Source organism: Komagataeibacter ossonobensis, assembly GCF_057359305.1.
The window spans coordinates 1-87,589 of the sequence record NZ_JBXAYQ010000010.1 but is presented as its reverse complement, the minus strand read 5'-3'; the positions used below and the strand labels follow the sequence as shown (position 1 = coordinate 87,589).

Annotated in this window: 79 protein-coding genes, 1 tRNA gene and 1 riboswitch; of the genes, 44 read left to right on the top strand and 36 right to left on the bottom strand. The window is 62.7% G+C overall.

Annotated features, from left to right (window positions below):
* The first annotated feature begins 209 nt into the window (after positions 1-209).
* Positions 210-288: riboswitch (Fluoride riboswitch) on the top strand.
* Between the two features lie 111 nt (positions 289-399).
* From AC1RQ9_RS08520 to AC1RQ9_RS08510, 3 genes are read left to right on the top strand one after another with little or no spacing between them, the layout of a single operon-like run.
* Positions 400-1,773 carry a voltage-gated chloride channel family protein gene (locus tag AC1RQ9_RS08520; RefSeq protein WP_485986440.1) on the top strand — a complete coding sequence of 458 codons (1,374 nt, stop codon included), beginning with the start codon at positions 400-402 and terminating at the stop codon, positions 1,771-1,773.
* Between the two features lie 2 nt (positions 1,774-1,775).
* Positions 1,776-2,255 carry a hypothetical protein gene (locus AC1RQ9_RS08515; RefSeq protein WP_227672800.1) on the top strand — a complete coding sequence of 160 codons (480 nt, stop codon included), beginning with the start codon at positions 1,776-1,778 and terminating at the stop codon, positions 2,253-2,255.
* On the top strand, positions 2,252-2,743 hold the full coding sequence (locus AC1RQ9_RS08510; RefSeq protein ID WP_485986438.1) for a DUF4232 domain-containing protein: 492 nt from the start codon (positions 2,252-2,254) through the stop codon (positions 2,741-2,743). Before AC1RQ9_RS08515 ends, AC1RQ9_RS08510 begins: the two co-directional genes overlap by 4 nt.
* Before the next feature lie 107 nt (positions 2,744-2,850).
* Here AC1RQ9_RS08510 and AC1RQ9_RS08505 read toward each other — a convergent pair whose 3' ends face one another.
* The 5 genes from AC1RQ9_RS08505 to AC1RQ9_RS08485 all read right to left on the bottom strand — a co-directional run bounded on the left by AC1RQ9_RS08505 (position 2,851) and on the right by AC1RQ9_RS08485 (position 7,787).
* Positions 2,851-3,681: a phosphoenolpyruvate hydrolase family protein gene (locus tag AC1RQ9_RS08505; RefSeq protein ID WP_485986436.1), complete on the bottom strand. Its 831-nt coding sequence runs from the start codon at positions 3,679-3,681 to the stop codon at positions 2,851-2,853.
* Positions 3,659-4,891, bottom strand: a complete 1,233-nt coding sequence (locus tag AC1RQ9_RS08500) for a Tm-1-like ATP-binding domain-containing protein (RefSeq protein WP_485986434.1) — start codon at positions 4,889-4,891, stop codon at positions 3,659-3,661. The genes AC1RQ9_RS08505 and AC1RQ9_RS08500 overlap by 23 nt, the downstream gene beginning before the upstream one ends.
* Positions 4,888-6,081 carry an arabinose transporter gene (locus AC1RQ9_RS08495; protein ID WP_485986432.1) on the bottom strand — a complete coding sequence of 398 codons (1,194 nt, stop codon included), beginning with the start codon at positions 6,079-6,081 and terminating at the stop codon, positions 4,888-4,890. The genes AC1RQ9_RS08500 and AC1RQ9_RS08495 overlap by 4 nt, the downstream gene beginning before the upstream one ends.
* Entirely contained in the window at positions 6,056-6,352 is a 297-nt protein-coding gene (locus AC1RQ9_RS08490; protein ID WP_485986430.1) for a putative quinol monooxygenase, read from the bottom strand. The genes AC1RQ9_RS08495 and AC1RQ9_RS08490 overlap by 26 nt, the downstream gene beginning before the upstream one ends.
* An 82-nt stretch (positions 6,353-6,434) precedes the next feature.
* Positions 6,435-7,787, bottom strand: coding sequence for an aminotransferase-like domain-containing protein (locus AC1RQ9_RS08485; protein ID WP_485986428.1), 1,353 nt, complete (start codon positions 7,785-7,787; stop codon positions 6,435-6,437).
* A 161-nt stretch (positions 7,788-7,948) separates the two neighbouring features.
* On the opposite strand from AC1RQ9_RS08485, the gene gluP reads away from it, so the two are divergent.
* Together gluP and AC1RQ9_RS08475 are read left to right on the top strand one after the other, a co-directional pair.
* A complete protein-coding gene (gene gluP, locus AC1RQ9_RS08480) occupies positions 7,949-9,235 on the top strand; it encodes a glucose/galactose MFS transporter (RefSeq protein ID WP_485986426.1) in 1,287 nt (428 codons plus the stop codon).
* A gap of 179 nt (positions 9,236-9,414) precedes the next feature.
* Positions 9,415-11,595 (top strand): beta-N-acetylhexosaminidase, encoded by a 2,181-nt coding sequence (locus AC1RQ9_RS08475; protein WP_485986425.1) that lies wholly within the window; start codon positions 9,415-9,417, stop codon positions 11,593-11,595.
* A 216-nt stretch (positions 11,596-11,811) separates the two neighbouring features.
* On the opposite strand, the gene AC1RQ9_RS08470 is transcribed toward AC1RQ9_RS08475, so the two are convergent.
* Positions 11,812-12,297 (bottom strand): 2-thiouracil desulfurase family protein, encoded by a 486-nt coding sequence (locus AC1RQ9_RS08470; protein ID WP_193733868.1) that lies wholly within the window; start codon positions 12,295-12,297, stop codon positions 11,812-11,814.
* Between the two features lie 221 nt (positions 12,298-12,518).
* A tRNA-Cys gene (locus AC1RQ9_RS08465) sits at positions 12,519-12,592 on the bottom strand.
* A gap of 179 nt (positions 12,593-12,771) precedes the next feature.
* Between AC1RQ9_RS08465 and AC1RQ9_RS08460 the strand changes: the two genes are divergently transcribed.
* The 4 genes from AC1RQ9_RS08460 (at position 12,772) to msrA (ending at position 18,586) form a co-directional block, all read left to right on the top strand.
* On the top strand, positions 12,772-13,458 hold the full coding sequence (locus tag AC1RQ9_RS08460) for a protein-L-isoaspartate O-methyltransferase family protein (protein WP_485986424.1): 687 nt from the start codon (positions 12,772-12,774) through the stop codon (positions 13,456-13,458).
* Positions 13,459-13,562: 104 nt separating this feature from the next.
* Positions 13,563-14,999: a TolC family outer membrane protein gene (locus tag AC1RQ9_RS08455; RefSeq protein WP_485986422.1), complete on the top strand. Its 1,437-nt coding sequence runs from the start codon at positions 13,563-13,565 to the stop codon at positions 14,997-14,999.
* Between the two features lie 198 nt (positions 15,000-15,197).
* On the top strand, positions 15,198-17,891 hold the full coding sequence (locus tag AC1RQ9_RS08450; protein WP_485986446.1) for a valine--tRNA ligase: 2,694 nt from the start codon (positions 15,198-15,200) through the stop codon (positions 17,889-17,891).
* A gap of 140 nt (positions 17,892-18,031) precedes the next feature.
* Positions 18,032-18,586 (top strand): peptide-methionine (S)-S-oxide reductase MsrA, encoded by a 555-nt coding sequence (gene msrA, locus AC1RQ9_RS08445; protein ID WP_485986421.1) that lies wholly within the window; start codon positions 18,032-18,034, stop codon positions 18,584-18,586.
* Positions 18,587-18,592: 6 nt separating this feature from the next.
* Here the strand turns inward: msrA and AC1RQ9_RS08440 are convergent, their stop codons facing one another.
* Genes AC1RQ9_RS08440 through AC1RQ9_RS08420 form a run of 5 tightly spaced genes read right to left on the bottom strand, consistent with a single transcriptional unit; the run spans position 18,593 to position 24,168 of the window.
* Positions 18,593-19,948, bottom strand: a complete 1,356-nt coding sequence (locus AC1RQ9_RS08440; RefSeq protein ID WP_193733875.1) for an ABC transporter ATP-binding protein — start codon at positions 19,946-19,948, stop codon at positions 18,593-18,595.
* A 6-nt stretch (positions 19,949-19,954) separates the two neighbouring features.
* Positions 19,955-21,673, bottom strand: a complete 1,719-nt coding sequence (locus AC1RQ9_RS08435) for an ABC transporter permease subunit (RefSeq protein WP_193733876.1) — start codon at positions 21,671-21,673, stop codon at positions 19,955-19,957.
* A complete protein-coding gene (gene dut, locus AC1RQ9_RS08430) occupies positions 21,670-22,131 on the bottom strand; it encodes a dUTP diphosphatase (protein WP_193733877.1) in 462 nt (153 codons plus the stop codon). The genes AC1RQ9_RS08435 and dut overlap by 4 nt, the downstream gene beginning before the upstream one ends.
* A gap of 16 nt (positions 22,132-22,147) precedes the next feature.
* Positions 22,148-23,371 carry a bifunctional phosphopantothenoylcysteine decarboxylase/phosphopantothenate--cysteine ligase CoaBC gene (coaBC, locus tag AC1RQ9_RS08425; RefSeq protein ID WP_485986420.1) on the bottom strand — a complete coding sequence of 408 codons (1,224 nt, stop codon included), beginning with the start codon at positions 23,369-23,371 and terminating at the stop codon, positions 22,148-22,150.
* Complete coding sequence (locus AC1RQ9_RS08420; protein WP_141298609.1) at positions 23,371-24,168, bottom strand: class I SAM-dependent methyltransferase; 798 nt, start codon at positions 24,166-24,168, stop codon at positions 23,371-23,373. Before AC1RQ9_RS08420 ends, coaBC begins: the two co-directional genes overlap by 1 nt.
* Before the next feature lie 29 nt (positions 24,169-24,197).
* On the opposite strand from AC1RQ9_RS08420, the gene mutM reads away from it, so the two are divergent.
* The 6 genes from mutM to gyrB all read left to right on the top strand — a co-directional run bounded on the left by mutM (position 24,198) and on the right by gyrB (position 32,220).
* Positions 24,198-25,079, top strand: coding sequence for a bifunctional DNA-formamidopyrimidine glycosylase/DNA-(apurinic or apyrimidinic site) lyase (gene mutM / locus AC1RQ9_RS08415; protein ID WP_485986418.1), 882 nt, complete (start codon positions 24,198-24,200; stop codon positions 25,077-25,079).
* 104 nt (positions 25,080-25,183) lie between these two features.
* The gene (gene rpsT / locus AC1RQ9_RS08410; RefSeq protein WP_010509791.1) at positions 25,184-25,453 is read left to right on the top strand and encodes a 30S ribosomal protein S20; all 270 of its coding nucleotides are present in this window, start codon (positions 25,184-25,186) and stop codon (positions 25,451-25,453) included.
* A gap of 355 nt (positions 25,454-25,808) precedes the next feature.
* A complete protein-coding gene (gene dnaA, locus AC1RQ9_RS08405) occupies positions 25,809-27,272 on the top strand; it encodes a chromosomal replication initiator protein DnaA (RefSeq protein WP_485986417.1) in 1,464 nt (487 codons plus the stop codon).
* A 117-nt stretch (positions 27,273-27,389) separates the two neighbouring features.
* Positions 27,390-28,514 carry a DNA polymerase III subunit beta gene (gene dnaN, locus AC1RQ9_RS08400; protein WP_193731204.1) on the top strand — a complete coding sequence of 375 codons (1,125 nt, stop codon included), beginning with the start codon at positions 27,390-27,392 and terminating at the stop codon, positions 28,512-28,514.
* Between the two features lie 22 nt (positions 28,515-28,536).
* The gene (gene recF, locus AC1RQ9_RS08395; RefSeq protein WP_485986416.1) at positions 28,537-29,661 is read left to right on the top strand and encodes a DNA replication/repair protein RecF; all 1,125 of its coding nucleotides are present in this window, start codon (positions 28,537-28,539) and stop codon (positions 29,659-29,661) included.
* A 90-nt stretch (positions 29,662-29,751) separates the two neighbouring features.
* Positions 29,752-32,220, top strand: a complete 2,469-nt coding sequence (gene gyrB, locus AC1RQ9_RS08390; protein ID WP_485986415.1) for a DNA topoisomerase (ATP-hydrolyzing) subunit B — start codon at positions 29,752-29,754, stop codon at positions 32,218-32,220.
* 5 nt (positions 32,221-32,225) lie between these two features.
* Here the strand turns inward: gyrB and gph are convergent, their stop codons facing one another.
* Complete coding sequence (gene gph / locus AC1RQ9_RS08385; protein WP_485986414.1) at positions 32,226-32,906, bottom strand: phosphoglycolate phosphatase; 681 nt, start codon at positions 32,904-32,906, stop codon at positions 32,226-32,228.
* 111 nt (positions 32,907-33,017) lie between these two features.
* On the opposite strand from gph, the gene glmU reads away from it, so the two are divergent.
* The 7 genes from glmU to AC1RQ9_RS08350 all read left to right on the top strand — a co-directional run bounded on the left by glmU (position 33,018) and on the right by AC1RQ9_RS08350 (position 41,737).
* On the top strand, positions 33,018-34,385 hold the full coding sequence (glmU, locus tag AC1RQ9_RS08380) for a bifunctional UDP-N-acetylglucosamine diphosphorylase/glucosamine-1-phosphate N-acetyltransferase GlmU (protein WP_485986413.1): 1,368 nt from the start codon (positions 33,018-33,020) through the stop codon (positions 34,383-34,385).
* Entirely contained in the window at positions 34,385-36,208 is a 1,824-nt protein-coding gene (gene glmS, locus AC1RQ9_RS08375) for a glutamine--fructose-6-phosphate transaminase (isomerizing) (protein WP_485986411.1), read from the top strand. Before glmU ends, glmS begins: the two co-directional genes overlap by 1 nt.
* 67 nt (positions 36,209-36,275) lie before the next feature.
* Positions 36,276-37,271, top strand: coding sequence for an FAD-dependent oxidoreductase (locus tag AC1RQ9_RS08370; protein WP_485986409.1), 996 nt, complete (start codon positions 36,276-36,278; stop codon positions 37,269-37,271).
* Positions 37,272-37,295: 24 nt separating this feature from the next.
* Positions 37,296-37,496 (top strand): sulfur carrier protein ThiS, encoded by a 201-nt coding sequence (gene thiS, locus AC1RQ9_RS08365; RefSeq protein ID WP_193731211.1) that lies wholly within the window; start codon positions 37,296-37,298, stop codon positions 37,494-37,496.
* A 5-nt stretch (positions 37,497-37,501) separates the two neighbouring features.
* Complete coding sequence (locus AC1RQ9_RS08360; protein WP_193731212.1) at positions 37,502-38,272, top strand: thiazole synthase; 771 nt, start codon at positions 37,502-37,504, stop codon at positions 38,270-38,272.
* Positions 38,269-38,889 carry a thiamine phosphate synthase gene (locus AC1RQ9_RS08355; RefSeq protein ID WP_485986408.1) on the top strand — a complete coding sequence of 207 codons (621 nt, stop codon included), beginning with the start codon at positions 38,269-38,271 and terminating at the stop codon, positions 38,887-38,889. The genes AC1RQ9_RS08360 and AC1RQ9_RS08355 overlap by 4 nt, the downstream gene beginning before the upstream one ends.
* Positions 38,890-39,112: 223 nt before the next feature.
* On the top strand, positions 39,113-41,737 hold the full coding sequence (locus AC1RQ9_RS08350) for a cation:proton antiporter (RefSeq protein WP_193731214.1): 2,625 nt from the start codon (positions 39,113-39,115) through the stop codon (positions 41,735-41,737).
* 337 nt (positions 41,738-42,074) lie between these two features.
* Here AC1RQ9_RS08350 and AC1RQ9_RS08345 read toward each other — a convergent pair whose 3' ends face one another.
* Together AC1RQ9_RS08345 and lysA are read right to left on the bottom strand one after the other, a co-directional pair.
* Positions 42,075-44,819: a DUF4175 domain-containing protein gene (locus AC1RQ9_RS08345; RefSeq protein ID WP_485986407.1), complete on the bottom strand. Its 2,745-nt coding sequence runs from the start codon at positions 44,817-44,819 to the stop codon at positions 42,075-42,077.
* Entirely contained in the window at positions 44,816-46,186 is a 1,371-nt protein-coding gene (lysA, locus tag AC1RQ9_RS08340; protein WP_485986406.1) for a diaminopimelate decarboxylase, read from the bottom strand. Before lysA ends, AC1RQ9_RS08345 begins: the two co-directional genes overlap by 4 nt.
* Before the next feature lie 77 nt (positions 46,187-46,263).
* Here lysA and AC1RQ9_RS08335 point away from each other — a divergent pair, with 77 nt between their 5' ends.
* On the top strand, positions 46,264-46,662 hold the full coding sequence (locus tag AC1RQ9_RS08335) for a cytidine deaminase (RefSeq protein ID WP_485986405.1): 399 nt from the start codon (positions 46,264-46,266) through the stop codon (positions 46,660-46,662).
* A gap of 4 nt (positions 46,663-46,666) precedes the next feature.
* On the opposite strand, the gene AC1RQ9_RS08330 is transcribed toward AC1RQ9_RS08335, so the two are convergent.
* Both AC1RQ9_RS08330 and argH read right to left on the bottom strand, forming a co-directional pair.
* Positions 46,667-46,828: a hypothetical protein gene (locus AC1RQ9_RS08330; protein ID WP_193731218.1), complete on the bottom strand. Its 162-nt coding sequence runs from the start codon at positions 46,826-46,828 to the stop codon at positions 46,667-46,669.
* Positions 46,825-48,264, bottom strand: coding sequence for an argininosuccinate lyase (gene argH / locus AC1RQ9_RS08325; RefSeq protein WP_193731219.1), 1,440 nt, complete (start codon positions 48,262-48,264; stop codon positions 46,825-46,827). The genes AC1RQ9_RS08330 and argH overlap by 4 nt, the downstream gene beginning before the upstream one ends.
* Before the next feature lie 221 nt (positions 48,265-48,485).
* On the opposite strand from argH, the gene AC1RQ9_RS08320 reads away from it, so the two are divergent.
* From AC1RQ9_RS08320 to AC1RQ9_RS08280, 9 genes are all read left to right on the top strand, one after another.
* Positions 48,486-49,304: an N-formylglutamate amidohydrolase gene (locus AC1RQ9_RS08320; protein WP_485986404.1), complete on the top strand. Its 819-nt coding sequence runs from the start codon at positions 48,486-48,488 to the stop codon at positions 49,302-49,304.
* Positions 49,305-49,354: 50 nt separating this feature from the next.
* Complete coding sequence (locus AC1RQ9_RS08315; protein WP_485986402.1) at positions 49,355-50,230, top strand: shikimate dehydrogenase; 876 nt, start codon at positions 49,355-49,357, stop codon at positions 50,228-50,230.
* A gap of 12 nt (positions 50,231-50,242) precedes the next feature.
* Positions 50,243-50,872 (top strand): dephospho-CoA kinase, encoded by a 630-nt coding sequence (gene coaE / locus AC1RQ9_RS08310; RefSeq protein WP_485986400.1) that lies wholly within the window; start codon positions 50,243-50,245, stop codon positions 50,870-50,872.
* Positions 50,869-51,549: a DNA polymerase III subunit epsilon gene (gene dnaQ / locus AC1RQ9_RS08305; protein WP_193731223.1), complete on the top strand. Its 681-nt coding sequence runs from the start codon at positions 50,869-50,871 to the stop codon at positions 51,547-51,549. Before coaE ends, dnaQ begins: the two co-directional genes overlap by 4 nt.
* Before the next feature lie 97 nt (positions 51,550-51,646).
* Positions 51,647-53,992: an adenylate/guanylate cyclase domain-containing protein gene (locus tag AC1RQ9_RS08300; protein ID WP_485986399.1), complete on the top strand. Its 2,346-nt coding sequence runs from the start codon at positions 51,647-51,649 to the stop codon at positions 53,990-53,992.
* Positions 53,989-54,879 (top strand): MlaE family ABC transporter permease, encoded by an 891-nt coding sequence (locus tag AC1RQ9_RS08295; RefSeq protein ID WP_193731225.1) that lies wholly within the window; start codon positions 53,989-53,991, stop codon positions 54,877-54,879. Before AC1RQ9_RS08300 ends, AC1RQ9_RS08295 begins: the two co-directional genes overlap by 4 nt.
* A gap of 1 nt (position 54,880) precedes the next feature.
* Complete coding sequence (locus AC1RQ9_RS08290; protein ID WP_193731226.1) at positions 54,881-55,576, top strand: P-loop NTPase family protein; 696 nt, start codon at positions 54,881-54,883, stop codon at positions 55,574-55,576.
* Positions 55,576-56,529 (top strand): MlaD family protein, encoded by a 954-nt coding sequence (locus tag AC1RQ9_RS08285; RefSeq protein WP_485986397.1) that lies wholly within the window; start codon positions 55,576-55,578, stop codon positions 56,527-56,529. Before AC1RQ9_RS08290 ends, AC1RQ9_RS08285 begins: the two co-directional genes overlap by 1 nt.
* Positions 56,526-57,419: a hypothetical protein gene (locus AC1RQ9_RS08280; protein ID WP_485986396.1), complete on the top strand. Its 894-nt coding sequence runs from the start codon at positions 56,526-56,528 to the stop codon at positions 57,417-57,419. The genes AC1RQ9_RS08285 and AC1RQ9_RS08280 overlap by 4 nt, the downstream gene beginning before the upstream one ends.
* Before the next feature lie 138 nt (positions 57,420-57,557).
* Here AC1RQ9_RS08280 and AC1RQ9_RS08275 read toward each other — a convergent pair whose 3' ends face one another.
* The 7 genes from AC1RQ9_RS08275 to sucC form a co-directional block, all read right to left on the bottom strand.
* Positions 57,558-59,015, bottom strand: a complete 1,458-nt coding sequence (locus AC1RQ9_RS08275) for a SulP family inorganic anion transporter (protein ID WP_485986395.1) — start codon at positions 59,013-59,015, stop codon at positions 57,558-57,560.
* Positions 59,016-59,049: 34 nt separating this feature from the next.
* Positions 59,050-59,577: a 6-pyruvoyl trahydropterin synthase family protein gene (locus tag AC1RQ9_RS08270; protein WP_485986394.1), complete on the bottom strand. Its 528-nt coding sequence runs from the start codon at positions 59,575-59,577 to the stop codon at positions 59,050-59,052.
* Positions 59,570-60,307: a 7-cyano-7-deazaguanine synthase QueC gene (queC, locus tag AC1RQ9_RS08265; protein ID WP_485986392.1), complete on the bottom strand. Its 738-nt coding sequence runs from the start codon at positions 60,305-60,307 to the stop codon at positions 59,570-59,572. Before queC ends, AC1RQ9_RS08270 begins: the two co-directional genes overlap by 8 nt.
* A gap of 1 nt (position 60,308) precedes the next feature.
* On the bottom strand, positions 60,309-60,944 hold the full coding sequence (queE, locus tag AC1RQ9_RS08260) for a 7-carboxy-7-deazaguanine synthase (protein ID WP_485986390.1): 636 nt from the start codon (positions 60,942-60,944) through the stop codon (positions 60,309-60,311).
* An 86-nt stretch (positions 60,945-61,030) separates the two neighbouring features.
* The gene (gene bioB, locus AC1RQ9_RS08255; RefSeq protein WP_193731233.1) at positions 61,031-62,047 is read right to left on the bottom strand and encodes a biotin synthase BioB; all 1,017 of its coding nucleotides are present in this window, start codon (positions 62,045-62,047) and stop codon (positions 61,031-61,033) included.
* A 106-nt stretch (positions 62,048-62,153) separates the two neighbouring features.
* On the bottom strand, positions 62,154-63,026 hold the full coding sequence (sucD, locus tag AC1RQ9_RS08250; protein WP_141259371.1) for a succinate--CoA ligase subunit alpha: 873 nt from the start codon (positions 63,024-63,026) through the stop codon (positions 62,154-62,156).
* 4 nt (positions 63,027-63,030) lie between these two features.
* A complete protein-coding gene (gene sucC / locus AC1RQ9_RS08245) occupies positions 63,031-64,230 on the bottom strand; it encodes an ADP-forming succinate--CoA ligase subunit beta (RefSeq protein ID WP_485986388.1) in 1,200 nt (399 codons plus the stop codon).
* A gap of 184 nt (positions 64,231-64,414) precedes the next feature.
* Here sucC and AC1RQ9_RS08240 point away from each other — a divergent pair, with 184 nt between their 5' ends.
* From AC1RQ9_RS08240 to mltG, 10 genes are all read left to right on the top strand, one after another.
* Positions 64,415-65,236, top strand: a complete 822-nt coding sequence (locus AC1RQ9_RS08240) for an acyl-ACP desaturase (RefSeq protein WP_485986387.1) — start codon at positions 64,415-64,417, stop codon at positions 65,234-65,236.
* A 53-nt stretch (positions 65,237-65,289) separates the two neighbouring features.
* Positions 65,290-65,907, top strand: a complete 618-nt coding sequence (locus tag AC1RQ9_RS08235; protein ID WP_193731237.1) for a Dabb family protein — start codon at positions 65,290-65,292, stop codon at positions 65,905-65,907.
* 35 nt (positions 65,908-65,942) lie between these two features.
* Positions 65,943-66,701 carry a glycine betaine ABC transporter substrate-binding protein gene (locus tag AC1RQ9_RS08230; protein WP_193731238.1) on the top strand — a complete coding sequence of 253 codons (759 nt, stop codon included), beginning with the start codon at positions 65,943-65,945 and terminating at the stop codon, positions 66,699-66,701.
* A gap of 10 nt (positions 66,702-66,711) precedes the next feature.
* Positions 66,712-67,986 carry a class I SAM-dependent methyltransferase gene (locus AC1RQ9_RS08225; RefSeq protein ID WP_485986385.1) on the top strand — a complete coding sequence of 425 codons (1,275 nt, stop codon included), beginning with the start codon at positions 66,712-66,714 and terminating at the stop codon, positions 67,984-67,986.
* A gap of 2 nt (positions 67,987-67,988) precedes the next feature.
* Complete coding sequence (locus AC1RQ9_RS08220; RefSeq protein WP_485986384.1) at positions 67,989-68,528, top strand: YdcF family protein; 540 nt, start codon at positions 67,989-67,991, stop codon at positions 68,526-68,528.
* A gap of 117 nt (positions 68,529-68,645) precedes the next feature.
* Positions 68,646-69,572: an ACP S-malonyltransferase gene (fabD, locus tag AC1RQ9_RS08215; RefSeq protein WP_485986382.1), complete on the top strand. Its 927-nt coding sequence runs from the start codon at positions 68,646-68,648 to the stop codon at positions 69,570-69,572.
* A 76-nt stretch (positions 69,573-69,648) separates the two neighbouring features.
* Positions 69,649-70,404 (top strand): 3-oxoacyl-[acyl-carrier-protein] reductase, encoded by a 756-nt coding sequence (fabG, locus tag AC1RQ9_RS08210; protein WP_485986444.1) that lies wholly within the window; start codon positions 69,649-69,651, stop codon positions 70,402-70,404.
* Between the two features lie 257 nt (positions 70,405-70,661).
* Positions 70,662-70,901 (top strand): acyl carrier protein, encoded by a 240-nt coding sequence (locus AC1RQ9_RS08205; protein ID WP_003618476.1) that lies wholly within the window; start codon positions 70,662-70,664, stop codon positions 70,899-70,901.
* Between the two features lie 70 nt (positions 70,902-70,971).
* Positions 70,972-72,255, top strand: coding sequence for a beta-ketoacyl-ACP synthase II (fabF, locus tag AC1RQ9_RS08200; protein WP_193731255.1), 1,284 nt, complete (start codon positions 70,972-70,974; stop codon positions 72,253-72,255).
* A 55-nt stretch (positions 72,256-72,310) separates the two neighbouring features.
* Complete coding sequence (gene mltG / locus AC1RQ9_RS08195; RefSeq protein WP_485986381.1) at positions 72,311-73,309, top strand: endolytic transglycosylase MltG; 999 nt, start codon at positions 72,311-72,313, stop codon at positions 73,307-73,309.
* 29 nt (positions 73,310-73,338) lie between these two features.
* Here mltG and AC1RQ9_RS08190 read toward each other — a convergent pair whose 3' ends face one another.
* The 8 genes from AC1RQ9_RS08190 to AC1RQ9_RS08155 form a co-directional block, all read right to left on the bottom strand.
* Entirely contained in the window at positions 73,339-74,163 is an 825-nt protein-coding gene (locus tag AC1RQ9_RS08190) for a lipid-binding SYLF domain-containing protein (protein ID WP_193731243.1), read from the bottom strand.
* A gap of 126 nt (positions 74,164-74,289) precedes the next feature.
* Positions 74,290-75,078, bottom strand: coding sequence for an inositol monophosphatase family protein (locus tag AC1RQ9_RS08185; protein WP_485986380.1), 789 nt, complete (start codon positions 75,076-75,078; stop codon positions 74,290-74,292).
* Positions 75,079-75,109: 31 nt separating this feature from the next.
* Positions 75,110-75,610, bottom strand: a complete 501-nt coding sequence (locus AC1RQ9_RS08180) for an MmcB family DNA repair protein (RefSeq protein ID WP_485986379.1) — start codon at positions 75,608-75,610, stop codon at positions 75,110-75,112.
* Between the two features lie 18 nt (positions 75,611-75,628).
* On the bottom strand, positions 75,629-76,396 hold the full coding sequence (locus tag AC1RQ9_RS08175; RefSeq protein ID WP_485986378.1) for a nucleotidyltransferase family protein: 768 nt from the start codon (positions 76,394-76,396) through the stop codon (positions 75,629-75,631).
* 8 nt (positions 76,397-76,404) lie between these two features.
* Positions 76,405-77,187, bottom strand: coding sequence for a sterol desaturase family protein (locus AC1RQ9_RS08170; RefSeq protein WP_193731246.1), 783 nt, complete (start codon positions 77,185-77,187; stop codon positions 76,405-76,407).
* Positions 77,184-78,293: an LptF/LptG family permease gene (locus AC1RQ9_RS08165; RefSeq protein WP_193731247.1), complete on the bottom strand. Its 1,110-nt coding sequence runs from the start codon at positions 78,291-78,293 to the stop codon at positions 77,184-77,186. Before AC1RQ9_RS08165 ends, AC1RQ9_RS08170 begins: the two co-directional genes overlap by 4 nt.
* Complete coding sequence (locus AC1RQ9_RS08160; protein WP_485986442.1) at positions 78,290-79,468, bottom strand: LptF/LptG family permease; 1,179 nt, start codon at positions 79,466-79,468, stop codon at positions 78,290-78,292. The genes AC1RQ9_RS08165 and AC1RQ9_RS08160 overlap by 4 nt, the downstream gene beginning before the upstream one ends.
* A gap of 50 nt (positions 79,469-79,518) precedes the next feature.
* The gene (locus AC1RQ9_RS08155; RefSeq protein WP_485986377.1) at positions 79,519-80,436 is read right to left on the bottom strand and encodes a metallophosphoesterase family protein; all 918 of its coding nucleotides are present in this window, start codon (positions 80,434-80,436) and stop codon (positions 79,519-79,521) included.
* A gap of 159 nt (positions 80,437-80,595) precedes the next feature.
* On the opposite strand from AC1RQ9_RS08155, the gene AC1RQ9_RS08150 reads away from it, so the two are divergent.
* The gene (locus tag AC1RQ9_RS08150; protein ID WP_485986376.1) at positions 80,596-81,576 is read left to right on the top strand and encodes a diacylglycerol/lipid kinase family protein; all 981 of its coding nucleotides are present in this window, start codon (positions 80,596-80,598) and stop codon (positions 81,574-81,576) included.
* A 12-nt stretch (positions 81,577-81,588) separates the two neighbouring features.
* Positions 81,589-82,557 (top strand): hypothetical protein, encoded by a 969-nt coding sequence (locus AC1RQ9_RS08145; protein ID WP_485986375.1) that lies wholly within the window; start codon positions 81,589-81,591, stop codon positions 82,555-82,557.
* Here the strand turns inward: AC1RQ9_RS08145 and spt are convergent.
* The 4 genes from spt to AC1RQ9_RS08125 all read right to left on the bottom strand — a co-directional run bounded on the left by spt (position 82,541) and on the right by AC1RQ9_RS08125 (position 87,128).
* Positions 82,541-83,743: a serine palmitoyltransferase gene (gene spt, locus AC1RQ9_RS08140; RefSeq protein WP_485986374.1), complete on the bottom strand. Its 1,203-nt coding sequence runs from the start codon at positions 83,741-83,743 to the stop codon at positions 82,541-82,543. The genes AC1RQ9_RS08145 and spt overlap by 17 nt on opposite strands.
* Positions 83,744-83,749: 6 nt before the next feature.
* Positions 83,750-84,001: an acyl carrier protein gene (locus AC1RQ9_RS08135; protein ID WP_007400085.1), complete on the bottom strand. Its 252-nt coding sequence runs from the start codon at positions 83,999-84,001 to the stop codon at positions 83,750-83,752.
* 200 nt (positions 84,002-84,201) lie between these two features.
* Positions 84,202-85,941, bottom strand: coding sequence for a fatty acyl-AMP ligase (locus AC1RQ9_RS08130; RefSeq protein WP_485986373.1), 1,740 nt, complete (start codon positions 85,939-85,941; stop codon positions 84,202-84,204).
* Between the two features lie 53 nt (positions 85,942-85,994).
* Positions 85,995-87,128 (bottom strand): sensor domain-containing protein, encoded by a 1,134-nt coding sequence (locus tag AC1RQ9_RS08125; protein ID WP_485986372.1) that lies wholly within the window; start codon positions 87,126-87,128, stop codon positions 85,995-85,997.
* Between the last annotated feature and the right edge of the window lie 461 nt (positions 87,129-87,589).

The following is an 87,589-nucleotide window of genomic DNA, read 5'->3' as shown; positions in this document are numbered from 1 at the left end:
ACCCTTGGATCCTTTTGGCGACAAGTTTCATGGAAAACGTCCCTGGTTGCATTTGAAGCTGTCCCTTACACGTTCGGAAAGCTGATGGTATGCGGCACAGATCCATCATGTGCCCGATCGGTCAGGGATGATGCATGACCGCAACCCGGGCAGGGAAAACGTAGCGGTCACGCCATCATGCTTGACCGTGGCCGCGATCCGGGCTTTTAAGGATTCACGGCAATGGACTCTGCCAGACCATGATGGTCGAACCGCTCCCTTCGTGGGGCTGATGATTCCTACCCAATGCCATTGCGGCAACAAGGGGAGGAATCCGTGTAGGGCCATAGATATCATGTCAGCATGCAGGCCACAGTAGCCTGTTTTTCCATGAAAAAATGCCGGATCTGGCGAATATCAATGAATATTGACGTAATCATGCGCGATGGCTGCCGTGTGGCGGTCGTGTTGCTGAAATGGGCGTTTCTTCTAATCGGGCTGTCAGCGTGTGTCGGCAGTGCATGTGCCGCGTTCCTGTGGCTGCTGGATCGGGCGGCGGATATACGGCTGTCCCATCCGTGGCTGCTGTATGGCCTGCCGGTGGCGGGTGTGGCAATTGGCCTGCTCTATCACTGGTTTGGCCGCACCGCGGAGGGCGGCAATAACCTGATCGTAGACCAGATTCACGAACCCGGCGGTGGCGTGCCCCTGCGCATGGCGCCACTGGTGCTGGTGGGAACGGTTGTCAGTCACCTGTTCGGGGCATCGGTCGGGCGGGAAGGCACGGCGGTGCAGATGGGTGGCAGCATTGCCAGTGCAATCGGTCGGTTATGCCGTCTGTGCGACCCACATGAAATCCGTATCCTGCTGATATCTGGCATTGCCGCGGGCTTTGCCGCCGTATTTGGCACGCCGGTGGCGGGGGCGGTGTTCGGCATGGAGGTGCTGCGGGTAGGGCGCATTGAATATGGCGCGCTGGTTCCCGTCATCCTTGCGGCCACCATGGCGGACTGGGTCTGCCATGCATGGGGGATCGAGCATGTACCCTATCTCCTTGGCTTCCATGGTTATGCCGGGCTGGACGGGCGTTTTTTCCATGCCGACATCATCCTGCTGGCCAAGGTGATTGTAGCGGGCGTGGCGTTTGGCCTGGCCAGCCTGCTGTTTGCGGAATCCGTGCACCGGGTTGCGGCGGTGTTGCGCCGCGTCTGCCCCACGCCGTGGCTGCGTCCCGCCATTGGTGGGGTCGTGACCATCGCGCTGGTATGGATATGCGGGTCACGCGATTATCTGGGGCTGGGGATTATCGCCCCGGGAAATGGGGGGGCGTCTATCCTCGATTTCTTCGGGCCTGCGCATTATCCGCTGGCATGGGCGTGGAAGCTGGTTTTTACCGTCGCGGTGCTGGCGGCGGGCTTCAAGGGCGGGGAGGTCACGCCCCTGTTCTTCATTGGGGCCGGTCTGGGCAATGCGCTGTCCGCCTGGCTGCATGCACCGGTGGACCTGATGGCGGCGGTGGGGTTCGTGGCCGTGTTTGCCGGTGCGGCCAATACGCCGCTGGCCTGCACGCTTATGGGGGTTGAACTGTTCGGGGCGGCTGATATCGTCTATTTTGCCACGGGTTGCTTCGTGGCCTATGCCTGTTCCGGGCATTCGGGGATCTATCTGGCGCAACGTATCACGGTGCCCAAGCGGTACGCCGCCCGTATGCTGACTGGTGTGACATTGCGGCAGGCGCGCACGGGATATCGGCCGGATACACCTACCTCATCGGGTAAAAAGGCATCATCATGATCATGTCCCACGGATCAACGCCCTCGGGCCGCATGGATCGTGCCGTAGCCATGGGCAGCCTGTGCCTGGCTGTCTGCATGGGGCCGGTCAGTCACGCATGGGCGACGGAAAATGCGCCCCCTTCGCCTGCGGAACGGCGGATCATCACGCAGCGCATCACCGCACTTCCCGCCCGGGAACGTCCGGGTGTGATGGGGCAGGACATGGCATGGCAGATGACCACATTCCTGTGTCAGGACGCCGCACGTTCCGTGCTGGTCCGCAGGGGCGCGCAGCCACACCGCTTCTTCCTGCAGGATGATCGTCCCGATAGTCAGGTCGTGGTCAGTCCGGCCCTGATAAAAGGGCGCGGTCAGTTTCTGCCAGTCACCAGCCCCATGCGCTGGGTGGCGTTTACATGGTCCTGCCATCTTGACCCCGCGACCGGTCATGTCGTGCGTTTTGACGTGAATCCGACGACACGGCAGGGCACGGAACCATGATGCGGTGGATGGTGCCGGGTATCGCCCTCGGTCTGTCCTGCCTTCCGGTCTATGCCCATGCCCATACGGTTCGTGATTGCACATTCCATCATGCAGCCATGGTGCTGGATGATGGGCAGGGCGCGTTTGATGGCATGATGCATGGCGGAATGTGGCTTGTGGTGCGCAATACGGGTCCACGGGCCTGTTCGCTGGCATCGGCCGGTCCGATATCGTTTGAAGATGGGCACCACCATACCATCCCGGTTCGGTGGCAACAGGGCGTGGCCGTGCCAGACGGTATGCTGCGTCCGGGCGGGCAGGTCAGGACCGCCCTGCGCTGGGTGTCAGGCAATGCGTTTGACCCGGGTTACTGCATCACCCCGGCCACATTGGTGCTGCCATTGCACGGGGGTGCGCTACGACAATCCTTCGGTCGCAGCCTGTGCGCCCCCTCCGGCGTGCCACCCACACTGGAACAGCAGCCGTGGCGGGCGGCGCCAGAATGACAGTAAAGAGAAGCTTCTGGTGAGGCTTTCTTCAAAACCTGCAAGGAACGCCGCCTTTTTGAAAAAAGGCGGCACCCAAAAACTTCCATCTGTTTTGCGATACTCTTTTAGCGGGTCAGGGACTTGAAGTTGCGGGTCTGTTCGGTCAGGGCAACCTCAACCGGCAGGCGTTCCATGCTGGATGCGCCATAGAAGCCATGGCAGTCCGGACAACCGGCCAGGACTTTCTGCGCATCAGCCGGCATGGCAATCGGGCCGCCATGGCACAGGGCGATAATATCAGGGCGTACGCTGCGCGCGGCTTCGGTAATGGCATTGATGCGTTCAATGCAGTCATCCAGCGTAAACGCGGTTTCCGCCCCGATCGCCCCGCCGGTCGTCAGCCCCATATGGGCCACCAGCACGTCAGCACCCGCCTTTGCCATGTCCACGGCATTGGCCGGGTCGAATACATAGGGCGTGGTCAGAAGGTCTTTGTGGTTGGCGCGGGCGACCACATCCACCTCCATGCTGTAGCTCATGCCGGTTTCCTCAAGGTTCTTGCGGAAATTGCCGTCAATCAGCCCCACGGTGGGGAAGTTCTGGATGCCAGAAAAACCGACGCGTTTGACATCATCAAGAAACACATCGAAATCCACGAATGGGTCGGTGCCATTCACCCCCGCCAGTACTGGCGTATCAGGCACGACAGGCAGGACCTCGCGCGCCATGTCCATGACGATCTGGTTGGCGTTGCCATAGGCCAGCAGCCCCGCCAGCGACCCTCGGCCCGCCATGCGGTACCGGCCGGAGTTATAGATCACGATCAGGTCGATGCCGCCCGCCGCCTCGCACTTGGCGGACAGACCGGTGCCGGCACCACCACCCACGATGGGCTTGCGTGCGGCGATCATGGTGCGGAATCGGGCAAGGATCTCACTGCGGGGAATGCTGGGCATTGTCTGTATCCTTCATGAAAATACGGGAAAATTCATGCGCAAGCGCATCGGCAAAGGCCGGGTCGTTGATCGCATGGGGCAGGCGGATCAGCCGACGGCGCGGTGTCTGGTCCAGTGTTTCGGACAGGGCGGCATAAAAGGCTTCATCCGCCACCGGGTCGTGAAATGGCGCGCCGGGCTGGTCGAGGATGGAAAAACCGCCCTCTGGGTAGAGGAAACGGACCTCGCCTTCGCACCGGTTCAGCTGGTGGCCGACCATGTGGCCCATTGCGCGACATTCCGCCACGCTGGTGCGCATGAGGGTGATCTGGGGATTATGTTCGACAAAAACACGGTCGCGATACCGTTCAGGCACTGTGGCGCGTGCGCCGAAATTGACCATGTCCAGCCCGCCGCAACTACCCACATACGGGTATTGCGTGCGGATGACGGCACCCAGACGGTCCGTGTCGCATGGGAAAATACCGCCGGCCACCAGATCGCAGAACTCGGTCAGTGTCACGTCAATGAAGCCGCGTATGACCCCGTCATCCGCCAGCCGTTCCATCGCACGCCCACCGGTGCCGGTGGCATGGAACACCAGGCAGTCAAACCGTCGTGACAGGTCATGGACAATATGATCGACACACGGCGTGGTCACGCCAAACATGGTCAGGCCAATGGCGGGACGCGGGTCAGGGGGGATATGGCACGGGGCCTGCGCCATGCCGGCCATGGCATTGGCGGCGTTGCACAGGATGATGCGTGACAGGCGGTTCAGCCCTTCCATATCGGTGACCGAATACAGCATGGCGATATCCGATCCCCCGACATAGGGCGCGGTATTGCCCGATGCCACGGTGGAGACAACCAGCTTGGGCAGCCCCAGCGCCAGCGCCTGCAACGCAGGGGCCACCAGCGCCGTGCCGCCAGAGCCGCCAATGGCCATTACCCCCGCCATGTCGGTGCGCGCCAGCAGGTAATGGCGCAGGGCAACCGCCATGGCGGCAATCGATTGCCCGCGTTCACCGCGGAATACAGCACTTTCGCCATCGGGATGGCATGCGGCCACCGTGCGCGCGCTGACATCCGCATCCGCAGGCGTGCCGCGTGTGCTGACATCCACAATCAGCCCCGTAACCCCACGTGCATGCAGGCATTGGCGGATATAGGCCAGTTCCGCGCGCTTGGTGTCACAGGTGCCAAGGATATAGACGCAATGGGCCGTCATGCGGGTTTCCTCCCGTGGCGGGCGTTGAGCAGGGTCAGGATGATGATGGCCGCCCCCGTGGCGCACAGCCCGCCGACCAGAAACACGACCCCATATCCGTAACGGTCCGCCAGCAGGCCGGCCAGCGGCCCGGTCGCGCCATAGGCCAGGTCCTGAAACGCGGCAAACCCACCCAGCGCCGTGCCGCGCATGTGCGGGGCAACCAGCCGCACGACCTCCACCCCAAGCGCGGGATAGACCATGGAACATCCGGCCCCGGTCAGCACGGCTCCCGCCAGCGCCAGCAGCGGTGTGGGCGCGCACCACAGCAGGTACTGCCCGGCCGCCTCGATCAACAGGGAAAACAGCGCGACTCTCAGCCCGCCGATCCGGTCAGGCAGGTGTCCGCATACAATGCGTCCGGCCACGAACGCCCCTCCGAAACAGGTCAGCCCCAGCCCGGCATAAGGCCAGTGCGCATGCAGGAAGCGCAGCGGCAGGAAGGCCCCAAGGGCGGCAAATCCCACCCCCTGCAACGCCACTGCAATGCCCTGCCAGCGGATGGTGCCCAGTATGCGCCAGAACGGCGGCCTGCCCCCGGCATGCGGCTGCGAAGGTGGTACATTGTGCACCAGTGCCAGCCCCACCAGCGGCAGCAGGGCAGACACCACCATGAGGGCACCCAGCCCCCAGTGTTCGTATATCGCAAGCCCGATCGGGCCACCCACGGCAAAGGCGCCATACATGGCGCCCCCCGTCCACGCCAGCACCCGTCCCGCGCGCTGCTGGCCCATAAGGCCGATACCCCAGCCCAGCATGCCCACGATGGTCAGGCTTTCCCCGATCCCCAGCAGCAGCCGTCCCATGATCAGGATGGCGTAACGCGCGGCATGGGACAGGCTGCCCATGCCTGCCAGCACGCAGATCAGGCTGGCCGCCACATACAGTACCAGCCCTGCGCGCATGCACGGCCGTCCGCCCCGGATGTCGGCAAAGGCCCCGGCATGATTGCGGCTGAGAATGGTGGAAAAGAACGCAATGCCCACCGCCAGTCCCGCAAGGCCATTACCATAACCCGGCCAGTGCAGGATGGCGACCGGCAGGGCCGCCAGCGGCAGCGCCACCGCCATGTACGACAGGAACAGCGCAATGGCGAGGCGCGCCAGCAGCCCAAGCGGCCCGCTATCAGATTTCACGTGTGATGCGCACATGCAGCGGTTCGGCCAGTGCGGTCCTGAACACATCCGCCATCGCGCGGAAATGCGGTGTGGTTTCATGTTCGGTCAGGGCTTCGGGGCTGGCCCAGCGTTCCACGAACACGAAAACCTCGGGGTCCGACACGTCACGATGGCATTGGTAGGAAATGTTGGTTTTTTCCAGACGGGATGCCTTCACGCAGTCATGGATGGCTGCGATCGCCACTTTTTCATGGTCGGGGCGGACGCGTATGGTGGCGATGACCGTAATGGGCTGTTCTGTCATGGACCGTTCTCGGCTTGTGTGTGTTGCCTGAATGATAGGCTGCTGTGACACTTTCCTTCCACGAAGAAAGTGTCACGTGACACTATTGCTGCATCCCCGCGTGCACATGATGCAGGCGGCGCAGGGCCTCCGTCAGGTCGGGCAGGGTAGCCGGGCCAAGGCACAGCCTTATTCCGCCCCGCATGCAGGGGCCAGGCCCGGCTATAAAGGGCTTCAGGGGGGTGACCCGCACGTCTTCACGCGCTGCTGCGGACACGAAATCCGCCGCCTGTTCCATCGACATGGGCATCCATGCGTGAAAGGCGTCATAGGCGGGTGGTGTCAGGGCGGGGCCAAGAATACGCAGGGCCAGTTCGCGCCGTCGCCCGGCCTCGCCCCGTAGCGCGCGTCGGACGGAGGTCGCGGTGCCATCAAGCATCCACTGCGCCATCATGGCATAGGACAGGGGGGCGATCATGAGTGATGAATTCAGCAGCGCATCTGCCGCCGCCGCCATGAAGCGGGCAGGAGGGGCAAGTGTTCCGATACGCAGGCCCGGGCTGAGGGTCTTGGACAGGCTGTTGACATAAAACGTCCGCTCTGGCGCCAGCGTCACCAGCGGGGGCAAGCGGTCATCGCGGGCGCAGTCATAGACGTCGTCTTCGATAATCAGGGCGTCATGGTTGCGGCATATCCGTACGATGTCATGCCTGCGGGCGTGGTCCATGGTGGCGGTGGTGGGGTTGTGCATGGTGGGGGTGACATACAGCACGCCCTGACCATGATCGTGGGCGCCCAGCACGCGATCAAGCGGTTCGGGCAGCAGGCCGTGACGGTCTATCGGTAATCCGTGTGGTGCAAATCCCGCCTGCCGCAGCAGCGACAGCATGCCGGGATAGGCCAGTTCTTCGGTTATGGCGACAGTGCGGATCCTGCGGCATACGCTTGCGGCTACACCCAGGGCCTGCTGCGCCCCGCTGGTCAGCAGCAGGCGGTCGGGCGGCATGTCCACCCCCAGTTCCGCCAGCCAGTGGCCCATGATCCGGCGGTGTTCGATATGGCCGGCGATGGGGGGATAGACATTGAACAGCGCCGGATCGACCGTATGGGCAAGGCGGCCCAGCGTGCGGGCCAGCGCACGATTGCCGAACATGGGTGGCGGCATGTTGGCCGACAGGTCGATGACATGCCCCGATCCACCGGGGCGGGAGGCCACGAACATGCCGCGCCCGCGCACGCTGCGTACCAGCCCGCGCCGTTCCAGCATGGCATAGGCCCGGGTTACGCTGCCCACCCCGATGCCCAGTCGCCATGCAAGGTCACGGTGCGCGGGCAGGCGGTCCCCCGCATCCAGCTTTTCCCCCATTATGTCACCCGCCAGTGCATCCGCCAGGCGTTCGGCGGGGGGCGTGTCACCAGGCGGCAGGTAGGGATGCCATGGAGAATGCAGGCGCATGCGGGGCCAAGCCTGTCCTGTTGCGGGTCATGCCCGGCATAGCAGGTCATGACCGGGCACGAAATATGCGGCCTCGCGGCCGTCATTTCCATGTATGATGTTGCGTATCCATTACAATCCGGACGCGGACGGGGGGCGTCCCGACAGAAGGGGGGAAAGACTTGGCCCAGTATCGTTTGGCGGGAACGGACGGCGTCCATGGCATGCGGCCACTGGCCATCATGGCCGGGCTGTTTTTCATCATCGGCTTTGTCACGTGGCTGAACGGACCCTTGATCACTTTCGTGCAGGTTGCCTTCAGCCTTGGCCCGGTGGGTGCATTCCTGGTGCCGATGTGTTTTTACCTGTCCTATCTTGCCTGCGCCTTTCCCGCGATGGGGCTGGCGCGACGCGTGGGGCTGCGCGACGGGATCGTGCTGGCCCTTGTCATCATGGCGGCAGGCACATGTGTATTCGGGGAATGCGTGGGCCAGCGCTGGTATCCCGGTGCGCTGTCGGGGCTATCTGTACTGGGGGCGGGACTGACGCTGCTGCAGGTCACGGTCAATCCGTATGTCACTATGTTGGGGCCGCCACAGGGGGCGGCGCGGCGCATTGCGACCATGGGGATCGCCAATAAGGTATCTGGTATTATCGCACCAATAATATTTTCCGTTCTGGTCATGCACGATATTGCCGGTGTCATGGCCCATCTGACCGGTGTGGTGGACATGGGACAGCGTGCGGCTGTGCTGGCCACGTTCGCGCATGCCGTGGTGGCGCCCTATCGCTGCATGGCGGTTGTGCTGCTGTGTGTCGCCTTCGGGCTACGTCGTGCGGGTCTACCTGATATCCGGCTGGTTGATGGGGATGCCGCCACGCCGCATTCCGGACGCATGCCCCTGCGGGCATGGCTGGGGATTGGTGTGGTGTTCATCTATGTGGGGGTGGAGGTCATGGCGGGGGACGCCATTGGCGTTTACGGGCGTGGGATGGGAATTTCGCTGGGGCAGGCGCGGTTCCTGACCTCGCTGACACTGGGGGCCATGCTTGCGGGTTATGTGGCCGGGACGGTCATGGTGCCCGGCCGGTGTACGATGGTCCGCTATCTGCTGGCATCCACTATCCTGGGGGTGATGCTGTGTCTTGTCGCGGCCATGACGCCGGGTGTCGGGTCGGTCATGTGCGTGGCGCTGCTGGGGCTGGCCAATGCCATGATGATGCCGATCCTGTTTCCCTTGGTGCTGCACGCGGCGGGTAAAGGACAGTATCGCGCCACGGCGCTGCTGGTCATGGCGTTTTCGGGTGGGGCGTTTATGCCGCAGCTTTTTGCCGGGCTGATTCCGGTTGTTGGCATGAAACCTGCCTTTGTGGGCATCATGCTGCCCGCCTATGGCATGATCGGTGGATACGCGCTGTGGATGGGGCGTGCGGGTCGGTCAAATCCGGACCTGGGGGATGGGCGATAATGGAGCAGCGTGACGGGTCGTCTGTGAAACGTCCCGCATATCATAAGAAATTTTCTGGTGAAGCTTTTTTCAAAAAGCTTTGGTAAACGCCGTCTTTTTGGAAAAAGTGGCACGCAAAAGCTTTCATTATTTATAAATATGTCATTCTGAAACGCTCTTTTACGGAAAATAATGCCGCCATGCCCGATATCCGTCGTTTCCGGTCTGGTCTGTCGTTCGTATTCATGGTGGGCATATGTGCGTATAATATGCCCGTGGCGGTGGCGGAACCGGCGCTGATGCCGCAGCCTCGGAGCTATCACCTCCAGCCCGATGCAATGCCACTGACCGGAGGCGTTGCGGTGGAATGGCAGGGGATGCGATCCGTCTTGCTGGACCATGCGGTGGAGCGTTTCACGCAGCGTCTTGCCGCCCTGTCCGCGCGTGCCGTCGCACCGGACGGCCAGCCGGGGCTGATCCTGCGTATCCATTGCCTGGCACCGGATGCGGATATGCTGTCCATCCACATGCAGGAACACTACAGCCTGCGGACTGATGCGCAGGGCGCGACGCTGGAAGCTAATGGCCCGGCGGGCGTGCTGCGTGGTCTGGCGACGCTGCTGCAACTGGTGGAACGGCGGGAGACGGGGCCGGTGCTGGACGCGGTCGAGATCGATGACGCCCCGCGTTTTGCATGGCGGGGCCTGCTGGTGGATGTCAGCCGGCATTTCATGTCCCTTAACGCGCTGAAGCGCCAGCTGGACATGATGGAACTGACAAAACTGAACGTACTGCACCTGCATCTGTCGGACGGGCAGGGCTTCCGGGTGGAAAGCAGGCTGTATCCCCGCCTGCAGCAGGTGGCGTCCCACGGGCAGTATTATACGCAGCAGCAGGTGCGTGAACTGGTGGCCTATGCGGCGCAGCGGGGGATCCGCATCGTGCCGGAATTCGATACGCCGGGGCATAGCTACGCGCTGCTGCTGGCCTATCCACAATATGCGGCCCAGCCCGTGACCACGCCCATGGACCCGAAACGGGTGGTCCGGGCCGCGATTGACCCGACCAGTCTGCAGGCCCGTGACTTTATCGCCGGGCTGTACCATGAAATGGCGGGACTGTTTCCCGATGCCTATTTTCATGTGGGTGGTGATGAGGTCCGGCCCGATGAATGGACGGGAAACCCGCATATAAACGCCTGGATGCAGCAGCATGGCTATACCACCGCCGCCCTGCAGGCCATGTATACGCAACGTGTGCATGACATGCTGGCGCGCGATGGCAAGATCATGATGGGCTGGGACGAACTGCTGGACGCCCCGATACCCGCCGGCATCGTGATCGAGCCGTGGCGCGGGTCACGTTATACGGCAGCGGCCACGCTGGCGGGGCATCCGGTCGTGGTGTCATCGGGGTATTATCTTGATCTGCTGTTGCCTGCGGCCGAACATTACCGGGTTGATCCGCTGGACCCGCAGGGCAATGGCCTGCCGCCCGATCAGGTGGCGCAGGCCCATGCATCTTTCCTCGAACCCTTTGCACTGGATCCCGCAGCGCGCATGACGTCCGCACAGGATGCCCGCGTCATGGGGGCGGAGACCGCCCTGTGGACGGAAATCGTGACGGAAGAAATGCTCGACAACCGCCTGTGGCCCCGGGCGGCAGCACTGGCGGAGCGGTTCTGGTCACCAGCCAGCGTGCGTGATGCAGCCAGCCTTGCCGCGCGCCTGCCGGTTGTTCAGGCGGAACTGGAACTGCTGGGCAATCGCGCGACAGCCGACCGGGCGCGCATGATGGCGCGACTGGCCCCCGATGACGTAACGCCGCTGGCAACCCTGCTGTCCGTCACCAGTCCGGTGCGTAATTACGCCCATAACCGCGTATTTGGTCCCAGCCGTGTTGTCCCCACCGCCGATCCGCGCCCGCTGGACCGTGCCGCCGATATCGCGGCGACGGACAATACGCAGGCCGCGATTTTTTACCGTGACGTGCTATCCTATCTTGCGGGACACAAAGATCTGGCGCCAGGCCTGCGCGCCCGGCTGGAAAACTGGCGCGATAATGAAGCCTGCCTGCGGCTGCTGGCGCAACGCGATCCTGCCGTTGCGGAGGTGCTGCCCGCATCGGCCCTGCTGGCGCGACTGGCGCAGGCGGGGCTGGATGCCATGAACGCACCTGCGACCGGCTGGCGTGAACAGGCTGAAGCCGCACTTGCCATGGCGCGGGGCCAGTTTGTTGCATCCGCTTCCATGCTGGCGGTCAGGACCAGCCCCCAGCCCGCGGGTGACCTGCTGCCTGATATCACGCCGGGCATCGCGGCATTGGTGCAGGCTGCGCGATCGTCAGACAGGGTGGCGCAGCAGGGTACAGGGACCCGATAGGGTAACAGTCCGCCCCTCATGCACGGACAGATCGTGCTGACCGGCGTGACTTTGCAGAAAGCCTGTGGGGGCTGCGCGTAATTGGGAAACGGTCCGACCGTCTATCGTTCCACATCGTCCGGTGGGAGGGGACAAGGGGAATCCGCATCTGTTCCATACCCCCGTCCATAATCAGGTGATCGTATTGCTGCAGGGCATCCCTGTCGGGGGCACCGTTCAGTCCATTAGGGTTTCAAGGCAGGAAAACCGGGCTGGCGCGTAGACTGCAATGCCATTACGGCGCAGCAATGCCGCCGTCACGCCCTGTCCTGCATGCCGTGTGCCCGTGAACTGGCCATCATAAATGAAGCTGCTGCCGCATGAAGGGCTGCCGTCCATCAATAATGCAAACCGGCAGCCATGGCGTCGTGCCAGATCCAGCGCCCGGTACGCGCCGTCCAGAAAGGGGGCGGACACATCATGGCCGTCCGCTTCACATACGCGGCCCGATCCGTCCAGAACGGCGGTGCCGTCCCGCCCCCGGATGATTTCGGCGGGTGGCCGGGGTGTCGGCAGGCCGGCGGCGGTTTCGGGACAGAAGGCGATGACCCGCCCCTCCGCCTGCCAGCGCGCCAGGCTGTCCTGCATCAGGGTTCGCGCGGTGCCATCATACCTGACGGGTTGGCCAGACAGACAGCCACTGATCAGCAGGGTCGGTTTCATGGCCTGAACATGGCATGACCGGTCACGGGAAGGAACCGGTCAATGACGATACAGGGACATGTCGGGCAGTACGCGCCCCACGGCGGTATCGACCCGGATTGATGCCCCCGGAAATACCCCCATCCTGTGGAACAGGACGCGTATTTCCATGCCATTGAATGACGGATATATGTCGGATTTCAAGGGATTGCAGCCACGAACGCGCATTGTGCGGGAAGGCTTGGAGGTCTGGGCGGGAATCGAACCCACGTACGCGGATTTGCAGTCCGCTGCATCACCATTCTGCCACCAGACCTCAGCGGCTCTGGCGCTATATCCGCTGAAATGTGCCTCAGGTCAAGCCGTTGTGTGCAGGTGGGGCGTTGTTTCGGTGTAAAAGCGGCGCATAAATAGAAAAAAGCCGGGAAAATGTTGCCCGTCCGGCCGGGCGGCCGACCCCTTTCCCGTCAGGGCAGCATGTTTCAAGGAAACGTTATGGACAAGACAGACCCCGATTATGTGCCTCTCGATTTTGGTGCGGCCCGCCAGCGCATGGTTGATGCCCAGATCCGTCCCGCGCAGGTCAGCAATCCCCATGTCATCGCGGCCATGCGCGCGCTGCCGCGTGAACAGGCGGTGCCCGAGGCCCTGCGTGCCTTTGCCTATGCCGACCAGAACCTGCCGTTGGGGGAAGGGCGCTACCTGACCGAACCGCGTGTGACGGGACGCATGCTGCAGGTTGCCGAACCCGTGCGGGGGGAACGCGTGCTGGTGGTGGGGACAGGGACCGGATATCTGGCAGCCCTGCTGGCCACGATGGGGGAGGCGCTGGAGGTGACGGCCCTCGAATCGGAACGGCGGCTGGCGGACATCGGCCGGGCGCTGTGTTTCACATGGGCGCCCGACGTACACTGGCGCGAGGGCGCGCTGGTTCATGGCGCGCCGGATCACGGGCCGTACGACCTGATCATGATTGACGGGGCAGTGCGCGCCGTGCCCCCGGCGGTGCTGGGGCAGCTGACGCAGGCCGGACGGGTGATCGCACCGGTCTGCGCTGATTCGGGGGTGACATCCGTCAGTCGTGTCGTGCGCACGGCACAGGGCAGCGCGGTGCAGCCCCTGTTTGATGTCGCGGTGCCGCTGCTGCCGGAACTGGAACCGGCCCCCGCCTTCGTCTTCTGATGGCGCGGCGGCCCGGCCCCGGTTAACGCCTGCGCAATATCCTGCCCGTAAACAGGGCATGCGAACGGCATGTTCGCGCATGGCATATCAGGGCGGGGACGGGAATGCGGGGAAACTGGGCAATCGGGGCGGGCAGTGCGGCAATCCTGTGCTGTGGCACGGCGCTGGCGCGCGTGCCGATGCCGCAGACGGGGGAACAGGATACGCCCCATACCCTCAAGGCCGCACTGGCCATGGCCTACCTGACCAATCCCGTGCTGCGACAGGAACGGGCATCCCTGCGGGCAACGGATGAACAGGTCCCGCAGGCACTGGGCGGGTGGCGCCCCACCATTACCGGCAGCGCCAACATGTCCTATTATTCGGGGCTGATGCGCATGGCCCCGGTCGCGGGGGAAACCGGCGGGTATATGCGCCGGTATGACAGTCCCGGTTATTCCGGCGGAGTCAGTATCTCGCAGCCGATCTATAGCGGTGGCAGGACGACGGCAAACACGCACAAGGCGCGGCATGCCGTCATGGCGGAACGTGCGCGCCTGATCGCGGCGGAACAGCAGGTCTTTTCCGATGTGGTCAGCGCCTACATCAACGTGGTGGAAGATGAACAGATCCTGAGCATCGACATCAATAATGAACAGGTCTACGCCGCCCAGTTGCATGCAACCGGGCTGCGCGCGCATGGCGGCGAGATCACCCATACCGATGTGGCGCAGGCGCAGGGCGCGCTGGCCAATGCGCGCGCGGTCCGGCAACTGGCCGAAGGCACGTTGCAGGCGGATCGCGCGACCTACCGGCAGGTGGTCGGCTGTGACGCGCCTGATGACCTGACGCCGCCCCAGCCACTGGTCCTGCCCCTGCATACGGAACAGGACGCCATGACGCAGGCGGTGCAGAACAATCCCGACGTCATCAGCGCGCTGTTTGACGAGGCCGCGAAAAAGGATGCGACAGGCGTGGCCTTTGCCGCCCTTATGCCCACGGTCAATGCCGAAGCAGCCTACTCCCACGCCATCAATCAGGAGGATGGGCGTTCATTGAGCAATAATAAATACGCGCTCGTCAGCGCCTCAATGCCACTTTATCAGGGTGGGGGCGAATATGCCGCCGTGCGCATGGCCCGGCAGCAGGCCGCCGAAGCCGCCCGCACGGTGGACGTGCGCCGCCGTGCCGCGATCCAGCTGGCAGCGGCCAGCTGGCAGCGCATGCAGGCCAACCGGGAAGCGATCGACAGCAACCGCGAAGCCGTCGCCGCTGATGCCGCCGCCCTGCACGGCATGCAGCGCCAGGTCATTGTGGGCACCACCACCACCCTTGCGGTGCTGCAGCAGCAGGAAACCCTGCTTCAGGCGCAGATCGCGCTGGTGCGCAGCGCGGGTAACCTCGTACAGTCCTCCTATCAGGCCACGGCGGCCATCGGGCGGCTGACCGCGCGTGACCTCAGCCTTGATGTGCCGCTCTATGATGAACAGGCCTATTACCGCGCCGTGCATGACCGGCTGTGGGGTATCAGCGATTATGCCACCAGCCAGCCGGGGCGCTGACGCGATACCGACCCTGTCCGGCACAAAACGGCATGGCCTGCGCATGACCGCGGCGGTGGCTGGTCAGGGCGGATAGGCATGGGGCGGATAAAGATTACATGCGCAGCGTTCCCTTCGCGCCGGTTTGGGGTATATCTGCCCTTGGCCGGGCGCGTTGTCCTGCCCTGCGTCTGATTATGGTGGATCTGGTTTTTCGTGATGCTTGACAAGTCGTTCTCCCCCGACGGGACAGAAACTTCCCTCTATGCCCTGTGGGAGGCCAGTGGTGCGTTCAGCGCACAGCCGAGTAGTGTGGCCAAGCCCTATACCATCATGATTCCGCCGCCCAACGTCACGGGCACGCTGCATATTGGCCATGCCCTGACCATGACCCTGCAGGATACGCTGATCCGCTGGCGGCGCATGCAGGGGCGCGACACGCTGTGGCAGCCGGGCACCGACCACGCGGGCATCGCGACCCAACTGGTGGTCGAACGCATGCTGCAGAAGGAAGGCACGTCCCGCCAGGAAATGGGCCGTGACGCCTTTGTCGAACGCGTGTGGGAATGGAAGGCCGAATCCGGCGGCGGCATTACAAGGCAGTTGCGCCGCCTCGGCGGGTCGCTGGACTGGCCGCGTGAACGCTTCACCATGGATGATGGCCTGTCCGATGCGGTGAAGGAAGTGTTCGTCACCCTTTACCGCGAAGGGCTGATCTACCGTGACCGCCGACTGGTCAACTGGGACCCCGCCTTCCGTTCCGCCATTTCGGATCTGGAAGTTGATAACCGGGAAACGCGCGGCAACCTGTGGTATATCCGCTATCCCGTCGAGGGGCAGCCGGGCCGCACCATCACGGTCGCCACCACCCGGCCCGAGACCATGCTGGGTGATATGGCCGTGGCCGTCCACCCGGAAGATGCACGTTTTGCCGACCTGGTGGGCAAGAATGTCATCCTGCCGCTGACCGGCCGCCGTATCCCTATCGTTGCGGATGAACATTCTGACCCGACCAAGGGCAGCGGCGCGGTCAAGATCACGCCCGCCCATGACTTCAACGACTTCGAGGTCGGTCGCCGCCACAAGCTGGACATGCCCAGCGTGCTGGATGAGGAAGCCCGCATTACTCTTGCTGAAATCGAGGGCGAACTGCGCGCCGAGGACGGTCTGGCTGATCCCGCCTTTGTCCGTACGCTCGAAGGCATGCCGCGCGATGAAGCGCGCAAGGCGATGGTGGCTGAACTTGAACGCCTTGAATGGCTGGAAAAGATCGAGCCGCACACCAATCAGGTGCCCCATGCCGAACGCAGCGGCGCAGTGGTCGAACCCCGCCTGACCACGCAGTGGTACTGTGATGCCAAGACCCTTGCCGGTCCCGCGATTGACGCGGTGGAAAGCGGCAAGATCGAATTCGTGCCCCGGCAGTGGGAAAACACCTTCTATGCCTGGATGCGCGACATCCAGCCATGGTGCATCAGCCGCCAGTTATGGTGGGGCCACCGCATCCCGGCATGGTATGGCCCGGACGGGCATGTATTCGTCGCCCATGACGAAGCCGATGCCGCCACGCAGGCCCGCGCCCATTACGGGCAGGATACGGCGCTGACGCGGGACGAGGACGTGCTGGATACGTGGTTCTCCTCCGCGCTGTGGCCGTTTTCCACGCTGGGCTGGCCACAGCAGACGCCGGAACTGGCCCGCTATTACCCGACCGACGTGCTGGTGACCGGCTTTGACATCATCTTCTTCTGGGTCGCCCGGATGATGATGATGGGCCTGCACTTCATGAAGGACGTACCCTTCAGGCAGGTGTTCATCCATGGGCTGGTGCGCGATGAACGTGGGCAGAAAATGTCCAAGTCCAAGGGCAACGGCATCGACCCGCTGGAAATGATCGACAGCTATGGCGCGGATGCCATGCGCTTTTGCATCTGCTCGCTGACCGGTCTGGGTCGTGATGTGAAACTTGGTCGCAGGAAGGTGGAGGAATACCGTTCCTTCATCACCAAGATCTGGAATGCCGCGCGTTTTTGCGAAATGAATGGCGTGGCACCCGTCGCGGGGTTCCGTCCGGACAGCGTGCAGTCGCCGCTGGGCCGCTGGATCCTGGCGGAACTGGCGCAGGCGGTGGAAGATGCGACAAAGGCGCTGGAAGCCTTCCGTTTCGATGAATACGCCGCCGTATGCTACCGCTTTGTCTGGAACTGTTTCTGTGACTGGTTCCTTGAACTGGCCAAGCCGGTCTTTGCCGCCGGTGATACGGCGGAAGCAGTCGAAACCCGTGCGGTGGCAGCCCATGTGCTAGGCACCATCATGCGCCTGCTGCAGCCCGTCACCCCGTTCGTGACCGACAGCCTGTGGCAGCATTTCGGTTTCGGGCCGGAAGGGTCGCTGATTACGGCACCGTGGCCGCAGCCCGAACATCTGGAAGGGGCCGGCGAGGCGCGCGCGGAAATGGAATGGCTGATCCGTTTCATCAGCGCGATCCGTACCGTGCGGTCGGAAATGAACGTGCCGCCGTCCCGTCTGGCCCCCGTCCTGCTGCGTGATGCATCGCCGGTGACCGTGGCGCGGGCCGCCAAATGGTCGGAAGCGATCGGGCGCATGGCGCGCGTATCCGAAGTGCAGCCGCTGGAAGGTGAAATGCCGCAGGGTGCTGCACAGTTGGTGGTGGATGAAGCTACGCTGGTCATTCCCCTTGCCGGGATCATTGACCTTGCCGTTGAACGCCAGCGGCTGGAAAAGGAATGCACCAAGGTCGATGGCGAAATTGCCAAGGTCGAGCGCAAGCTGGGCAACGCCGATTTCGTGGCCCGGGCCAAGCCTGAAGTCGTGGCCGAGAACCGCGAACGCCTTGAGACGTTTCAGGCGGAGCGCGTGCGGCTGAAAGCGGCTCTGGCGCGCATTGCGTAAAGGATTGTCTTAAGGGAATAAAAGTTTCTGGGTGCCGCCTTTTTTCAAAAAGGCGGCATTCTTCGAAGCTTCTTGAAAAAAGCTTCACCAGAAATTTCTGGAACATTCTCTTCATGGCAAGTTAGGGGAAGGAAGCCACCATGACCGAAAACGCATTGGAAACACTGGTGCTGGGTGGAGGCTGCTTCTGGTGTCTCGAAGCGCCGCTTAAGGAATTGCGCGGCGTGGCGGGACTGGAACCCGGTTATGCCGGGGGCCATACTGCCAATCCCACCTATGAACAGGTCTGTTCTGGCCGCACCGGCCATGCGGAGGTCGTGCGCGTGACGTTCGACCCCGCTGAACTGTCATGCGCCGACCTGCTGCGGATCTTCTTTGTCATGCATGACCCCACCACGCTCAACCGGCAGGGCAATGACGTGGGGACGCAGTATCGTTCCGCCATATTCTGGCAGGGACCAGAACAGGAAATGACGGCCTATGCCATCCGCAATGAAATCGCGGAGGCAAAGGTATGGCCGGATCCGCTGGTGACCGAAATCACGCCGCTGACGCATTTCTGGCCAGCCGAGGATTATCACCGCGACTATTTCGCCCGTAATCCCGGCAATCCCTATTGCAGCGCGGTCATCCCGCCCAAGATTGCCAAGATGCGCCGCCTGTTTCGCGACCGGCTGGTGGATACGGCGGGATAAGGCCGGTTATTCGGTTTCGTCATCCAGGAAAAGCTGGTCGGCTTCTTCATCAAAATCAAACAGTTCGGCATAGCGTGCCCAGCCGATCAGCGTCTGCAGTGTCTGGCGGGCATAATCAGGGGACATGCTGTCTTCCAGTTCATCACGGAAGCGTTCGGCGCTGGCGCGGTGATTGGGGCGTTCATCCAGCACGGCGCGGATGGTGCGCACCATGGGAATGTTGTGCAGCATGCTGTGCCACAGGATGTTCTTGCGGATGTCATGCTCACTCTGGACAAAGCGCATGCCTTCGGGGGTCAGCATGATGTCGCCATCCTCCAGTTCGGCAAAGCCCAGCAGTTGCAGCGACTCGCCTAACGGGAACAGGTCATCCAGTTCAAGCTGCAACCGGCTGGCCAGCAGCGGCAGGTCCGCGCGGCCATGCAGCGGGTCGGCGGCCAATGTTTCCATCATGCCCACGATGGTATTGATCGGCAGCGCGGGCAGGGCCACGGCATCGGCCGTGATCTGCACATGCTTCATGTCCGGGTCGGTCATGTCCGCTTCCGACACCACGGGCGCACGACGGGTCATGAGCGCGTAAATCCGGTCCACGAACTGGCGGAAGGCCGCGTCTTCACGGTTACGGGGGTGTTCAAAGGGCACCTGCAGTTCATAGGCGACCCGGCCGGGGTTGGAGGAAAAGATCAGGATACGGTCGCACATCAGCACCGCTTCCTCGATATTATGCGTGACCAGCAGGATGGACTGGATGGGCAGCTTCTTTTCCGCCCACAGTTCCACAAGGTCGGTGCGCAGGTTTTCCGCCGTCAACACATCCAGCGCCGAAAACGGTTCATCCATCAACAGCAGGTCAGGGTGCACCACCAGCGCCCGCGCCAGTCCCACGCGCTGGCGCATGCCACCCGACAACTCCTTGGGATAGGCGTTTTCATACCCACCCAACCCGATCAGCCCGATCGCGTCCTCGGCCAGCTTGTGGCGCTCGGCCACGGGCACGCCCTTTGCCTCCAGCCCCAGTTCCACATTTTTCTGTACCGTCAGCCACGGGAACAGCGCAAATGACTGGAACACCATGGAAATGCCATCGGCGGGGCCTTCCAGCTTCTTGCCTTTCCATATGACCTCGCCCGCCGTGGGCGGCAGCAGGCCCGCGATAATGCGCAGCAGCGTGGACTTGCCCGATCCCGACCGGCCCAGCAGTCCCACGATTTCCCCGCTGCGGATGGACAGGTTCACCCCATCCAGCACCACCAGGTCGGTGGCACTTTCCTTGTGATAGGCCTGCCGGCAGTTGATGATCCGGACAAGCTCCGTCCCGGGCTTGGGCTGGGCTGGGGCGGGTTCGGGCTGCTGCATCATGAACTCTCAGTCAAAGGTGTAATGCCGTGCGGCATAATTGGATAACGGACGCCACAGGGCGCGATTGAGCAGCAGCACGAACGCCGCCATGACCACCATGCCCAGACCCACCTGACCGGTTGCACCCGCCACGGTGGCGTGGGCGATATAGGCACCCAGCCCGTTCGCACTTAGCGTCGTGTCGCCCCAGCTTGCGACCTCGGTTGCGATGGCGGCGTTCCATGCCCCACCCGATGCGGTCAGCGCGCCGGTAATGAAATATGGCGTAATGCCCGGCAGCATCACACGCCGCCACCACAGCCAGCCCCGGACATGGAAGTTATCGGCGGCTTCCAGCAGGTCACCGGGATAGGAGGACGCTCCCGCCACAATGTTGAACAGAATATACCATTGCGTGCCCAGCAGCATGAGCGGCGTCAGCCAGATATTGCTGTTCAGGTGCCACCGCACGATTCCCACCACCACCAGCGGGAAGAACAGGTTGGCTGGGAAGGCGGCCATGAACTGTGCCGCCATCTGCGCGCGTCGCGCCCGGCGGGGCGACAGGCCCAGCCATATTCCCAGCGGCACCCATATCAGTGACGCCACAATGACCGTCACCATGACGCGCACCAGCGTGATGCCACCCAGCATGGTGACATGCAGTACCTGTCCCATTGTGTAATGGGTGCTGGCATACGCCCATGTTTTCCACCCGATGGTGATGGCACACACACTCAGCGCCGCAATCCATGCGCCATCCAGCAGGCGGGAGGGGACAAGCAGCCGCCGGGGGGCGGAGGGGCGCGGTCCCAGAGGCAGCCAGCCGATGCGGGTCATCATGTCGCCCAGCTTCAGGCAGGCCTGCCGCAGCAGGTGCGTGCGCCGTAGCAGGGTCAGCACCCATGGGTCGGGTGCAGCAAGCGTCGTGCCCTCATCGGTCTGGAAGCGCGCCGACCATGCCACCAGCGGGCGGAACAAAAGCTGGTCATAGGCCAGGATGACCGCCAGCATGGCAGCGATGGCGTAGAAGATCGCCCATATGTTGCGCTGTTCGATCGCAACGCCCACATACGACCCGATTCCCGGCAGGGCGATATCGGTGTTCCCGACCGTAATCGTTTCGGAATAGACGACCATGAACCACCCGCCTGACATGGAAATCATGGTGTTCCAGACCAGCGACGGGATGGCGAACGGCACCTCCAGCCGCCAGAAACGCTGCCATGGCGTCAGGCCGAAGCACAGGGCGGCCTCCTCCAGGTCAGGCGGCACGGTGCGCAGCGCCTGATACATGGCAAAGGCCATGTTCCAGGCCTGGCTGGTGAAGATGGTAAAGATGGCGGCCAGTTCCGCCCCCATCATCCGGCCGGGAAACAGGCCAAGGAAAAAGACCACCGTAAATGTCAGGAAGCCAAGGATCGGCACCGATTGCAGGATATCCAGCAGCGGGATCAGCACCTGTCCCGCGCGCCGGCTCTTGGCGGCCCAGACGGCATAGGTGAAGGTAAAGACCAGGGAGGCGGCGAGGGCTGCAAACATGCGCAGCGTGGTCCGCACGGCATAGGCGGGTAGCCAGGCAGGGTTGAGGTGGATGGTCCCCGCCTCACTGGCGGGAATGGGCACCAGCATGTGGCGTCCGGCGGTGGCGACAATGACGGCCCCCGCCATGATCGCCAGCAGGCCAAGCAGGTCCGCGACGTTGGGGCGGACCCGCAGGCTCCCCGGCAGGCTGCCGTCTGTCACCCTGCGGTGCCCGTACTGCCAAAGCCGCCCGCGCCACGATCCGTTTCCTCCAGTTCCGAATATTCAATCCATGTCCCGCGCACCACCGGGGCCAGCACCGCCTGTGCAATGCGCATGCCGCGTTCAACCACAAAGGGTTCGCTACCCGTGTTCATGACGATGATACCGATTTCCCCCCGGTAATCCTCATCAATCGTGCCCGGCGCGTTGGGCAGGGTGATGCCATGTTTCAGCGCAAGGCCCGAACGCGGGCGGATCTGCATTTCATACCCACGTGGCAGCGCCACACACAGCCCCGTGGGCACCAGCGCGCGACCACCGGCCGCAATGGCCATCGGTTCGGTCACGGCGGCCAGCAGGTCCATTCCGGCCGCGCCATCGGTGGCATAGGCCGGCAGCGGCAGCCCATGGGCATGGGCCAGGCGGCGGACTTGGATGGGCAGGGGGGAGGAAGTCATGGTTTGGTCCGTCGGGTTATTCAGGGTTGGGGTGTGGCGTTTGCAGGAAAGTCGCGATCCGCGCAACCAGCCTGCGCGCGACCTGCGCCTTGTCCAGCCGGGGCCAGTGTTCGCAGCCCGCAGCATCGATCAGGGTGATCTCGTTTTCCGTGCCGCCCATGATCCCGGTGCCGGGGCTGACATCATTGGCCACGATCCAGTCACATCCCTTGCGTGCGCGCTTGGCGGTGGCATGGGCCAGCATATGCTCGGTTTCCGCAGCAAACCCGATCACCAGTTCGGGTCGCGTGGGGCCAGGCCTGCTCAGTATCGCGAGGATATCGGGGTTGGGCACCAGTTGCAGCGCGGGCGGGGCCGCATCCGCTGTCTTCTTGATCTTCTGGGGGGCCGGGGCAACATGCCAGTCAGCCACGGCGGCGGTGCATATGGCAATGTCGCAAGGCAGCGCGTGACGGGAGGCATCCAGCATTTCGCGCGCCGTTTCCACCCTTATGGTCCGCACGCCTGCCGGGGCGGGCAGGGTGGTGGGGCCACTGACCAGCGTTACATCTGCGCCCGCCGCCGCAAGGGCTTCGGCAATGGCGTACCCTTGGGTGCCGGAAGAACGGTTGGCGATGTAGCGCACGGGATCGATCGGTTCGTGCGTAGGGCCTGCGGTCACCAGTGCGCGGCGTCCCGCAAGCGGCATGTCAGGGGACAGTTCGCGCAGTATGGCAGCAAGGATCGTGTCCGTATCCGCCAGGCGGCCCGGCCCGGATTCGTTACATGCCATGAGGCCAGATTCCGGCCCCACGAAATTCACGCCACGTGCGCGCAGGGTTGCGGCATTGGCCTGTGTCGCGGCATGGGTCCACATACGCACGTTCATGGCGGGGACCACCAGCACCGGCGTATCGGTGGCCAGCAGCACGGTGGTGGCCAGGTCACCGGCCAGCCCGGCCGCCATGCGGGCCAGCAGGTCGGCGGTGGCGGGGCAGACCACGATCAGGTCACTGCTACGCGACAGGGCGATATGCCCCATCTCGCTTTCATCGGTCAGGGAAAACAGGTCGCTAAAAACGCGTTCGCCACTCAGCGCCTGAACGGACATGGGGGTGACGAATCGTGCCCCCGCATCCGTCAGCACCGTGCGCACGCGCACGCCGTGTTCGCGTAGTCTGCGAATCAGCTCCAGCGCCTTGTAGGCGGCAATGCCGCCACCCACGACCAGCAGGACGGAACGGGTTGCCCCATCCCCCATCAGATTTTCCAGCCGGAATGGATTGCCGCAATCCCGCCGGACAGATTCTGGTAGGACACGCGTTCCAGACCGGCTTCGCGCATCATGTCCGCCAGCGTTTCCTGATCGGGGAACATGCGGATGCTTTCGGCCAGGTACTGGTAGCTTTCACGGTCCCCCGCGATCGCGGCCCCCATGCGTGGCAACACGTGGAAGGACCACGCATCGTAGACCGGCGCGAAGGCCGCGACCTGCACGCGGGAGAATTCAAGGCATAGGAACCGCCCGCCCGGCCGCAGGATGCGATGGGCTTCACGCAGCACCTGCAGTTTGTCCGTGCAGTTGCGCAGGCCGAATGCGATGGAGACACGATCGACCGAGTTGTTGGCCAGCGGAATGGCTTCGGCATCGACTGCCAAGAAGTTGAGGCCCGAGACAAGCCCGCGTTCCAGCGCACGGTTGCGGCCTACCGTCAGCATGCTGACATTGATGTCGGACAGGATGGCAGGGCCGCCGCCGCCACGCAGCCACCCGAAAGAAATGTCGCCCGTGCCGCCCGCAAGGTCGAGCAGCGACAGGTCGGGGTGGGGCCCGAGTTCGTTGACGAAAATCTTCTTCCACGCGCGGTGAATGCCCAGCGACATCACGTCATTCATGATGTCGTATTTGGAGGCCACGCTGTCAAAGACATTCCGGACCAGGGATTTCTTCTCGCGCAACGGCACGTCACGGAAGCCGAAATCGGTGGTATCCGCATGGCGGTCATCGGGACGGCCGGCGGAAGGGGAGGGATGGTATGGCTGGCTAATGTCGGTCATGATGCACAGGTATAACCCCAGATGAGGCCATGCCGGAACTACCTGAAGTCGAAACTGTGATGCGCGGGATGCGAGTGCATCTTGAAGGTCACACTATTTCACGCGCCAGCACGCACCATACCGGCCTGCGATGGCCGTTTCCGCCCGGCCTGGCGGCAGCGCTGCAGGGACGCAGGGTCGATGGATTCGCCCGCCGGGGGAAATATATCCTCATCACGCTTTCGGGCGGGATGGTCGTGGTGCTGCATCTTGGCATGTCCGGCCGGGTGCTGCTGTCACGCCCCGCTGCGGCTGAACGCGACCAGCCGCCCGCATTGCATGAACACCTGGTGATCGAAACGGCGCAGGGCGCGCGCTGCGGGCTGGTTGACCCGCGGCGTTTCGGCATGGTCGATCTGGTGCCTGTGGCAGCGGTGGAAAATCACCGCCTGCTGGCGGGCATGGGACCGGAACCGCTGGGTAACCGGTTTGGCGGTCCGTGGCTGGCTGCCCGCGGCAAGGGGCGGCGCACCAGCATCAAGGCCCTGCTGCTGGACCAGCGCGTGGTGGCGGGGCTTGGCAACATATATGTGTCTGAAGCCCTGTTTCGCGCACGCATCCACCCGGCACGCGCGGCAGGAGAGATCAGTGCGGCGCAGCATGGACGGCTTGCCACCGAAATCCGCACGGTGCTGGAGGAGGCAATCGCCGCCGGTGGCTCAAGCCTGCGTGATTACGTGCAACCGGATGGGGAGCTGGGCTATTTCCAGCATGCCTGGCGCGTGTATGGGCGGGAGGGAGAAGGCTGCCCCGACTGTCCCGGTCCACCGGCATGCGATGGGGTCGTCCGGATCACCCAGTCCGGGCGTTCAAGCTTTTTCTGTCCCCGCCAGCAGGGGGTAAAAGACGATTTGGGCAAAGACTTGTCTTGACGAATGGGGTCAGGGTGGACTAGATCGCCAGCCTGATATGGGATGTCCGCAACGATCGGGTGGCGGACCGCCGTAACCTGATTTATGCAGATGAACTGAGAGCAATGGCCAATACAGCATCAGCGCGTAAGCGCATCCGCCAGAACGAAGTCCGCAACGCCCGCAACACGGCACGCCTGTCGCGCGTGCGCACCTTCGTCAAGAAGGTCGAGGTCGCCATCGCGACCGGCAAGAAGGACGACGCCGCCGTTGCACTGCGCGCGGCGCAGCCGGAACTGCAGCGTGCGGTTGGCAAGGGCGTTCTTCATGCCAACACCGTTGCCCGTCGTATTTCGCGCCTGTCCGCCCGCATCAAGTCCCTCGCTGCGGCGTAAAGGACTGTTGATTTCTTTCATCTGAAAGAATGCGGCAAGTAATGAAGAAGGTCGTATATCGCCATTAGTGGCGGTAACGGCCTTTTTTGTTTGCCATTTCCATGCACGTAATCGGGTTTTGATGGAATGGGGACAGATTCCCGTTGCTTCGACCGATTCCCTGCTCTACCTTATGTGGATAATTCCAACGTCATCTGTTGCCTTGGGCCTGGGGTCCGGGTTGTGGGTCGTGTCTGGTGCGCGACTGGCTTCCTGCCCGCTGCGTGCGGGGTCAATGGCGTTGTGGAACAGTTAGGGATGGGGCGGGGACGACGCGGGGACGTCTGCCCTGCGTTCCATGTAGCCGGGAGCGGATATGACGGGCGGACTGGAAGGCTATGACGCGGTTGCGGAAGCCAATGCGCAGAAAAGTGTGCTCGCCATTCACTGGTCGCGCATCTGCGAACGGCTGAAGGCCGAGGTCGGGGAAGTCGAGTACCGCACGTGGCTGCGCCAGATCACGGTCGGCCCGGTGGAGGAGGATGAGATCACCCTCTACCTGCCCACCCGGTTCCTGCGTGACTGGGTGCGCGGGCAGTATGGTGACCGGCTTGGTACACTTTGGAATGCCGAGGTGCCGGCCATCCGCCGTGTCGAACTGCAGGTCGCGCGGCCCGGTAGCGCATCCGCGACACCCCCGGCAGATGGCGTGACGACCCCCGCCACCGCCGCAGTGGCGCGTGAAGAAGCCGCCCCCCGTCCGGCAGCGCCCGCCCCTGTGGTGGAGGAACCGCGTCAGGCCGAAGTGCGCAGCGATCTTGCCGCCCCCCTGGATCCGCGTTTCACCTTCGATACCTTTGTCGTGGGCAAGCCCAACGAATTCGCCTATGCCTGCGCCCGCCGGGTTGCGGAACGGCCGTCCAGCCCCGGTTTCAACCCGCTGTTCCTGTATGGTGGTGTTGGTCTGGGCAAGACGCATCTCATGCACGCGATCGGCGCAGAACTGCTGCGTGAGGGCAAGGTATCTGTCGCTTACATGTCGGCGGAAAAGTTCATGTACCGCTTCATCGCGGCCATCCGGTCCCAGTCCACCATGGAATTCAAGGAACAGTTGCGCTCCGTCGATGTGCTGATGATCGATGACCTGCAGTTCCTGATCGGCAAGGACAATACGCAGGAAGAATTCTTCCACACCTTCAATGCGCTGGTTGATGCGGGACGGCAGATCGTGGTATCGGCCGACAAGTCGCCTTCCGACCTGTCGGGGCTGGAGGACAGGCTGCGCACCCGCCTTGGCTGTGGCATGGTGGCGGATATCCATGCCACCACGTTCGAACTGCGTATTTCCATCCTTGAGGCCAAGGCCAGTGCGTCCGGCGTGGTGGTGCCCGCCAAGGTGCTGGAATTCCTCGCCCACAAGATCACGTCGAACGTGCGTGAGCTTGAGGGCGCGCTGAACCGCCTGATCGCGCATGCCAACCTGTTTGGCCGTCCCGTGACGCTGGAGGCGACGCAGGACGTGCTGCATGACATCCTCAAGGCGCATGACCGTCGCGTCACCATCGAGGAAATCCAGCGCAAGGTGGCTGAGCACTGGAATATCCGCCTGACCGACATGTCCTCGGCCCGGCGTGCGCGCGCCGTGGCGCGTCCCCGGCAGGTGGCAATGTACCTGGCCAAGCAGCTGACCAGCCGTTCCCTGCCTGAAATCGGGCGCAAGTTCGGCAACCGTGACCATACGACGGTCATGCACGCGGTGACCCGGGTGACGGAACTGATGGAACAGGATCCTGCCTTTGCCGAGGACGTGGAACTGCTGCGGCGCATGCTGGAAAGCTGAACGAATTTAGGATTCAACGACCTCTTTACCAGAGTCGCAAGGGGCTGCTAGACTGGTCGCCCCCCGTCTGCACGTATGCCTGCCGTGACGGGACGGGATGTGGAGGATATTGTACCGATGAAGTTGAAGGCCGACCGCGTAACGCTGCTCAAGGCACTGGCCCATATCCAGAGCGTTGCCGAGAAGCGCAATACCATCCCCATCCTGGCCAACGTGCTGATCAATGTCGTGGACGGCGCCATGACCCTGACCGCCACCGACATGGAAATCGCGGTTGTCGAGGGCGTTGCGGCCGAAACCCATCGTGATGGCGCGGTCACGGCGCCGGCGGCTGTCCTGTATGAAATCGTGCGTAAGCTGCCCGATGGCGCGCAGGTTGAATTGGACCATGCCGGGGGCGATGCGCCGCTGGGCCTGCGGGCGGGCCGGTTCGCCACCAGCCTGAACGTGCTGGACGTGGATGATTTCCCGTCCATGATGGCGGGGAACCTGCCGCATGAATTCAGTATTCCGGCACAGGTGCTGCGTGGCCTGATCGACCGCACGCGGTTCGCGATTTCCACCGAGGAGACGCGCTATTACCTCAACGGCATTTTCCTGCATGTGGCCGAAGGCGATGCGGGGCAGGTGCTGCGCGCGGTGGCAACCGACGGGCACCGTCTGGCCCGGGTGGAAACCGAACTGCCCGCAGGCAGTGCCGGCATGCCTGGTGTGATCGTGCCGCGCAAGACTGTGGCCGAACTGCGCAAGCTGCTTGATGAAGGCCCGGAGCAGGTTGATGTTGCCCTTTCCGATACCCGCATCCAGTTCTCCATCGGCAACATCACGCTGACATCCAAGCTGATTGACGGCACCTTCCCTGAATATGAACGCGTGATCCCGCACGGCAATGACAGGATCCTGCGCGTGGGCAAGAAGATCTTTTCCGACGCCGTATCCCGCGTGGCCGCGATCAGTCAGGAACGCTCCCGCCCGGTCAAGCTGAGCATGGCGCACAACCTGCTGACCCTGTCCGCCGCCAGTCAGGACCAGGGTACCGCGACGGAAGAACTGGACGAAAACCACGTCTCCTATGACGCAACCCCCATCGAGATCGGCTTTCAGGCCCGGTACCTGAACGACATTACCGATCAGGTGGAAAAGGAAGTGGAATTTGCCTTTTCCGACAGTTCCGCGCCCACCATCGTGCGTGATGTGGACAGCCCGTCCGCGCTGTATGTCCTGATGCCGATGCGCGTGTGATCACGCGCGGCCGTCTGGTCGCATGGCCTGCGTGACGCGGCTGGTTCTTACGGATTTCCGTAATTACCACCATCTTTCATGGAAACCGGCATGCCCGGTCACGGTCATTACCGGGCCGAATGGCAGCGGCAAGACCAACCTGCTGGAAGCGGTCTCGCTGCTGGTGCCCGGACGTGGCCTGCGGGGCGCGCGCATGGATGAACTGCCCCGTAACAATGCCACCCTGTGGGGTGTTGCCGCCGATGTCGCGGCGCAGTGGGGTGATGACGCCCTGTCCATCCAGATCGCCACCGGGGCCGACCCCATCCGGCCTGAACGACGGGCGTTCCGTGTTGATGGGCAGGCCCTGCGCAACCGCGATGCCGTGGGTGAATATTTTTCCGCCGTATGGCTGACACCACAGATGGACCGCCTGTTTCAGGAAGGGGCAGGCGGTCGTCGCCGCTTTCTGGACCGGCTGGTGCTGGCGCTGGAACCCGGCCATGCGCGGGAACTGGCGGCCCATGACCGCGCGATGATGCAGCGCAGCCGCCTGCTGGCGCAACGTGGGGCGGATGAGGACTGGCTGGCCGCCCTTGAACGCACCATGGCGCGTCATGCCGTGGCCGCGGTTGCCGCCCGGGTGGATATGGTGGCGCGGCTGAATGCTGATGAACAGGCGGTGGCCGACGGCTTTCCCGCCGCGTGGCTGGAACTGGACTGCGCGATTGCCGACCGGTTGCGCGAAATGCCCGCCCTTGCGGTGGAAGACTGGCTGGCGGAACAGATCGCGGCCATGCGTATGATCGACCGCCAGCGTGGGGGAAGTCGCTTTGGCGCGCACCGTACCGACCTGCGCATGGCCGACCGGCTGAGCCTGCGCCCGGCCAGCCAGTCCAGCACGGGCCAGCAGAAGGCGCTGCTGCTGGGTATCGTCCTGTCACATGCCCGTATCCTGGCCGCATGCCGGGGGCAGATGCCCATGCTTTTGCTGGATGAACCGCTGGTGCATCTGGATGATGTGCGACGTGACGCCCTGTTCCAGGCCATTGGACGGATGGATACGGGCGTGTTCCTGACCGGCACGGACCACGAACAGTTTGCCCCGTTGCGCCAGATTGCCGAATTCGTGACGCCGGGCGAAGGTAATCTCGCGCCACGTGCATGATTTCGGTGGGGAATGCTGGTTCCGCCGGGTGGTTCAGGCTATAATGCATTCTGTTATTTTGTTGTTGTCCGCTGTGGAGCATCTGCCGGCATGTCCGATCAATCCAGTCCCGATCAGAAACACGATGCCGAGGCCGTGGGGGGTGTAACACCCGCTGCGGACTATGATGCGGCATCCATCTCGGTTCTGAGGGGGCTGGACGCGGTACGCAAGCGCCCCGGCATGTATATCGGCGATACCGATGACGGGTCGGGCCTGCACCACATGGCCTTCGAAATCATCGATAATGCCGTGGATGAGGCGCAGGCAGGCTTTGCCACCACCTGCATCGTGACCCTCAACGGGGATGGCAGCGTCAGCGTACGTGACGACGGGCGTGGCATCCCGACCGACATGCACCATGAAGAAGGGGTGAGCGCGGCCGAAGTCGTGCTGACCAAGCTGCACGCGGGCGGCAAGTTCAATCAGAATTCCTACAAGGTATCGGGCGGCCTGCACGGTGTGGGCGCTGCCGTGGTCAACGCGCTGTCGGAATGGATGGAAGTCCGTATCTGGCGCGATGGCAAGGAACACATGATCCGTTTCCGCGCGGGTGAGCGCGATGAACCGCTGCGCGTGGTGGGCGAAAGCAGTGACCCGACCGGCACGCAGGTCACGTTCAAGCCCAGCGCCGGGACATTTGCCAAGGTGGAGTTCGAATTCCCGATTCTCGAACGTCGCCTGCGTGAACTGGCCTTCCTCAATTCCGGGCTAAAAATCGTCCTGCGTGACGAACGCCACACCCCGGCGCGTGAGGAGAAATTCCATTACGAAGGCGGCCTGTGTGCTTTTGTCGAATGGCTGGACCAGGGCAAGAACGCGATTGTCGAGCCGCCGATTACCGGCAGCCTGCAGAATGATGAAAACGGCATCAAGGTCGAATTCGCCCTGACATGGAACGACAGTTTCCATGAAACCATGCTGTGCTTCACCAACAACATTCCCCAGCGCGATGGCGGTTCGCACCTGGCCGGTTTCCGTCAGGCGCTGACCCGCGTGGTCGGTCGTTATGCCGAAGCCAATGCCAGCAAGAAGGACAGCCACGCCCTGAATGGCGAGGACATGCGCGAAGGCCTGACCGCCGTGCTGTCGGTCAAGGTGCCGGACCCCAAATTCTCATCCCAGACCAAGGACAAGCTGGTCTCATCCGAAGTGCAGCCGGTGGTGCATGCCGCCGCCGCCGACATGATTTCCCACTGGTTTGAAACCCACCCCAAGGAAGCCCGCCACATCGTGGCGAAGGTCATGGATGCGGCCGCCGCGCGTGAGGCGGCGCGGCGCGCGCGTGAACTGACGCGGCGCAAGGGGGTGCTGGATATTTCCTCCCTGCCGGGCAAGCTGGCCGACTGTCAGGAACGTAATCCGGCAAAGTCCGAACTGTTCATCGTCGAGGGTGACTCGGCCGGCGGCACGGCAAAGCAGGGGCGTGACCGGCGGTTCCAGGCCATCCTGCCGCTGAAGGGCAAGATCCTGAATGTCGAACGCGCGCGGTTCGACCGCATGCTGGGTTCGGCTGAAATCGGGACGCTGATTACCGCACTGGGCACCGGGATTGGCCGGGGTGATGTGGAACATGGCGGCTTTTCGATTGAAAAACTGCGTTACCACCGCATCGTCATCATGACCGATGCTGACGTGGATGGGTCGCATATCCGCACGCTGTTGCTGACCTTCTTCTTCCGGCAGATGCCCGAACTGATTGAAAACGGGTACCTGTATATCGCCCAGCCGCCGCTGTACCGCGCCAAGCGCGGCAATGACGAGCGGTACCTGAAGGATGATGCGGCACTGGAATCCTACCTGCTGGACAAGGCGCTGGCCAATGCCACGCTGCAATATGCCGACGGGCGCGAGGTCGGGGGCGAGGCCATGCGTTCCGACGTGATGTTCATCCGTGACGTGACCCGTGCCCTGTCACGCCTGTCGGCGCGGGTGCCGGTCTGGATTCTGGAACAGGCGGCGATTGCGGGTGCGCTGCGGGCTGACCCGCAGGCGGTGCCGGAACGGATTGTGGACCTGCAGGCGCGGCTGGACGCGGTGTCTCCCCCCACTGAACGCGGGTGGAAGGTTGCCGTCAGTGACAGCGGCCTGGAAATGGCCCGCAGCGTGCGTGGGGTAGGCGAGGTCTACCGCCTTGAGGCCCTGGCGCTGCGCAGCGCGGAAGTGCGGTGGCTGGCTGATCGCCACGACCGTCTGGTGGCTGATTTCGCAGGGGCGGTGCAACTGGTCATTGACGGGCAGCCCCAGCCCTTCAACGGGCCGGCATCGCTGTATGAACGGATTCTGGCGCAGGGCCGCAAGGGCCTGTCCATCAACCGCTTCAAGGGGCTGGGGGAAATGAATGACGAACAGCTGTGGGAAACCACGCTGGATCCCGCCATGCGTACCCTGCTGCAGGTCAAGGTAGGCGATGTGGAAAACGCGGCGCAGGTCTTTTCCACCCTTATGGGGGATGTGGTCGAACCCCGCCGCGACTTCATTGTTGGCAACGCGCTGAAGGTTGCCAACCTCGACGTCTGACGTGGTTACGCGGGCACCAGCTCATTGGCCAGATGGGGGATTTCGGAAATGGAATCGGCACCGACCGTGGCGCCCGCTTCCATTTCCGGGCGACCATAACCCCAGCGGGCGAAGATGGCGGGGACATGCGCCCCGATGGCGGTGGCCATGTCGTTATGATGATCGCCGGTCATGATCGCGCGCTTCGGGTCGCCATGCGCCATTTCAATCGTACCCAGCAGATGGCGCGGGTCGGGTTTGCGCACGCTGAAGCTGTCGCCCCCACCCACGGCCACGAACCATTTTTCCAGATCAAGGACCTGCAGGATATGGCGTGCCGCGGCAACGGGCTTGTTGGTGCAGACAGCCATCTGCCACCCTGCGGCCCGCAATTCCTCCAGCATGCTGACGGTGCCGGGAAAGGGGCGGGACAGGTCGGTTGAATGGGGCGTGTAATCGGCCATGTAGCGTCTGGTTGCTTCGGCTGCGTCAATGCCCGTGGCGGCGGATCCCGCATGGACCAGCAGGCGGCTGACCAGGACGGCCACGCCATCACCAATCATGGGGCGGACCTGCTGCGTTGCTATGGGTGGCAGGCCGTAATGCGCCAGAAGCCGGTTGGCGCAGGCCGCAAGATCGGGAAGGCTGTCGATAAGCGTGCCGTCCATGTCAAAAACGGCAAGGCGGGGCGGGAGAGAAGTCATCATGAACGCCTTTGAGCATATGAATGAAGTAGCAATCGGAAATTCTAAGTGATGGTATCGCGCGCGCATAAGGGTTTGACAGGCAACGCAGGGGCGGAGTACCCGCACACTGCCATGAATACCCAGACCGATACCGCAGTATCCGCCCCTGCACGCACCCTGTCGACCGCTGTCATACTGGCGGCGGGTCGTGGCACGCGCATGAAATCGCAGCGTCCCAAGGTCATGCACCTGCTGGCGGGGCAGCCCATGCTGCGCTACCTGCTGGATAATGCGGCCCGGGTCTTTGACCGTATCGTGGTGGTGGTGGGACCGGACATGGATGATGTGGCGGCCCTTGCCGCCGCGCATCAGGTCGTGGTGCAGCAGGACCGCCTGGGCACTGGCCATGCCGCACGCCAGGCCGAAGCCCTGTTTGGCGATGGTGATGTCGCGGTCCTGTATGGTGATAACCCCCTGATCACGCCCGATACCATGCGCGCCCTGCTGGAACAGCGCCGCAGCAATGATACCGGCCTTGCCCTGCTGGCGATGGAACCGGCCGATCCGGCGCGTTATGGCCGCGTGGTGACGCATGACCGGCGGGTTGAACGGATCGTGGAGTGGGCGGACGCCACTCCGGCGGAGCGGGCAATCCGACTGTGCAATGCCGGCGTGCTGTGCGCTGATGCCGCTGATTTCCGCCGCTGGCTGGATGAAATCAATAACGACAACGCGCAGGGTGAGTACTATCTGGGCGATGTGGTGGCCCGCGCCGTGTCCGACGGACGCAGCGTGCGCGCGGTGGTAGCGCCGGAAGATGAACTGCGCGGCATCAATTCCCGCGCCGAACTGGCACAGGCGGAAGCCTGTGTGCAGGCGCGGCTCCGGCAGGCGGTGATGGATGGCGGCACGACGCTTGTTGCCCCCGATACCGTCTTCCTGTGTGCCGATACCGTGCTGGAACCCGATACGGTGGTGCATCCCAACGTGGTGTTCGGCCCCGGCGTACATGTGAAAAGTGGCGCGGAAATCCATGCCTTTTCGCACGTTGAGGGGGCAATCATCGGCCCGGGTGCGCAGATCGGTCCTTATGCCCGCCTGCGCCCCGGCAGCGATGTGGGGGCAAGGGCGCGCGTGGGCAATTTTGTGGAAATCAAGGCCACGACACTGGGGGCGGGGGCCAAGGCCAGTCACCTGACCTATCTGGGTAACGCCACGGTGGGTAGCGGGGCCAATATCGGCGCGGGCACCATAACCTGCAATTATGATGGTGTGTACAAACACCGGACCGAAATTGGCGCAGACAGTTTCATTGGCTCGGATTCGGTGCTGGTGGCTCCCGTGCGGGTGGGCAGCGGTGTCATTACGGCGGCAGGCAGCGTGATTACCCATGATGTGCCTGATGACGCCATGGCCATTGGCCGGGCACGCCAGACAAACAGGGCAGGATATGCCGCATCATTTCGCGAACGGCTGAAGAACAGGAAGGAACGGGGCTGATGTGTGGCATTGTAGGGGTTGTTGGCAGCAATCAGGCCACGCCGGTCATTCTGGACGCGCTGCGTCGGCTGGAATATCGCGGGTATGATTCCGCAGGGATCGCCACGCTGGAGGAAGGCCACGTCGAACGCCGGCGCGCGGCGGGCAAGCTGGACCATCTGGCCACCCTTCTGGCGCGCATGCCGCTGCCGGGTGTGACCGGCATCGGCCATACGCGCTGGGCCACGCATGGCGCGCCCACCGAAAACAATGCCCACCCCCACGGGACGGAACGCGTATCGGTCGTCCATAACGGCATTATCGAGAATTTCGAGGAACTGCGCCACGAACTTGAGGCGGCAGGGCAGGTCTTCTCGACCGATACGGACAGCGAGACGATCGCCCAGCTGGTCGATTACCACCTGCAGCGCGGCCTTTCCCCGCGGGAGGCCGCGCATGAATGCCTCAGGCGGCTGGAAGGCGCCTATGCGCTGGCCATGATCTTCGCGGGACATGATGGCATGGTCATCGGCGCGCGGCATGGCGCGCCGCTGGTGGTGGGCTTTGGCGATAACGAGATGTTCCTTGGCTCCGACAGCCTGGCGCTGGCGCCGCTGACACGCCGCATCGCTTATCTGGATGACGGGGACTGGACCGTGGTGACACCCGCGGGGGCTGCGTTCTTTGACATGGCGGGCAACCCGGTCGAACGCCCGGTCAGGCTGACCGCGCTGATCGCGGCATCGGTCGGCAAGGACGGCTACCGGCACTATATGGAAAAGGAACTGCACGAACATCCCGTCGTGATCGGGCAGACCCTGCAGCGTATGATCGACCCGGCCACCCGGCGTGTGGTGATGCCGGACCTGCCATTCGACCTTGCCGCCATTCCGCGCGTGGTGCTGACGGCCTGCGGGTCGGCTTTTTACGCTGGCATGATCGGGCGGTACTGGATCGAGCAGTATGCGCGCCTGCCGGTCGATATAGATGTGGCGAGCGAGATGCGGTACCGTAATCCGCCACTGGCCAGTGGCGGCCTCGGGCTGCTGATTTCCCAGTCGGGCGAGACGGCGGACACGCTGGCCGCCCTGCGCGGCATGCGTGAGGCCGGGCAGCATATCGTCTCGGTGCTGAATGTTGAACAGAGCACGATGGCACGTGAAAGCGACGCCGTGCTGGGCACCGTGGCGGGGCCTGAAATATCGGTCGCCAGCACCAAGGCCTTTACCGCGCAGCTGTCCGTCCTTGCATGCCTGACCATTGCCCTGGGCCGTGCGCGCGGACTGATGACCGCGGAGCAGGAGGAAAGCATGGTGACCACCCTGCTTGACCTGCCCAGCAAGGCGACCGAAGTCTTCGAACGCCATGATGAAATCCGCCGCATGGCCACCATCGTGGCCGAAGCGCGCGACGTACTCTACCTTGGTCGTGGGGCGATGTTCCCCGTGGCGCTGGAGGGGGCGCTGAAGCTCAAGGAAATCACCTATATCCACGCCGAGGCCTATGCCGCGGGCGAGATGAAGCACGGCCCGATTTCCCTGATCGACAACACGGTGCCGGTGGTGGCCACCGTGCCGTCGGGGCCATTGTTCGAAAAAACGCTGTCCAACCTGCAGGAAGCCAAGGCCCGCGGGGGGCGCCTGCTGGTGTTCACGGACATGGCCGGGACGCCGCGCCTGCGTGAAATCGCGGAATGCGTGGTGGCGATCCCGACCGTGGATGAATTCGTGGCCCCGATCCTGCAGACCATCCCGGTGCAGATCCTGGCCTATGAGGTCGCCCTGCTGAAGGGCACGGATGTGGACCAGCCGCGCAACCTCGCCAAATCCGTGACTGTTGAATAGACACGTCAGGCATAACCGGCACAATCACAGCAAGATACAGACAACCGCTACAGGGGATACGACGCATATGGCAGCACAAACGGCAATCCCCCACGGGGCGGGACCGTCCGTCCTTGTGCGAGGCGCTGGTGTGTCGGGCCTGACGGCGGCGGTTACCCTGGCTGAACGTGGCGCGCGGGTCAGCGTGCATGAATGTGGCGGTCGCGTGGGCTGGGGCGCGTCATGGAAGGCGGGCGGCATGCTGGCGCCGTGGTGCGAGGCGGAATCCGCAACCCCGGAAGTCACCGCGCAGTCCCTGGCCTCCCTCGACTGGTGGGACCAGCATGTCCCCGGCGTGGACCGCAACGGTACCCTGGTGCTGGCGCCTCCGCGCGACGTGCGTGAAATCATGCGGTTCGCACGCAGGACTTCGCATTTTTCCACGATTGGCGAAGCCGGGATCGCGCAACTGGAACCCGACCTTGCCGACCGTTTTTCCCGTGCGCTGTTTTTCGCGGGTGAAGGGCACGTCAACCCGCGCGACGCCCTGCAGGCGCTGGCGGCGCGGCTGGTTGAACTGGGGGGCAACCTGCATTTCAACGTGCCGGTTGACGCCAGCACGTCGGGCTATGACTGGGTGGTGGACTGCACCGGTATTGCGGCCCGCGACCAGATGGTTGATATGCGCGGGGTGCGCGGGGAAATGCTGTTGCTGCGCTGTCCCGATGTCACGCTGCATCGTCCGGTGCGCATGCTGCATCCGCGCATTCCCATCTACATCGTGCCCCGTGCGGGGCATGTGTACATGGTGGGGGCGACCATGATCGAAAGCGAGAACGCGGGACCCATGACCCTGCGTTCAATGGTGGAAATGCTGGGTGCGGTCTATGCCCTGCATCCCGCGTTCGGGGAGGCCGAGATACTGGAAACCGGCACCGGCCTGCGCCCGTCCTATCCCGACAACATGCCAGCCGTCAGGCGGTCGGGGCGGCATATCCATATCAATGGCATGTATCGGCATGGTTTCCTGCTTTCACCCGTTCGCGCGGCCGAGGCGGCCGACATCGTGTTTGACAGGGGCTGAACCCGCCATAAGGGGAGGACGGACATGCGGATTCTGGTGAACGGCGAACACCATGACGTGACGGCGGCAAGCCTGGCAGCATTGCTTGATGAACTGGGATATGATGCCACTGCCCGCGTTGCGACCGCGGTGGATGGCAGCTTTGTCGCGGCCGGCCGGCGCGCGACCCACCCCCTGCATGACGGGGCACAGGTGGAAATTCTGGCCCCCATGCAGGGAGGATAACCGCAATGACCCTTTTTTACGGCACTGAACTGTCGTCACGCCTGATGCTGGGCACGGCGCAGTACCCATCCCCCGAAATACTGGCGGATGCCGTGCGCCGGGCCGGGGCCGGGGTGGTCACCGTCTCGCTGCGGCGCGAGGCCGCAGGCACGCGCGCGGGGCAGGCGTTCTGGGCGCTGATCCGGGAACTCGATGTGCCCGTCCTGCCCAATACGGCGGGCTGTCATACGGTGCGTGAAGCGGTGACCACGGCGCAGATGGCGCGTGAGGTCTTTGGCACGGACTGGATCAAGCTGGAGGTGATCGGGGAATCCGATACCCTGCAGCCCGACATGTTCGCGCTGGTCGAAGCTGCCCGCATCCTGACGGAAGACGGGTTCAGGGTCTTTCCCTACATGACCGAGGACCTGGTTGGTGCGGAACGCCTGCTGCGCGCAGGATGTGAAGTGCTGATGCCGTGGGGCGCGCCTATCGGGTCGGGCAAGGGGCTGAACAACCTGTTTGGCCTGCGGGCGCTGCGGGCCCATTTTCCCGATGTGCCCATGGTGGTTGATGCCGGGATAGGTGTGCCGTCCCATGCCGCACAGGCGATGGAACTGGGTTATGACGCGGTGCTGATCAATACGGCGGTGGCCAAGGCGGGCAATCCTGCGGAAATGGCGCGTGCCTTTGCCATGGCGGTGGAGGCAGGGCGCATGGCCTATATTGCCGACCCGATGGAAGAACGTGACATGGCCGTGCCCTCCACGCCCGTGATCGGGCAGGCCGTGCTATGACCACGGTGCTTCCGTCCCGTATCTATCCGGTCGTGGACGCGGCGCACTGGGTCGGCAGTCTGGGGCAGGCGGGCGCGCGGCTGATCCAGCTGCGGCTCAAGGACATGGGGGAGGATGACCTGCGCCGCGCGGTCCGTGAAGCCCTTCGCCTGGCTCGCGCGCATGATGTCTGCCTTGTGCTGAACGATTACTGGCAGGTGGCGATCGAGGAAGGGGTGGATTTCATCCATCTGGGGCAGGAGGATCTGGATACGGCGGATCTGCCTGCCATCCGCACGGCAGGGCTGAAACTGGGGGTCAGTACCCATAGTGATGCTGAACTGGACCGCGCGCTGTCGGTCGCCCCGGATTACGTGGCGCTGGGGCCGGTCTGGCCCACGAAGCTGAAGAAAATGCCCTGGGGGCCGCAGGGTACGGAAAAACTGTCGGTGTGGAAGCGGCGCATTGGCGATATCCCGCTGGTCGCCATCGGGGGGATTACCCTTGCCCGCGCGCCACTGTGTATTGCGGCGGGGGCGGACTGTGTTTCGGCAGTGTCCGATTTCATCCGCATGCCGGACCCGCAGGCACAGGTCCGGGCATGGCTGGCTGCCACTGATCATGCGGTCAGGGTGTGAAATACTGGAATATAATGTGATGCATCATGTGTTGTTGATGCAACGTTGGTGTGGCATTATTGATACGCGGCATGTGAGTATGTGAAGGAACGTCTTTCACAGCCAGATGTTGGTCTTATAAGCCAGATTCTGTTGATTTGAAACGCGGTGGACATAATCTGTTCATGGTCAGCCATTAGGATCGGTCTGTAAGCATGATATGGCCGGAAGTCGGGGATTTTGAATGGAGATAGCGGGTCTGGCAGCAATTCTGATGGCGATTGCCGTGCTGCTTGTCGTGGTCAGCGCGGTCCAGCCGCTTGCCCGCCGTCTGGAATTGTCCGAAACCGTCCTGCTGGCCATTGTGGGTATCGTGATCGGGGGCGCAGCCGACCTTGTGCTGCGCAATTCCCATCTGGAAATATTCAATGGTGCGGCACAGACGCTGCTGGATTTCCCGCTTAACAGCGAAGCGTTCCTGCTGATTTTCCTGCCTATACTGGTATTCCAGGGGGCGCTGGGCATTGATGTACGCAGGCTGGCGCATGAAACCGCGACCGTGCTTCTGCTGGCGGTGGTGGCGGTGGCGGTCTCGACCGCGGCCATCGGTTTTGCGCTGTATCCCTTTGCCGGCATGCCACTGGCGGTGTGCCTGCTGCTTGGTTCCATCGTGGCGACGACCGACCCTTCGGCCGTGGCAGGGATATTCAAGGAAATTGGTGCCGCAAGCCGCCTGACCCGGCTGGTGGAAGGGGAGGCGCTGCTGAATGACGCGGCCGCCATTTCCATTTTCACCATCCTGCTTGGTTCCATCACCTCGCACCACAAGATCATGCTGGGTGGTGCGGTGCTGGAGTTCCTTGTCTCCTTCATCGGCGCGCTGATCATCGGCATCGTGTTTGGCCGCCTGACGCTTATGGTCATTCCTGCACTGGGGGCGGCACCGGCGGCCGAGGTCACGCTGACGGTGGCGCTGCCGTACCTGTCTTATATCGTATGTGATGAATTCCTGGGTTTTTCCGGTGTGGTGGCCACGGCGGCGTCCGGCCTGACGATTTCGATCTATGGCCCGTCCACCTTCCGCCCCCAGACTTGGCGCTTCCTGAACGAGTTGTGGCAGCAGCTTGTTTTCTGGGCCGGGTCGCTGGTGTTCGTGCTGGCGTCCATGCTGGTGCCGCGCCTGCTGGTGGGCATGACCAAATGGGACTGCGTGCTGATCCTGCTGGCCGCGGGCGCCGGGCTGCTGGCACGTGGGGCGGTGGTGTTCGGCATGCTGCCCATCCTTGCCGCGACCAAGCTGTCACCGCCCGTGCCGACGCCGTTCAAGGTCACGATGGTGTGGGGTGGCCTGCGTGGCGCCATTACACTGGCGCTGGCGCTGGCGGTGACGGAAAACGAACATGTCTCCAGCAGCATTGCTCACTTTATTGGCATTATCGCCACCGGGTTCGTGCTGATTACCCTGTTCGTAAACGGGATGTCGCTGCGGTATCTGGTGCTGTTCCTCAAGCTGGACCAGCTGCCGCTGATTGATCAGGCGCTGCGCCACCAGATCCTTGCCATCGGGCTGGGTGAAGTGCGTGACCAGACGCAGGAAGTCGCAGGCGAACTGGGCTTTTCCACCAACGTCACCAATACGGTGGTGGAGGTGATCGACCGGCGCGTCCATTCGGAAGAACAGGCCAATACCTTTGACACCGCCCTGGGTGACCGGCAGCGCGTGACCCTGGCGCTGATTGTCGTCGCCAACCGGGAACGTTCCATCCTGCTGGACCTGTTCCGCATACAGGGGCTGTCGCGCCGCGTGATGGAGACGCTGCTGCGCTCGGCCGAGGCCATGGTGGATGGTGCGCGGCTGGAAGGACGCTTTGGCTATGTCCGCGCCCTGCGCCGCAGGCTGCGCCCATCGCTGCGTTTCCGTGTGGCGCAGGTGATCCATCATCGCTTCAATTTCGACACGCCTCTCATGTACTGCATGATGGAGCGGTTCGAGATGCTGATGATCGGCTATTTCGTCTCCCTGTCCCTGACCCGCTTCATGCGCCAGCGTATGGAGCCGACGCTGGGCACGCGTATCAGTGAAATCGTGGGTGAAGTGCTGGGGCGGCAGTGCAAGCTGCTGGATGAGGCATTGCAGACCCTGCGGCTGCATTACCATGGGTATTCCGAGGCGCTGGAAAACCGCATGCTGCGCCAGATCGCGCTCAGGCTGGAAGAAGAAAAATACGATACCCTGATGTCCGAATCGCTGTTGAGCGAGGAACTGCACCGTGAATTGCACCGCGATGTGGAACATCGGCGCGAACAGCTGGATTTCAGGCTGAAATTCAATATCCGGGCCGGGATCGAAAGCCGCATTCATAATTTCCCCCTGTTTGAGGGGATGGCCGATGGCGTGCTGCATGACATCGCGATGAAGATGTCCATTCACTTCTCATCCCCCGGTGAACGGCTGTACCGCAAGGGGCAGAAGGTGCGCACGGTCTATTTCATCAGCGCGGGACTGGCTGAAACCCATTACCCCAAGCATGACGTGCGCTTTGGTGCCGGTGCGGTCCTGGGTGGGGAAGAAGCACTGAAGGACGAGCGTGTCACCGCAACCAGCCGTTCCCTGCAGTTCGGTCATTTCATGACGATGAGCGCGCGTGATTTCCGCAAGCTGGTGGAAGATTATCCCCGCATCGGCGAAAATCTTGAACGTCTGGCGCAGGCCCGCAACAAGGGCGAACTGCCCGATGCCCAGCTTCTGCCGCAGGATGGGGAAGACACACCGAAAAGCCCGCCGTCATATGACGCCATTGACCTGGCCACCGCACCCGTCACCCGCGCCATTCCCGTCCGGCAGGATAGTCAGGTCAGTGATGCCTGACCTGTCGGGGCGGCACTGATCCCCCCTGTTATGCGGCGGTAGTCATGCTGTCGGGACCGGGCTGTTCGGGTTGCCTTGTCATGGACACGGGCTGCCAGTGCGCTGGTGCAGTCATCACTGCCATGCAGACTGGATGATTGTCGGGTAAGGGGGCGCCAATGACGCCCTGATGCCGCAAAACGACATTCCACGCCGTGGCAGCTAATCCATGCGCGGCACCGCAGCGGGCAGACGTCTGTGTAGGCCATTTTTTTCAAAAGGACGGGGACTTCCTGAAGCTTTTTGAAAAAAGCTTTCCCAAAAACTTCTTATGAAATTCCTGAACGTTGCGACCGCATCAGAAGGCACGAAGCAGGCGGTCGAGGTATTCCAGTTCTTCTGGCGGCCGGGTGCGGTCGGCATCGCGGCGGCGCAGTTCCTGTTCAATCTCGCGCGCACGTTCGCGGCTGGCGTTGTCGGGTACGTGGGTATCATTGTCCATGCCTGCATGGGTGCCACCGGTCTTGCGGCCCAGCGGGTCACGATCACCCTTGCCTTCGGCCTGCTGTTCGGTGTCGTCATCGTCATCCTGACCGCCCGGATGGTTGCCACCGCTGCCATGGCTGCCCTTGCCATTATCCTGCGACAGCATGGGCAGGAATATGGTCATGCCGCCATGCGCACTCTGGCTGCGCATGGACTGGCGCATCTGCTGGTCGCCCTGCTGCAGGTCAGCCAGAACCTTTTTTTCGGCTGCCGCCGCATCGGGGTCCTTGCCCGCGCCAAGGGCCGCGCGCACGGCCTTCATGTCTGTCTGCGCCTTGTCCAGTGCAGGCATGTCCTTGCCACTGGCCTGTTTGAATTCACGCTGAAGTTCATGCAGGGCGCGCGATAGGGCGTGCTGTACGGCCCGGTCGGCATGCTGCTGCGCCGTGTGGGCTTCGGGCGTCATGCTTTCCGGCGGTGGGGATGTTGCCGCCTGCGGCTGCGGCGCGCTGCCTGACGGCGTAATGCCAAGCTGGCGCAGCAGGTCGGCGGTGGACATGGATGACAGGTCACTTCCATCTTCATCCATGTCGGTCTGGCGGCTGGCGGCGTCACGTTCCTGCTGGCGCTGGGCCTGGTCCATGCGCGACTGCACATGGTCCAGCAGCTGGGACTCGCGACTGACCAGATCGCGCAGCGCGCGGCGCAGTTCCTTCGCCTGCTGGCGGGCCTGCATCTGCTGGGCCAGCTGCATCATGTCCTGCGGGGTGGCGTTGCGTATGCCGTTGGTCATGTCCTCCATCTGTTGCAGCTTCTGCATGGCATCGGCATCGCGGCCATTGGCCGCGTCCTCCTGCAATTGCTGCATCATCCGGGCCATGTTCTGTTCGCCGCGCGATGTCATTTCGGGGATGGCTGGAATGGCGGAATGATCACGCATGGCCTGTTGCGTCAGCGCCTGCATCTTGCGCGAAATCGCGTCCTTCAGCGCCTGCATGCGGTGCTGCAGTTCGGCCTGCTGCTCCGCTCCCTGACCCTTTGCGCCCATTTCGCGCATGTGCTCCAGCTGTTCCCGCACGGCGTCCTGCGCGTCCTGCACGCCAAAATCGGCCTGTTCGTTATCTATGTCGCGGCGGTTGTGTTCGATATCCAGCGCGAGGAACCACAGCCGTCCGGTGGCCTGTGTAATGGCGTAATCATCCGTGACGTCGTCAGCATCCCCCAGCACGGCGGCAACACTGGTCAGCGCCAGCAACAGGCCGACATGATGGGTCAGCATGGTGTCGGCCTGACCGAGCGCCAGCAGTTCGCGCGCTGCCTGCGCGCGGTTTTCGCGGTGCAGGGCCACACGTTTGCGGATATCCAGCACTGCCTTGGCCAACGGGTTGTTGAAAGGCCGTGCCCCCATGCGCAACCGGACCGGGGCGGAGGTCGCGGTCATGCCGCTGGTGCTGGTGGCAACCAGGCGGGCGCTCACGTCTTCCCCCGCCCACGGGTTTTGTGACAGGTCGGGGGTTGCCACGTCATCCGCCACGCGCGGGTGGCCGTTCAGCGGGATCGGAACAGTCAGGACATCACGTGGGCTGTCCGGCATGACCAGTTCCGCATGCATTGATGCGATGCCGTATGGCTGGGCCACGTGATAGGGCAGGCGGGTGCGCCATTCACCTTCATGGCTGCCCGGATCCTTGCCCCATGCGATCTCTGGCGCGGGGTTGGGCGTGACGTTCAGTGTCCATTGCCCCAGCGTGCGCCCGCGACCGCGCAGGCGCAGCGTGCCGCTGCCCAGAAGGGTGGCCTGCGCATTCCAGCTGGCATTGCCCAGGGCACGAAAATCATGCGGGCCGATGGCGGGCTGCGGTCCGCTGGCACGCATGCGCAGGGTGGGACGACCATTCAGCCCGTTCAGCGTGATGGCCAGCTGCGCGCCAGCGGGAACGGTCGCACTGGTATGCGTCGCATCAAGGAAGACCGGCGCGCCGGGCGCATAGTCGGGCATGGTGATCCATGCATTGATCTGTGGGGCAGGGGTATCGGCATCATCCATGCCGGGCAGGAACGCCGCCGTTACCCGGCTTGCGGCATGATTGCCCGTCCACATCATGCCACCCGCCAGCAGCAGGGCAAGGACCGGTGTGGCCGCCCACCATGTGGCGCCCTTCAGGCGGGGGTGCGGCCACCCGCCCCGCAGGCGGCCCAGCGCCGCCGCAGTGCGGTGCAGGTGGGCCTGCCACAGATAGGTGATTTCAGGCGTGGGGGCATTGGCGGGCCGGTCATGCAGCGTGCGCAGCGGCTGCCCGGTCAGGCCTGACGCCTGTTCCACCCGGCGGTCGGTTTCGGATGCGGTGGGGGCATGGATGCCACGCCACTGCCGCCATGTGGCATAGGCCGTTCCACCCGCAATACCGGCCAGAAGGACGGCATGCAGGCTGTCGGGCATATACTGTGGCAGGCGCACAAGCCCCAGCAGTGCAATACCCATGGTCGCGTCAGCCGTAGGGAGCATGAGCGGCCACAGCTGTTCCACCCACAGGGCGCGACGCGCCTGCTGGCGTGCGCGGGCCAGGCGTTGCGGCAGGCTGCCGCCGGGCTGGGGAATGTCCTGCCCGGCTGTCATAGGCCTCCGCCAGCGGGGAGAAGGGTATTCTCCACCCAGTCGGGAATGCGGTCGGCAGTCCACAGGTCTTCAACCTGCTGGCGTTCGCGGATGACGGACCAGCGCGCACCGTCCACCATGACCTGCGCCGCAAGCGGACGGGCGTTGTAGGTGGAACTCATGACCATGCCATAGGCCCCGCAATCCAGCAGCGCCAGACGCGCCCCCGCCTCCATATGCGGCAGGGTGCGGTCATGGCCGAAGGTATCGCCGCTTTCACAGACCGGCCCCACCACATGCACCTGTTCCGTGGGGGCGGCAGCAATTCCGGCGGAAAGCGGAATGATGCCATGCCACGCGTCATACAGGCTGGGACGCATGAGGTCATTCATCGCGGCATCCAGCACAAGGAACGGCGGCATGCCATCATATCCCTGCTTGCGCAGGATCACGGTGGACAGCAGCACACCGGCGGGACCGGCCAGCCAGCGTCCCGGCTCAACAGCCAGCCGCGCACCCAGATCACCCAGTTCGGCATGGATGGCGGCGGCAAGGGCTTCGGGTGCGCCTTCGGTTTCATCACGGTAGGAAATACCCAGTCCCCCGCCGCAATCCAGTACCTCGACCGCCAGTCCACGCGCGCGGATGGCCCGCACAAGGTCGGCAAGTCTGGCATAGGCGGTACGGTAGGGCTGCATGCGTACGATCTGGCTGCCGATATGCATTGCCAGCCCGACGGGCCGGATACCCGGTAAAGTGGCGGCGCGGGCATAAAGTTCAACCGCGCGGTCATAGGGAATGCCGAATTTGTTGGTGGCGAGGCCGGTGGTGATCTTGGCATGGGTGCCGGCATCGACGTCGGGATTGATGCGCAGGGCGATGCGCGCCTCCAGCCCTTCGGATTCCGCCACGGCGGAGAGGAGTTCAAGTTCCTCCGCGCTTTCGACATTGATCTGCGCAATGCCCGCCTGCAGGGCGAGGCGCATTTCCTCAAGGCTCTTGCCGACGCCGGAAAAGACGATCTTTTCCGCCGGGATGCCCGCCATCATGGCGCGACGCAGTTCGCCGCCACTGACCACGTCCGCCCCGGCCCCTTCGGCCGCCAGCACGCGCAGTACCGCCAGATGGTCATTGGCCTTGACGGCGAAGTGAATGGAAACCGGCCGGTCTGTTGCGGCAAGGGCCGTGGCAAGCCTGCGGTAGCGTGCGCGCAGCGTGCCGGCACTCATGACCCATGTGGGCGTGCCAAGCGCGTCGGCAATGGCGTTAAGGGGCACGTCTTCCAGCACAAGTCCGTCCATGGCATGCATGGATAGCGCCGGACGGACCGCCAGAAGGGCGGCAACGGATGGATCCTGTCCGGGACAGGTAGGGGAAGCATCAGCCATGATGTGCGCACGATACCGCCTTGCCCCGTCGCTTCCAAGGTGCTTGACGCAGGAAAGAACAGGAAGGACAGACCGGTATGAACAATGACCCCCTGGTTCAGGCTGCCATTGACGTGCGCCTGCGGGCATATGCGCCGTATTCACGCTTTCAGGTCGGCGCGGCGGTAGAGATGGCGGATGGCCGGATATTCGCCGGATGCAATGTTGAAAACGCGGCCTATCCCGAGGGCACCTGCGCCGAAGCCGGGGCCATCGCCGCCATGGTGGCGCAGGGTGGGCGCCAGATCCATCGCATCGTGGTATGCGGGGGCACGGATGCCCCATGCACGCCATGTGGGGGATGCAGGCAGAAAATCAGGGAATTCGCATCCCCTGAAACGCCTGTCACCATGGTTTCAGCCGGGGGGACGGTCCTGCTGGTCCGCACGCTGGCGGACCTGCTGCCCGACAGTTTCGGGCCGGACAGCCTGACCTGATCCGTCAGCGATCGGGGCTGGGATAGGTCGTGTAATAGGCCCGGGAATTGGAAGGCTGGCGTGGGGAGCCAATGCGGCCGCATGCCCCCAGCGAGGAAGCGATGACCAGGCCCGCCAGCGTCAGCAGCATGATGGCGCGCCCGCGTCGGGAAGGGTGAATGTTCATTTGCCGCTTTCTCCTGTCCCCAGCGTATCCAGCCAGCGCGCGGCCTGCGCGCGTACGTTCTTCGCCGCCGTGCCGCCGTGGCTGGTGCGCGAGGCGATGGAGGAATCGACATCCAGCACCGTGAAGATGTCGGCGGTGATGCCCGGCTCCTCCGCCTGCATGTCCTCCAGCGTCAGGTCGGCCAGACCCACGCCTTTCGCCTCTGCCTTGCCAACCAGGCGGCCGGTGACATGGTGGGCGGTGCGGAAGGGGACTTTCAGCACCCGCACCAGCCAGTCCGCAAGATCGGTGGCGGTGGAAAAACCGGACCCGGCATAGGCGCGCATCTGCCCCGCATTGACGCTGAGGTCGCGGATCATGCCATCCATCGCGGCAAGGCTGAGTGCCGCGGCATCGGTCGCGGCGAATACGGGCTCCTTGTCTTCCTGCATGTCCTTGGCATAGGCCAGCGGCAGTCCCTTCATTACCGTCAGCAGCCCCACCAGCGCGCCGGTAATGCGGCCGCCCTTGGCGCGCACCAGTTCGGCCGCGTCCGGGTTGCGCTTCTGCGGCATGATGGATGAACCGGTGGTGAACGCATCGGACAGGCGGATGAAGGAGAAGGGGGCTGAACACCAGATCACGATCTCTTCCGCCAGCCGTGACAGATGGACGGCCATGATGGACAGCGCGGACAGGTATTCCAGCGCGAAATCACGGTCCGACACGGCATCGAGCGAATTGGCGGTGGGGCGGTCGAAGCCCAGCGCCCCTGCCGTCATGTCCCGGTCGATGGGAAAGGACGTGCCCGCAAGTGCGGCCGACCCCAGCGGCGATTCATTGAGCCTGCGCCGCGCATCCGCCAGCCTGCCCCGGTCACGGGACAGCATTTCCACATAGGCCATCAGGTGGTGCCCAAACGTCACGGGCTGCGCGGTCTGCAGATGGGTGAAGCCGGGCATGGGGGTATCGGCATGCTCCGCCGCCCGCCGCGCCAGCGCGCGCATGAGGGATGCCGCCTGCTGGTCCAGTCCGTCGATCGCGTCACGCACCCACAGGCGGAAATCGGTCGCCACCTGGTCATTGCGCGACCGTGCGGTGTGCAGGCGCTTGCCTGCCTCGCCAATCCGGTCGGACAGGCGGGCTTCGATATTCATGTGAATATCTTCAAGTGCGGTGCTGAATTCAAAGGTGCCAGCCGCGATTTCCTGCCCGATCTGGTCCAGCCCATCGGTAATGGCGCGGGCATCCGCGTCGGAAATGATGCCGGTTTTCGCCAGCATGGCGGCATGGGCCTTCGACCCCGCGATATCCTGCCGCCACAGGGCCTTGTCAAAACCGATCGAGGCATTGATGTCCTGCATGATCGCCGCCGGCCCCCCGGCAAAGCGTCCGCCCCATTGTGCGTTCGCCTTCTGCGCGTCCTGATCCGTCAGCGTTTTTGCGTTCCCCGGCATCCTGTGTTCCAGCTACCCCAAGTGTGAAAAGGATTGTGTCTGATACGTCGTGGCATAATGCCATCACATGCCGCGCACCCTACCCATCTGCCGCTGCAGATACAATCGTTCCCGTGCCCCTGCGGCCGCCATATGGCGGGTTATGCGGAGGGTCTTTTACTCAGGCAGCGGGATCTGTAATATCGGGTGCAACCCGCCCATGGCACAGGATGTCCCGCACAATGCAGCATACAGCCCTTGCGCAGGAGCCGTTACGGTTGCTGACGCAGGATGATCCGGCTCCCTTCATCCAGCACGGCAGGTCCGCGCTGGATGGCGTCATGCCGCCGCCCGGCCTGCCATTCGTGCTGGTCAGCGACCATGCGGGCCGCAGCCTGCCCTCCACGCTGGGGGACATGGGGGTCAGTGCCGCCGATCACGCCCGCCATATCGCCTGTGATCTGGGCATGGCCGAAACCGGGCGGATGCTGGCGCGAAACCTGGACTGCGTGCTGATTGAACAGGTCTATTCCCGGCTGGTGATCGATTGCAACCGTGCACCGGGGCACCCGACTTCCATTGTGCGCGAAAGTGACGGGACGCGCGTTCCGGCCAATATCGACATCACGGCGGCGGAAGAAGGCCGGCGGGTGGAGGAAATCTTCCTGCCTTACCATGACCGGATCAGCCGGGAAATCTCGACACGGCTTGAGGCCGGGCTGCCTGTCGTGCTGGTATCCCTGCACAGCTTTACCGACCGTATGAACGGCATGGTCCGGCCATGGCATACGGGCGTTCTGCATAACCGCAACCCCGCTTTCGGCCTGCGGGTGCGTGACCTGCTGGCGACCGAAGACGGGCTGGTGGTCGGCAGCAACGAACCCTATGCCCTGACGGATGTCAGTGACTATACCGTGCCTGTCCATGCCGAAGGACGCGGCGTGCCCTATCTGGAAATCGAGATACGTCAGGACCTGATCGCAACGGAACAGGGACAGGCGGAATGGGCCGGACGGCTTGCGCGCGTCCTGCCACAGGCATGGGAAGATTTCAGGCACTAGCGGTCCCGTACACGCCTGACAAACACACCGCATCTGATGGATTGAAGACAATGGAACGCAAGCCACGCATTGACGGCCATACCCTGCTGGCCGGGGTGATCGGCTGGCCGGTGGCGCATTCGCGCTCGCCGCTCATGCATAATTTCTGGCTGGAACAGCGCGGGATCAACGGGGCGTATGTGCCCCTGCCGGTGGCGCCGGGTTCGTTTGATGTCGCGGTCCGGGGCCTTCAGGCAGCGGGTTTCCGTGGCGTAAACGTGACCATTCCGCATAAGGAATCGGCCTACCGGATTGTGGAGGAACACGGCCGGCTGGACCGTTCGGCGCGGCGTTCGGGGTCAGTCAACACGCTGGTCTTTGCACCCGATGGGCAGATCGAGGGCTATTCCACCGATGGCGATGGATTCGTGGCCAATGTGGAAGCGCATGGAATCCCTGTCACAGGTGGCCGCGCCCTGCTGCTGGGGGCCGGTGGGGCAGCGCGCGCCATCGCCGCAAGCCTGCTGGACCGCGGGGTTGCGGTCGTGGTGGCCAACCGCACCCGTGCACGGGCCGATGCGCTGGCCGCGTCCCTGTCGGGTATCACGGTCGTTGACTGGGCGGATGCGGGCAACGTGCTGCCGTCGTGCCGGTTTCTGGTCAATACCACCTCCATCGGCATGGATGGGGGAGCGGATGCCGCTTTCCCGCTGGATCTGGCCCGGGCGGATTCCGGTCTGGCCGTGTGCGACATTGTCTATGTGCCGCGCCAGACCGGATTGCTCAGGCAGGCCGCCAGCCATGGGCTGCGCACGGTCGATGGCCTGGGCATGCTGATCCATCAGGCCGGGCTGGGATTTGAAAAATGGTTTGGCGCAACACCGGATATCGGGCCTGCGGTCGAGGCCCTGCTTGATGCGGACCTGCATCGCGCGCATGCCGACTGAACGGGGTTTTTCATGCGCATACTGGGACTGACCGGCGGGATCGGCATGGGCAAGTCCACCACGGCGGCCCTGCTGCAACGCGCGGGCATACGGCTGTTCGATGCCGACGCCACCGTCGCGGCCCTGCAGGGGCCGCATGGGGCCGCGCTGCCCGCCATCGGGCGGCTGGTTCCCGGTTCGGTGCGTGATGGCGTACTGGATCGCGCGGTGTTGCGGCAGGCGGCACTGTCCGACCCCACCATCATGCAGGGGCTGGAGGCAATCATCCACCCACTGGTGCGTCAGGCGCGCGAGCGTTTCGTGCAGCGTGCCCGGCGTGACGGGTGCCGGTGGGTCGTGCTGGATATCCCGCTTCTGTTTGAAACCGGGGCGCAGCGCATATGCGACCGGGTGGTGGTGGTCAGTGCACCCGCGTCCATGCAGCGCCAACGCGTGTTGCGACGTGGGCGGATGACACCGGCCCAGATCGATGCCGTCATTGCCCGGCAGATGCCCGATGCCGTAAGGCGGCGACGGGCCGATGTGATTATCGAAACCGGCCTGTCACGCCATGAAACAGTGCGACAGGTCAGGCGTTTGCTGCATGCAATGCGCGCGGGAAGTCCAGCCGCATGGGCTGCGGCCAGGGGAAAAGCTGCATGAAACGCACCATCCTGTTTGATACGGAAACCACCGGCCTTGATCCGCTGAAGGGGGACCGCGTCATTGAAATCGCAGCCCTTGAACTGGTTGGTGACCTGCCCACCGGGCGCAGTTTCCGTGTCCTGATCGACCCTGAGCGCGATGTACCCGAAGAGGCGTCGCGCGTGCATGGCTTTACCCGCGCGGATCTGGAAGGAAAGCCGAAATTCGCGCAGGTTGCCCCTGAATTCCTTGAATTCATCGGCAATGATCCCCTGATCGCGCATAATGCCCGTTTCGATTTCGGCTTCCTGAACGCGGAACTGGCGCGTGCGCGGTTGCCCGAACTGGATATGGGGCGCATGGTCGATACGCTGGATATGGCGCGTGAGCGTTTTCCCGGTATGCCCAACAGTCTTGATGCGCTGTGCCGCCGTTTTTCCATCGACCTGTCGGAACGCACGACCCATAACGCGCTGCTGGACTGTCGGCTGCTGGCTGCGGTCTATCTGGAACTGACCGGGGGCAGGCAGCGCGGGCTGAGCCTGTCGGTGGATGAAGGTGGCGGCGGCATCGCAACCTATACCTATGTGCGGCCAGCCGGGCATGTCAGTGTACGCGTCAGGCCCGATGCGGCGGAACTGGAAGCCCATCAGGGCTTTGTCAGCCGCCTGTCCGACCCGTTGTGGCTGGGCTGAATGGGCGGTATGTAACAAAGGGAGTGGTCCCGGTGGTACGTTTGGGCTAGTCTGTTTTCATTAGCCGTACCTGATTGTATTGAACAGGAAGAGAGCATTGTCCACGGACGAGATTGTCGATCCCACGATTGCCCCTTCCGACCAGTTCCGGCGCTTCCTTTATCATATCGGCATTCCCGTGGCCGGTGTGGTTTCGGTCATCGCCGTCATCGCCGGGGTGGGGTGGCATTCCTACCGGACCGTCCGGACCGGTGCGCTGACCCTGACGCATGACCTGCTGGTCAGCCAGCAGGATTATGTCGCCAAGGAAGTCAGTTCCTTCCTCATGCCCGCCTCCGCCGGGGCGATCGTGGCCCGTGACATGCTCGAACATGGCGCGCCAGCGGTCGAGCAGAAGATCTTCAACGGCTACAGCAGCACCATGATGCGGAATGTTCCGCAGATCCAGTCCTTCTACATTGCCGACAGCGATGGCAATTTCAGTACGCTGGAACATGGGGAAAAGCCGGGTCAGACCGCGCTGACCACCCTGCATGACGTGGGAACGCCCAAGGCCATTTTCACCCATGAACTGCGTGACGATAATGGCAAGCTGCTCAAACAGTGGCAGACCCCGGCGGGTACGTATGACCCCCGTGGGCATGGATGGTTTGCCGATACGGTCAAGGCCGGACAGGAAGTCTGGACCCGTCCCTACATGGTGGAGGTGACCAAGCAGGTCACCATCACGGCGGCGGTGCCGTACAAGGGCAGTGATGACAAGACGTATGTCTATGCCATCAACATGTCCCTCAACCATCTCAACAATTTTCTCAATTCGCTGAAAATTGGTGAAAGCGGCACCGCGATCCTGCTGGATCAGGACGAACATGTCGTTGCCGGCCACGGCATGCAGGAAACGCAGGCCAAGGCGCATGGCGACCCGTCCAGGATGACGCTGGACCCGGAAAAATTCCCGGTCATGACCAAGGCATTCGATGAATACCGCGTTCATGGCTACGGCGCGCGTACCGTCACCGTGAAGGGACGGCGGTATGTGACCATCACCGCCAACCTGCCGGTGGGCAAGGATAGCTGGGTGCTGTTGATGGTCGCGCCCGAGGACGATTTTTCGCGCTTCGCCATGGCGGATGGACGGCAGAACCTGCTGTTTTTCGTTCTGGTCGTGGTCATGGCGCTGGGCTTTGGGCTGCTGCTGTTCCTGCAGGCGCGACGCGGGGACCGCCTGCGTAACCAGATTTCCCAGACGCGGGCCGTCGCCAATTACGAAAGCCATGCCCTGCAGTCGGTCGCGGCCTATCCCGATCTGTTCAATCCGGAAGACAACGCCCTTGTTCTGACCGAGACGCTGGCTGACCAGTCCCATGCCCGCCGGGCGGCGATATGGCGGATCCTGCACGACGGACATACGCTCATGTGCATCGATTCCTATGACCGGCAGCAGGACGTGCATTCCGGTGGGTTCGAGATGTCCACAACGGACCTCAAAAGCTTTTTTGACGCCGTTTCCCATGGTGACGCACTGGTCGTCACCGATGCCTCCACCGATGACCGCACCACGGCGTTCTACCGTGTGTATATGCGTGCCTTTGGCAGTAAATCCCTGTTCTGTAACCCGATTCTGGGCAGTGGCGGCCCGGTTGGCGTCATCACGCTGGAAGATGCGCCACGGGCGGAAATGGTCTATCATTTCGTGGATATGATCGCCGGGGTTGCGGCGGCCCGCTTCTCCGCCCAGCATTATACGGCCGTGGCTGCGGCGCGGGAGGAACTGGAATCGGAGCCCCCCCAGGGCAGCGAGGGACCCGAAGATACCAGCCAGGGCTTCCTGCTGGCCCCCGGCGCGCTGTCCATCAACGGACAGCCGAGCGCAACGGACCTGAGCCAGCTGGAAGGGTTCTACCCTGCCGTCACCATCATGGTCATCAGCCTGTCCGACATGATCATGACGGCCCAGAATGACCCCGCGGCCAACATCAAGCTGATCGATGATATGGCGATCGCGCTGCAGGATATCGCCCATCAATGCGGGCTGTATTCCATCCGCATGCTTGGCCATCGCGTCGTGTGTGTTGCCGGGTGTTCGCGCACGCCGGACAAGACGGCGGTGTTCCACATGGCGAATGCGGCGCTCATGATGCGTGAAAACGTGCTGGCCATGCTGTCCAAGGCGGATCTGGATCCGGTTTTCCGCATTGGCATTGATGTCGGCCCGGTATTTGGCGGCATGCTGGGCAAGAACCCGCAGGCGTTCAACCTGTGGGGCGATGCCATGGGCATGGCCGAGATGATGGCGCAGGGCGCGCCGGATGTCGGCACGATCCAGGTATCGGAAAATGTCTATCAACGCCTGCGTCAGTACTTCCTGTTCCGTGAACGTGGCCGGTTCTTCATTCCCGGCATGGGGCTGACGCGCACCTATGTGCTGGCCGGACGGCGATGACCGATACGCCAACACCCGCCCCTGAACACGTGGCGCCGCAGGCCGACCCCATGGCCGGTCCCCAGCCGGACAATGGCGGTCGCCTGGTGCATTTGGTACGGCGTTTTGCGCCGTGGCTTGCGGCACTTGGGCGATTGACGCGGCATCAGGTCCGTTTTGCCCTGCTGGTGATTGGTGCCGGATGGGGGGCGATACGTGAAAGCATGCGCCCCAATTCATGGCGCAGGCCGGTTATCTATGAATTCCGCGCAACCCTGCGGCAGGTGGTCAGTGGCGGTTTCCTGAGTATCGTGATCACCGCGACGCTGACGGGCCTGATGGTGGTGTCACAGGCCGCGTACTGGCTGGGTTACGCCGGTATGGCGCAGATGACGGGGTCAATCCTTGTTTCCGTGCTGGTGCGTGAAATCTCGCCTATCCTGGTCGGTATCATCATCATGGGGCGCAGCGGCATGCTGTCGCTGACCGAAATCGGCATGATGGTGCTTGGTGGGGAAGTGCGTGCATTGCAGGCGCGCGGCATTGATCCGTTCCTGGCGCTGGTCATGCCGCGTACGTTCGCCTTTACCCTGGGTGGCTTTACGCTGGGCATGATCTTTGCCGTCGTATCGCTGCTGATGGGGTTTGTGGTCGCGCATTCCACGGGCGCCATCACGTCTTCGGTCTGGACATTCTTTTTCAATGTCCTTGGTGCGATGACCACATGGGATTATCTGATCATTCCACTGAAATTCGTGCTGGTCGGTTTCTTTGTCGGGCTGGGGGCCTGTGTTTCGGGCCTGACCGTCAGCAGCAACGACACGATGGCCACCATCATGCCACGTGGCTTCGCACGTGGAATCATGCTGGTGCTGGTGGTCAATATCCTCTTCATGCTGGATTTCTGACATGACAGCCAACGCACCCCTGCTGGAACTGCGTAACGTCGTGCCGTCGTTCGAGGAAACCGGCCTCATGCCCGCGCCCTACAACCTGCGCATCATGCCCGGTGAATGCGCGGTGGTTGATTGCCGTGACTTTGAACGGGCTGCGATGTTTGCCGACCTGTGTTCCGGCATGGTGTCCCTGACGCAGGGTACCATCCGGTTCATGGGGCTGGACTGGGCCGCGCTGCGCGACAGGCAGCTCAATGCGTTGCGGGGGCGGATTGGCCGCATTTCGCGCAGCAGCAGCTGGCTCAACCTGTTTGGCACGCATCTCAACATCATGCTGCCGCACCTGTACCATACCACGGACCCGTTTGATAACGTGGTCCTGCGTGCCACTGAACTGGGGAATCGGTTTGGTTTTCCCGGCCTGCCAACATCCGCGCCCGACCGGCTGTCGGGCGCGGATCTGGCGCGGGCGGCCTGTGTGCGCGCGTTTATGGGGCGGCCGGATCTGCTGGTGCTGGAGGATATATCCGACACGCTGCCAGAGGAGAATATCCTGCCGTTTTTTGAAATGATGACCACGGCGCGGGATCGTGGCTGTGGCGTGTTATGGTTCGTCCGTTCCGCGGCGGCGTGGCATGAGTATCGCAAGGCGGTGAATATCCACATGCGCCTTCTTGACGAAGGTCTTTTTCCCATGCGGGTGGTGTAATGGTCCAGAAACAACAGTCAGACGGAATCCGGCAGCTTGTGCGTGTCCGTTACGCCGATGAATGGGTGGGGATCCTTGTCCTTGTGGCCCTTGTCATCCTGCTTGGCGCGGTGATCGAGGCAGGCGTGCTGCGTGACTGGCTGACGCCTGCGGGCAGGTTGCGGATCGTGCTGCCGGAAAACGGGGTCAGCGGCCTGTCCGTTGGTGACGACCTGGAGGTCATGGGCATCCATGCGGGCACCGTGCGGCGTGTGCGGATCAATCCATCGGGGGGCATGTACGCCATTGCCGAAATCGATCCCGACATCGAGCCCTATATCCGTCGTGACAGCACGGCCATCATCCGCAAGCGTTTCGTGGTGGCTGGTGCCAGCTACATCGACATCTCACGCGGGACGGCGGACAAGCTGGACTGGAGCTATGCGGTGCTGAGCGCCACAAACGCCCCCAACCCGGCTGACACCATTACCCAGACCTTCAGTGACATCCGTGATCGTGTCATTCCGGTTCTGGACAATGCCCAGCACATGATGGCGACGCTGGATGCCACCATTACGGACATGCATGCAGGCAAGGGCTCAATCGGGCGTCTCATGACCAATGATGACCTGATCCGGCAGGCTGAACAGATGATCACCAGCCTTAATGCCACCGTTTCACAGCTGACACCGATCGAAAAACAGCTTGCGGGTGTCATGGACAAGGCGAGTGCAAGCATGACCAACGTGCAGAAGGCCACGGGTGACCTGAGCAACGCGACACCGGCCATCACCCATAACCTGCAGGATGCCAGCCAGCAGCTGCCGGTACTTCTGGTGCAGGCGCAGACAACCGCTACCAGCCTGCAGAAGCTGGTCGATCAGATGCGCGGACTGTGGATACTGGGCGGTAATGGCAACAAGGCGGCAAAGCATGCCCATGCCCGCCTCCCGGCGCAGAAGGTGCAGCCATGAGCATGAAAAAGGAACACGTGGCCCTTGGCCTTGCCCTTGCGCTGGCGGGATGTGGCGGCGGGGGGCAGGCGGTTACCCAGCCGGGTGACACCACCCTGTCGCAGGACATGGATACCGCGAAGGATGCCGTGGGGCTTGAACGCCTCTCAGTGGCGGAACAGCAGTACCGGGCCGCAGGTCAGCGTGCCATTGCGCGCGATGATGTTACGGCCATTGGCGATGCGGGTTACAATCTGGCGACGGTGCAACTGGACGAGGGCAAGTCGCAGGATGCGCTGTCCACAGTGGCCGCGACGCGTTCGGCACTGGCGATGCGCGGCCAGACGGGAGATGATGCCGGTCTGGATCTGGTTCAGGCGGGTGCGCTGCACCGGCTGGGCCAGGATACCGAAGCTGCTGCTGCCGCATCACGCGCTGCAGGCGCGCAGGACACCGATATTGTCGAGAAAGCCCAGCTGATCCGCGGCCTGATTGCCGATGACAGCGGGGATCAGGCTACACTGGCCTCCGTTGATGCCTATTTTGCCAACCTGACCGGAAAGCTGCCGGATGGCTGGACGGCAGATGCAAAGGAAATTGCCGCCCGGAACCTGCTGGCCACGGGTGGCAGCACGCAGACCGCCATGCAGGACGCGATGCAGGCGGCGACCATTCGCCAGACGCAGGTGGATTACCGTGACATGGCCCGTGCCCTTGGGGTTGCCGCGCGTGCGGCCGACAAGGCGGGCAATACACAGGTGGCTGCCCAGCTTTACGCCCGTGCCAGCCAGAGCGCGCGACAGGCGGGTGACAAGACCGCCGCCGATCGCTGGGCAAAGCAGGCTGGCACGGCAACGGCCGCAGATCCTTTTGCCCTGCCCGTGACTGCTACAACGGTAAAGAAAAAGTAGGGGTCATTTACCCGGCAGGCGCATCCGTTGCGTGTATCGGTGAATTAGTCAAAAGCTTCAAAAAAAATGCCGCCTTTTTTGAAAAAAGGCGGCACCCAAAAGCGTTTATTCTTTTCCCAACAGATTGTTGAGGTCCGGTTATCCAGCCTGCAACCGCGTATGCTGGGCCAGAAGTCGGGTGCTGGCGCCATTCAGGCCGATCAGTTGCACGTCCATGCCCTGTGCCTCCATCTTGCCAATCAGTTCTTCCAGCATGCCGGCCGCCGTCATGTCCCATATATGGGCATGGGTCAGGTCGATCGTGACATGGCGGGCCGTATCATGCAGATCGAACGCATCGGCAAAACCGTCGGATGAGGCAAAGAAGACCTGCCCGTTCACGATGTAGGTCCGTGTCTGGCCATCAGCCGAAAGCGTATTGCTGACCGACAGCATGCTGGAAACCTGAAACGCGAAGAACAGTCCGTTCAGCAGTACGCCCACGGCAACACCTGCCGCAAGATCATGCGTGCCCACGACAACCGCCACCGTCGCCAGCATAATGACACTGGTCGTGCGCGGATGATGGACAAGGTCACGCAGCGACGACCATGAAAACGTACTGGCCGAAACCATGATCATGATTGCCACAAGGGCCGCCACCGGCACCTGCGCCACCCATGGGCGTAGCGCCACCATAAGCAGCAGCAGGAAGGCACCTGCCACGAACGTGGACAGCCGCCCTAGTCCGCCATAGCGCAGGTTGCCCACCGTCTGTCCGATCATGCCGCAGCCCGCGATCCCGCCAAACAGGCCGACCGCGATATTGGCAATGCCCAGCCCCATGCATTCCTGCCGCTTGCTGCTGTGGGTTTCCGTCAGGTCATCCACCACGCGGGCCGTCATCATGGATTCCAGCACGCCCACGCTGGCCATGGCCAGTGCATAGGGGGCGATGATGTTGAATGTATCAAGCGAGAACGGCACGGCGGGCCAGACCAGATGCGGCAGGCTGTCGGGCAGGCGACCAAGGTCGGCCACCGTATGCAATGGCATGGGGCACAGGATCGACACCACGGTCAGCACAACAATGCAGATCAGGGGCGACGGGATGGCGGAAAAAAGCCGAGGCAGGGTATAGATGATCACCAGCCCCAGCGCGATCATGGCATAGGTATGCCATGTCACATGCAGCATATGCGGGACCTGCGCCGAAAAGATCAGGATGGCCAGCGCATTGACGAAGCCGGTCCGCACCGGGCGCGAGACATAGCGCATCAGCACATGCAGGCGCAGGATGCCGAACACCACCTGCAACACCCCGCACAGCAGGGTCGCGGCCAGAAGGTACTGCACCCCATGGGCGCGTACCAAGGCGGCGGCAACCAGTGCGACCGACCCGGCCGCCCCGGATATCATGCCCGGCCTGCCGCCGGTAAAGGCAATCACCACGCTTATGACAAAGGACGCATAAAGTCCGACGGCGGGATCGACCCCCGCGACAAAGGAAAATGCAATGACTTCGGGAATCAGCGCAAACGTGCCGACCATGCCGGCCAGTGTGTCACGTGTGATGTTGCCGAACCATTCCTGACGGTAACGGGCGAGTGCAGACATGAAAAAGACGGGGCCTTTCGGGGAAGAAGGGTAATCAGGTATCGGAAATGGTCGTATCTGCCCGCCGCCACCAGCACTGCGGGGCGGGACGGGGCTGAGGCAGGACCACCAGCGGGTCGCCACTGTAACGGACCGTGTTGGTGGGTGTTTCCTCAATTTCGATGCTGGCACAGGCCAGTACCCCGCCATCGGCGGCAAGAAAGGCGTTCAGCTTGGCCATGAGCAGGCAGGCCAGCAGTTCGGTCGTGGGATCGCCGGGTGTGACCAGTATGCGCCGCGCACGCCGTGGCTCGTTGCGGGCAAACCACGCAAGCAGCGGATCGTCTTCCGCCAGTTGCAGGGCATGATCGACATGGTTGTCGATAAAGCCATGCCAGACACCCTTTGCCCGCTGGAAGGGCATGACCATGTTGGTGTGGCCATCCAGTGCCGTGGGGTTCGTGGCGCGCAGGTGGGCGCGGATATATTCGTTATGGCCATGGGGCAGGGCGCAGCGTTCGCTCTCGCCCGCCAGCAGCCGGTGCGCCATGGAAAAGCGCCGGGTGAAAACCAGTTCAAACATGCTGGCGTGCCGCTACGTACTGCGCCCATCCCGCCTTGCGCAACTGGCAGGCGGGGCAGGTGCCGCAGCCATGTCCCCATGCATGCAGGGTGCCGCGTGTACCCATGTAGCAGCTATGGCTTTCGCGGTTGATCAGGCGGACAAGCGTGTCCCCACCCAACTGGTGGGCTAGGTCCCATGTCTGCGCCTTGTCGATCCACATCAATGGCGTGTGCAGTACGTAATGGGCATCCATGCCGAGGTTGAGCGTCACCTGCAGGGACTTGATCGTATCATCGCGGCAGTCAGGGTAGCCGGAATAATCCGTCTCGCACACGCCGGTCACGATATGGCGGATGTTGCGCCGCGCGGCCAGGGCTGCGGCAAAGGTCAGGAAAATCAGGTTGCGACCGGGCACGAATGTGTTGGGCAGGCCGTTTTCATTCATCGTGATTTCGGCTTCACGCGTCAGCGCCGTGTCCGATACCGTGCCAAGGGCGGCAAGGTCGAGCGTATGGTCCGCGCCCAGACGCTGGGCCCACAGGGCGTTTTCCGTAGCCATCCCGTCACGCAGGGTTGCGCGGCATTCCAGTTCAACCGCATGGCGCTGCCCATAATCGAAACCAAGCGTTTCCACCCGGCCAAAACGCGCCAGCGCCCATGCAAGGCAGGTGGCTGAATCCTGACCGCCTGAAAACAGGACCAGGGCAGCTTCGTTTTCAGGATGGGATGGGGGAGGGGAAGCGCGCATGTCAGGGTATCCCGATCAGCTTGTGGGTCTGCAATGACAGCCGCCATTGCGGGTGGTGCATGCAATACGTGACCGCATCGGCAGTGTTGCGGACGCGATTGGCATTGTCCATTGGCTGGAGCCAGAACTGCTGGAAATCAAGCCCGGCCACCTGATCGGGCAGCAGATCCGGCTGCGGATAGACCAGCTTCAGTTCATGCCCGTGGGTCTGGACCAGATCCGCACCCGCCTTGGGGCTGACGCATATCCAGTCGATCCCGTCCGGCGCGGGCAGGGTGCCGTTGGTTTCCACCGCGATTTCAAAGCCGTGCGCATGAATTGCGGTCACCAGCGCATCATCCAGCTGCAACAGGGGTTCACCGCCGGTAAAGACGACAAAGGCAGCTTTTCTGTCTGGGCCCGGCCACTGGGCCGCAATGGCGTCGGCCAACTGCTCCGCATCAACAAAGCGACCGCCACCGGGGCCATCGGTGCCGATGAAATCCGTATCACAGAACCGGCAGATGGCCCGGTCCCGGTCGCGTTCCAGCCCCGACCACAGGTTGCACCCCGCAAACCGGCAGAATACCGCCGTACGGCCTGCCTGCGCGCCCTCACCCTGCAGGGTGGGGAAGATTTCCTTTACGGTATAGGACATGTTCCAGATTTCGTAATGCACGCGGCCGGAAAGGGCACCATGCGTGGGAACTGCCCCAGCCGGTCCCGCGCCCGGCTGCGTCGGGTTCAGCCCTGTTTGTGTGATGTATGCATGCCCAGCCGGTCAAGCAACTGCCGGTCACGCAGGGCTGCCGGATTGGGCGTGGTCAGCAGGCGTTCGCCATAGAAAATGGAATTGGCGCCAGCAAGGAAGCACAGCGTCTGGGCTTCATCGCTCATGTCCTCGCGGCCCGCGGCAAGACGCACGCGGCTGGCGGGCATGGTGATGCGGGCGGCGGCAATGGTGCGCACGAATTCGATCGGGTCAACCGCCGCGGCCCTGTCAGCCAGCGGGGTGCCTTCCACGCGCACCAGCATGTTGATCGGCACGCTTTCAGGGTGGCGGGGCAGGCTGGCCAGCGTCGCGATCATGCCCGCGCGGTCCGTGGTGTCCTCCCCCATGCCGACAATGCCGCCACAGCAGACATTGATCCCGGCATCGCGCACGTTTTCCAGCGTATCCAGCCGGTCCTGGAATGTGCGGGTGGAAATGATGTCGCCATAATATTCGGGCGATGTATCAATGTTGTGGTTGTAGTAATCCAGCCCTGCATCCTTGAGCTTATGCGCCTGATGGTTGTCGAGCATGCCCAGCGTCACACAGCTTTCCAGCCCCAGCGCCTTCACGCCCTCGACCATGGCGCACACGGTCTCCAGGTCATGTTCCTTGGGGCTGCGCCACGCGGCCCCCATGCAGAAGCGCGCGGCACCCGCGGCCTTGGCGGCGCGGGCTTCCTTCAGCACTTCTTCAACCGCCATAAGGCGGCTGGCCTGCACGCCGCCATCTTCATGCCTGGCGCTCTGCGGGCAATAGGCGCAGTCTTCGGGGCAACCGCCGGTCTTGATCGACAGCAGGGTGGAAATCTGCATTTCCGTGGGATCGAAACGGGCGCGATGCACCGTCTGCGCGCGATAGATCAGATCCGGGAAGGGCAGCGCCATAAGGGCCGCGACTTCGTCACGGGTCCAGTCTGTCCTTATGGGGGGCAGGCTGGTGGCCCCGGCGTGCATGGACAGGGTGTCCGGGCTGCTCCCATCGGGCATCGGTCTGGATCCTCTGGTGTCAGGTGGAAAACGTTCTCGGCTGTGCCATACAAAACCGGCGATGACCACACTTTTATTGTTATGGGGCCATCGCCGGAAGCAGGGATCAGCCCAGTACGCGGGCCAGTGTCGTGCCCAGTTCGGCCGGGCTGGGGGCGACATGGATGCCCGCTTCACGCAGCGCCTCGATCTTGGCGCTGGCGGTCTCGTGCCCGCCGGTAATCACCGCGCCGGCATGGCCCATGCGGCGCCCCGGCGGCGCTGTTGCGCCTGCGATGAAGCCCACCACCGGCTTGCGCGTGCCGCTGGCGCGGATCAGTTCGGCGCCATCGATTTCGGAGGTGCCGCCAATTTCACCGATCATGACGATGGAATGCGTGTCCGGGTCGGCGATCATGCGTTCAAGCACATCGGTAAAGTCCATGCCCTTGACCGGATCGCCGCCAATGCCGACGCAGGTGCTCTGTCCCTGTCCGATGGCCGATGTCTGGGCCACCGCCTCATAGGTCAGGGTGCCCGAGCGGGAGACGATGCCCACATGGCCACGGCGGTGGATCGGGCCGGGCATGATGCCGATCTTGCATTCATCAGGCGTGATGATGCCGGGACAGTTCGGGCCGATCAGCAGGCTGTCGGAGCGTTCAAGGGCGGCACGTACGCGCACCATGTCCTGCACCGGGATGCCTTCGGTGATGCACACGATCAGCGGGATGCCGGCGGCGATGGCCTCAAGGATCGCATCCGCAGCACCCGCGGGCGGCACGTAGATGACGGACGCATCGGCGCCCGTGGCCTCACGCGCCTGTGCGACGGTATCGAATACCGGCAGGCCAAGGTGCAGGCTGCCGCCCTTGCCCGGTGTGACGCCGCCGACCATGCGGGTGCCGTAGGCAATGGCCTGTTCGGTATGGAAGGTGCCCTGCGCGCCGGTAAAGCCCTGCGTGATCACCTTGGTGGACTGGTTGACAAGAATGGACATTCACTCAGGCTCCCGCATTACGGACGGCGGATACGATCTTGCGGGCGGCGTCGCCCAGATCATCGGCGGGGATGATCGTCAGGCCGGATTCAGCCAGCAGCGCCTTGCCGCGTTCGACATTCGTGCCTGCAAGGCGCACGACCAGCGGCACGCTCAGCCCGGTTTCGTGCGACGCGGCGATGATGGCCTCCGCGATCACGTCGCAGCGCATGATGCCACCGAAGATGTTGACCAGGATGCCGCGCACCTTGGGATCACCGATCAGGATGCGGAAGGCGGCCGCCACCCGTTCCTTGGATGCGCCACCACCGACATCAAGGAAGTTGGCAGGCTCCTCACCTTCCATCTTGATGATGTCCATCGTCGCCATCGCCAGGCCTGCGCCGTTGACCATGCAGCCGATGTTGCCGTCCAGACCGACATAGGCCAGCCCGTATTCGGCGGCTTCGCGCTCACGCGGGTCTTCTTCGTGCACGTCACGCAGCTTTGCCAGTTCGGGATGGCGGAACAGCGCGTTTTCATCAAACGACATCTTGGCGTCCAGCGCCAGCAGGTCGCCCGACCCGGTCACGACCAGCGGGTTGATTTCCACGATCGCGGCATCCAGGCCGGTAAAGGCGTTGTAGGCGGAACGCACGACGTTCTGGAACGCTCTGATCTCGCGCCCCGTCAGGCCAAGGCGTACGGCAAGGTCGCGTGACTGGTAATCACACAGCCCCTTTGCCGGGTCGATATATTCCTTGAGGATGCGTTCAGGCGTGCGGGCCGCCACCTCCTCGATTTCCATACCGCCGTCGGGGGATGCCACAATGACGATCTGGCCCGTGCCGCGATCGACCAGCATGGAAAAATACAGCTCACGCGCAATGTCGCAGCCGGATTCGACATATAGCGTGCGCACAAGGCGCCCCATGGGGCCGGTCTGCTTCGTGACCAGCACTTCACCCAGCATGGCGCCTGCTGCATCGCTGACTTCGTCCGTGCTGCGGGCCAGGCGCACGCCGCCCCTGCCTTCGGGCTTCCCCGCGAAATGCCCGGCGCCGCGCCCACCCGCGTGGATCTGTGCCTTGACCACCGTGACCGGCGCGTTCAGGGCACGGGCGGCATCAACGGCTTCCGCGGCGGTGGTGGCGGCACGTCCTTCAGGCACGGGCATGCCGTAGGAGCGCAGAAGCGCCTTTGCCTGATATTCGTGAATATTCATTTGGCGACCCAATCTGTCGTTCTTATTGGCGGTGTCGGGCTACGCCCCTAGCACGATATGGCCCCGGAATGACAGGGGTGGGATGGATGCGGGATTGGCGTAAACATGAAACATGTGTCATGTCGTCTCCAGCAGTGGCACGCGCGGCGCGCCGTCATGGAGAAAATGCAGAAGACAGGTAGCGATGAAACACTGGCGCATTGAACAGATGGACTGGGACCGTTTCGATCCGCGACGTGTGGACCCTGACATTGTCCCGTTGGTCAAGGCTGCATCGGTCGTTGAACGCAACGGCCTGGATTATGCCTGTTACCTGAAGAATGTTTTCGCCGATGATCCTGATTTCAGCAAGGCGGCGGACAACTGGGCGCAGGAGGAGGTGCAGCATGGCGACGCCTTGGGCCGGTGGGCCATGCTGGCGGACCCGTCATGGGACTATATGGCGGCGTTCGATCGGTACCGGCGGTCCTACCGGCTGGACCTGGATGTGGATGCCTCCATCCGCGGGTCGCGCACGGGGGAACTGATCGCGCGCTGCATGGTGGAAACGGGTACCTCCTCATTCTATACCGCACTGGCGGACGCCACGGACGAACCTGTGCTTAAGGCGATATGCCGGCAGGTCGCGGCGGATGAATACCGCCATTTCAAGCTGTTCTATGACCATATGCACCGCTATCTGAAGCGTGAGCACCTGGGGGTATGGCAGCGCACGCGCATCGCCCTGGGGCGGGTGACGGAAAGCGAGGATGACGAACTGGCCTCCGCCTTCCATTCCACCAATGAACCCAGCACCGTGCCCTATGATCACCGGCGCTGCATCGCGGCCTACATGTCGCGCGCGCTGCGCTTTTACCAGCCCCGGCATGCCATGCGGGTGACGGGCATGATCCTCAAGACAATCGGGTGGACACCACACGGGCGGCTGCATGCGCTGATCGCGTGGGGGGTGTATCACCTCCTCATGATGCGGCAGCGCAAATTCGCGCGTGTCATGGCGGCCTGACCGGCATCCACCCACAGACAGGAATGAAGACAGACAGAATGAAGGCTCGGGACATGAAGACGCGGTATCTTGCCCTTGTGGCGGCAGGCTGCCTTGCGCTGGCGGGCGTGGCGCGGGCGGATGCGCCCGCCACCCCCGTCACGGCAGGGACGGATACCCCGCCCGAAGCCCAGATCAGCGATGCCGCCCATGCCGAACGGCTGATCGCATCACAGGTCGGGCTGGTGAATTTCACCTCCCCCGGTTTCCACCGGGGCATGGTGCGGCATATCGTCATGTTCCGATTCCTGCCCGTCATTACCGATGAGCAGCGCGCGGAGGTCGTCCGCCGCTTTATGGCGCTGCGCCAGATCTCCCGGCGCAATGATGGCAGCCCTGTCATCGCCTCTATCGAGACGGGGGCGCAGATGAGTGGCGAAGGACTGGACGAGGGGCTGCAGCAGGCCTTCATCATCACGTTCCGTTCCGAAGGGGACCGCAATTACTATGTCGGCCGTCCCGTCGTGACCGACCCGGCCTATTTCGATCCCGCACATGAAGCCTTCAAGAAATTCGCGGCACCCTTCATCATCAGCACCCTGGTGTTCGATTATGCCGTGCCTTCCGCGCACCCCCAGCACAAGGCCCCGGTCCAGACCGGCCGCCTGCGTGTTCCCCAGCAGCAGGGCTGACAGGCCGGATAAGCCCCACCAAGGAGTAAGATTACATGACAACCGTGACCCTGGGTCATCTGGACAACACCCTGCAGCAGGCATCGGCGGCGGCAGTGGCGCGCGTTCTGGAAGCCTATGAACTTGAAATCGAATATGTCGTGGCCGCCCGTGCCGAAATGGTGGAACACATGCGCCGTGGCGATGTGGACCTGTTTGTGTCCGCATGGTTGCCGGATGTGGATGCCGCCTTCCTGGCCCCCGACCTGGGCATGGAGGCGTTTGGCCAGCTGTACCGCCCGGCCTTTGGCTGGTGCGTGCCCGAAGCGGCGGCGACCGGCATCACGTCAGTAGCCCAGCTGGCGGGTGAGGGTTGCCCCGTCGGCCGTGAGATCGTGACACCGGACTCCATCATTGACCGCGTGCGCCAGGTTGTCGCGGCCTACAACCTGACGGAAGCAGGCTACACGATTGCCAGCCGTCCCGATGCGCAGGCATATGACCACGCGGCCCATGTCCTTGCCGGTGGCCTGCCCGAAATCATCCCGACATGGCAGCCGTCCTTCCTGCATTACGGGCAGCGTCTGGTACAGCTGGATGACCCGAAGGGTGCATTCGGAACTGAACAGGACGCGCGTATCCTGCTGCGTTCCGCCATGCGCGCGGACATGGACCAGGACCTGCTGGATGAACTTGACGAACTGACGCTGGGCAACAAGGTGGTCAGCGCGCTGGACCACGCCATGCGCTTTGATGGCATGAGTGCTGACGAAGCGGCCGAGGCATGGCAGCGCGGCAAGCTGCTGCCGCGCTGAGGCCCCTGTCATGAGCCAGCATGAAACCGACGCCCCGCCCGCCCATGATGCACGTGATGCGGGACTTCAGGCCCAGTACGAGCAGTATCCCTATCCCGCCCGCGACCCGCGTGAGGAAAAGGGCCGCCTGCTGATCGGCAGCCCCAGCCACCTGCGCGAAATCGATTACTGGGTCTTCGGGGCCACTCGACCGCAATCGCTGCCGTTGCGGGTGCTGGTGGCCGGGTGTGGCACGGGCGATGGCGCGATCATGCTGGCCACCCACATGGCGCGCGCGGGACGGGCGGGGGAAGTGCTGTGCCTTGACCGTTCCCCCGTGGCGCTGGAAACGGCACGGGCCCGGGCACAGGTGCGTGGTCTGGAAAACATGCGCTTCGTGCGTGGTGACCTGACCGAGCTTGCTACGGTCGCGTCCGGCCCGTTCGACTATATCGACTGCTGTGGCGTGCTGCATCATCTGCCAGACCCCGATGCGGGGCTTGCGGCGCTGGAGGGCGTGCTGGCCCCCGGCGGGGGGATGGGCCTCATGGTCTATGCCCCCTATGGGCGCACGGGCGTTTACATGCTGCAGGACGCGCTGAAGCGGCTGGCCCCTGTGGCGGATGCGCCAAAACAGCGGCTGGACGTGGCCCGCCGGGTCATGCGGCACCTGCCCGCTACGGCGTGGCTGCGGCAGAACGGGAATTTTGGCGATCACCTGACCGGTGGCGACGCGGGGCTGTATGACCTGCTGCTCAACCCGCGTGACCGGGCGTATGACATCACCGCCTTCCATGGGCTGCTGGACCGTGCGGGGCTGAGTGCTGCGTGCCTGATGGAACCGGCGCGTTACGATCCCGCCCTGCTGCTGCCCGACCCGCGCCTGCGCGAACGGATCGCGGCCCTGCCCGAACGCGCGCGGCAGGCCGTGGCGGAAGACGTGGCGGGCAACATGGCCACCCATGTCGCCTATGTGCGCCGGATCAGCGAACCAGTGGACCGAGCCGACCCCATGGCGGCGCATGCCGTGCCCATCATGCGTGAAATCCCCGGAATCGAGCTTGCCCGCATGATCGGTGGCGATGACCGGCTGCCCTTCGCCTTTGGCACGTTGCAGGTCGCGATTGCCGTGCCGCCGCAGACGCGCGGCATCCTGCCCCTGATCGACGGGGAACGCACGGTGGGTGAAATCGGCGCGATCATGGAAACGCGCGGCCTGTCCGCCAGCCGGTTTGCAAAAGTCTGGGAACAGGTCTTCACCACGCTGGAACCGCTGAACCGGGTGCTGCTGCGCGCGCCGCGCTGATCATGGCGGGACAGGCGTGGGGGGACGGCCTGCCGGTCGTCATATTCGGCGCGAAACTTAAACCTGACGGCACGCCCACGCGCACGCTGCGCCTGCGTGTGGCTGCGGCCCATGCTTTTGGCATGCGCCGGGAGGCCGTGGTGTATGTGCCCACCGGCGGCCCCTCGTTGCCATCCGGGCTGCGGGAAGCGGACGTCATGGCTGATATGCTGCGTGCCAGAGGCGTCCCGTCCGATGCCATCATGGTGGAGGGCACGGCACCGGATACGCTCGCCTCCGTCGTCCGGTGCACGGGGCTGTTGCGGCGACGGGGGTATGCGGGGCCGGTTGCGGTGGCCAGCAGTGCCTATCACCTGCCGCGCTGCCTGCTGCTCATGCGCATTATGGGCTGGCGGGTGGTGCGCGTGCCCCCGCCAGATGCGCCCGCTGCGCAGCGGTTGGGCCGGCGCTGGTTCTGGCGCCTGCGTGAAGGGGCGGCGCTGCCATGGGACGCGCTGCTGCTGGCATGGTACCGCCTGCGCGCAGGGCGGGATGGTGATTGACACTGCCTGCCGCAACCCGCATCACGCGGTTGAACCGAAAAAACAACATGAGTGTGGATGGAAGTCATGCCTGTGCAAGCCTTTGTTTTCCCCGGTCAGGGAAGTCAGTCTGTTGGAATGGGACGCGATCTGGCCGAGGCATTCGCCCCTGCGCGGGAAGTGTTCCAGGAAGTGGATGACGCACTGGACCAGCACCTCTCGCAGCTCATGTTTGAAGGCCCGATGGAGGACCTGACCCGCACCGACAATGCCCAGCCCGCGCTGATGGCGGTCTCGCTGGCCGTGCTGCGCGTGCTGGAGCGTGAAGGGGGCGTGGACCTGAAGCGTGACGTGGCGCTGGTGGCCGGGCATTCGCTGGGTGAATATTCGGCCCTTGCGGCGGCTGGCGCGCTGGGTGTCGCCCAGACGGCCCGCCTGCTGCGCCTGCGTGGCAACGCCATGCAGCGGGCCGTGCCGCCGGGTATGGGCGGCATGGCGGCCCTGATTGGCGTGGGCATGGACATGGCACGCGCCGCCAGCCTGTGCGCGGAAGCCGCGACCTTTACCGACGAGGCAGGCAGGACCCACACGCAGGTGCTGGAAGTCGCCAACGACAATGGCGGCGGGCAGGTGGTCGTGGCGGGCGAGACGGCGGCAATTGACCGTGTGATCGCACTTGCCAAGGCACAGGGTGTCAAGCGGGCGCTCAAGCTGCCGGTTTCCGCCCCGTTCCATTGTTCGATGATGGCCCCTGCCGCTGAGGAAATGCGCGCAGCCCTTGCCGATACGGACATCAAGGCCCCGGTCGTGCCGGTGGTGGCCAATGTCACGGCGGCCAAGGTTACCGATCCGGCCACGATCCGTGACCTGCTGGTGCGCCAGGTGACCGGCACCGTGCGCTGGCGTGAAAGCGTGGACGCCATGGTGGGCATGGGCATCGACAGTTTTGTCGAAATCGGCTCAGGCAAGGTTCTGGCGGGGCTGGTGAAGCGTATCAATGGCGATGTGGCCACCCGTTCGGTCGGAACCCCGGCCGATATCGAGGCCTATCTGGCCGCGCGCTGAAAAAAATGCGTCTGTCCCACGGCTTTGGTCGTGGGATCATGTTGAGTTGATGGATACCGAAGGGAACGGACAGATCATGTTCAGGCTGGACGGAAAGGTTGCTCTGGTTACCGGGGCATCGGGTGGAATCGGGCGTGAGATCGCGCGTGCGCTGCATGCGCAGGGTGCGGTCGTGGTGCTGTCGGGCACCCGGCAGGCGGTGCTGGAGGACGTGGCGGCGTCCATCGGCGCGGAAGGTGGCGCGGAGCGGCTGCATGTCTGCACCGCCGACCTGTCGGATGCGGCGGCGGCTGACGCACTGGTCGCCAGTGCCGAGGAAAAGGCCGGTGCGCCACTCGCCATCCTGGTCAATAACGCCGGGCTGACACGTGACACGCTTGCGATTCGGATGAAGGACGAGGACTGGAGCCGCGTGCTGGACGTTGATCTGGCCGCCCCCTTCCGCCTGTGTCGCGCAGCCCTGAAGGGCATGCTGCGCCGCAGGGCGGGGCGGATTGTCAACATTGCCTCCGTCGTGGGGGTGACGGGCAATGCGGGGCAGGCGAATTATGCCGCAGCCAAGGCCGGCATGATCGGCATGGGCAAGTCGCTGGCGCAGGAAGCGGGCAGCCGGGGCGTGACCGTCAACACCGTGGCCCCGGGCTTCGTGCAGACCGCCATGACCGATGTCCTGCCGGATGCGCAGAAAGAAAAGCTGGTCGGATCCATTCCCCTCGGCCGCATGGGCCAGCCCGCTGACATCGCCCCGGCCGTGGTATACCTTGCTTCCGACGAGGCCGGGTGGATCACCGGGGCCACGATCCATGTCAATGGCGGCATGGCGATGGTCTGACAGATGTGATATTTTGCTGGACAGCAGGCCGGAAGTGACAAAAAAGATAGTCCTGACGGCCGCGCTGTCCCCTTAATTGCGGGGTGAGCAGACAGGAAATGCATTCGCCGCCTTGGCGATTGCATCAAAACCGTGCTAATCGCCCGCAGCTTCGTCCGAAGCGGGCTGGTGTGAAACACTGGTTTGCAGGGACGTTACAGGACGAACACGTTTCGAACCGCCCGTTTCTTTCAGGGGCAGACAGGAAGCAGAGACAGATGAGCGAAATCGCCGATAAGGTTAAGAAGATCGTAGTCGAGCACCTTGGTGTGGACGAAAGCAAGGTCACCCCCGACGCCTCCTTCATTGATGATCTGGGCGCCGACAGCCTGGACACGGTTGAACTGGTCATGGCGTTCGAGGAAGCTTTCAGCGTCGAGATCCCCGAAGACGCAGCCGAGAAGATCACGACCGTGAAGGACGCGATCGACTACATCGAAAAGCAGAAAGCGGCCTGATCGGTCTGTTTCCGATCATATTTACACGAATTCAGTCAGGTATCGTTACTTTCAGGAGCAGGACGGGTTGATGCAGTCTACCGGATTAACGTCTGGACAACGGCGCGTTGTCGTAACCGGTATGGGCATTGTCAGCCCACTGGGACTGGGTGTGGAGCGTAACTGGTCACGTCTTGTGGCCGGGGAAAATGGCTTTGGCCGCATTTCTTCGTTCGACGCGTCTGACCTGCCGGCACAGGTTGCGGGTGAAGTGCCCGCGGGGCCGACGGAAAGTGGCGGCCTGACCCTTTCGGACTGGATACCCGTCAAGGACCAGAAAAAGATGGATCGCTTCATCCATCTTGGTCTTGTGGCGGCGACCGAGGCGGTCGAGGATTCGGGCTGGAAGCCGGAATCGGAAGAAGACCGCTGCCGTACCGGTGTCATGATCGGTGCGGGTATCGGTGGCCTCCAGACCATTTACGAGGCATCGGTGACGGTGAAGGAAGGACGGGCCCGTCGCCTGTCGCCCTTCTTCATCCCGTCCGCCCTGATCAATCTGGTCTCGGGGCATGTCTCGATCAAATACGGATTCAAGGGACCGAACCATTCGGTTGTCACGGCCTGCGCTACCGGCGTGCATGCCATTGGCGACGCCGCCCGCATGATCATGCTGGGTGATGCGGACGTCATGGTTGCCGGTGGGGCCGAAGCCGCCGTGTGCCCGCTGGGCATCGCGGGGTTCTGTTCTGCCAAGGCCCTGTCCACCCATTTCAATGATACCCCCGAAAAGGCATCCCGCCCATGGGACCGTGACCGCGACGGTTTCGTGATGGGTGAAGGCGCCGGTATCGTGGTGCTGGAAGAATACGAACACGCCAAGGCGCGTGGGGCCAAGATCTATGCCGAGGTCATCGGTTACGGCATGTCTGGCGATGCGCACCACATCACCGCACCCGCCGCAGGGCATGAAGGTGCCTTCCGCGCCATGCAGAACGCCATGCGTAGCGCGGGCCTGACCCCTGCTGACATCCAGTATGTCAATGCCCATGGCACATCCACCATGGCCGATGATCTGGAACTGGATGCGGTTGAACGTCTGTTCGGTGATGACGCGCGCAAGCTGGCCATGTCGTCCACCAAATCCGCCACCGGCCACCTGTTGGGGGCTGCGGGCGCGGTGGAAGCGATCTATTCCATCCTGGCCATTCGCGATAACGTGGCGCCGCCTACGCTCAATCTGGACAACCCGTCGCGTGAAAGCGTGATCGACCGGATTGCGCATACGGCACAGGAACGCAAGATCGATACGATCCTGTCCAACAGTTTCGGGTTTGGCGGGACCAATGCCAGCGTGATCCTGCGCGGCGTGTGAGACCGGGGCGCCTGCGGGCGCCCTTTTCATTTCAGGAACAGGGTAAGGAGAGGGTGTGCGCAGGGTTCTGGCTGCACTTGGACTGGTTTTTCTGGTGCTGGTCCTGTCTGCTCTGGGTACCGCCTTCATGGGGATGCGGCATTACGAAGCCCCCGGCCCCCTGACTGAACAGCGCACGGTTGTGATCCCGCATGGTGGCACGGAACAGGTGCTGCTGACATTGCAGCAGGCAGGCGTGGTGGATACCGGCCTGCTGACGCGCAAGGTGTATGAGACCGCAACCGCCCTGACCCGTGTGGATGGGGCCTTTCATGCTGCCGAACTGGTTTTTCCCGCCCATGCTTCCATACAGCAGGTGCTGTTCGTGCTACGGCATGGCAAACCGGTGGTGCATAAACTGACGGTGCCCGAAGGCCTGTCCGCCATCCAGATTGCCAACCTGCTTGAACACGCGTCCTATATGGACGGCAGTTTTCCATTCCCGGCCGAGGGATCGGTCATGCCGCTGACCTATGATTACGAATGGGGCATGCCGCGCGCGCAGATGCTGACCCGCATGCAGCGCGCCATGGATCGCGCGCTGGATCAGGCATGGGAAGGGCGGGAAGTGGATGCCGCCATCATGAACCGTCATGACCTGCTGGTTCTGGCATCCATGATCGAGCGGGAAACGGGAAACCCGGCTGAACGGCCAATCGTGGCGCGCGTGTTCCTGAACCGCCTGCATCAGGGCATGCGGCTACAGTCCGATCCGACTGTGGTCTATGGCCTTAATCAGGGCGCGGGACCTTTGGGTCATGCCCTGTCCCATGCCGACCTCATGCAGCCGACGGCCTATAATACGTATGTGATTGCAGGGCTTCCGCCGGAACCGATCTGTTCGCCAGGCGCTGCGGCGCTGGAGGCTGCGGCCCATCCGGCACAGGGAAACCAGCTATATTTCGTGGCGAACGGACATGGTGGCCACGACTTTGCGACAACCCTGGGGGATCATAACCGCAACGTATCCGTGTTCCGGGCAGGGAAGCATGCACAGGCGGCCTCCTCCAGATAGGGGGAGGCCGACCGTGTATGGTATCGTGATTACTGCGGCGGCAGGCTCTGGCTGCTGACGGACCCGGACGGCGCGGTGGCAACCGGCTGCTGTGTTGTGGTGGTGTCCGTATTCGTGGTGCTGGTTTTGCCGGTCTTGTCCGGACGGGCCTGTGCTGCGGTCAGGACCTCGCTCAGGGCGGAGCGCAGCGGGTCCGCACCTGAATTGTTGACCCGCATGGAAACCACGATGTCTTCCGGTCCCACAATCTGGTTGTAATAAGCCCGGTTGGCGGCGCTGTTCACCCGCATCTTAGACCCGCCCAGCGCCGCACCCGCGAACAGGCCCTTGGATTTCTGCACGCCGCGGATGGACGTGTTGTGTTCGCCCGCCGTGCCGGTTTCCAGTCCCGACCCGGAGGAGGCAAAGGACGTGCCGACATCCGCGCTCAGCTTCATCTGGCTGTCCAGCAGGGACTGCACGCCATCATCGGTCATGACAAACAGCATGACCTCGACATCCTGCATGCCAAGCTGAAGGCCGAAATTGGCCGAAGACATGCGGTAGAACGCAGGGTCCGACCACGACCCATGGGCATCACGGGTCAGGAAGACACAGCCGCCGCCGCCGCCGCCAAAAGCGATCGACATGCGAAAGACGGATGGACAGACAATGACCCCACGGGATTCAGCAAGGTAACGGGTCACCTTGCTGCCTGCGGTCGCGGTGGAAAACATGTCACGAACGGTCAGGGTGGCGCGGTCCACCAGATTCTGTTCTTCTTCCATGCTGGCAGCCATGGCCGCGTGTAGCGGCATCATCAGGGCCAGGGCGGCAAATGATGTCCTGATGAGATGAAACGTGTGCAAACCCATGCTCCCTTTCCGATTCGTAACGGCAGATCCACCAAAACGGCCCGTGCCTTGGAGTGGTCCGTTTTCATGGCTGAATCATGGTCCATAAGGCAAGACCATGTGGCATGATACAGCCATATATTGCGGTTATTTAAGGGAGACGCCAACCGCGTCCGACAGCGTATCGGCAATGCCGGGGGCTGCGGCAAGGATGCAGATGCCACCTGTCAGCCCACCATCACGCAGGAAAGGGGATACACGCGCCCCGGCTTCATCCAGCAGGACAAGGGCTGCTGCCACATCCCACAGGTTGATGCAGATTTCCAGATAGCCGTCCTGGCGGCCACAGGCGACTTCCGCAAGCGCAATGGCGCCGGACCCGCCGGAACGCGGCATGGCACCAAGGTTCAGGATCGCGTCGATCTTCTGCTGGAATACGCCGGCGGGCACGCGGTTGCTCCATCCCATCTCGATGAGGGAGGATGCGGTATCGGTTACGGGGGATGCATGGATGCGCTGGCCATTGAGGAATGCGCCATGCCCACGCACCGCGGTATAGGTTTCACCCAGTGCGGGCGCTTCGATAATGCCGGCGACAGGTGTGTCGCCATCCATTAGGCCAAGCGAGATGCACCAGCGGTTGCGGCCGCGGGCATAGTTGGATGTACCGTCAATCGGGTCCACCACCCAGCGCAGGCTGCCGGTGCGGGTGCGGCCTTCTTCTTCCCCCTGAAAACCATCCTCGGGGAACAGTGTGCCGATTCGTTCGGAAATGAAGGCTTCCACCGTGCCATCGGTTTCCGTCAGCCAGTCCTGCGCGCTTTTCAGCGTACCCTTGGGGCCACCGGGGGCGGGGCGCATTTTCATGGCTATGGCGGCTGCATCACGCACAACCGAACGGGCGGCTTCAAAACGGGTCAGAATGGCCTGTGTCATCGGGTAACCTTCTTTTCAGGGTCAGAAAATCTCATTCCACACGTAGCGCCGTTTTCACCGCGTGTTCCACCTGTGGCATTTCCATCCTGCCTAACCGTTCAGCGGCCTGCATGGCAAACTGAAGTGTCAGCTGCCGTCGCCGCGCCGGGGGCAGTGGGGCATTGGGGGAAGGACGCAGGATCGCGCAGTCAATACAGGTCGCAGTCCCTTCTGCTCCCTGACCCGTCGCGGCCAAGATCAGGCCGGTGGTATCGGGCAGGACAGCCTGTGGAAAATCCTGATTGACGGCAAAATACATCTGGTCGCACCATGGTAGGTATTCCTGCCATTTCTGGTCGGCGCGAAAATCGGGCAGGCCGGACTTGATCTCGATACAGATGAAATGCCCCTTGGGCGTAAGCGCCATGATATCCGCGCGCCTGCGACCCGGCAGGGTGAATTCATGCAGCACCGCCCACCCATGCAGCCTGCATATCAGGCTTGTGCCAGTACGGATGGCGGACTGGATCTGTGGCGCAGCCGGGCGGGGCATGGGGGCGGATAAGAACGATCAGGTCGCAGATGCCGCAGATAGCAGGCGGGTCACCAGTTCAAGGTCCGCAGGCTTGTCCACATCCACGGCGGCGCGTCCGTCCGGCAGGGGGATCATGGCCACCCGTGCGTGGGACAGGTGCCCGATGCGACGGCAGACATCCGCGCGCGTCAGGCGCCGCAGGATGAAACGCAGCAGGGTCCCCGGCCCAAGAATGCGTGCCATCCTGAACGGGTGTTTGCGCTCGGCTTCCAGTTTCTGCCACAGCCGGATCACGCCATAGGCGGCGGGCGTGCGGAACAGGAACATGTTGCAGCCCGAAAACGCGCCATCCGCCAGCCGGATCATGGTGCGCTTCGTGCCCGGAACATCACGCAGTATATCGGGTTCCATCGCGATACCGGCCGCGACATCACATCCGCTGTCCTGCGCGCCCTGAAAGAAAGCGCGGACCCAGCCGGGTTCCAGCAGGGCATGGTCGGCAGTGGTGACCAGCAGGGGCGTGCCCAGCGTGTCCAGCGCCCGCATGACACTGGCGCTGGGACCGGCGGCCGGGGGAATGAAGGTGACATTATCGGGCACGATGCCCGCAAGGACGTCAGGCCGTTCGATGCAGATGGCGATCCTGCCAATGCCTTCGACTGCCTGCAGTGCGGTGATGACCCGGCTGATCATCGGGGTGCCACAGACCGGCAGGATCGCCTTGTGCGAAATACCCGCCGCCTGCGCCATCGGGTCGGGGCGCCCGGGCCGGCTGCCCGCCAGGATCAGAACGTTCAGCCCCATCTGTGCGTTCACGCCGCGTTACGGGTGGTGTTCGCACCATCGGGCCGGTCACGGGGGGGGGAGCCGGTTTCCTCCATCACCCACGGATACTGCTTGGCCTCGTTCACGTCGTAACCGAGGTTGAACACGGTCGGGCTGCGCGGGCAACCGCGGGCATCAACGTAATAGCTACGGAACAGGCGGTCCGCCACGAAGCTGGTGATGCCGTAATTGCCGTTTTCATTATGGAAATGGTGCAGCACGTGGCGCTGCTTCATACGCTGGATCCAGCCCATGCGCGGCTTGTAGTTCAGGTGCTGGATGCAGTGGAAGAATTCATAGATGCACGTGATGGTCAGGCCCGCACCGAAAGCCGCCGCGGCCCCGGCTATGTTGCCAATGGCATAACCGATGGGAATGGTGACGATGGCAATGGTCGGGATGGTGTTGAGCGGGGAGCCGAACAGCACATCCAGCAGGTGGGGGTCCTGATGGTGGTCGAAATGGATGCGTTTCCACAGCGTCGCACTCCATTTCATGCGATAGAGAAAACGTCCGTGCAGGATGAAACGATGAATGCAGTACCATACCAGCGGATAGACCAGAATGACGGATGCAATGCTGATCGCCACCGGCGCCAGGGATGTGAAATTATAGACCATCAACGCGTAGCTGACCAACGCCAGGGCAAAATACAGCAAGATGGTGGGATAGGTCAGATAGGCAATCCAGAGCTGGGATAGGTTCATCTTGCCCAGGTCAAAGCTGCGACCTGTTCTGATGGAACTGTTTTTGAGGGTATTCGTAATCATCGCTCTTCGATCCTCAATAGCACGGTGATGACGCCGAGGATGAAAATAAGGATCCCGACGAATATCGCCATAAGCGAGGGCAATGTTCCCGCATTTCCCAGTGCGCGCAATAGCCCCTGGAATACGATAAATAGCAGGCCCGCGCCCAGACACCAGATTGGCAGCCAGCTGCGCGTTCCGGCCCGCGGTGGGATATAGACCACCGGCACGGCCAGTAACAGCATTACCGTGAATGTCACGGGTAACATGATACGTCCCAGTATTTCCGTCAGGAAAAAGGACGGAGACTGGCTGGAAGGCAGCACGCCGCGCTGTTCATCCAGCATCGTATTGATGGACTGTGTAAAGCTGACCGTCAACTGAATGATATATCCCGGCGTCAGTGACGCGGGCCAGTTCAGTCTTACGCTCTGGCCAGGGGGGGTATCGAGCAGGTCCACGCGTGTGGGGTTGATGACGCTGAGGACATGCGTCGGCGTGCCATACCAGTGGCCATGGATGTAATGGACATCCTCCAGGGTCGTGATTTTCTGCAACAGGCTGCGCTGGTCGCGGTGATAGACGGTCACATCGTTCATCATCGTGCCGCCACCGCCCAGGTACGTGATGTTTATCAGGTCGTTATCCGCCCGGATCCAGTAGTTGTGCCTGTGTGTCATCGCGTGTCGCGAGGTGGTGTTCCACCATTGGGCCAGTGCCTGCTCGGTGCGGGGGGTAATCTGGTCATCCACGATTCCGCACAGCAGGCCCAGTGCGATGGTGGCGGGCAGCAGCAGCTTGATCAGTCCGGGCGTGGACAGCCCGGCCGCGCGCATGATCGAGATTTCGTTCGATGTCGTCAGTTGCTGCAGGGTCAGCAGCGTGCCGATCAGCACCGCGATGGGCATGGCGTTGCCCAGCAGCAGCGGCAGGTGCAGCACGGCATAATACAGCACCCCGCTCAGGCCCAGCTTGCGGTGCATGATTTCCGTCACCTGCTCCAGCAGCGCCAGGATCTCCATGAGCGCAACCACGATGGCGGTGGTCGTGAACACCTTGGACAGCAGTTCGCGTGACAGGTAACCCAGCAGGACCGTGCCATTGGCCAGGCGTAACCGCAGTTTCATGTCCCGGTTTCCACAGCACGGCGGGGCAGGCCGTCGGCAGACAGTTCGCGTGGCGCAATGGCAGGCCCACGGGTCAGGAGAATACGGATCCCGCCCGCCTGATGGATCAGTGTGCCGATACAGATCACGGCGAAGACGAAGGTCGGCAGCCAGATGACCAGTAGCGGGGACATATGCATGTTTGCGACAAAGCTCATCCCCATCTGCAGCGTATGGTCAAAACCGACCAGGGTGATTGCGGCGATGGCCAGGCCGGGATTGCCCTTCTGCCGCTTGCGCACGCCCGCCAGCGCGCAGGCAAGGATGGGGATGAACGGAATGGCCGCCGTGCGGGCCAGACGGAAATGCAGTTCGGCAATCATGTAGGAATGGCTGATGGACGGGTTGCCATGTCGTATACCGTAATACAGTTCCGGGACCGTCAGTTCGCGTTCGGTCTCTCCTCGGCCGTTATAGGCTTCATCATCCAGCTTGCCATTGCTTGAGATCATGCGGGTGGTGCGGGTGAACCCCGTAACGGAGGGCTGCTTGTCGCCGCTATCGGTCACGATGGTGCCATCTATCAGGTCAAGGCGTATCTTGGAGCCATCGGCGGGATTGTAGATATATCCCTTCTGCGCGGAAATGTAGCGTGTATGCGCCTTGTCCGACTGGTCGCGTATGAAGACGTGCCACAGGCGGGACCCGGCATGATCGACCGTTTCCGCCGTAAGCACGATGTTGTCCGATATCGCGAACATCTTTGATTGCAGATGCGGCGTCCATCCCGCGTGGCTGGCGAAATAGAAGGCCGAACGGTAATCATAACGCGCATAGGGCTGGATGAACCCGTAAAGCGAGAATGCCAGCAGCCCGAATACCGTGCCCGTCAGGACAAAGGGCTGGCAGATACGGAAGATCGAGACCCCGCTTGCGGTCAGCGCGTCGATTTCGTGGTTGGCGCTCATGCGCCGGATGACGGTGAACACGCTGACGCACATGGCTGCGGGCAGCGCCAGCCCCAGGTAATGGGGGACCAGGTCGCTGAGCAGCGCGACAAAGGTCTTCATGGAACTGCCATTGGCCGCCAGCATGTCGAACAGCACCAGCAGCCGCTCCAGCAGCAGGGCGGCCATGACCACACCCAGCGCAATGGAAAACGGCGGCACAACCTGACGCAGCAGGTAGCGGTCCATTGTGCTGAGAGCGAGTTTTCCCAGTATCCGGTGCGGCAAGGACATGCGACTCATGCAGGCGTGCTTACACCGGAAAAACACCCTGATGGAGAGGAAAGCTCAAAAATAGTTTCCTGACTGGCGCCTGTCGTTGCATCCGCCATGAAAAAATGACGTGTGACACCCAGCCTGTAACCTGTGTCATGCGGTGTGACCATAATATGATTCCACCCGGCGGCACGCAACGGATCACATGACCGTGCGGAAGCTGACGCAATGCCCACGACCGGCACGGGAGCTGCGGGACCGGGAAGGGAAGACAGGGTCGAGGTATGGATATGCCCGTGCAGGACCATCTCGGCACCTTCCTGTGCGATGCAGGTTGTAAAATCCTGTATATCCGTCAGGGCTTTACGACGTATTGCCAGGCCGGGGACAGGGGGATGATGGATCATGACAATGCGACACAGTCCCTGACGCGCGGTTTCACGCAGGATGTCACGCAGACGCGCAGCCTGTCGTGCGCCGACCGTTCCGGTCGCCATGAACCATGGTGTCGGTACGGCCGAACTGACGCCAATCAGCGCCACATTGCCTACCCGGCGAACAAAGGGAAAGGGCAGCGTCCCCATCCATGGCTGCCATAATCCCACGGTCTGATGCCATCTGTCATGCACAAGGGTGTCATGATTCCCCGGTATGACTGTACAGGGCGCGGGCATCTGCTCCAGCCAGCGCAGGGCCTGCCTGCATTCCCCCGGCAGGCCCATGTTGGTCAGATCCCCGGTAACGGCAATCATATCGACCCCACTTGCCGCGATATCCGTCATGACATGGGACAGGATTTCGGGACGGTGCAGGAAACGGCGGCGGCCTTTCCACGAAAAATAGCTGAACATGCGCTTGTTCAGCCGTTCGCCAAGGCGTGGGGGCACCATTTCGGTAGGCAGGTGAGGGTCCGACAGATGCGCGATGGTGATCGTGTTCAAGCTGACCTCTTTTGTTGCCTCATGCCGTCCGGTAACGGTCGGGACATGTGTTATGGCTGCCCGCGCGGGAGGGCGCTCCGTCTTTTCGTGCCTTGCAATAGAAGGCAGATGGTTGCTTATGGCCTGTAAGTCAAATTTCAGACAGGGATGGAATAATCAGTGACCGGACGTTTTGCGCTTGTTTACAACCCGCGCAGCCGGCGGAACATGGGGGACACGAGTGCATACGCCCAGACAGCCCGGACTCTGCTGGGAGAAAACTTCGTTGATCCGGCTGACCGTTCCCGTCTGGATGCCAATATTGCGGAATTCGCATCCCGCGGCACGGACTGTATCGTCATAGACGGGGGCGATGGCACCGTCAGCGATGTGCTGACCGCCGTCCACCGGCATTATGCCCCCGACAGGCTGCCTGCGCTCGCCATCCTGCCGTCCGGCAATACCAACCTGATTGCGGGGGATGTCGGTTTCGGGCTGCGTGGCATCAGGGCGCTGGAGCACCTGAAGCGGCTTGATGCGTCAGGTCAGTTACGACGTAACGTGCGCAGGCGCTGCGGTCTGGTGGTGGAATGGCCCGAACCCGATGGCCCACCACCGGTGGTGGGCATGTTTCACGGTGCGGCGGCATTTACACGCGGTATCGAACTGGCCCACCAGCCCGCAATCCTGAATAATTATTCGCATGAAATGGCTGTGGTCGTCTCCTTCCTGTCGTCGGTAGCACATCTGTTCTCGCGGCGTTCCCGGCAGGACTGGATGCGCGGGGAACAGATGGGCATGAAGGCGGGAAAGACCATCAAGCGACAGGGCAACTGCTTCCTGTTCCTGTCCACGACGCTCCAGCATCTGCCCCATGGCATATGGCCGTTCTGGACCGCATGCGGGGTGCGTGATGATGTCATTAATTTCCTGCATGTGGCGGGACAGCCTTCCCGCCTTGCCGCCGCGGCATGGGCGCTGCTGCGGGGGCGGCATCCGGCCTGGCTGCAGCATAACCCGGATTATTGCAGCGGGTGCGAAGACCGCATCGAAATGACGATGAAATCCGATTTCGTACTGGATGGGGAAGTCATGTCCCCCGGTGCGACAGGCCGGATCGTGCTGTCGGCGACCGCCCCGATCGATTTCATCCACGCGTAAGGAATGGTGAGCATGTCCCAGTCCAGCCCCACAGACCGCACTGCCGCAGCCGGACGGGTCGCCCATCTGCTGGCGCATGATCTGGTCCAGCCTGTCGCCCCCTTTGTTACGCAGTTTGTCACGCACCTGCTTGGCGACACCCGGCCGCTGGGCGTCATTTTCTATGGTTCCGCCCTGCGGGCGCCCGATCCGGATGGGATTCTGGATTTTTACGTGATTGTCGAGCATCTGGAAGACTGGACATCAGGCTACCTGTCACGTGAGGCCAACCGTATCCTGCCCCCCAATGTGGAATATCACGAACTTTCCATCGGGGGACGGATCATCCGGGCCAAGGTGGCCATCCTGTCCATAGCGCAGTTCCGGAGAATGACGGGGCGCGCCACGCTGGATACCACGGTCTGGGCACGTTTCTGCCAGCCCGTGCGGCTTGTATGGGTCAGGGAGCCAGAGGCGGCCGATGCCATCCTGGCCTGCATTATCCGTGCGGTGGGGCAGGCAGGGCGCTGGGCCGCAGCCCTGGGGCCGGCGCAGGGTACGGCCGATGACTACTGGCTGGCCCTGTTTGCCCATACGTACGGCGCGGAACTGCGTGTTGAGAACGGGCGCAGGCCGCGTAGCCTGTTACAGGGACAGGAAGCACGATACAGGCATCTGCTGCCGGATGTATGGCGGGCAGACGGTCTGCCGTTCCAATCCGAGGGCGATCAACTGGCCCCCCAGCTGACACCTAAACTGCGTCGGACCATGCTTGATGGCTGGTGGCTGCGTGGCCGGCTGGGCCGCGTGCTGAATGTCAGCCGCCTGTTCAAGGGTGCCTTCACGTTTGAAGGGGGCGCGCGCTATATCGCATGGAAGATCAAGCGGCATTCCGGCATTGAACTGCCGCTGGGACCGTTTTCGGAACGGCATCCGCTGATCTGCCTGCCGTATCTGCTGTGGAAATTACGGCAGGCAGGCTTTTTCAGGCGGCGCGGTTGATACCCATCTCCCCCGCCACAACGGCGAAGATTTCCACGGCCCGGTCTATCTGTTCCGGCGTATGGGTCGCCATGACGGAGGTACGCAGCAGCGGGTGCTGGTCGGGCGTTGCAGGCGGCAGGCTGAGGTTGACGTAAACCCCAAGGTCCAGCAGCCGGTTCCAGAACGCTACGGCAACCGCCACATCATCCAGAATGACGGACACGACAGGACTGGCCTGCGGGCCTGTGCGCAGGCCAGCCGCCTGCAGCCCGGCATGAAGCCTGCGCGCATTGTCCATCAACCGCACGCGCAGTTCCGGCCGGTTTTCCAGTTCGGTCAGTGCGGCCATGGTCGCGGCAATGACTTCTGGCGGCAGGGATGCGGTGAACATATACGGACGCGAACACAGCCGGATCAGGTCCAGACCGGCATGGTTGGATACACAATAGCCACCAACCGTGCCAAGGCTTTTGGAGAAGGTGCCGACGACAAAATCGACATCATCTTCCACGCCGTCCGCTTCCGCCACGCCACGGCCATGTTCGCCCATTACACCAACGGAATGCGCTTCATCCGCCAGCAGCCATGCACCGGTTTCCCGCTTGACGGCCGCGAATTCCTTCATGGGAACGACGTCACCCATCATGGAATAGATGCCTTCGACCACGACCAGTTTCGCGCCGGGCGTACCCTCAAGGCGACGCAGGCGTTTATGCAGGTCATCGGCGTCATTGTGACGGAAGCGGATGACCTGCGCATGGCCAAGGCGGCTGCCGTCATAGATGCTGGCATGGCTGTCCGCATCAAGCAGCAGGTAGTCGTCCTTGCCTGCCAATGCAGAAATCGTGCCCAGATTGGCCTGATACCCGGTGGAAAACACCATGCAATGCCGACGACGGAAGAAGGCACACAGCCGTTCCTCCAACTGGCGATGCAGGCCCTGCGTGCCATTGGCGATGCGCGATCCGGTCGTGCCGACACCATAGGCCCTGGCCGCTTCCACCGCCGCTTCGATCGCGGCCGGAGACTGGCTCAGCCCAAGGTAGTTGTTGGTGCCGAACAGAAGCGTCTCACGCCCTTCGATCAACCCGACCGTTGAGGAAATGGGCTTTTCGATCACGACGTTGAACGGGTTGCGCCCGCCACCGGCCGTTACAGCCGACAGGGCGGACGCAAGGCCTTCGTATTTCGAGAAAATCGACATGGTGTATCAGGATGCCTGCTTGAGAGAGACGATACAGGCAGCCAGATCATCAATGGTGCGGATATCAGCCAGCCGGTCAAGCGGCACGGAAACGTCGAGTGTATCCTCGATTTCCATGACAAAATTCATGACGGCCAGTGAATCAAAGGCCAGATCTTCAACGATCTTGCTGCTGCCATTGATATCACGGGGAACCTTGGGGTTCGCCAGCAGCGTCTTCACGATCAGCGCGGAGACGCTCGCTACCGTTTCACTCATTCCTACATCCTTATGGCATGTCCTGCCCGCTTTCTTACCGGCAGGGGATCAGCATGAATGGCCTGCCCCACGATCCATGACCGGGGGTGGGGACTGCAATCGGTCCCCTGATCGGAAGTCTTATGATCGAAAAACAGGTTTTTGGCCAGTCCTGCTTTACATTCTTGCCCGAAAGGGCGGGACCCTGCGGCCCCGGTCCCTCAGACTACGGAAACAGACGATGTTTCCAGCGGCTGGAACGCACCCGACAGCAGCATGGCTTTCGCACGGGCGCGTGTCAGCTTGCCCGATGATGTCTGCGGCAGGGTATGGGGGGGAACCAGAATGATGGAAACATCCACCCCATGCTGCCGGCGAAACAGGCTGGCCGTTTCGGTTTTCAGGGTTTCACGTGCTTCGGGGGAGGACGCACGGCACTGCACCAGCGCCACGATCTTCTCGCCCTCGTCCTCATCAACCGAAAAGACGGCAACGTCACGACTGCGCAGGCTGCTGATTTCGGTTTCGGCGGACCATTCCAGATCCTGCGGCCAGATATTGCGACCGTTGATGATGATCAGATCCTTGGCGCGGCCGGTTATGACAACCTGCCCATCCAGCATGTATCCCAGATCGCCGGTATTCAGCCAGCCATTGGCATCAACAACCCGGGCGGTTTCCTGTGGACGGCGGAAATAGCCCTGCATCAGGCTGGGACCACGCACGAATACGGCCCCGACCTGGCGGTCATGCAGCACGTTCCCCTGCGGGTCACGTACTTCGAGTTCATGGCGCGGCAGGACTTCGCCACAGATGACGAATGTGCGCAGCGCGCGTGTCGGATCATTAGACGGCACGGCTTCGCCACGTGTTTCAAGCGCACGCAGGTCGATCGTATCTGTCCGGATGCCAGATCCCAGCGGCGCGAAGCTTATGGCCAGTGTCGCTTCGGCCATGCCGTAGCTGGCGGTAAACGCACCGCTGTCAAAACCGGCCGAGGCGAAACGCTGGGCGAAATCCTCAAGGATATGATAGCGGATCATGTCGCCGCCGATCCCCGCCACGCGCCATGACGACAGGTCTAGTTCGATCGAGGTGGCACGGCGTGCGCACAGTTCGTAACCAAAGGACGGGCTGTAGGAAATCGTGCCGCGGTTGCGGCTGATCAGGTCCAGCCACACATGGGGACGCCGTGCGAATTCACGGGTGGGCAGCATGTCCACGCTCAGCTGGCATGTCATGGGGGTCAGGAAGAAACCGACCAGCCCCATGTCATGATAGAGCGGAAGCCATGATACGCAGCGATCACCTGTTTCACGGACCTTCAGCCCATTCAGGGCAATGGCGTGTGCATTTGCCATGCCGGAACGCTGGGTCACCGCGATTCCCATGGGAAAGCGCGTGCTGCCTGACGAAAACTGCAGATAAGACAGATCATCCGGCTGGACAGGGGGCAGGGTCTCGACCGTAATCGGCGTTTCCAGCAGTTCAGACGGCGTGCCGGAGAATTTCAGGTCCAGCCCTGAAGTGATTTCGTCCGTCCATGACGAGATGATGGAGGCAATGACCACCGCGGATGCCGCAGCGCCCTCGATCATGCCGCGCAGCGTGCCCACATACCCTTCGCGCCCGCCAAATGCGACAGGCAGTGGCAGGGGCGCCGGGACAAGGCCAGCATACTGACAGCCAAAGAAGATACGCGCGAAGTCACCGTCACTTTCGGCCACGATGGCGACCCGGTCACCAGGCTTCAGGCCAAGGGACAGCAGGCGCTTCGCCGTCTCGATCGCCTGTTCGCGCAACATGCTGTAAGGCAGCGTTTCGAGCAGGACGCCCTTGCCGGAGTAGATATTGAAACCGCTCTTGCCCTGGGCGGCATAATCCAGTGCCGCCGGGAACGTCGGGAAATCGCCGTAACGACGAGGTAAACCAGAATCGGAGGGGGTCGGGAGGCTTATCATTTCCGGTAATGTGACTTCCACAGACGTAACTTGAAACGGCGAATGGGCGGTGTTCAACCAATTACCCTCAAAAAGTCAATAATCGATTTCGCGCCTTTGGCCGCCGTGTCTTCCGGCGCCGCAAACCCGAACGTGTCGTTTATATACTCTTTTTGTCGATCAAGGAAATTTGCATGCGTGAGGAATGCCCTGTCAAGGGCCTGGGCCAGTTCATGCACGTTTTCCGTTACCGGCCCCAATGTCCAGTTTGCATAATTCGGGTCATCACGCCACTGTATTGCATGCGCGTTCAGGAACAGGCAGGGACGTGGTTTTGTAAGGAATTCCGCGACCTGACTACTGACATCACCCAGATACAGGTCTGATGCCAGTGTATAGGTCATGTCCACGCTCCGGTCGCTGCCCGGATCAATGATCATATGTGGATATGTGGCATAGGGTGCCAGCATATGGCGGCTTTTTACGCGATCTGTATCAAATAACCGGTAATGGGGCGCGAAGATCAGGTTGTATTTTTCCTGTTGGGCAAAATACTCAAGAACAGCCATGCCAAACCGTGGCCACGATGACAGGTTCGGACTGAAATGGGGATTGTAGAGAATGGTCGGGCGTGTGTTGGAAAACAGGGGTGCGCTATTGGCATGCAGTCGGCGGACCATGTCGAATTTGGCATATATGCCAGTCATATAATGGCCATCACGCAGGGTATTCGCCGCTTTCAGACGTTCTTCTATTTTATGGCCCGCCATCAGGATGTAATCGAACTGCCGTGCATCATGGGTAAAGCCGATGGCCCTGTCCCCGGCACCGTGGCGGGTCCAGATCAGACGTGGATGGGACACACCCATTTTGCGTAAAAAGAGCGATGTACGCTCGGGAACGACAATTGCCTGAAATCTGTTGAAATAATTTCTGTTCAAAAAGAGCACGGCTATTTTGCTTAGAGGAGTCGGTCCATGGTGCCTTATATGATTACGCAGCCATGAAGGCAGGCGTAGAATATCAAAGCTGACCGAGGCGTCCGGATAAAAGCGGGATAGCAGCCGTATGCGGGAATCGCGTTCCGGTGTCAGGCTGGCAATGTGAACCTTAATCCCTGGATAAAGCCGTGCCATTTCCAATGCGATTGGAAGGGAATGAAATTCCTGATGTGGCTGGGCGATATATGGAAACAGGATGTGGGACATTTATGATCGGCCTGAAAATCCCTCGATTGGCCTGAATTACATAACACACGGATTAATCATAAGATTAAATAACAAATACCGTTATCTTACGCTTTCGCAAAACAGCATGTTTTTGAACATGCATTATATGTGTGATTTTTCCATGATCCCGAATGGTCTGCCAGTCCTCATCGGTGGGCGTGCCATACGTTGCCTTTGGGCTGTCGCCGGGTGAAGGCGGAATATCTGTGCGGTCGGGATTTTGTGCATGAACAGATCCCTCGTCATATACACCCATATATAAGTGATGACAGTTCATTGCAGGAGAGGAGCATTTCCTAACCCGCATGCTTTGCCAACATATGACCGAGATGGTTGTATTCGTATGGTTGGGCGCGCGTGTCGCCATGTGGCATGATTAATAAATAATGCCCTGCAGGAACATGGCGAGGTGCCGTCTTCAGCGCAGCACGGGCTTGCCC

Coding starts and splice junctions, on each gene's coding strand:
- AC1RQ9_RS08520 (WP_485986440.1), top strand. CDS start 400: ATGAATATTGACGTAATCATGCGCGATGGCTGCCGTGTGGCGGTCGTG.
- AC1RQ9_RS08515 (WP_227672800.1), top strand. CDS start 1,776: ATGTCCCACGGATCAACGCCCTCGGGCCGCATGGATCGTGCCGTAGCC.
- AC1RQ9_RS08510 (WP_485986438.1), top strand. CDS start 2,252: ATGATGCGGTGGATGGTGCCGGGTATCGCCCTCGGTCTGTCCTGCCTT.
- AC1RQ9_RS08505 (WP_485986436.1), bottom strand. CDS start 3,681: ATGCCCAGCATTCCCCGCAGTGAGATCCTTGCCCGATTCCGCACCATG.
- AC1RQ9_RS08500 (WP_485986434.1), bottom strand. CDS start 4,891: ATGACGGCCCATTGCGTCTATATCCTTGGCACCTGTGACACCAAGCGC.
- AC1RQ9_RS08495 (WP_485986432.1), bottom strand. CDS start 6,081: ATGTGCGCATCACACGTGAAATCTGATAGCGGGCCGCTTGGGCTGCTG.
- AC1RQ9_RS08490 (WP_485986430.1), bottom strand. CDS start 6,352: ATGACAGAACAGCCCATTACGGTCATCGCCACCATACGCGTCCGCCCC.
- AC1RQ9_RS08485 (WP_485986428.1), bottom strand. CDS start 7,787: ATGCGCCTGCATTCTCCATGGCATCCCTACCTGCCGCCTGGTGACACG.
- AC1RQ9_RS08475 (WP_485986425.1), top strand. CDS start 9,415: ATGCCCGATATCCGTCGTTTCCGGTCTGGTCTGTCGTTCGTATTCATG.
- AC1RQ9_RS08470 (WP_193733868.1), bottom strand. CDS start 12,297: ATGAAACCGACCCTGCTGATCAGTGGCTGTCTGTCTGGCCAACCCGTC.
- AC1RQ9_RS08460 (WP_485986424.1), top strand. CDS start 12,772: ATGGACAAGACAGACCCCGATTATGTGCCTCTCGATTTTGGTGCGGCC.
- AC1RQ9_RS08455 (WP_485986422.1), top strand. CDS start 13,563: ATGCGGGGAAACTGGGCAATCGGGGCGGGCAGTGCGGCAATCCTGTGC.
- AC1RQ9_RS08450 (WP_485986446.1), top strand. CDS start 15,198: ATGCTTGACAAGTCGTTCTCCCCCGACGGGACAGAAACTTCCCTCTAT.
- msrA (WP_485986421.1), top strand. CDS start 18,032: ATGACCGAAAACGCATTGGAAACACTGGTGCTGGGTGGAGGCTGCTTC.
- AC1RQ9_RS08440 (WP_193733875.1), bottom strand. CDS start 19,948: ATGATGCAGCAGCCCGAACCCGCCCCAGCCCAGCCCAAGCCCGGGACG.
- dut (WP_193733877.1), bottom strand. CDS start 22,131: ATGACTTCCTCCCCCCTGCCCATCCAAGTCCGCCGCCTGGCCCATGCC.
- coaBC (WP_485986420.1), bottom strand. CDS start 23,371: ATGGGGGATGGGGCAACCCGTTCCGTCCTGCTGGTCGTGGGTGGCGGC.
- AC1RQ9_RS08420 (WP_141298609.1), bottom strand. CDS start 24,168: ATGACCGACATTAGCCAGCCATACCATCCCTCCCCTTCCGCCGGCCGT.
- mutM (WP_485986418.1), top strand. CDS start 24,198: ATGCCGGAACTACCTGAAGTCGAAACTGTGATGCGCGGGATGCGAGTG.
- rpsT (WP_010509791.1), top strand. CDS start 25,184: ATGGCCAATACAGCATCAGCGCGTAAGCGCATCCGCCAGAACGAAGTC.
- dnaA (WP_485986417.1), top strand. CDS start 25,809: ATGACGGGCGGACTGGAAGGCTATGACGCGGTTGCGGAAGCCAATGCG.
- dnaN (WP_193731204.1), top strand. CDS start 27,390: ATGAAGTTGAAGGCCGACCGCGTAACGCTGCTCAAGGCACTGGCCCAT.
- recF (WP_485986416.1), top strand. CDS start 28,537: ATGGCCTGCGTGACGCGGCTGGTTCTTACGGATTTCCGTAATTACCAC.
- gyrB (WP_485986415.1), top strand. CDS start 29,752: ATGTCCGATCAATCCAGTCCCGATCAGAAACACGATGCCGAGGCCGTG.
- gph (WP_485986414.1), bottom strand. CDS start 32,906: ATGATGACTTCTCTCCCGCCCCGCCTTGCCGTTTTTGACATGGACGGC.
- glmU (WP_485986413.1), top strand. CDS start 33,018: ATGAATACCCAGACCGATACCGCAGTATCCGCCCCTGCACGCACCCTG.
- glmS (WP_485986411.1), top strand. CDS start 34,385: ATGTGTGGCATTGTAGGGGTTGTTGGCAGCAATCAGGCCACGCCGGTC.
- AC1RQ9_RS08370 (WP_485986409.1), top strand. CDS start 36,276: ATGGCAGCACAAACGGCAATCCCCCACGGGGCGGGACCGTCCGTCCTT.
- thiS (WP_193731211.1), top strand. CDS start 37,296: ATGCGGATTCTGGTGAACGGCGAACACCATGACGTGACGGCGGCAAGC.
- AC1RQ9_RS08360 (WP_193731212.1), top strand. CDS start 37,502: ATGACCCTTTTTTACGGCACTGAACTGTCGTCACGCCTGATGCTGGGC.
- AC1RQ9_RS08355 (WP_485986408.1), top strand. CDS start 38,269: ATGACCACGGTGCTTCCGTCCCGTATCTATCCGGTCGTGGACGCGGCG.
- AC1RQ9_RS08350 (WP_193731214.1), top strand. CDS start 39,113: ATGGAGATAGCGGGTCTGGCAGCAATTCTGATGGCGATTGCCGTGCTG.
- AC1RQ9_RS08345 (WP_485986407.1), bottom strand. CDS start 44,819: ATGACAGCCGGGCAGGACATTCCCCAGCCCGGCGGCAGCCTGCCGCAA.
- lysA (WP_485986406.1), bottom strand. CDS start 46,186: ATGGCTGATGCTTCCCCTACCTGTCCCGGACAGGATCCATCCGTTGCC.
- AC1RQ9_RS08335 (WP_485986405.1), top strand. CDS start 46,264: ATGAACAATGACCCCCTGGTTCAGGCTGCCATTGACGTGCGCCTGCGG.
- AC1RQ9_RS08330 (WP_193731218.1), bottom strand. CDS start 46,828: ATGAACATTCACCCTTCCCGACGCGGGCGCGCCATCATGCTGCTGACG.
- argH (WP_193731219.1), bottom strand. CDS start 48,264: ATGCCGGGGAACGCAAAAACGCTGACGGATCAGGACGCGCAGAAGGCG.
- AC1RQ9_RS08320 (WP_485986404.1), top strand. CDS start 48,486: ATGCAGCATACAGCCCTTGCGCAGGAGCCGTTACGGTTGCTGACGCAG.
- AC1RQ9_RS08315 (WP_485986402.1), top strand. CDS start 49,355: ATGGAACGCAAGCCACGCATTGACGGCCATACCCTGCTGGCCGGGGTG.
- coaE (WP_485986400.1), top strand. CDS start 50,243: ATGCGCATACTGGGACTGACCGGCGGGATCGGCATGGGCAAGTCCACC.
- dnaQ (WP_193731223.1), top strand. CDS start 50,869: ATGAAACGCACCATCCTGTTTGATACGGAAACCACCGGCCTTGATCCG.
- AC1RQ9_RS08295 (WP_193731225.1), top strand. CDS start 53,989: ATGACCGATACGCCAACACCCGCCCCTGAACACGTGGCGCCGCAGGCC.
- AC1RQ9_RS08290 (WP_193731226.1), top strand. CDS start 54,881: ATGACAGCCAACGCACCCCTGCTGGAACTGCGTAACGTCGTGCCGTCG.
- AC1RQ9_RS08285 (WP_485986397.1), top strand. CDS start 55,576: ATGGTCCAGAAACAACAGTCAGACGGAATCCGGCAGCTTGTGCGTGTC.
- AC1RQ9_RS08280 (WP_485986396.1), top strand. CDS start 56,526: ATGAGCATGAAAAAGGAACACGTGGCCCTTGGCCTTGCCCTTGCGCTG.
- AC1RQ9_RS08275 (WP_485986395.1), bottom strand. CDS start 59,015: ATGTCTGCACTCGCCCGTTACCGTCAGGAATGGTTCGGCAACATCACA.
- AC1RQ9_RS08270 (WP_485986394.1), bottom strand. CDS start 59,577: ATGTTTGAACTGGTTTTCACCCGGCGCTTTTCCATGGCGCACCGGCTG.
- queC (WP_485986392.1), bottom strand. CDS start 60,307: ATGCGCGCTTCCCCTCCCCCATCCCATCCTGAAAACGAAGCTGCCCTG.
- queE (WP_485986390.1), bottom strand. CDS start 60,944: ATGTCCTATACCGTAAAGGAAATCTTCCCCACCCTGCAGGGTGAGGGC.
- bioB (WP_193731233.1), bottom strand. CDS start 62,047: ATGCCCGATGGGAGCAGCCCGGACACCCTGTCCATGCACGCCGGGGCC.
- sucD (WP_141259371.1), bottom strand. CDS start 63,026: ATGTCCATTCTTGTCAACCAGTCCACCAAGGTGATCACGCAGGGCTTT.
- sucC (WP_485986388.1), bottom strand. CDS start 64,230: ATGAATATTCACGAATATCAGGCAAAGGCGCTTCTGCGCTCCTACGGC.
- AC1RQ9_RS08240 (WP_485986387.1), top strand. CDS start 64,415: ATGAAACACTGGCGCATTGAACAGATGGACTGGGACCGTTTCGATCCG.
- AC1RQ9_RS08235 (WP_193731237.1), top strand. CDS start 65,290: ATGAAGACGCGGTATCTTGCCCTTGTGGCGGCAGGCTGCCTTGCGCTG.
- AC1RQ9_RS08230 (WP_193731238.1), top strand. CDS start 65,943: ATGACAACCGTGACCCTGGGTCATCTGGACAACACCCTGCAGCAGGCA.
- AC1RQ9_RS08225 (WP_485986385.1), top strand. CDS start 66,712: ATGAGCCAGCATGAAACCGACGCCCCGCCCGCCCATGATGCACGTGAT.
- AC1RQ9_RS08220 (WP_485986384.1), top strand. CDS start 67,989: ATGGCGGGACAGGCGTGGGGGGACGGCCTGCCGGTCGTCATATTCGGC.
- fabD (WP_485986382.1), top strand. CDS start 68,646: ATGGGACGCGATCTGGCCGAGGCATTCGCCCCTGCGCGGGAAGTGTTC.
- fabG (WP_485986444.1), top strand. CDS start 69,649: ATGTTCAGGCTGGACGGAAAGGTTGCTCTGGTTACCGGGGCATCGGGT.
- AC1RQ9_RS08205 (WP_003618476.1), top strand. CDS start 70,662: ATGAGCGAAATCGCCGATAAGGTTAAGAAGATCGTAGTCGAGCACCTT.
- fabF (WP_193731255.1), top strand. CDS start 70,972: ATGCAGTCTACCGGATTAACGTCTGGACAACGGCGCGTTGTCGTAACC.
- AC1RQ9_RS08190 (WP_193731243.1), bottom strand. CDS start 74,163: ATGGGTTTGCACACGTTTCATCTCATCAGGACATCATTTGCCGCCCTG.
- AC1RQ9_RS08185 (WP_485986380.1), bottom strand. CDS start 75,078: ATGACACAGGCCATTCTGACCCGTTTTGAAGCCGCCCGTTCGGTTGTG.
- AC1RQ9_RS08180 (WP_485986379.1), bottom strand. CDS start 75,610: ATGCCCCGCCCGGCTGCGCCACAGATCCAGTCCGCCATCCGTACTGGC.
- AC1RQ9_RS08175 (WP_485986378.1), bottom strand. CDS start 76,396: ATGGGGCTGAACGTTCTGATCCTGGCGGGCAGCCGGCCCGGGCGCCCC.
- AC1RQ9_RS08170 (WP_193731246.1), bottom strand. CDS start 77,187: ATGATTACGAATACCCTCAAAAACAGTTCCATCAGAACAGGTCGCAGC.
- AC1RQ9_RS08165 (WP_193731247.1), bottom strand. CDS start 78,293: ATGAAACTGCGGTTACGCCTGGCCAATGGCACGGTCCTGCTGGGTTAC.
- AC1RQ9_RS08160 (WP_485986442.1), bottom strand. CDS start 79,468: ATGGACCGCTACCTGCTGCGTCAGGTTGTGCCGCCGTTTTCCATTGCG.
- AC1RQ9_RS08145 (WP_485986375.1), top strand. CDS start 81,589: ATGTCCCAGTCCAGCCCCACAGACCGCACTGCCGCAGCCGGACGGGTC.
- spt (WP_485986374.1), bottom strand. CDS start 83,743: ATGTCGATTTTCTCGAAATACGAAGGCCTTGCGTCCGCCCTGTCGGCT.
- AC1RQ9_RS08135 (WP_007400085.1), bottom strand. CDS start 84,001: ATGAGTGAAACGGTAGCGAGCGTCTCCGCGCTGATCGTGAAGACGCTG.
- AC1RQ9_RS08130 (WP_485986373.1), bottom strand. CDS start 85,941: ATGATAAGCCTCCCGACCCCCTCCGATTCTGGTTTACCTCGTCGTTAC.
- AC1RQ9_RS08125 (WP_485986372.1), bottom strand. CDS start 87,128: ATGTCCCACATCCTGTTTCCATATATCGCCCAGCCACATCAGGAATTT.